100 protein-coding genes and 1 other RNA gene (1 of these 101 running past the window's edge) are annotated in these 115343 nt (G+C 61.0%); 59 read left to right on the top strand and 42 right to left on the bottom strand.

Annotated features, from left to right (window positions below; all coding sequences use genetic code 11):
* Window positions 1–394 precede the first annotated feature (394 nt).
* From gmhB to glyQ, 3 genes are all read right to left on the bottom strand, one after another.
* Entirely contained in the window at window positions 395–985 is a 591-nt protein-coding gene (gene gmhB / locus F568_RS0113430) for a D-glycero-beta-D-manno-heptose 1,7-bisphosphate 7-phosphatase (protein ID WP_019019258.1), read from the bottom strand.
* A 136-nt stretch (window positions 986–1121) separates the two neighbouring features.
* Window positions 1122–3188, bottom strand: a complete 2067-nt coding sequence (glyS, locus tag F568_RS0113425; protein ID WP_019019257.1) for a glycine--tRNA ligase subunit beta — start codon at window positions 3186–3188, stop codon at window positions 1122–1124.
* Window positions 3189–3190: 2 nt separating this feature from the next.
* Window positions 3191–4138 carry a glycine--tRNA ligase subunit alpha gene (gene glyQ / locus F568_RS0113420; protein ID WP_019019256.1) on the bottom strand — a complete coding sequence of 316 codons (948 nt, stop codon included), beginning with the start codon at window positions 4136–4138 and terminating at the stop codon, window positions 3191–3193.
* A 196-nt stretch (window positions 4139–4334) separates the two neighbouring features.
* Here glyQ and rfaD point away from each other — a divergent pair, with 196 nt between their 5' ends.
* Together rfaD and waaF are read left to right on the top strand one after the other, a co-directional pair.
* The gene (rfaD, locus tag F568_RS0113415) at window positions 4335–5291 is read left to right on the top strand and encodes an ADP-glyceromanno-heptose 6-epimerase (RefSeq protein WP_019019255.1); all 957 of its coding nucleotides are present in this window, start codon (window positions 4335–4337) and stop codon (window positions 5289–5291) included.
* Entirely contained in the window at window positions 5284–6306 is a 1023-nt protein-coding gene (waaF, locus tag F568_RS0113410; RefSeq protein WP_019019254.1) for a lipopolysaccharide heptosyltransferase II, read from the top strand. Before rfaD ends, waaF begins: the two co-directional genes overlap by 8 nt.
* Before the next feature lies 1 nt (window position 6307).
* Here the strand turns inward: waaF and F568_RS0113405 are convergent, their stop codons facing one another.
* The 5 genes from F568_RS0113405 to F568_RS0113385 all read right to left on the bottom strand — a co-directional run bounded on the left by F568_RS0113405 (window position 6308) and on the right by F568_RS0113385 (window position 12449).
* On the bottom strand, window positions 6308–7903 hold the full coding sequence (locus F568_RS0113405) for a sulfatase-like hydrolase/transferase (RefSeq protein ID WP_019019253.1): 1596 nt from the start codon (window positions 7901–7903) through the stop codon (window positions 6308–6310).
* Between the two features lie 74 nt (window positions 7904–7977).
* Entirely contained in the window at window positions 7978–9036 is a 1059-nt protein-coding gene (locus F568_RS0113400; protein WP_019019252.1) for a glycosyltransferase, read from the bottom strand.
* Complete coding sequence (locus tag F568_RS0113395) at window positions 9030–9818, bottom strand: glycosyltransferase family 2 protein (RefSeq protein ID WP_019019251.1); 789 nt, start codon at window positions 9816–9818, stop codon at window positions 9030–9032. The genes F568_RS0113400 and F568_RS0113395 overlap by 7 nt, the downstream gene beginning before the upstream one ends.
* A 36-nt stretch (window positions 9819–9854) precedes the next feature.
* Window positions 9855–11714 (bottom strand): DUF3413 domain-containing protein, encoded by a 1860-nt coding sequence (locus tag F568_RS0113390; RefSeq protein ID WP_019019250.1) that lies wholly within the window; start codon window positions 11712–11714, stop codon window positions 9855–9857.
* 9 nt (window positions 11715–11723) lie between these two features.
* Window positions 11724–12449 carry a 3-deoxy-D-manno-octulosonic acid kinase gene (locus F568_RS0113385; protein ID WP_019019249.1) on the bottom strand — a complete coding sequence of 242 codons (726 nt, stop codon included), beginning with the start codon at window positions 12447–12449 and terminating at the stop codon, window positions 11724–11726.
* On the opposite strand from F568_RS0113385, the gene F568_RS0113380 reads away from it, so the two are divergent.
* The 4 genes from F568_RS0113380 to F568_RS0113365 are packed head-to-tail and all read left to right on the top strand — an operon-like array spanning window position 12448 to window position 17255.
* Entirely contained in the window at window positions 12448–13551 is a 1104-nt protein-coding gene (locus F568_RS0113380; RefSeq protein WP_019019248.1) for a glycosyltransferase family 9 protein, read from the top strand. The two genes, F568_RS0113385 and F568_RS0113380, sit on opposite strands and share 2 nt — an antisense overlap.
* Window positions 13541–14971, top strand: a complete 1431-nt coding sequence (hldE, locus tag F568_RS0113375; RefSeq protein WP_019019247.1) for a bifunctional D-glycero-beta-D-manno-heptose-7-phosphate kinase/D-glycero-beta-D-manno-heptose 1-phosphate adenylyltransferase HldE — start codon at window positions 13541–13543, stop codon at window positions 14969–14971. Before F568_RS0113380 ends, hldE begins: the two co-directional genes overlap by 11 nt.
* The gene (gene waaA, locus F568_RS0113370; RefSeq protein ID WP_019019246.1) at window positions 14961–16292 is read left to right on the top strand and encodes a lipid IV(A) 3-deoxy-D-manno-octulosonic acid transferase; all 1332 of its coding nucleotides are present in this window, start codon (window positions 14961–14963) and stop codon (window positions 16290–16292) included. The genes hldE and waaA overlap by 11 nt, the downstream gene beginning before the upstream one ends.
* Window positions 16293–16313: 21 nt before the next feature.
* A complete protein-coding gene (locus F568_RS0113365; protein WP_019019245.1) occupies window positions 16314–17255 on the top strand; it encodes a glycosyl transferase family 90 in 942 nt (313 codons plus the stop codon).
* Window positions 17256–17459: 204 nt separating this feature from the next.
* Here the strand turns inward: F568_RS0113365 and rpiA are convergent, their stop codons facing one another.
* Entirely contained in the window at window positions 17460–18131 is a 672-nt protein-coding gene (gene rpiA / locus F568_RS0113360; RefSeq protein ID WP_019019244.1) for a ribose-5-phosphate isomerase RpiA, read from the bottom strand.
* Between the two features lie 60 nt (window positions 18132–18191).
* On the opposite strand from rpiA, the gene ilvA reads away from it, so the two are divergent.
* Entirely contained in the window at window positions 18192–19805 is a 1614-nt protein-coding gene (gene ilvA / locus F568_RS0113355; protein ID WP_083933042.1) for a threonine ammonia-lyase, biosynthetic, read from the top strand.
* Window positions 19806–20339: 534 nt separating this feature from the next.
* Here ilvA and F568_RS0113345 read toward each other — a convergent pair.
* The 3 genes from F568_RS0113345 to F568_RS0113340 form a co-directional block, all read right to left on the bottom strand.
* Window positions 20340–20990 carry a 5-formyltetrahydrofolate cyclo-ligase gene (locus F568_RS0113345; RefSeq protein ID WP_026300539.1) on the bottom strand — a complete coding sequence of 217 codons (651 nt, stop codon included), beginning with the start codon at window positions 20988–20990 and terminating at the stop codon, window positions 20340–20342.
* A 72-nt stretch (window positions 20991–21062) separates the two neighbouring features.
* Window positions 21063–21247, bottom strand: a non-coding RNA gene (gene ssrS, locus F568_RS24470) — 6S RNA.
* 52 nt (window positions 21248–21299) lie between these two features.
* Window positions 21300–21614 (bottom strand): cell division protein ZapA, encoded by a 315-nt coding sequence (locus tag F568_RS0113340; RefSeq protein ID WP_019019240.1) that lies wholly within the window; start codon window positions 21612–21614, stop codon window positions 21300–21302.
* A 185-nt stretch (window positions 21615–21799) separates the two neighbouring features.
* Here F568_RS0113340 and F568_RS0113335 point away from each other — a divergent pair, with 185 nt between their 5' ends.
* The 4 genes from F568_RS0113335 to F568_RS0113320 all read left to right on the top strand — a co-directional run bounded on the left by F568_RS0113335 (window position 21800) and on the right by F568_RS0113320 (window position 26405).
* Complete coding sequence (locus F568_RS0113335) at window positions 21800–22381, top strand: UPF0149 family protein (protein ID WP_019019239.1); 582 nt, start codon at window positions 21800–21802, stop codon at window positions 22379–22381.
* 9 nt (window positions 22382–22390) lie between these two features.
* On the top strand, window positions 22391–23728 hold the full coding sequence (gene pepP / locus F568_RS0113330) for a Xaa-Pro aminopeptidase (RefSeq protein WP_019019238.1): 1338 nt from the start codon (window positions 22391–22393) through the stop codon (window positions 23726–23728).
* 72 nt (window positions 23729–23800) lie between these two features.
* The gene (ubiH, locus tag F568_RS0113325; RefSeq protein ID WP_019019237.1) at window positions 23801–25006 is read left to right on the top strand and encodes a 2-octaprenyl-6-methoxyphenyl hydroxylase; all 1206 of its coding nucleotides are present in this window, start codon (window positions 23801–23803) and stop codon (window positions 25004–25006) included.
* Window positions 25007–25169: 163 nt separating this feature from the next.
* A complete protein-coding gene (locus F568_RS0113320) occupies window positions 25170–26405 on the top strand; it encodes a UbiH/UbiF/VisC/COQ6 family ubiquinone biosynthesis hydroxylase (protein WP_229804262.1) in 1236 nt (411 codons plus the stop codon).
* A 49-nt stretch (window positions 26406–26454) separates the two neighbouring features.
* Here the strand turns inward: F568_RS0113320 and F568_RS0113315 are convergent, their stop codons facing one another.
* The 3 genes from F568_RS0113315 to gpmI form a co-directional block, all read right to left on the bottom strand.
* Window positions 26455–27744 (bottom strand): S41 family peptidase, encoded by a 1290-nt coding sequence (locus F568_RS0113315; protein ID WP_019019235.1) that lies wholly within the window; start codon window positions 27742–27744, stop codon window positions 26455–26457.
* A 74-nt stretch (window positions 27745–27818) separates the two neighbouring features.
* Window positions 27819–28976: a murein hydrolase activator EnvC family protein gene (locus tag F568_RS0113310; RefSeq protein ID WP_019019234.1), complete on the bottom strand. Its 1158-nt coding sequence runs from the start codon at window positions 28974–28976 to the stop codon at window positions 27819–27821.
* 5 nt (window positions 28977–28981) lie between these two features.
* Window positions 28982–30556, bottom strand: coding sequence for a 2,3-bisphosphoglycerate-independent phosphoglycerate mutase (gene gpmI, locus F568_RS0113305; RefSeq protein ID WP_019019233.1), 1575 nt, complete (start codon window positions 30554–30556; stop codon window positions 28982–28984).
* 261 nt (window positions 30557–30817) lie between these two features.
* On the opposite strand from gpmI, the gene F568_RS0113300 reads away from it, so the two are divergent.
* From F568_RS0113300 to ruvX, 8 genes are all read left to right on the top strand, one after another.
* The gene (locus tag F568_RS0113300) at window positions 30818–31237 is read left to right on the top strand and encodes a rhodanese-like domain-containing protein (RefSeq protein ID WP_019019232.1); all 420 of its coding nucleotides are present in this window, start codon (window positions 30818–30820) and stop codon (window positions 31235–31237) included.
* Window positions 31238–31271: 34 nt separating this feature from the next.
* Window positions 31272–31757, top strand: coding sequence for a protein-export chaperone SecB (secB, locus tag F568_RS0113295; protein ID WP_019019231.1), 486 nt, complete (start codon window positions 31272–31274; stop codon window positions 31755–31757).
* 1 nt (window position 31758) lies between these two features.
* Window positions 31759–32496 (top strand): 16S rRNA (uracil(1498)-N(3))-methyltransferase, encoded by a 738-nt coding sequence (locus F568_RS0113290; RefSeq protein WP_019019230.1) that lies wholly within the window; start codon window positions 31759–31761, stop codon window positions 32494–32496.
* Between the two features lie 58 nt (window positions 32497–32554).
* The gene (locus F568_RS0113285) at window positions 32555–33241 is read left to right on the top strand and encodes a CvfB family protein (protein WP_019019229.1); all 687 of its coding nucleotides are present in this window, start codon (window positions 32555–32557) and stop codon (window positions 33239–33241) included.
* 84 nt (window positions 33242–33325) lie between these two features.
* Entirely contained in the window at window positions 33326–34285 is a 960-nt protein-coding gene (gshB, locus tag F568_RS0113280) for a glutathione synthase (protein WP_019019228.1), read from the top strand.
* Between the two features lie 13 nt (window positions 34286–34298).
* Complete coding sequence (locus F568_RS26095) at window positions 34299–35198, top strand: energy transducer TonB (protein WP_019019227.1); 900 nt, start codon at window positions 34299–34301, stop codon at window positions 35196–35198.
* A gap of 14 nt (window positions 35199–35212) precedes the next feature.
* Window positions 35213–35770: a YqgE/AlgH family protein gene (locus F568_RS0113270; protein WP_019019226.1), complete on the top strand. Its 558-nt coding sequence runs from the start codon at window positions 35213–35215 to the stop codon at window positions 35768–35770.
* Window positions 35770–36219, top strand: a complete 450-nt coding sequence (gene ruvX, locus F568_RS0113265; protein WP_019019225.1) for a Holliday junction resolvase RuvX — start codon at window positions 35770–35772, stop codon at window positions 36217–36219. Before F568_RS0113270 ends, ruvX begins: the two co-directional genes overlap by 1 nt.
* 11 nt (window positions 36220–36230) lie before the next feature.
* On the opposite strand, the gene F568_RS0113260 is transcribed toward ruvX, so the two are convergent.
* Window positions 36231–37262, bottom strand: coding sequence for an aspartate carbamoyltransferase (locus tag F568_RS0113260; protein WP_019019224.1), 1032 nt, complete (start codon window positions 37260–37262; stop codon window positions 36231–36233).
* 197 nt (window positions 37263–37459) lie between these two features.
* Here F568_RS0113260 and F568_RS0113255 point away from each other — a divergent pair, with 197 nt between their 5' ends.
* A complete protein-coding gene (locus tag F568_RS0113255; RefSeq protein WP_019019223.1) occupies window positions 37460–38311 on the top strand; it encodes an SDR family oxidoreductase in 852 nt (283 codons plus the stop codon).
* Between the two features lie 91 nt (window positions 38312–38402).
* On the opposite strand, the gene F568_RS0113250 is transcribed toward F568_RS0113255, so the two are convergent.
* Together F568_RS0113250 and uraD are read right to left on the bottom strand one after the other, a co-directional pair.
* The gene (locus F568_RS0113250) at window positions 38403–39248 is read right to left on the bottom strand and encodes an IclR family transcriptional regulator domain-containing protein (protein WP_019019222.1); all 846 of its coding nucleotides are present in this window, start codon (window positions 39246–39248) and stop codon (window positions 38403–38405) included.
* Between the two features lie 116 nt (window positions 39249–39364).
* Window positions 39365–39892: a 2-oxo-4-hydroxy-4-carboxy-5-ureidoimidazoline decarboxylase gene (gene uraD, locus F568_RS0113245; RefSeq protein ID WP_019019221.1), complete on the bottom strand. Its 528-nt coding sequence runs from the start codon at window positions 39890–39892 to the stop codon at window positions 39365–39367.
* Window positions 39893–40063: 171 nt separating this feature from the next.
* Between uraD and uraH the strand changes: the two genes are divergently transcribed.
* The 3 genes from uraH (at window position 40064) to F568_RS0113230 (ending at window position 42589) form a co-directional block, all read left to right on the top strand.
* Window positions 40064–40417 carry a hydroxyisourate hydrolase gene (gene uraH / locus F568_RS0113240; protein WP_019019220.1) on the top strand — a complete coding sequence of 118 codons (354 nt, stop codon included), beginning with the start codon at window positions 40064–40066 and terminating at the stop codon, window positions 40415–40417.
* 51 nt (window positions 40418–40468) lie between these two features.
* Window positions 40469–41698 carry a urate hydroxylase PuuD gene (locus F568_RS0113235; RefSeq protein WP_026300536.1) on the top strand — a complete coding sequence of 410 codons (1230 nt, stop codon included), beginning with the start codon at window positions 40469–40471 and terminating at the stop codon, window positions 41696–41698.
* Between the two features lie 135 nt (window positions 41699–41833).
* On the top strand, window positions 41834–42589 hold the full coding sequence (locus tag F568_RS0113230) for a GntR family transcriptional regulator (RefSeq protein WP_019019218.1): 756 nt from the start codon (window positions 41834–41836) through the stop codon (window positions 42587–42589).
* A gap of 53 nt (window positions 42590–42642) precedes the next feature.
* Here F568_RS0113230 and F568_RS0113225 read toward each other — a convergent pair whose 3' ends face one another.
* The 3 genes from F568_RS0113225 to F568_RS0113215 all read right to left on the bottom strand — a co-directional run bounded on the left by F568_RS0113225 (window position 42643) and on the right by F568_RS0113215 (window position 46436).
* Window positions 42643–44118: an NCS1 family nucleobase:cation symporter-1 gene (locus F568_RS0113225; RefSeq protein ID WP_019019217.1), complete on the bottom strand. Its 1476-nt coding sequence runs from the start codon at window positions 44116–44118 to the stop codon at window positions 42643–42645.
* A gap of 79 nt (window positions 44119–44197) precedes the next feature.
* Window positions 44198–45574 carry an NCS1 family transporter gene (locus F568_RS0113220; protein ID WP_019019216.1) on the bottom strand — a complete coding sequence of 459 codons (1377 nt, stop codon included), beginning with the start codon at window positions 45572–45574 and terminating at the stop codon, window positions 44198–44200.
* 118 nt (window positions 45575–45692) lie between these two features.
* Window positions 45693–46436: an aspartate/glutamate racemase family protein gene (locus F568_RS0113215; protein ID WP_019019215.1), complete on the bottom strand. Its 744-nt coding sequence runs from the start codon at window positions 46434–46436 to the stop codon at window positions 45693–45695.
* A gap of 476 nt (window positions 46437–46912) precedes the next feature.
* Between F568_RS0113215 and puuE the strand changes: the two genes are divergently transcribed.
* The 3 genes from puuE to F568_RS0113200 are packed head-to-tail and all read left to right on the top strand — an operon-like array spanning window position 46913 to window position 49233.
* Window positions 46913–47848, top strand: a complete 936-nt coding sequence (gene puuE / locus F568_RS0113210; RefSeq protein ID WP_019019214.1) for an allantoinase PuuE — start codon at window positions 46913–46915, stop codon at window positions 47846–47848.
* 40 nt (window positions 47849–47888) lie between these two features.
* Entirely contained in the window at window positions 47889–48734 is an 846-nt protein-coding gene (locus tag F568_RS0113205) for a bifunctional allantoicase/(S)-ureidoglycine aminohydrolase (RefSeq protein WP_019019213.1), read from the top strand.
* Window positions 48735–48744: 10 nt separating this feature from the next.
* Entirely contained in the window at window positions 48745–49233 is a 489-nt protein-coding gene (locus F568_RS0113200) for an ureidoglycolate lyase (RefSeq protein WP_019019212.1), read from the top strand.
* Window positions 49234–49285: 52 nt separating this feature from the next.
* Here F568_RS0113200 and F568_RS0113195 read toward each other — a convergent pair whose 3' ends face one another.
* The 6 genes from F568_RS0113195 to F568_RS0113170 form a co-directional block, all read right to left on the bottom strand.
* Complete coding sequence (locus F568_RS0113195; protein WP_156817438.1) at window positions 49286–50107, bottom strand: PRC-barrel domain-containing protein; 822 nt, start codon at window positions 50105–50107, stop codon at window positions 49286–49288.
* Window positions 50108–50188: 81 nt separating this feature from the next.
* Complete coding sequence (locus F568_RS0113190) at window positions 50189–50521, bottom strand: EF-hand domain-containing protein (RefSeq protein WP_019019210.1); 333 nt, start codon at window positions 50519–50521, stop codon at window positions 50189–50191.
* A gap of 248 nt (window positions 50522–50769) precedes the next feature.
* Window positions 50770–52263 carry a sodium:solute symporter family protein gene (locus tag F568_RS0113185; RefSeq protein WP_019019209.1) on the bottom strand — a complete coding sequence of 498 codons (1494 nt, stop codon included), beginning with the start codon at window positions 52261–52263 and terminating at the stop codon, window positions 50770–50772.
* Between the two features lie 176 nt (window positions 52264–52439).
* Window positions 52440–52832 carry a RidA family protein gene (locus tag F568_RS0113180; protein ID WP_019019208.1) on the bottom strand — a complete coding sequence of 131 codons (393 nt, stop codon included), beginning with the start codon at window positions 52830–52832 and terminating at the stop codon, window positions 52440–52442.
* Entirely contained in the window at window positions 52829–54313 is a 1485-nt protein-coding gene (locus F568_RS0113175; protein ID WP_019019207.1) for an N-acyl-D-amino-acid deacylase family protein, read from the bottom strand. Before F568_RS0113175 ends, F568_RS0113180 begins: the two co-directional genes overlap by 4 nt.
* A gap of 1 nt (window position 54314) precedes the next feature.
* Window positions 54315–55178, bottom strand: coding sequence for a MurR/RpiR family transcriptional regulator (locus F568_RS0113170; protein ID WP_019019206.1), 864 nt, complete (start codon window positions 55176–55178; stop codon window positions 54315–54317).
* A 163-nt stretch (window positions 55179–55341) separates the two neighbouring features.
* Here F568_RS0113170 and F568_RS0113165 point away from each other — a divergent pair, with 163 nt between their 5' ends.
* The 9 genes from F568_RS0113165 (at window position 55342) to F568_RS0113125 (ending at window position 70799) form a co-directional block, all read left to right on the top strand.
* Window positions 55342–56568 (top strand): amino acid deaminase, encoded by a 1227-nt coding sequence (locus tag F568_RS0113165; RefSeq protein ID WP_019019205.1) that lies wholly within the window; start codon window positions 55342–55344, stop codon window positions 56566–56568.
* Window positions 56569–56945: 377 nt separating this feature from the next.
* Window positions 56946–58232 (top strand): ATP-binding protein, encoded by a 1287-nt coding sequence (locus F568_RS0113160; RefSeq protein ID WP_211213442.1) that lies wholly within the window; start codon window positions 56946–56948, stop codon window positions 58230–58232.
* Entirely contained in the window at window positions 58229–59563 is a 1335-nt protein-coding gene (gene nosR, locus F568_RS0113155) for a response regulator c-di-GMP phosphodiesterase, NosR family (protein WP_019019203.1), read from the top strand. Before F568_RS0113160 ends, nosR begins: the two co-directional genes overlap by 4 nt.
* A 247-nt stretch (window positions 59564–59810) precedes the next feature.
* Window positions 59811–60347 (top strand): GTP-binding protein, encoded by a 537-nt coding sequence (locus F568_RS0113150; protein ID WP_244874809.1) that lies wholly within the window; start codon window positions 59811–59813, stop codon window positions 60345–60347.
* Window positions 60340–61467 carry a sensor histidine kinase gene (locus F568_RS0113145; protein ID WP_019019201.1) on the top strand — a complete coding sequence of 376 codons (1128 nt, stop codon included), beginning with the start codon at window positions 60340–60342 and terminating at the stop codon, window positions 61465–61467. The genes F568_RS0113150 and F568_RS0113145 overlap by 8 nt, the downstream gene beginning before the upstream one ends.
* Window positions 61468–61476: 9 nt before the next feature.
* The gene (locus tag F568_RS0113140; RefSeq protein WP_019019200.1) at window positions 61477–63726 is read left to right on the top strand and encodes an ATPase, T2SS/T4P/T4SS family; all 2250 of its coding nucleotides are present in this window, start codon (window positions 61477–61479) and stop codon (window positions 63724–63726) included.
* A 2-nt stretch (window positions 63727–63728) separates the two neighbouring features.
* Entirely contained in the window at window positions 63729–67118 is a 3390-nt protein-coding gene (locus F568_RS25430) for a PAS domain S-box protein (protein ID WP_019019199.1), read from the top strand.
* A gap of 14 nt (window positions 67119–67132) precedes the next feature.
* Window positions 67133–67594, top strand: coding sequence for a response regulator (locus tag F568_RS0113130; protein ID WP_019019198.1), 462 nt, complete (start codon window positions 67133–67135; stop codon window positions 67592–67594).
* Window positions 67587–70799, top strand: a complete 3213-nt coding sequence (locus tag F568_RS0113125; protein WP_019019197.1) for an EAL domain-containing protein — start codon at window positions 67587–67589, stop codon at window positions 70797–70799. Before F568_RS0113130 ends, F568_RS0113125 begins: the two co-directional genes overlap by 8 nt.
* Before the next feature lie 60 nt (window positions 70800–70859).
* Here the strand turns inward: F568_RS0113125 and F568_RS0113120 are convergent, their stop codons facing one another.
* The gene (locus F568_RS0113120) at window positions 70860–72902 is read right to left on the bottom strand and encodes a CocE/NonD family hydrolase (protein WP_019019196.1); all 2043 of its coding nucleotides are present in this window, start codon (window positions 72900–72902) and stop codon (window positions 70860–70862) included.
* Between the two features lie 55 nt (window positions 72903–72957).
* The gene (locus F568_RS0113115; RefSeq protein ID WP_019019195.1) at window positions 72958–74256 is read right to left on the bottom strand and encodes an ATP-grasp domain-containing protein; all 1299 of its coding nucleotides are present in this window, start codon (window positions 74254–74256) and stop codon (window positions 72958–72960) included.
* 500 nt (window positions 74257–74756) lie between these two features.
* Here F568_RS0113115 and F568_RS0113110 point away from each other — a divergent pair, with 500 nt between their 5' ends.
* On the top strand, window positions 74757–75533 hold the full coding sequence (locus tag F568_RS0113110; RefSeq protein ID WP_083933041.1) for a Crp/Fnr family transcriptional regulator: 777 nt from the start codon (window positions 74757–74759) through the stop codon (window positions 75531–75533).
* Window positions 75534–75728: 195 nt separating this feature from the next.
* On the opposite strand, the gene serA is transcribed toward F568_RS0113110, so the two are convergent.
* Window positions 75729–76979 (bottom strand): phosphoglycerate dehydrogenase, encoded by a 1251-nt coding sequence (serA, locus tag F568_RS0113105; protein WP_019019193.1) that lies wholly within the window; start codon window positions 76977–76979, stop codon window positions 75729–75731.
* A 367-nt stretch (window positions 76980–77346) separates the two neighbouring features.
* On the opposite strand from serA, the gene F568_RS0113100 reads away from it, so the two are divergent.
* The 4 genes from F568_RS0113100 to djlA are packed head-to-tail and all read left to right on the top strand — an operon-like array spanning window position 77347 to window position 81294.
* Window positions 77347–77616 (top strand): exodeoxyribonuclease VII small subunit, encoded by a 270-nt coding sequence (locus F568_RS0113100; RefSeq protein ID WP_026300532.1) that lies wholly within the window; start codon window positions 77347–77349, stop codon window positions 77614–77616.
* Window positions 77606–78496 (top strand): (2E,6E)-farnesyl diphosphate synthase, encoded by an 891-nt coding sequence (gene ispA, locus F568_RS0113095; protein ID WP_019019191.1) that lies wholly within the window; start codon window positions 77606–77608, stop codon window positions 78494–78496. The genes F568_RS0113100 and ispA overlap by 11 nt, the downstream gene beginning before the upstream one ends.
* Before the next feature lie 11 nt (window positions 78497–78507).
* On the top strand, window positions 78508–80493 hold the full coding sequence (gene dxs / locus F568_RS0113090) for a 1-deoxy-D-xylulose-5-phosphate synthase (protein ID WP_019019190.1): 1986 nt from the start codon (window positions 78508–78510) through the stop codon (window positions 80491–80493).
* 30 nt (window positions 80494–80523) lie between these two features.
* Entirely contained in the window at window positions 80524–81294 is a 771-nt protein-coding gene (gene djlA / locus F568_RS0113085) for a co-chaperone DjlA (RefSeq protein WP_019019189.1), read from the top strand.
* A gap of 11 nt (window positions 81295–81305) precedes the next feature.
* Here the strand turns inward: djlA and F568_RS0113080 are convergent, their stop codons facing one another.
* From F568_RS0113080 to ribA, 3 genes are all read right to left on the bottom strand, one after another.
* Window positions 81306–83177 carry an ABC transporter ATP-binding protein gene (locus F568_RS0113080; protein WP_019019188.1) on the bottom strand — a complete coding sequence of 624 codons (1872 nt, stop codon included), beginning with the start codon at window positions 83175–83177 and terminating at the stop codon, window positions 81306–81308.
* A 196-nt stretch (window positions 83178–83373) separates the two neighbouring features.
* On the bottom strand, window positions 83374–84045 hold the full coding sequence (trhA, locus tag F568_RS0113075) for a PAQR family membrane homeostasis protein TrhA (protein ID WP_019019187.1): 672 nt from the start codon (window positions 84043–84045) through the stop codon (window positions 83374–83376).
* 96 nt (window positions 84046–84141) lie between these two features.
* On the bottom strand, window positions 84142–84777 hold the full coding sequence (gene ribA / locus F568_RS0113070) for a GTP cyclohydrolase II (RefSeq protein WP_019019186.1): 636 nt from the start codon (window positions 84775–84777) through the stop codon (window positions 84142–84144).
* Between the two features lie 111 nt (window positions 84778–84888).
* Between ribA and hemE the strand changes: the two genes are divergently transcribed.
* The 6 genes from hemE to F568_RS0113040 all read left to right on the top strand — a co-directional run bounded on the left by hemE (window position 84889) and on the right by F568_RS0113040 (window position 90813).
* Window positions 84889–85953: a uroporphyrinogen decarboxylase gene (gene hemE, locus F568_RS0113065; RefSeq protein ID WP_019019185.1), complete on the top strand. Its 1065-nt coding sequence runs from the start codon at window positions 84889–84891 to the stop codon at window positions 85951–85953.
* Window positions 85950–86315, top strand: a complete 366-nt coding sequence (locus F568_RS0113060; protein ID WP_019019184.1) for a VanZ family protein — start codon at window positions 85950–85952, stop codon at window positions 86313–86315. The genes hemE and F568_RS0113060 overlap by 4 nt, the downstream gene beginning before the upstream one ends.
* A 256-nt stretch (window positions 86316–86571) precedes the next feature.
* The gene (locus F568_RS0113055) at window positions 86572–87600 is read left to right on the top strand and encodes an amino acid ABC transporter substrate-binding protein (protein ID WP_019019183.1); all 1029 of its coding nucleotides are present in this window, start codon (window positions 86572–86574) and stop codon (window positions 87598–87600) included.
* Between the two features lie 80 nt (window positions 87601–87680).
* Window positions 87681–88859, top strand: a complete 1179-nt coding sequence (locus F568_RS0113050) for an amino acid ABC transporter permease (RefSeq protein ID WP_019019182.1) — start codon at window positions 87681–87683, stop codon at window positions 88857–88859.
* 1 nt (window position 88860) lies between these two features.
* Complete coding sequence (locus F568_RS0113045) at window positions 88861–89970, top strand: amino acid ABC transporter permease (RefSeq protein ID WP_019019181.1); 1110 nt, start codon at window positions 88861–88863, stop codon at window positions 89968–89970.
* A 78-nt stretch (window positions 89971–90048) separates the two neighbouring features.
* A complete protein-coding gene (locus F568_RS0113040; RefSeq protein WP_019019180.1) occupies window positions 90049–90813 on the top strand; it encodes an amino acid ABC transporter ATP-binding protein in 765 nt (254 codons plus the stop codon).
* A 51-nt stretch (window positions 90814–90864) separates the two neighbouring features.
* Here F568_RS0113040 and F568_RS0113035 read toward each other — a convergent pair whose 3' ends face one another.
* Window positions 90865–91371, bottom strand: a complete 507-nt coding sequence (locus tag F568_RS0113035) for a hypothetical protein (RefSeq protein WP_019019179.1) — start codon at window positions 91369–91371, stop codon at window positions 90865–90867.
* A 468-nt stretch (window positions 91372–91839) separates the two neighbouring features.
* On the opposite strand from F568_RS0113035, the gene fdhF reads away from it, so the two are divergent.
* The 5 genes from fdhF (at window position 91840) to F568_RS0113010 (ending at window position 100130) form a co-directional block, all read left to right on the top strand.
* Window positions 91840–94815 carry a formate dehydrogenase subunit alpha gene (gene fdhF, locus F568_RS0113030; protein ID WP_019019178.1) on the top strand — a complete coding sequence of 992 codons (2976 nt, stop codon included), beginning with the start codon at window positions 91840–91842 and terminating at the stop codon, window positions 94813–94815.
* A complete protein-coding gene (locus tag F568_RS0113025; protein ID WP_019019177.1) occupies window positions 94815–95300 on the top strand; it encodes a helical membrane plugin domain-containing protein in 486 nt (161 codons plus the stop codon). Before fdhF ends, F568_RS0113025 begins: the two co-directional genes overlap by 1 nt.
* 168 nt (window positions 95301–95468) lie before the next feature.
* On the top strand, window positions 95469–95897 hold the full coding sequence (locus F568_RS0113020) for a host attachment protein (RefSeq protein WP_019019176.1): 429 nt from the start codon (window positions 95469–95471) through the stop codon (window positions 95895–95897).
* A gap of 224 nt (window positions 95898–96121) precedes the next feature.
* Window positions 96122–97987 carry a methyl-accepting chemotaxis protein gene (locus F568_RS26090; protein WP_019019175.1) on the top strand — a complete coding sequence of 622 codons (1866 nt, stop codon included), beginning with the start codon at window positions 96122–96124 and terminating at the stop codon, window positions 97985–97987.
* Window position 97988: 1 nt separating this feature from the next.
* Window positions 97989–100130 (top strand): methyl-accepting chemotaxis protein, encoded by a 2142-nt coding sequence (locus tag F568_RS0113010; RefSeq protein ID WP_019019174.1) that lies wholly within the window; start codon window positions 97989–97991, stop codon window positions 100128–100130.
* Window positions 100131–100206: 76 nt separating this feature from the next.
* Here the strand turns inward: F568_RS0113010 and F568_RS0113005 are convergent, their stop codons facing one another.
* On the bottom strand, window positions 100207–101133 hold the full coding sequence (locus F568_RS0113005) for a LysR family transcriptional regulator (RefSeq protein ID WP_019019173.1): 927 nt from the start codon (window positions 101131–101133) through the stop codon (window positions 100207–100209).
* A gap of 149 nt (window positions 101134–101282) precedes the next feature.
* Here F568_RS0113005 and F568_RS0113000 point away from each other — a divergent pair, with 149 nt between their 5' ends.
* Window positions 101283–102059: a ferredoxin--NADP reductase gene (locus tag F568_RS0113000; protein ID WP_019019172.1), complete on the top strand. Its 777-nt coding sequence runs from the start codon at window positions 101283–101285 to the stop codon at window positions 102057–102059.
* 88 nt (window positions 102060–102147) lie between these two features.
* Here F568_RS0113000 and glnK read toward each other — a convergent pair whose 3' ends face one another.
* The 3 genes from glnK to F568_RS0112985 all read right to left on the bottom strand — a co-directional run bounded on the left by glnK (window position 102148) and on the right by F568_RS0112985 (window position 104251).
* Complete coding sequence (glnK, locus tag F568_RS0112995; RefSeq protein WP_019019171.1) at window positions 102148–102486, bottom strand: P-II family nitrogen regulator; 339 nt, start codon at window positions 102484–102486, stop codon at window positions 102148–102150.
* Between the two features lie 156 nt (window positions 102487–102642).
* The gene (amtB, locus tag F568_RS0112990) at window positions 102643–103887 is read right to left on the bottom strand and encodes an ammonium transporter AmtB (RefSeq protein WP_019019170.1); all 1245 of its coding nucleotides are present in this window, start codon (window positions 103885–103887) and stop codon (window positions 102643–102645) included.
* A gap of 25 nt (window positions 103888–103912) precedes the next feature.
* On the bottom strand, window positions 103913–104251 hold the full coding sequence (locus F568_RS0112985) for a P-II family nitrogen regulator (RefSeq protein ID WP_019019169.1): 339 nt from the start codon (window positions 104249–104251) through the stop codon (window positions 103913–103915).
* Window positions 104252–104498: 247 nt separating this feature from the next.
* Here F568_RS0112985 and F568_RS22885 point away from each other — a divergent pair, with 247 nt between their 5' ends.
* The 4 genes from F568_RS22885 to F568_RS0112965 all read left to right on the top strand — a co-directional run bounded on the left by F568_RS22885 (window position 104499) and on the right by F568_RS0112965 (window position 109103).
* On the top strand, window positions 104499–104891 hold the full coding sequence (locus tag F568_RS22885; RefSeq protein WP_019019168.1) for an accessory factor UbiK family protein: 393 nt from the start codon (window positions 104499–104501) through the stop codon (window positions 104889–104891).
* Between the two features lie 115 nt (window positions 104892–105006).
* Window positions 105007–106542 (top strand): YifB family Mg chelatase-like AAA ATPase, encoded by a 1536-nt coding sequence (locus tag F568_RS0112975; RefSeq protein ID WP_019019167.1) that lies wholly within the window; start codon window positions 105007–105009, stop codon window positions 106540–106542.
* 86 nt (window positions 106543–106628) lie between these two features.
* Window positions 106629–108047, top strand: coding sequence for an amidase (locus tag F568_RS0112970; RefSeq protein WP_019019166.1), 1419 nt, complete (start codon window positions 106629–106631; stop codon window positions 108045–108047).
* A 9-nt stretch (window positions 108048–108056) separates the two neighbouring features.
* The gene (locus tag F568_RS0112965; protein ID WP_019019165.1) at window positions 108057–109103 is read left to right on the top strand and encodes a sodium:calcium antiporter; all 1047 of its coding nucleotides are present in this window, start codon (window positions 108057–108059) and stop codon (window positions 109101–109103) included.
* Between the two features lie 9 nt (window positions 109104–109112).
* Here the strand turns inward: F568_RS0112965 and F568_RS0112960 are convergent, their stop codons facing one another.
* From F568_RS0112960 to F568_RS0112950, 3 genes are all read right to left on the bottom strand, one after another.
* Complete coding sequence (locus F568_RS0112960) at window positions 109113–110216, bottom strand: aminotransferase class I/II-fold pyridoxal phosphate-dependent enzyme (protein WP_019019164.1); 1104 nt, start codon at window positions 110214–110216, stop codon at window positions 109113–109115.
* Between the two features lie 77 nt (window positions 110217–110293).
* The gene (locus F568_RS0112955) at window positions 110294–110779 is read right to left on the bottom strand and encodes a hypothetical protein (protein ID WP_019019163.1); all 486 of its coding nucleotides are present in this window, start codon (window positions 110777–110779) and stop codon (window positions 110294–110296) included.
* Window positions 110776–111768, bottom strand: a complete 993-nt coding sequence (locus F568_RS0112950) for an alpha/beta hydrolase (protein WP_019019162.1) — start codon at window positions 111766–111768, stop codon at window positions 110776–110778. Before F568_RS0112950 ends, F568_RS0112955 begins: the two co-directional genes overlap by 4 nt.
* Before the next feature lie 219 nt (window positions 111769–111987).
* Between F568_RS0112950 and F568_RS0112945 the strand changes: the two genes are divergently transcribed.
* Both F568_RS0112945 and F568_RS0112940 read left to right on the top strand, forming a co-directional pair.
* Window positions 111988–114177: a malate synthase G gene (locus F568_RS0112945; protein ID WP_019019161.1), complete on the top strand. Its 2190-nt coding sequence runs from the start codon at window positions 111988–111990 to the stop codon at window positions 114175–114177.
* Between the two features lie 159 nt (window positions 114178–114336).
* Window positions 114337–114753, top strand: coding sequence for a PaaI family thioesterase (locus F568_RS0112940; RefSeq protein ID WP_019019160.1), 417 nt, complete (start codon window positions 114337–114339; stop codon window positions 114751–114753).
* A gap of 9 nt (window positions 114754–114762) precedes the next feature.
* Here F568_RS0112940 and F568_RS0112935 read toward each other — a convergent pair whose 3' ends face one another.
* Complete coding sequence (locus tag F568_RS0112935; RefSeq protein ID WP_019019159.1) at window positions 114763–115158, bottom strand: DUF423 domain-containing protein; 396 nt, start codon at window positions 115156–115158, stop codon at window positions 114763–114765.
* A 173-nt stretch (window positions 115159–115331) separates the two neighbouring features.
* Here F568_RS0112935 and F568_RS0112930 point away from each other — a divergent pair, with 173 nt between their 5' ends.
* A protein-coding gene (locus tag F568_RS0112930) for an alanine/glycine:cation symporter family protein (protein ID WP_019019158.1) crosses the window boundary here: on the top strand, window positions 115332–115343 show its 5' portion. It continues 1497 nt past the right edge of the window; only the first 12 of its 1509 coding nucleotides appear in the window; its start codon is at window positions 115332–115334; its stop codon lies off the right edge, out of view.

Genomic DNA, 115343 nt, shown 5'->3' with positions numbered 1-115343 from the left:
CGGAGGCGAGGACTCAAAGTCGCTAAGTCAAGGCTGTGGTCGATTACGTTAAAGCCATAGCGAATTTGCTGCGCTTATTGATGGCGTTTGCTGCGCAGCAATTCCAAGATGTTGAGGGCAGGCTATGCAAAAATGGCTTGAGGGTAGGCAACGAGCCTCGCCACGGAATTAACCTACATGCTATTCAGCATCCTCGGCGTGGCAGTATGCCACCAGTCGATATCAACGCCCTGCTATTTACCTGATGGAATGTTTGAGTTGATCACGATCCGTTTGAGTCTGCCCTAAGATACAAACCCGCCCAGAAGGGAGCCAGACGGTAGCCTGTCTGTGTTGTTTCACGTGAAACATACTAAGCGAATTTTTACCATCCCGGCTCCATTTGCCTGAAACATCAAGTGTAAGAGTGAGGTTGCAAGAAATAGGCAAACGCAGCCAGGTCATCGAATACCTGGGCTTCGCCCAATCCACCCTTTGCCTCGGTCCGCTTTCCCTTGCCGGTGCGTACCAACACGCTATGGCAACCCTTGCTCTTGCCTGCCTGAAGATCCCGCAAGCTATCGCCAACCAGCCAGGTGCCCTCAAGGCTATCGAGTTTCAACGCGCTCTGAATTTCATCGAGCAGACCGACGCGTGGCTTGCGACAGACACAATCATCGTCGGGACCGTGTGGGCAATAAGCGATACGCGCGATGTCACCCCCAGCCTCGCGAACGAGGGCCAGTAGGCGCTCATGCATGCGAGCCAGTTCCTCCTCGTCGTAATAGCCTCGAGCGATCCCCGACTGGTTGGTCGCCACGGCAATCGTCCAGCCATGACGGGCTAGGTGGGCGATGGCTTCGATGGCTTGGGGGTAGGGCTTCCATTCGTCGAGTGACTTGATGTACTCATCGGAATCCTCGTTGATGACCCCGTCGCGGTCGAGTATTACTACTTTCTGTGGTGCCGAACCATAGGGTTGGGTGGGTATCGGCTGCTGGGTCATGGTCAGGAGACTCCTGTCATGTTTCACGTGAAACTCCCTGCTGCGATGCGTTTATAGGTGTTTCACGTGAAACAGTACGCATGAAAAAGGCCGGCTAGACACCGGCCTTCGTCTTTCACTCAGTATAGCGAGCGAGTTACTGCTGCAGTTCGGCGATATCCGCCACTTCGAGGAATAGCCCCTGAAGGTTGGCCAACAATGCCAAGCGATTGCGACGCACCGCCTCGTCATCGGCCATAACCATGACCTCGTCGAAGAAAGTATCGACCGGCTCTCGCAGGGCCGCTAGAGCATCGAGGGCCTCGCTGTAGCGGGCCTCGGCGAATAGCGGGGCGACTTCACGGCGACGTGCCTCAAGAGCATCGGCGAGGGCTTGCTCGGCAGCTTCGGAAAGCAGCTCGCTGGCCACGTGAAAAGACACCTCTCCGCCTTGCTTGGCCAGGATATTGGAGACACGCTTGTTCGCCGACGCCAGAGCAGCCGCTTCCTCGCGCTGGCTGAAGGCGTGCACGGCACGGATACGACGGGCGAAGTCCAGCGGCCGGGTGACCGGACGTGAACGCACGGCAAGGTAGACCTCGACGGCGATATCTTCGTCCTGGGTCCAGGCGCGGAAACGGTCGAGCATATATTCGAGCACTTCTTCGACCAAGCCGTCGGCCTTGGGCAGGTCGCGATGCTGAGCGGCCGCCTGTGCGAGGAGTTCGCGCAGATCAAGGTCGAGTTCGGCCTTGATCAAAATATTGAGTACGCCGATGGCGGCACGACGCAGGGCGAATGGATCCTTGGCACCGGTGGGTCGCTGGCCGATGCCGAAGATGCCGGTCAGGGTATCTAGCCTGTCGGCCAGGGCCAAAGCCAAGCCAGTCTTAGTCTGTGGGATGGCATCGCCGGCGAAGCGCGGCAGGTACTGCTCCTGCAAGGCCAGCGCGACATCCTCGGGTTCGCCGTCGTGGCGGGCGTAATAGCAGCCCATGATGCCCTGTAGCTCAGGGAACTCGAGCACCATTTCGCTGACCAGGTCGCACTTGGCGAGTTGCGCAGCTCGAGCGGCGTGTTCGCTGTCGCCCTCGATGCGCTCGGCGATATAGCGGGCAACGGCTTCGCTACGCTCAGCCTTGTCTGCCAAAGTACCGAGCTGCTGCTGGAATACCACGCTGGCCAGCCCGTCGCGACGTGAAGCCAGGTTGTGCTTGAGGTCGGTCTCGTAAAAGAACGCGGCGTCGGCCAGACGCGGGCGGATCACCTTCTCGTTACCCTCGATGACCTGCTGTGGGTCGCGGCTGTCGATGTTGGCGATGGTAATAAAGCCCGGCTTGAGCTTGCCGCTTTCGTCGAGCAGGTGGAAATATTTCTGGTTGGCCTTCATGGACGAGATCAGACATTCGGCAGGCACCTCGAGGAAGCGCTCATCGAAGCTGCCAGCCAGTGCCACGGGCCACTCCACCAAGCCGTTGACCTCGTCGAGCAGGTCCTCGTCAATCACCGCTGTGGCTTCCTGGACTTCGGCCTCGGCCAATACCTGCTCGCGGATGCGTTCGCGGCGTCGCTGACGATCGGCAAGCACGTAGGCGTCTTCCAGTACGCTCAGATAGTCGTCGGCATGGGCCAGAGTAATGGCTTGCGGTGCATGGAAACGGTGGCCGCGAGTCTCGCGTCCGGCTTTCAAACCGAGGAGTTCTGCGTCGACGACCTCGCTGCCATAGAGCATGACCAGCCAGTGCACGGGGCGAGAAAACTCGATGCGCGAAGTACCCCAGCGCATGTTTTTGGGAACCGGCAGGGCGGCCACCGTCTTGGAGACGATCTCGGGCAATAGCGCCGTTACCGCCTCCCCGGTTTGTTCGAAGCGATGACCCAGCCAGGTACCCTTGTCGGTTTCCAGATGGATCAGCTCATCGACGCTTACACCGCAGGAATGGGCAAAGCCTTGGGCGGCCTTGGTCGGCTCACCGTCCTTGAACGCCGCCGCCAGGGCCGGGCCACGGCGCTCGATCTGGCGATCGGGCTGCTTGTCGGCGAGGGCTTCGATCTGCACGGCAAGACGACGCGGCGTGGCGTAGGCTCGGACCGCGCCAAAATCGACTTCGGCCTCCCGCAGCCCGGCGGCGATGCCGGATGCCAGTGATTCGGAGAGACTGTCGATGGCGCCGGGCGGCAGTTCTTCGACGCCCAGTTCGACCAGTAGGGTGTTGGAAGCCATGCTCAAGCGTCTCCCTCTTCGGCGAGTAGTTCCTGGCGCAGGGCGTCGGAGGCCATGGGGAAGCCGGCAGCCTTGCGCGATTCGTAGTAAGCGTGGGCCACGTCACGGGCCATGGTGCGTACACGCAGAATGTAGCGCTGACGCTCGGTCACTGAAATGGCGTGGCGGGCGTCGAGAAGGTTGAAGGTATGCGAGGCCTTGAGCACCATTTCGTAGGCGGGCAGGGGCAGGTTGGCCCCGAGCAGCTTGCTGCATTCGTTTTCGAGATGATCGAAACTGGCGAACAGTGCCGGGACATCGGCATATTCGAAATTATACGTCGACTGCTCGCGTTCGTTCTGTAGGTAAACATCCCCGTAGGTGACCTTGGAACCATCGGGGGCCAACGTCCACACCAGATCGTAGACGCTGTCGACGTCCTGCAGGTACATGGCGATGCGCTCGAGGCCGTAGGTAAGCTCGCCGGTGACCGGGTAGCACTCGATGCCGCCGGCCTGCTGGAAATAGGTGAACTGGGTCACTTCCATGCCGTTGAGCCAGACTTCCCAGCCCAATCCCCAAGCGCCCAAGGTGGGCGATTCCCAGTTATCCTCGACGAAACGGATGTCATGCACCAGCGGGTCGATACCCAGGCGCTGCAAAGAGCCGAGGTAAAGCTCCTGCAGGTCGGCCGGGGAGGGCTTCATCACGACCTGAAACTGATAATAATGCTGCAGGCGGTTGGGATTCTCGCCGTAGCGCCCGTCGGTAGGACGGCGCGAAGGCTGTACGTAGGCGGCATTCCAGGTTTCGGGGCCGATGGAACGCAGGAATGTGGCCGGGTGGAAGGTCCCGGCGCCGACTTCCATGTCCAGCGGCTGCATGATTACGCAGCCCTTTTCGGCCCAGTACTGCTGCAGGGCAAGGATCAGGCCCTGAAAGGTTGTCACGTCTGGCGTCGACTGTGTCATTGGTGAAGCACCGTTGGCCCATGAATTCACAAACCGTCGAGTATACAATCACCGCCTGATCGGTTATAGGCACCGGGGTGGAATGTCCCTGCGCGTCAGCCCTGCGACGTCGGATATCACCTCGATCGGCACATTGGTTTCAATACGACTTCGCCGGGGCGGACCGCGGCGGAGTGACCCAGCATAGGGGATCGACATGATCGTAGTGACAGGCGGCGCGGGATTCATCGGCGCCAATCTGGTCAAGGCGCTCAACGCGCGCGGCCGCAACGACGTGCTGGTAGTCGACGACTTGAGCGATGGCACCAAGTTCGTCAACCTGGCCGACTGCACGCTTGGCGACTACCTCGACAAGGATGATTTTCTGCGTCGCATCCAGGCGCAGTTGCATGGCGAAGACGGAGGGCTGCCGCCCATCGAGGCCATTTTCCACGAGGGGGCGTGCTCGGACACCACCGAGTGGGATGGTAAGTACATGCTCGAAAACAACTTCGAGTATTCCAAGGTCCTGCTGCACTATTGCCAGAAGCGCGGCATTCCGTTCCTGTACGCATCGTCGGCAGCCACCTACGGTGGTAGCGAGGTATTTGTCGAGGCGCCCGAGTACGAGAAACCGCTCAATGTCTACGGCTACTCCAAACTGCTATTCGACCAATACGTGCGCGCACGTTGGCGCAGCTTCACCAGTCAGGTGGTGGGGTTCCGCTACTTCAACGTCTACGGGCCGCGCGAGCAGCACAAGGGCAAGATGGCCAGCGTCGCCTATCATCACCACACCCAGGTGCGCCAGGGCCAGAACCCGCGCCTATTCGGCGCCTGGGACGGCTATGAGGCGGGCATGCAGAGCCGCGACTTCATCTACGTGGGCGATGTGGTCGACGTCAACCTGTGGTTCCTCGACCACCCCGAGCAATCCGGCATCTTCAATCTGGGCACCGGACGCGCTGAGCCGTTCAAGGCTATCGCCGATACGGTGATCGATTACTACGGCAAGGGAGATATCGATTACATCGACTTCCCCGACGAACTCAAGGGCCGCTATCAGAGCTATACCCGTGCCGACATCTCGCGTCTGCGCCAAGCTGGCTATAGCGCCGAGTTCCGGACGGTTCGCGAAGGCGTGACGGCGTATCTGGAATGGCTCAATGACTGAGGCAGTGACGTCGGGGGGTGAGCGTATCCTGGTCGTGGGGCCGTCCTGGGTCGGTGACATGGTTATGGCCCAGAGCCTGTTCAAGACCCTCAAGGCGCGCCGGCCCGGGTGTACGGTGGCAGTCCTTGCGCCGGGGTGGTCGCAGCCGATCCTCGAACGCATGGCAGAAGTCGATGAGGCGATAGGGCTCGACGTAAAGCATGGCGAGTTCGGCTGGCGGTCCCGACAGGTACTGGCCCGTGCGCTGCGTGAGCGCTTCGATCGGGCCATCGTGCTGCCGCGCTCGTGGAAATCGGCGCTGGTGCCGTTCCTGGCTCGGGTACCGCACCGCACCGGGTTTACCGGCGAGCAGCGCATGCTGCTGCTCAACGAGCGACGTCGGCTGGACAAGGCGGTGCTCGATCAAACCGTCAAGCGCTTCGTGTCGCTGGGCTTGCCCGAGGAGGAGGCGGCGCGTGGCGACTTCGCGATTCCCCAGCCCCGGCTCGAGGTCGATGCTGCCAACCTTGCCGCGTTGCAAACCAGACATGGTTTGGGCCAGCGCCCAGCGATCGCCATGATGCCGGGTGCCGAATTCGGCCCCTCCAAGCAGTGGCCGCTGGGGCACTTCCGCCGCCTGGCCGAGCAGCTAATCGAAGAGGGTTTCGAGATTCGGGTAATGGGCGGGCCCAAGGATACCGAGGCGGGGGAGGCCATTGCCGGTGGGCTGACGCATGCGTTCAACCTGTGTGGCCGCACGCAGTTGGCCGATGCCGTCGATCTGCTGGCCGATTGCCGCCAGGTGGTGACAAACGACTCCGGACTGATGCACGTGGCGGCGGCAGTCGGCACACAGATCCATGCCATCTACGGTTCGACCTCGCCGAGCTATACGCCACCGCTGACCGACAAGGCTTGCATTCATACCTTGGCGCTGACCTGCTCGCCTTGCTTTGAGCGTACCTGTCCACTGGGCCACACCAACTGCTTGAAACAACTCGCTCCCGAACGGCTGCTGCGCGCGATCCGGGGCTAGGTCATGGCTGCGTGTTGGTGGGTGGGGGCATGTCGTCGGCCTGCTTCCACAGGCGCTGCTGCAAGGCACGCTCTTCGAGCAAGCGCTCGTTGAAGCCCTCCAGGCCATGGCGCTCGACCAAGGTCTGGGCCGGCGATAGCAGCGACGCGCCCAATCCTGCCCGATGCGAGGGAATCGAGAAGCCCATGGCCTCCAGCAGGGTGGGCAGGGTATCGACAGTCGAGGCCTCGCGCTGGATCACGCCTTGGGGCAGGCCGTTGCCGAACATGATCAGCGTGTTTTCGCGTGGGCCTTCGATCAGGCGCTGCCAGGCTGAGTTCTTCATCGATAAATGATCGCTGGCCACCACCACTAACGTATTCTTCAACAAGCCTTCGTTGTCGAGGCGCTCGATGAAGCGGCGCGCCAGAAAGGCACTGCATTGTACCGAATAAAGAATATTGACGCCGTCGAACTCGCCCTGGCGGTCGTAGCACGACTGCGCCGGATAGCCGTAGGGTGGATGTCCCGACAGGGTCAGCCCGACGAAGGCGAACGGTTGGGGGGTCTCGGCCAGCTCACGAATCTCATCGACGGCCATGTCGAGTAGCGAGTCGTCATTGACACCCCAGCTATTGACGTATGCCGGGTCCTCGAGACGCTTCTCGAGCTGCTCGCGGCCTAGCATGCGGTCGAAACCGTGGCCCTGGTAGAACAGTCCCTTGCCGGCGAATTGCAGACTGGCGCCGCCCATGAACATCAGTTGGTAGCCCTGGGCATCAAGCAGGTCGCCTAGACAGTTCACGCCGGGCACTACGTGATGCAGCGGCTCGAACTGATTGTCATGGATCAATCCCGCCGGCATCAACGGTGTGCCGCACTGGCTGGCGATCATACCGCCCATGGTCCAGCCGGTATTCTCGATCTGACGGACGCCATGGAATACTAGCCCGCGCTGGCCCAGCGCCTCGATATCATCGTAGACATTGCCAAACCGGGCCTCGTCGGCATAGGTGCCTTCGATGCTTTCCAGATAAAGCAGAACGAGGTTGGGCGGGTTGTCCGGTGCGGCCTCGATAGCCGGCGGAATATAGCGTCGGTCTAGCCAGGCCCCGTCCTCGGTGACGATGGCGGCTCCCTGGCGAGTGATGCCGAATAACAGCGGGTTGAAGGCCAGCAGGAACATCACCAGGACCTTTTCGAGCAGCCGCCAGCGGTGATCGACGCGTACCAGCCAGGTAAATGCGGCCAGCATGGCGATACCGGCCAGGGTGTGTACGATAGCGATCAGTATCCGTCCGGTGCCGCCATGATCGGTGACGCCCGCCTGAAAATGGAACAGGATGGCAGGAAAATCCACCCGGCCGTAGCTGTTGGTGACATAAACGCACAGCCACCAAAGAGCTAGGGGGAAAAGCGACCATGGCCAGACCCTGTCGGGTGCTCGGGCCTGCTTCGGCGCTCCCCAGCGAAAACCCCAGGCGAGGGCCAGCCAGAGTCCCAGCATGGGAAGCGTGAACAGGTGGGGTAGGGCGAGTACGGTGGTGATGGCATACCCGAGACACAGCCCGAGAAGGGTCAGTGACGGCCATCGATACCCGGGATGACGAATCGACATCGTTGCAGCATCCTTTCAGCAGTGCCGAAAGAGTAACAAGCTTGTCGTGGGATTGTCATAAGCAAACGGGGCGTTCATGCCTCGCCGGGCGCCAGCAGGCGGCGATACAGCGTGAAGTAGCGCTTGGCCATGGCGGCGGGTGTGAAGCCTTCCAGGCGCTGCCTAGCTCCGGCCGTGAGGCGCTGGCTGCGCGCGGGGTCGTCTAGCAGGGCGACAACAGCCCGGGCCAAAGCTGCAGCATCGTTTGCCGGTACCAGAACGCCGCTTTGATCGTCTACGACGATATCGGGGATGCCGTCTACGTCGGTGGCGACGATCGGCACGTCGTGGTCCATGACATCGAGCAGGGTCGAGCCCAGGCCTTCATTACGTGAGGGAAAGACGAACAGGTCCATGACCTCGAGGTAGTCGCCGACGTTGCTACGAAAGCCCTCCCAGACGAGATTGTCCAGGTCGGCGCTCTCCTGCTTGAGTGCGGCCTCGTCCTCGCCTTGCCCCAGACACAAGAACAGCAGCTCGGGGTGTGACTTGCGCAGTTGCCGGGCTGCGTCAATCAACAGGCGTTGCCCCTTGTGGCGATCCACGAGCGCGCCGATATGACCGATCACGCGACGACCTGCGAAGCGCTGGCGTAGTGCCTTTACCTGCTGTGGATCGCTGGGCAGGTGCGAGAGCGCACTGGGGATGCGCGTGACGGGACACCAGGCCAGCGCATCCAGGTGTCGCTCGATGACCTGGGAAATCGCCACGGCACAGGCGGCCGAGCGGTAGGTGAGCCGATTGAACGGCTTGTCCTTGACCGGCTGCGGCACGCGCCGGGTCAGGATATAGGGCACGCCACGCAGCCGGCGGTGCAGGTAGGCCCAGTGCACGGCCTTGGCCTCATGGGCGTGGACCAGATCGGCCCGCGCTCCCCGAAAATGCCCCGCCAATTGATGGTCGGCATGCAGGATCGAGATTTCCACATCGGTCAGCGCCTCCGGCAGCGGTGAGTCGCGGCGGCAGACCAGGCTTTGGCTGATGCCATACACGGCCAGGGCGCGAATCAGCAGCACAGTCTGGCGTTCGCCGCCGCGAAAGCCCTTGGCGAGATTGACGTGACGCACATGTAAGGGCGTGGGCGAGATTACCATACCCGATCGAAGTCCTCGGCATCGCGTACCTTGCGGTCGCGCTGGTATTCGAGCAGCTTGGCGTACTTGAGGTAAGCGTTCACTGCGGCGGAAAGGGCTACAGAGACGCCATCGATGCCCGACAAGAAGCCGCGCTGGAAGACATATTTGCGGACGAAAGCGTTGGCGCCGTGCACGAACGGGGATAATGCGTTCACGCGCTTGCCCTTGAGATACATGATCTTGGCCGCACGGGTGGAGAAGCGCCCGCTGGCCTTGGTGAACAGCTCGCTGAGGTTGGCGAAGGAATAATGCTCGATGTCGGCGTCCAGCCTGGCGACGTCCTCGGCAGGGACTGAGGCGTGCTGTCGGCTGTTGGAGAAGCCGGTACGCTCGCGATCGTACAGACGGATGCAGTAGTCGGGATACCAGCCGCAGGTCCTGACCCAGCGCGAGCCGATGAAATTGCGCCGGCGCAGGGCAAAGCCGGCCCGGGTCGTCGTGGCCAGGTCGAGTTGCAGGATGGCTTGCACGGCCTCGTCGGTCAGGCGCTCGTCGGCGTCCAGCGAAAGCACCCAGCGATGGCTGGCTTGAGCCGGACCAACGTTCTTCTGCGGCCCGTCGCCGAGATAGGGCTGCGGAATGACCTTCGCCCCGGCCCGTTCGGCGAGTTCGCATGTCGCGTCGCTGGAGCCCGAATCGACGACGATCAACTCATCGCAGACGCGTGCCAGTGACTCCAGGCAGGCCTCGATGTTGTCGGCTTCGTTGAGCGTGATCACCACGCCGGTAATGGGAGGCATGAAAGCTCCGGAATTCGGGGTTGTGCGAAGAGACCGCTAGGGTGCATAGAAACGCCTGGATACTTGCATGGCCTCCAGCACGGCGGGTGATATCGTCTCTTTCAGCGGATTCAGCTGTCGGTCGACGACTTTCCAGTCACCAGTCCCATCGACTACCGTGATGCGCTGCTCCTCGATGATGCCATAGTCGAGATAACTGCTCGACATGACCCAAGGATGGTCCAGTGCGGTGTCCAGCATGTCATGCCCCTGACTGTAGTCCTCGCTAGCATTGACGCACCCCAGCACGTGGCGCATCAGTGTGGGTACCACATCCAGGTGGCTGGTGGTGCCTTCATGATTGCCGGCAGGAATGCCGGGGCCGTGCAGCACCATTGGTACCTGCGTTTGCGGCGGCGCAAAGTGACTGTTGTGTCCCCAGTAGTTCTGCCCGAAGTCGTTGAAGGACTGGCCGTGATCGCCGGTCACGATCAGGACCGTGTTCTGCCACTCGCCGCTGGCTTTGAGATCATCGATGACTCGGCCGATCAGACGATCATCGTTATAGACGGCATTGCGATGCAGGTTGTAGTAAGGCAGCGGATCGGTCTCTGGCCCCAGCTTGAGGTAATTCATGCGCAGTGCCGAAGGTTGGAAAGGCATCGCTGCATGCTTTGGTGTGCTGTAGCCATGCGGGGCATCGTAGAAGAGCATGCTGAACCAAGGCGCCTCGGAGTCCGTCCGGCGCCGCTCGGCCTGCCAGTCCAGCCATGACGCGGTCATGGCCTGGTCGCGCTGTGCCGGTGTCTCGCCCTGTGCAGCCGGAGGAAGTTCAGACACCGAAGCAAACACTGACCGGTCGAAGCCAACACTGTCCAGGCTGGCAGCGCTGAATATGCCCAATTCATAACCTGTCTCTTGCAACTGGCTGATCAGCAGCGAGGGGGTCTGGGTGTCCTCGAGGAAATGATAGTAATTGCCGGTCAGCCCGTAGAACAGGCTCATGACACCGCTGCGTGTGCTGTTGCCACCACTGAAGTGAGAGAGGTAACGCCGTCCAGTTCCGTCGAGGGCCGCATGCATCTGTGGTGTGTTCCGTGCGCTGTACTCATCGTGACGCCATGAATCGATGAGGATCAGCAGGACATTGGGAGGTGTGGCTCGGGCATTGCAGGACAAGGGCTGGCGTGGCCAGTTCAGACTCTCGGCTCTGTCTGGCGAGGTATCGATATTTGCGGCACGTACTGCACGAGGATCGAGCCAGCCACGATCCTTCATGAAGTCCTTGGCTGTCGCTGGAAACAATAATGGGTAGATAGCGGCCTGTTGTGTGACGCTGCGCTGATAGCGGGCATCACCGATGATGTGGATCGCGTGGCTGACGATCATGATCAGGAGCAGGCCACCGGCCATGCGCCAGACTGGCAGGCGCCAAGCCCTTGGTGAATTGAACAGGAGCTTCGCGAGCCAGGCCTCGCCCGCCAGCAGGCCCAAGGCGATACCCAGGACGACGAGCCAGGTTGTCGTCGTGAAACTGAAGATTTCACCGTTCTGGTCATTCAGAAACAGCGTGACCATGAACTTATTGATGTGAAAGCGATACTGCGCATAGACACCAGTATCCAGCAACAGCAGCCACATGCCAGCTGTGACCATTAGTGCGGCTGGCAACCACAGTACACGGCGAGGCACCATCAGGGCGATGAAGGCCAGCGGCACCCAGGCGAGTAGCACCAGTAGGCCAAAATGTCCGGTCCAAGTGGTAAGAAGATAGCTTACGCCGAGCCAGTCACCCGGCACCTCGAGATATGGGACGTAGCGAAGGGCGATCAGCCAGACCAGCGGTAGGTTACATAGAGCAAAGGCAAGACTGGCACGCAAGCGCCGACGGGGTAGGGAAATGGAAGGTTCGTTCATGGTGTCTCGTTAATGGACGTCATAGCCCCGGAGTATCTGGTGCAGCCTGTTTTCGCCCTGGCCAGGCGAGAAGCGCTCCAGAGAACGTTGCAATCGTTTGAGGTTGGCCTCCTGCCAACTGCCCGGTCGGCGCAAGCGACAGCGGTCGAGATCAATCAGCCAGACGCGCTCGTCGGGGGTGATCAGCAGGTTGCGTGCGTTGAGATCGACGTGATCGAGCCCGGCCTCGTGAAACCGGCGCAGCGTTTCACCGACCCGGGCCAGCAACGTATCGTCGGCATCCGGCAGCATCTCGGCCAGGGCCCGCGCCCCCATCAGGCGCTCGGTCAACAGGCCGGCCTCGTAGGTGGGGCCATGCCGCCAGACACAACCGGCAACGGGCGTGGGAACCGGCAGGCCGCGTTCGTGCAGGGCCGCAGTCAGGCGCAGCTCGCGAAAGGCCCGGGTGCGTTCGAGGACGGCCCATACGTAGCGCGTCTCACTGATTCGAGCGGCCAAACCACCACGCAAATAGAGGCGTAAGACCCACTGCCTGTCGCTTGGCAACACCGACGCGGCGGATACGAACAGGCTGGCGCCACGTCCCGGAGCCTGGCCGGTCACGGCATCTCGGGCTTGCCAGAAGGCGGGGGTGAACCAGGCAGGCGTGATTTGTGGCGTAGCCATGGCGTCACATAGAATGCCGGCATCATATAGAATGTAAGTTTTTCCCGTCTGGAGCGTTGCCAACCGCATGAAGCGTCCTCTGCCCGAGCGCCCCGCACATCTCTGCGTGCTGCGGCTTTCCGCACTGGGCGATGTCTGCAATCTGGTGCCCACCGTACGCGCCCTGCAGCGCCAGTGGCCCGAAGCCCGCCTTACCTGGATCGTCGGCAAAGGCGAGCACAGTCTACTTTCTGGCCTGTCCGGGGTCGAGTTCGTGGTCTACGACAAGGCCACCGGCTTGGCCGGCATGCGCGAGATCTGGCGTCAGCTCGCCGACACGCACTTCGATGTCCTGCTTCATATGCAGCAGGCCTTGCGTGCCAGCGCGCTGTCGCTGGGGCTTAAGGCCAAGGTTCGGGTCGGGTACGACAAGGCGCGTGCCAAGGATTGGCAGCATCGCTTCACCCATCGCCAGCTGGACCCGCATCCGCGCGCCCATGTTCTCGAGTCGTTCATGGATTTCGCTCGCCTGCTGGGAGTCGATTCGGCCTACACCGATCACCTTGAGTGGAATCTGTCCGTGCCCGATGAGGCCTATGCCGAAGCGTTGCGCGTGAGCGGTGAAGCACCCTATGTGCTGATGAGTCCCTGTGCCAATCCGCGCCTGCGCAACTTCCGCAACTGGTCACCGGAAGGCTACGCTACCGTCACTGAACACCTCTGGACGCAGCACGGCCTGAAAACATTGCTCACCGGCGGCGGCAGTGCCCAGGAGCGCGAGATGGGCGAGCGAATCCGCGCTCTGGTGCCTGACGAGGCGGTGATTGATGCCATCGGCGGCAGTTCACTGAAGGGGTTGCTGGCATTGATCGACCGGGCACGCCTGGTGGTCGCCCCCGACTCGGGCCCGGTGCACATGGCCAATGCCCTCGGTACACCCACCGTAGGACTCTACGCCACGACCAATCCCGACCGAGCCGCGCCTTACCTATGGCGCGACTACGTGGTCAACCGCTACCCCGAGGCGGTGCGTACTTACCTGCACAAAGACCCCGAGACCGTCACCTGGGGGGAGCGGGTGCGCCACCCCGATGCCATGTCCCTGATCCGTGCCGAGGATGTCATTGCCCAGGCCGAAGCGCTGCTGGCGCTTCCTCGCACCGTCACGCCGGAGCCTCCGAATGAAGCTTGATCTTACCGCCCTGGAACAGGCCCGCCTGCTGGTTGTCGGCGATGTGATGCTCGACCGCTACTGGCATGGCGGCACATCCCGCATTTCGCCCGAGGCGCCGGTACCGGTGGTGCATGTCGGTGAATCCGAAGATCGCCCCGGCGGTGCGGCCAACGTCGCGCTCAACATCGCCTCGCTGGGCGGGCACGCCGCATTGGCAGGGCTGGTCGGCAATGACGATAACGCCGACCTGCTCTCGCAGCGTCTGGAGGCGACCGGTGTAATTGCCCACTTGCAGCGCAGCGACGCGATTCCCACGATTACCAAGCTGCGCGTGATGAGCCGCAACCAGCAACTGATTCGCCTAGATTTCGAGCAGAAGCTCGGCGATGTTGATACTTCAGAGCTGCTGGGCAAGGTCGAGGCGGCGCTACCCGATAGCGACGTGGTCATCCTCTCCGATTATGGTAAAGGCACCCTCAACCGGGTCGAGGCATTGATCGCGCTGGCCCGCGCCGCCGGCAAGCGTGTCCTGGTCGACCCCAAGGGCAGCGACTTCGCCCGTTACCGTGGGGCCAGCGTGATCACCCCCAACCTTGGCGAGTTTGAGGCCGTGGTTGGCCACTGTCGCGACGATGAAGAACTGGCGGCGAAGGGCGAACGGCTGCGTGCCGAGCTCGACCTCGAGGCGTTGCTGGTGACCCGCAGCGAAAAAGGCATGACGCTGATCCGTGAAGGCCATGCACCGCTGCACCTGCCGACCCACGCCCGCGAGGTGTTCGACGTTACTGGCGCCGGCGACACGGTAATCGGCGTGCTTGGCCTGGCCTTGGCCGCCGGCCATGCCTACCCCGAGGCGATGACGCTGGCCAACCTGGCCGCGGGTTTGGTGGTCGCCAAGCCGGGCACTGCAACACTGTCGATCGCCGAACTCTACACCGCCCTGCATGGCGACAAGCTCGCCGAGTTCGGGGTCATCACCGAGCCGGCGTTGATCGAGGCAGTACGTGCCGCTCAGGCGCGTGGCGAGCGTGTGGTGATGACCAACGGCTGCTTCGACATTCTGCACGCCGGCCACGTCGCCTACCTGGAACAGGCCAAGCGTCTCGGCGACCGTCTAATCGTGGCGGTCAACGATGATGCCTCGATCTCGCGTCTAAAGGGCCCACGACGTCCCATCAACCCGCTGGCACGACGCATGCAGGTGCTGGCCGGCCTGGGCGCCGTCGATTGGGTGGTCGCCTTCAGTGAGGACACCCCGGCGCGCCTGATCGAAGCGGTGCTTCCCGATGTACTGGTCAAGGGTGGCGACTATAAGCCCGAGGCCATCGCCGGTGGCGAGGCGGTCATCGCCAATGGCGGCGAGGTCAAGGTGCTGGGCTTCGAGGACGGCGTCTCAACCACCGCCATGATCTCGACCATCCTCGACCGTGAGCGCTGAGCGTTCGTCGTTGCCCTCGCGGCCGCCCAAGGGCTGGGCGCGCTGTCTCTACAGCGGTGCGTTGTACACGCTATCGCCGCTGATCTGGCGGCGGGTGTGGCGTGAGCAAGTGCCCACTCATCCGCGCCTCGAGCGGCTGGGCCTTGTGCCGGCACTAAACGGTGCGACGCTATGGCTGCATGCGGCTTCAGTGGGCGAAGTAATTGCCGCACGGCCGTTGATCGAGGCGCTTTGCAGCCGCTATCCGGCACACCGGCTCGTTATCACCACCATGACCGCGACTGGTGCCGAGCGTGTTGATGCGCTGTTCGGCGGCGAAGTGACCCATCACTTCGTGCCGCTGGACTTCCCCGGTGCAGCGCGGCGTTTCGTGAGCAAGCTAGCGCCTGATCTGGCCATCTTCTTCGAGACCGAACTGTGGCCCAATCTGCTCGAGGCCTGCTATCGCCAAGGGACACCGGTGGCGGTGGTCAACGGGCGGCTGTCCGAACGGGCCATGCGCGGCTACCGTCGTCTCGGTGCGCTAATGGCCAATGCCTTGGCTAAGGTCGATTGGCTGGCGGCGAAATCTAACGAGGATGCCGAGCGTTTCCGCGAGCTGGGGATGGCGAGCGAACGTCTCAGCGTGGTGGGATCACTGAAATTCGATATCAGTGTCGATGAGAATGTGTGTGGCGAAAGTGAGCGCTTACGTGCATCATTTGGCACGCGGCCGGTATGGATCGCGGCATCGACCCATCCCGGCGAGGATGAGCAGGTACTGACGGCGCATGGCCGCATTCGTGAGCGTTACCCCGACGCCCTGTTGGTCTTAGTTCCGAGGCACCCCCAGCGCTTCGACGACGTGGCTGATCTTTGCCGGATGCGGGGCGAACATCTAGCGCGTCGTTCGCGCAGCGAGCCTGTACAGCGCGCAACGACGGTCTACTTGGGCGATACCATGGGCGAGCTGATGCGTCTCTACGGCGCCGCTGACATCGCCTTCGTCGGGGGTAGCCTGGTGCCGATCGGTGGGCATAATCTGCTCGAGCCGGCTATTCTTGGTGTGCCGGTACTGAGTGGCCCCGAGCTGGCTAATTTCCTGGATGTCGCCGAGGTGCTGCGCAGTGCTAATGCCCTGACAGACATCGCCGATGCCGAGGCATTGGGCGAAGCAGTGAGCGATCTATTCGCGGCACCCGCAGAGCGGCTGCGCCGGGGAGACGCCGGGAAAGCGGCGATCATGGCTCAGCGGGGGGCGCTAGCGCGAACGCTGGATGGCCTGGAAAGGCTATTACCGTGTCCGTCCGAGTTACCGACACGGACCGATAACTCTCAGTAGTGCCGCTGGGCAGAGCTGACCATGAACCTGGTCCACAAGAGTCGAAAGCTTCGCTATTACTCCGCTGGGCTACTCAAGCTGCTGGCCCCGGATAGCCTCTTCCGCTATCGGCTGGAACGGATCCTCGCCGGACATCAAGAGCAAGACCTTGATGACGTCCTCGATCGGGTGAATTACTACAACAAGCGCCAGTCCCCCTTCGAGCTTGGTATACATGCGCAGCGGATCGCCGACTTTCGCTACGAACGGCGGGGCACCTACTACCTGGATGCAAAAAGCGTGGTGCGCTATTTCGATCCGGCATGTCGCTTTGCGTATCGTTTCGGCGATGTGACCCAAGTGCCCACCGTTCCCTCCTTCGTCAAGAGCCGACCCATCGATGGCGACAACGCCAATGCCGTACTGCTCAAGCTGAACCGCATCCGTCATTACAATTTCATCGACGACCCGCAGCCTTTCGAAAGCAAGCGCAATGAAGTGGTATGGCGAGGCAAGTGCTTTCACGATCAGCGCCGCTCGGTCGTCCGTCGGCTACATGACAAACCGGGAATGGACATCGGGCAGACCGACCCCAAACTCAAGTCGCAGCCCGACTATCGGCCCTTCATGTCCATACGCGACCAGTTGCGCTACAAATTCGTGCTGAGCCTGGAGGGCAAGGACGTCGCGACCAACCTCAAGTGGATCCTGGCGTCGAACTCGCTGTGCCTCATGCCCAGGCCGCGTTTCGAGACGTGGTTCATGGAAGGGCGCCTCGAACCTTACCGGCATTACGTACCGCTCCGGGACGATTGTGCCGATCTCGAGGAGAAGATGGATTATTACGCCACGCACACCGATGAGGCGCTAGAGATTATCGCCAACGCCAAGCAGCATGCGGCACAGTTCAAGGATCGTCGGCAGGAGCGGCTAATCTCGTTATTGGTTGCCAGGAAGTATTTCGAATTGTCCGGCCAGCTCTAGGCTCGGCGGCTTTCCGTACAGCACCTCCTGAAAACCCATGCTCATGACGGCGTACAGTGCCCAGCTGTAGGTCGGCGATGCCAGGCTGCCGCTCTGCACACGGGAGCTGTGGTGACGGCGCAAGACTGCAAGGCGGTATGTTGCCCGGTTGAAGGCGTTTCCAACGTGCTGTGACCGGGCATCAGGGATTTTTAAGGGCGAAGCTTAGGCAGTGATGCGCTCTACGCCACGTTCACTACCCAGCAGAAGCACATCGGCACCGCGTGCGGCGAACAGGCCATTAGTGACTACCCCCACGATATTATTGAGATCGGCTTCGGTGCGCTGCGGATCCTCGATCAGGAAGTCGTAGCAGTCGAGGATCTGATTGCCGTTGTCAGTGACTACCCCGTCGCGATAGACCGGCATGATGCCGCGCTTGACCAGCTCGCGTGCCACATACGAGCGCGCCATGGGTATCACCTCGATGGGCAGCGGGAAGCCACCCAGCACCGCGACGCGCTTGGAAGCATCGGCGATGCACACGAAGCGTTCGGCGCAGGCAGCCACGATCTTTTCGCGGGTCAGTGCAGCGCCTCCGCCCTTGATCATTTCCAGTTTCGGGTTGATCTCGTCGGCGCCGTCCACGTACACCGGCACGCTGCCGACGTGGTTGAGTTCGAACACGTCGATGCCCTGAGCCTTGAGACGCTCGGCGGTGGCCTGGGAACTGGCCACGGCGCCCTTGAAGTCATGCCGCAGCGCGCCCAGAAGGTCGATGAAGTGGTTGGCTGTGGAGCCAGTGCCCACGCCGATTACCGTATCGCTGCCCAGCAGGGGCTTGATTTCGTCGATGGCGGCAGCAGCGACTGCACGCTTGAGTTCGTCCTGGGTCATAGATGGCTCGTGGCTGAATGGCAAAGATGCCATTATAGGCGAGCCCATTGCCCCGATTGAATGGTGTCCGGCCAATACGCTGGACGCCGGGGTGTTGCCTTTGCTACCAATAGGGGCTTTTCCCAGCCCCGGTCCCGCGCGATCTCTCAGGACACCAGGATGCTCGAAGACACCGTCAAGAAGATACTCCAGGCCCGCGTTTACGAAGCCGCACTTGAAACCCCGATTTCTCCGGCCTCCTTCCTTTCCCGCCGTCTCAACAACCAGATTCTGATCAAGCGCGAAGACCTGCAGCCGGTCTATTCCTTCAAGGTGCGCGGTGCCTATAACAAGATGGTCATGCTCTCCGACGAGCAGAAGGCCAAGGGCGTGATCGCAGCTTCCGCGGGCAACCATGCCCAGGGGCTCGCGTTGTCGGCAAAGAAGCTGGGGGTCAAGGCGGTGATCGTGATGCCGCGCATCACGCCGGACATCAAGGTCCAGGCGGTGCGCGCACGCGGGGCCAAGGTGGTCCTGCGCGGCGATGCCTTCAGTGAGGCCCTGGCCCACGCCATGGAATTGATAGAGGAGCATGGCTACACCTACATCCCGCCGTTCGACGATATCGATGTGGTGGCTGGCCAAGGCACGGTGGGCATGGAAATTCTGCGTCAGCAGACTGGGCGTCTCGATGCGATCTTCGTGCCGGTGGGCGGTGGTGGACTGATCGCCGGGGTGGCCGCCTACGTCAAGTACCTGCGTCCCGAGATCAAGGTGATCGGCGTCGAGGCCGAGGATAGTGCCTGCCTCAAGGCGGCACTGGAGGCCGGCGAACGTGTGGTACTCGATCAGGTTGGTGTGTTCGCCGAAGGGGTGGCCGTAGCGCAGATCGGCGAGGTGCCGTTCGCCATCGCCCGTGATCTGATCGATGATGTCATCACCGTCACGACCGATGAGATGTGCGCGGCAGTCAAGGATATCTTCGAGGATACCCGTGCCGTATCGGAGACCTCGGGTGCGCTGTCGTTGGCCGGGCTAAAGAAATATATCCAGCAGACCGGGGCCGAAGGCGAGACCCTGCTGTGCATCAACTCCGGGGCGAACACCAATTTCGATCGCCTGCAGCACATCGCCGAGCGCACCGAACTCGGCGAGCAGCGCGAGGCGATCCTGGCAGTGACCATTCCCGAGCGGGCGGGTAGCTTCAAGAAGTTCTGTCGTACCATCGGCAAGCGCATGGTTACCGAATTCAATTACCGCTACGCCGACCCCGAGGATGCGCACATTTTCGTGGGGGTGCAGGTCAAGCCCGGTGGCGACGATCGTGCCGAGCTGATTCGCAAGCTTGGCGAGGCCGGTTATCCGGTCGAGGACCTGACCGACAACGAACTCGCCAAGCTGCACATTCGTCATCTCGGTGGCGGCCGGCCCAAGGAGCACTTCGAGGAGCAGGTCTACCGCTTCGAATTCCCCGAGCGCCCCGGTGCGCTGATGAACTTCCTCACCCACCTGCCGGCCGACTGGAACATCTCTCTGTTCCACTACCGCAATCACGGGGCGGCTTATGGCCGCGTGTTGGTCGGTATGCAGATACCCAACGGTGATCGCAGCCACGTCGAGGAATACTTCGACCGGATCGGCTATCGCTATTGGAAGGAAACCGATAACGCCGCTTATCGTTTGTTCATGGCTTAAACCTGGGCATGACGATAATCGCCGGGGAACTTGAGGGTAAGCATGTCATGCCCAACAGTTTTCCCGGCGGCTGCCGATAAGTGATGAAAGGTCGCAAATGATGAAGTTAGTAACCGTTCGCTTACATGGTGGATGGCGTGTGGTCTGGGCTGGCGTTGAAGCAAACGTTAGTTAACCAGTTGTCATTCTTTTTGCGTAGCCCTATAGTCACCCCTGTTATCTGGGGTAGGTAGAACAACGACTTTTTACGGAGCGGTTAATGAAGCGCAAGCCCGATCTGGTCATGGCACTGGTACTGATTTTCGGTCTCGGTGTGGTGGCAACCGGTTATGCTCAGACATTCGTAGGCACCTGATCGGTGCCCGGCTCGCGAAACTCAAAGAGCCGAGGGTGGACAGTACGATTTCGAACCGGCAGGCAACGCAAGTTGCCTGCCGGTTCTCGTTTTAGGTCTATCCGAAAAGTGCTTGCACTTGGCCATACGGCGTAAAAAATCGTCTGGCCATCGCTCGCCGACTTCTTCCCAGACAAGCCCTAGGAACTATCGCGGTCGGGTCGGACGACCCGCGCATCGCTGACGATGGCATCGAGCGGGACATCCCATGAAGCCACCGGGAGGTGTTCGACACGCTGGCAATCATGGGCCACACCGATCAGGCGCGGGCGCGGACGGCGATGACGCACGAAGGCGAAGCTGCGGTCGTAGAAACCACCCCCCATGCCCATGCGGTTGCCGGCATCGTCGAAGCCGACCAGGGGCAACAAAACCAGATCCAGGGCCCAGGGCGGCAAGCGCCGGGCGCGGTGGGCGCCATGGCGGGTATGCGGCTCGCGAATGCCGAAGCGGTTGGCCACCATGGGCGTCGCTTCGTGGAAATGCACGAACCACAGGCGATTGTCGGATAGCGGGCGAAGCACCGGAAGATAAACCTTGGCGCCGCGGTGTTTCAGCCAGGGTAACAGTACGGTGACGTCGATCTCGCCGTCGTTGGGCAGGTAGATGGCAATTCGCCGGGCGCGCTGAACTTCCGGCAGGCCGCGCAGGCGCTTACCAAGTGACACGGCGGCACGACGGCGCTGCATGGGCGACAGCGCGCGGCGGCGCTGGCGTAACTCCCGCCGCAGGTTCCTGCGACGCTGATGCTGGGACAGGCTAACGGTAACGGAGTCGGTATCGAAATCCACGGCTGACCGGCAAGGCGTTGAGACGGAAAACAGGGAATCCTGCAGCGCGTGCCGATTCCCGTGGTGGGATATGAGTTCCCCAGAGTGCCGTTGTCGCTCTGGCCCTTGAACCCACTGGTTCAAGGTGGGTGGCCGCAGGCAGGCCGTCAGGCTTTCCGTCGCGCGGACATGCACACGGGCCTGCCTAGCTATTGGCCCCCTGGGTACTGCGCATAGGCTCGAGGGACTTCAGCGACTGGCGCACACCCCAGGGAACGTCTTCATCCTAACAGAGGCTGGTGGCGGTCGCCAAAGATATGTGCCGCGCAATCACGATGCCGGCTCCTTGGGCCCGGGCATGCCGTTGAGGGCCTGGCCGAGACGCTCATTGAGACGGGCCAGGTTTTCCTCCCCGGCTCGATGCTCGTCCTGGATGCGAATCAGGTCGTGAGCGATATTGAGGGCGGCCATGATGGCAACCTTCTCCGAGTCGAGGACCTTGCCGCGGGAATGGATTCCATGCATGGCGCGGTCCAGATAGCGCGCGGCCCGCTCCAGCTGGGGGCGTTCCTCGGGTGGGCAGGCGATGACGTAGCTGCGCCCCAGCAGGGTGATCTCCGTCGTCGAACGCTTGTCATCGCTCATGGCTGGCTCCTGGGACTGGGGGTGGGCCAAGGCAGGGCCCGATACGGTAAGATGCAGACAGTTTCGGCCACTATAGAGAGGCGGTATGGGCCGGTCAATGTAGCTCACGCCGCCGCATCCGGCCTGGGTTGACCACGATAGAGGCGCCTCGGCCGTCGAATCCCTTCCACTCGCTACGGATAACCATGTCGATCATCAACGACCAGCACGACTTTTCCACCATCGCCAACGTTTTTCTGGTTCACGGCAGCCTGCAGTCGCCAGCGTTTCTCGACGGCCGCCTGGCGTCCGGCCTGGCGCTGCACGATTTATCCGCCGACGCCTGGCTCGAGGAAGTGTGTGCCGCAATGGGCGTCGAACAACCGAAGGACCGTGACCAGGGCGAGGTTCTGCTGACTTGGCGTCGCCAGGTATTGGAAGCGCTTTCCGCGGCGGAACTCAACTACGAGCCGCTATTGCCCGATGACATGTTCTCGCTGGCTGAGCGGGCCCGCGGGCTGCGTGAATGGACCCTGGGTTTTCTCGAGGTCGTCGGCGAGGTGAGTGCCGAGACCCGTGATGCCTGGTCGGCCAACCTGCGCGAGGCCATCGAGGATCTCGAGGTGCTTGCCGGCATCGACGACCTGGCTCTGGAGGACGATGCCGAGAATGAGAACGACCTGTTTGCGTTGACCGAGCATGCGCGCATGGCGGCGATGCTGCTGTATACCGAACAGCACCCGGGTCGACCGCAGGTGGAACAGGCCGACAACGAACCCCAGCAATGAGGAAAGCGAATGTCACATGACATCCTGCCGCGCCCGGCGGCCATCAGCCTGGAAGAATACCGGGGGCGTCGTCAGGCTTTGATGGCGGCCCTGCCTCCGCGCAGTGCCGTTCTGTTGTCTGCGGCCACGCTGGCAACACGCAGCAATGACAGTGAGTACCCCTTTCGTCAGGAGAGCAATTTTCATTACCTGACGGGTTTTCCCGAGCCGGACGCCTTACTGGTGCTGTTACCCGGTCGCGACGCTGGCGAGGCCGTACTGTTCTGTCAGGATAAGGACCCCGCCAAGGAAGCCTGGACCGGCATTCGCATTGGCGCCGAGGGCGCCGAGGCACAATTCGGCATCGATCAGGCCTTCGAAAACGCCGAGCGCGACGAGCGTTTGTATGAGCTGCTGGATGGTCGTGAAGCGGTCTATCTGCCGCTGGACGACGAGGCGGCCTTCGCACTGGCCGAAGAGGTGCGACGCGAACTCGGTAGCCGGATGCGCCAGGGTGCCCAACCGCCCCGTGCTTTGTGCGATGTAGCCTACCTTATCCATGAGCAGCGCTTGATCAAAAGTGAGGCTGAGCTGGCCCTGATGCGTCATGCCGCTGAGGTCTCCGCGCGGGCGCACGTGCGTGCCATGCGCACCAGCCGGCCGGGCCTATACGAGTATCACTTGCAGGCCGAGCTGGAGCACGAGTTCCTGTGGCAGGGCGGGCAAGGACCGGCCTATAGCACCATTGTCGGAGGTGGCGCCAACGCCTGTGTATTGCACTACATCGAGAATGCCAGCCCACTGCGCGACGGTGACCTGGTGCTGATCGATGCCGGCGTCGAGTACGACATCTATGCCGGTGACATCACCCGCACCTTCCCGGTCAATGGCCGTTTCACGCCTGAACAGCGGCGCGTCTACGAAATCGTGCTGGCCGCCCAGGAACGGGCCGTACAGGCCGTAACGCCCGGTGTCACGCTCGCCGAGATCCATCAGGGGGTGGTGAACGATCTGACGGCTGGGCTGATCGAGCTGGGCTTGCTTGAAGGTAGTGTTGAAGCGCGTGTCGAAGACGAAAGCTATCGTCGCTTTTACCTGCACTCCACTTCGCATTGGCTGGGACTCGACGTACACGATGTCGGTGGCTATCGACGCGATGGCGAGCCGCGGCGGCTGGAGCCGGGCATGGTGCTTACCGTGGAACCCGGTCTCTACCTTCCCGAGGATGAGGATATTCCCGAGCCACTGCGTGGTATCGGCATTCGCATCGAGGATGATGTCGCGGTCACTACCGAGGGGCATGAGGTACTGACCTCGGGAGTGCCCAAGCGAGTAGAGGATATTCAGGCACTGATGATGAAAAAATGATCAGTGACTATCGCTGCTCATGCTGCAATACGTAATTTACGTAATAAGGATAATTGCTATGCGAGGCAGGACGTGAATCACACCGAGCGAGTGGACATTGCCATCATCGGTGGTGGCTTGGTGGGCGCCAGTTTGGGCTGCGCACTGGCGCCGCTGATTCGCCGGCACGGGCTGCGGGTCGCCGTCATCGAGGCCAGTGCCTTGCCCGCCGACGGAATGCAGGGCTACCAGCCCAGTTTCGATGCCCGCGCCAGTGCCATTGCCCAAGGCTCACGTCGGCATTTTCAGACCCTGGGGGTGTGGGATGCGCTGGCACGCGAGGCGCAGCCCATCGAGATGATTCACGTCAGTGAGCGCGGCCGCCTGGGAGCGACACGCCTCACTGCCGGCGAATTAAGGGTCGATGCGCTGGGCTACGTTCTCCCCAATGCGTGGATGGGGCGAGTTCTGCACGACCGGCTGGCAGATATCGATCTTGATTGGCACTGTCCGGCGCGGGTCGAGGATATCGCGGCGTCGCCGCAGGGGTATCGCTTGCGGTTATCCGATGGCAGCGAACTCAATGCAGGTTTGACAGTCCTGGCCGATGGGGGGCGTTCAGGTCTCAAGGAGCGCCTGGGCATCGCCAGTCATGAGGCATCCTACGAACAGGCGGCACTGATCACCACGCTTGAGGTCAGCCAGCCACATCGCGGCGTGGCTTACGAACGGTTTACCGCCGAAGGGCCTCTGGCCTTACTGCCGTTGACCGGCAATCGCATGGAACTGATCTGGACGCATGCCGCCGGTGAGGAGCGCGGGACACTGGCACTGAGCGATGGTGATTTTCTTGCGAGGCTACAACGGGTCTTCGGCGAGCGGGCCGGGCGTTTTCGCCGCGTCGGGCGCCGCCACGTCTACCCTTTGACGCTGGTCACCGCCGAAGAAAGCGTTCGCCCCGGCCTGGCCGTGCTGGGCAACGCCGCACATGCTTTGCATCCCGTGGCCGGGCAAGGCTTCAACCTGGCGCTGCGCGGCGTGATGGACCTCGTGGCGGCGCTAGACGCCGGAATCGAGACGGGGCAATCGCCGGGCGCCGTGACGGTCATGAATGACTTCGAGACCCGTCGCGACCTCGATCGCCGCAACGTGATCCGCTTCAGCGACGGCCTGATCCGCCTGTTTGGGGTGACGCATCCGTTGCTGTCGCATGCGCGGGCCGCAGGGTTGGTTGGGCTGAATCTGGCAGGACCGCTGCGCCGGGCGTTTGCCAGACGAGCCATGGGGCTGGAACGCTGAGGACTCACAGGTTCTGCTGCGCTCTGCGTAGCTGTGTTGAAAGGGTTACAAGCGCGCATTTACTCAAGCCAATCCGCGCTTTCGACAGTTTTCGCCTTGCTATGCCATCGCTCACGATGAACCTGACGAAATTTTTCTGACCTTCATGAAGCTGGGGAAAGCCATGAACGAATCGCAGACACAGGCAGAAGTGATCGTCGTCGGTGGTGGACTGGTGGGGGCATCGTTGGCGTGCCTGCTTGGCGAGGCCGGGGTGGCGGTGACAGTACTGGATGCGCGCCCCGGACCGCTGGATGGCGAGGCGGTCGGGCGGGGGAAGCTGGCGCAGCGAGTCAGTGCGGTGACGCCAGTCAGTCAGCGTCTGCTCGAGCGCCTCGGAGCCTGGCCGGCCATGGCAGCACGGCGGGTAACGCCATATACCGGCATGCAGGTGTGGGACGCTGAGGGTAGCGGCGAGATAACCTTCGACGCCGATCAGGCCGGGACCGACGTCCTTGGCCACATCGTCGAAAACGATGTCATGTTGGCGGCGCTGGAAGCGCGCCTGGCTGAGTTGCCCAGTGTCAGCCAGGTATTTGAGGCACGCCTGGACGCCCTGCAGACCACGGCCGTGGGGCGCCGGCTGATCCTGGCCGATGGCCGGCACTTTTTGGCGCCGCTGGTGGTGGCCGCCGACGGGGCCCGATCGCAGTTGCGCGAGCTGGCCGGTATCGACGTGTCATCCCGTGACACCGGCCATGCAGCGCTGGTGACCACCGTCCGTACGGGGCGGGGACATGGCGGCGTGGCCCGCCAGGTATTCCTGCCCAGTGGTCCGTTGGCCTTCCTGCCGCTGAGTGTGGCCGGTGACGATCATTATTGCTCGATCGTGTGGTCGACGTCGCCGGATGAGGCGGCACGGCTTTGTGCGCTGCCTCGCGAAGCCCTGGGGCGCGAAATGGCTGCTGCCTTTGAACACCGGCTGGCCACGGTGGAGCCCATCGACGATGCCGTGCACATCCCCTTGACCCAGCGCCACGCTGGGCACTATGTCGAACCGGGGCTGGCCCTCGTCGGCGATGCGGCCCATAGCATCCACCCCTTGGCCGGACAAGGGGTGAACCTGGGCTTCATGGATGCCGCCGTCCTGGCTGAAGAGCTGATCGAGGCGCGGCGGCGGGGCGCCGAGCAGGGTGACGTGCGTATCCTATCGCGCTACGCACGCCGTCGGCGGGGCGACAATACGGCCATGTTGGCGCTGATGGACGGTTTTCGGTTGCTGTTCGGGGCCGAGCACCCGGCACTGCGCCTTGTGCGCAATGTCGGGCTGTCCGGCGTCGATCGCCTGGGGCCGGTCAAACGTTTGTTGATGCGCCAGGCGATCGGTGAACGAGGGCGCCTACCGGCTTCCTGCCGCTAAAAACACCTGGCCATCGCTCGCCGATTTCTAGACAGAGCTTTAAGAAAAGCTAGTCGGCCCGGCCGCGCCCCGAGAAGCGCGGCTCAAGAACATTCAGTGCCTTGAGCAGGTTGAGCGCCTCACCCAACTGATAGTCCTGCACCGGGTCGCCGGAAGGACGCGGTCCTGTGCTTCTGCCGTTGACGTTTTCCAGGTGGCCACGCAGGTCCGCTTCACGGATCTCCAGGCCCGACGACTCGGCAATCTCGAGACGGCCACGCACGACTTCGACATCGGGCTCGATGCCCTGGGCCTGGATCGAGCGACCATTGGGGGTGAAGTACAGCGCTGTTGTCAGCTTGACCCCATCGCCGTTGCCCAGCGGCATGACCTGCTGGACCGAGCCCTTACCGAAGCTGCGCGTACCCATGATGATGGCGCGTTGCTGATCCTGCAGGGCACCGGCAACAATCTCTGCCGCCGAGGCGCTACCGCCATTGATCAACACCACGACGGGAACATCAGGGGCTGCGCTCTCCGGGGTGGCGCTGAAGCTCAAGTCGCTATCTTCGAGGCGGCCTTCGGTATAGACGATCAGTCCGTCACCGAGAAATGCATCCGCGACCTCGATGGCTCCGTCGAGCACGCCACCGGGGTTGTTGCGCAGATCGAGGATCAGGCCCTTCAGTGGCGCCTGGGTCTGCAGGTCGGCCAGTGCCTGGCGGATCTGTTCACCGGTACGGTTCTGGAACTGGCTGATGCGTAGATAGCCATACCCCGGCTCGAGCATCTCGCTCTTCACGCTGTCACTGCGGATGGCCTGGCGCGTCAGGGTCACCGTGCGCGGGGTGGACTCGCTGCTACGCAGAATCGTCAATTCGATCTCGGTACCGGCCTCGCCGCGCATCAACGACACGGCTTCCTCGAGCGACAGCCGGTCGGTGGGCTGATCGTCGATGCGCAGGATGGTGTCGCGGGGCTGTAACCCGGCCTCGGCCGCCGGCGTGTCGTCGAGGGGCGCAATAACCGTGAGTTGACCATTCTGCATACCGACTTCGATGCCGATGCCACCGAATTCGCCCTGGGTGGACTCACGCAGGGCCTGGAAGTCTTCACTGTCCAGGTAGGCCGAGTGCGGGTCCAGCTCACCGAGCATTCCGCGCATGGCGTTGCGCAGCAGGGTGCTATCGTCGACTTCCTCGACATAGGCACGCTTGATGCGTTCGAAGACCTCGGCAAAGGTCTGGATATCGGCTACTGGCAGGTCGTCCTTGGCCTCGCTTTCGGGCGCTGCGAGCGTGGCGCCCGGCAGGCTGAGCAGCAGCGTCGGCAGTAACCAGGTCAAAAGGGGAAGGCGCATGCTCTCTCCAGGTCATGGCGGTTAGGGCTACAGCATAGCGTTACGATTGGGGCCAGTTCTATATCCGCTCGCTGTCAGCGCTTGCTTATCCAGGTTCGTGGGTCGATTGGCTCGCCGCCACGACGCACCTCGAAATAGAGGCCCGGGCTGGGGCGTCCTCCGGTATTACCGACAGCAGCAATCACCTGGTCGTTCCCCACCCGGTCGCCGACGCCGACGTTGAAGCGCTGGACATGGGCGTAGAGCGACATGATGTCATCACCGTGATCGATGATCAGCAGGTTGCCGAAACCGCGCATCCAGTCGGCAAAGACCACTCGGCCGGCATGGATGGCACGCACTGGCGTGCCTTCGCTGGCGGTGATCAGCAGGCCATTGCGGTTGACGCCATCGCCGCTGCCGAAGGTGGATACCACTTCTCCCTGCACTGGCCAGGGGAGCTTGCCCTGAGTCTTGGCGATCGCTGTGGTTGGCGGGGGCTGATCGAGGCGCTTGAGTTCCCGGCGCACCTGCTCGAGCACACGCTCGGCGTGGGCGCGGTCCTGGCGCAGATCCCCCAGGCGCGACTGCTCACTGGCATAGCGTGCATCGAGCTTGGCCACCAGCGCCTGGCGCTCGCGCATGCGCGATGCCAATGTGGCGCTCTGCGCGTCGAGTTCGCTGACCAGAGTGTCTAGCCGGGTTCGACGCTGGGTCAGAGCCTCGCGGTTGTCGGCCAGCTCCCGGTCGAGACGGGCCAGGGCCTCGATACGTGCCTGACGCGCCTCGGCGAGGTAATTGAGATAGGTCTGCATGCGATCGAGGCGTGCCGGGTCGTCCTGGTTGAGTAGCAGCTTCAGCTGGGGCGTGTCGCCCAGGCGATAGAGCGCAGCGACCTGCTCGCCCAAGGCCTGGCGCTGAGCGGCCTGTTGAGCCTGCAAGTCGCGTTGCTGCGCCTCGAGGGTGACGATCTCGTCGTCCAGCTGCCGGCGTTCAGCCTGCAGAGCATCGAGCCGGTGGTGAATCTCTCCCAGTGCCGTCTCGACCTTCTCCAGCTGTCGGCTCGCATCGCTGCGTGCATCCCGGGTCTCTTCGAGGCGTGTATCGAGTGCCTGGATGTCGCGCCCAAGGGCATCGACCCGGGCCTTGGCATCGCCTTCACTGGGACGCTCTTGGGCTACAGGCATGCTCAACGGTGCCAGGACGAGCAGCGCCGCCATCATGGCGGCGCGCAGTGGGTCGAGACGGTGCATGGTGCTCAGCGGTACTCGATCAGCACGTTGCCGGTCATCTCGTCGGGGATCGGCTCGCCCATCATGGTCAGCAACGTCGGGGCGATGTCGCACAGTCGGCCACCTTCGTGCAGGCTGGCCTGACGACGGGTGACGTAGACCAGCGGCACCTGGAAGGTGGTGTGTGCGGTCTGCGGGGCACCGGTTTCCGGGTGGACCATCTGCTCGGCATTGCCGTGGTCGGCAGTGACCAGACACTCGCCGTTGGCGCGCTCGATTGCCTCGACGACCCGGCCCAGGCAGGTATCGACCGCCTCGATGGCCTTGACCGCAGCATCGAAATCGCCGCTGTGGCCGACCATGTCGCCGTTGGCGTAGTTGCAGACGATCAGGTCGTACTTGCCGGCATCGATGGCGTCGACCAAGACGTCGGTGAGTTCGAAAGCACTCATCTCGGGCTTCTCGTCGTAGGTCTTGACGTCCTTGGGTGAGGGAATCAGCTCGCGGGTTTCGCCGTCGAATTCAGCCTCGCGACCGCCGGAGAAGAAAAACGTCACGTGGGCGTACTTCTCGGTTTCGGCGATGCGCAACTGGGTCATGCCACGCTTGGCTACCACTTCGCCAAGGGTGTTGTGCAGGTCCACCGGCGGGAAGGCGCACGGGGCAGGAATATTGGCGGCGTACTGGGTCAGCATCACCAGCCCTTGGGCGGCCAGTTTGGGACGCGCCTGGCGGGTGAAACCGTCAAAATCATCTTCGACAAAGGCGCGGGTCAACTCGCGGGCGCGATCGGCACGGAAGTTCATGAAGATGGCGGCGTCGCCGTCCTCCATGACGACCGGCTTGCCGGCCGGGCGGATGCTGGTGGCCGCCACGAACTCATCGTTTTCACCACGTTCGTAGGCGGCATCCAGGCCAGCCTCGGCGGACTCGGCGCTATGCTCGCCGACGCCTTCGGTGACTATCCGGTAGGCCTGCTCGACACGATCCCAGCGATTGTCGCGGTCCATGGCGAAGTAGCGACCCACGATGGAGGCGACGAAACCGTGCTCCCTACCGACCAGCTCCGCCAGCTTGGCATTGGTGCGCTCCAGCGAGGGGCGGGCGCTCTTGGGGGCGGTGTCACGGCCATCAAGGAAGGCATGGATGTAGATGCGCTTGGCGCCGCGCTGTGCAGCCAGCTCGGCAGCAGCCAGAATATGATCCTCGTGACTGTGCACACCACCAGGCGACAGCAGGCCGAGCAGGTGCACCGCACGGCCGGCCTCGACCGCGGCATCGATAGGTGCGGTCAACGTCTCGATGCTGGCGAGTTCACCATCCTCGATGGCCTTGGTGATACGCGTGAAGTCCTGATAGACGATGCGCCCGGCGCCGAGGTTCATGTGGCCAACTTCCGAGTTGCCCATCTGGCCGTCGGGCAGGCCGACATGCTTGCCATCGGTGTGCAGCAAACCGCTGGGATAGGTCTGCTCGAGGCGATCCATGACCGGCGTTCTGGCGGCATACACGGCGTTGTGGTCGGGCGATTCGTTGTGACCGTAACCGTCGAGGATGATCAATGCCACCGGACGTGGGCGGGTAGCGGCTGTGTCTGTCATTGGGGGCCTCGCTTTGCTGTATCGATACGTTTCGCCTTGGCGGGGGTGTTCCGGTGTGTCGCGAAGCGGTTTCGCGTGACTTGCTGGTTTCTGCACCGGCGTCCCTGCACGGTTTCACGGCATGCGCTGTCGTGCTGCATCATAACGCAGGCAGGTCGCGGGCGTCATAGCCTGCGCGAGTGACGGACGCATCGCCATGGCTCGTGTATACTGGGCGCGCCCGAAAAATAGGGTAGACCTCAACAAGAGTTATCCGGACCCATGATCGATCAGCTGTTCGAATTCGTGCAGAATCACCCGCTTCTGGTGGGCGCATTTCTGATTGTGCTTGCGGCCTGGCTCGCCTACGAGTTCCAGCGCGGCAATCACGGCGTCGACTCCAGCCAGGCCACGACCCTGATCAATCGCGAGGACGGCGTTATCGTCGACATTCGCGAAGCCAACGATTTCAAGGCGGGCCATATCGCCGGCGCACGCAATATCCCCCAGAGTCGCCTCGACGACCGCATGTCCGAGCTCGAGAAGTTCAAGGACAAGCCAGTGATCGTCGTCTGCAAGCATGGCCAGTCATCGGGACTCGCCGTGGCCAAGCTGACCAAGGCCGGCTTCAGCCGTGCGGTCAAGCTCAAGGGCGGCATGGCCCAGTGGCAGGCCGATAGCCTGCCGGTGGTCAAGAAATAGGCACGCAACGCATCGCATTTAAGGAATCATGAGCATGGCGGAAGACAACAATCAGGCCGCACAGGGCCAGAATCAGCAGCTCCAGTTCTCGCTGCAGCGCATCTACGTGAAGGACATCTCCTTCGAATCGCCGAACTCTCCGGCAGTGTTCCAGCAGCCGTTCAAGCCCAAGGTCGGCCTGGACCTGAACACGTCCAGTGAACAGGTTGGCGAGGATCTCTACGAAGTCGTCATCAAGGTCACCGCCCAGGTGTCGCATGCCGAAAGCGGCAACACCTCGTTCCTGGTTGAGGTTGAGCAGGCTGGCCTGTTCCGTATCGCCGGGCTTCAGGGCGAGCAGCTCGATCATACCCTGGGTGCGTTCTGCCCCAATGTGCTGTTCCCCTACGCACGTGAGTGCATCGACAACCTGGTCAATCGTGGTAGCTTCCCTCCGCTGATGCTGGCGCCGGTCAACTTCGAGGCCATGTACGCCCAGAAGAAGCAGCGCCAGGCCGAAGGCAGCGACACGGCGCAGTAATATGGCAAGCGATCTGTCAGGACCGCGCATCCATGTCGACGCCGAGCTGGCTGCCGATGCCGAGCTGACCTTGCCGGAGGGCGCGGCGCGCCATGTCGCAACCGTGCTGCGCCTTCGCGAGGGCGCGGCGCTGACCTTGTTCGACGGCCGCGGCCATGAGGCCGCGGCCGTACTCGTCGAGGCCACTCGCAAGCGGGTGGTGGCACGCATCGACAAGGTCATTCTCGGACATGGTGAGTCGCTTCTGGCCGTCCATCTGGGGCAGGCGATCTCCAAGGGCGATCGTATGGACTATGCCATCCAGAAAGCCGTGGAGTTGGGTGTGGCGGCGATTACTCCGCTGTACACCGAACATGGCGACGTGCGCCTAAAGGGCGAGCGCGAGGCCAAGAAGCTTTCGCATTGGCAGGGCGTGGCCATCAGCGCCTGCGAGCAGTGCGGGCGCGCTACCGTGCCGACCGTTCATGCCCCGCAGTCGCTGGCCGACTGGCTGAAGGCGCGGGACGAGGGGCTACGCTTGGTGTTGCACCCGGCTACCGAGTCGCCCTGGCAGGCGGCCAAGAGCGTGACCAGCGCAGCGCTGCTGATCGGGCCGGAAGGCGGGCTATCCACGTCTGAAGTCGAACAGGCCGGCCAGGCGGGCTTCATGTCATTGACCCTCGGCCCGCGTATTCTGCGTACCGAGACGGCGCCGGTCGTCGCCCTGACGCTGTTGCAGCACCACTTCGGCGACCTGTAGTTCTACTCTTACCGTTTCACGCGTACCGCTACACTCCCTACTCTTGCAGGAAATTGCCATGTCCCGGACATCCCAGGGGCGTTCCGCCGGTAGCCCGCAGGTTGCCGTCGGTGAAGTCGCCTATCTGACGGTGGTGACGGTCAACGAGACCGGTGCCTTTCTGGACTGGGGCGGCCCCAAGGATCTTCTGCTGCCCTACGGTGAGCAGCGTTTCCGGCCCGACCCCGGCAAGCGTGTGCTGATCATGGTGAGCGAAGATGCCCAAGGCCGCCCAATCGCCTCGATGCGCCTCGACCGCTTCTTGCGTGATGTCTCCGAGGGTCTGGCATCGGGCGACCGGGTCGAGCTGATCATCGCCGAACGCACCGACCTCGGTTACAAGGCGGTGGTCGACCATCGTTACTGGGGCCTGCTCTATCACGATGCGGTGACTCAGCCGCTGCGTCGTGGCCAGCGCCTGACCGGCTATGTGAGCCGGGTACGCGACGACGGTCGCCTGGACCTGGCGTTGATGCCGCCGGGCGAGGCACGCCTGGACGTGGTCGGTGACAAGGTGCTTGCCGCCCTGCGGGAGAGTGGCGGTTACCTGCCGTTGAGCGACAAGAGTCCGCCCGAGGCGATCAAGGCCCGGCTCGGTGTCAGCAAGAGCGCCTTCAAGCAGGCCATCGGCCGGCTCTACAAGCGTCGCCAGATCACCATCGAGGAGAGCGGCATTCGCCGTCAGTTCGACGAGCAAAGCGATTGACCGGCCCCCAATTCGGCCTTGGTCCTGTTCTGCGGGCTGCGTCATACTGCGCCCATCGTTTTCTACTGCCATGGAAGCCCAACCATGAGTCAACCCGCTCTCAAGATCGGTGTGGTGATGGACCCCATCGGGGCCATTGCCTACAAGAAGGACACCACCATGGCGATGCTGTGGGCCGCCCAGGACCGGGGCTGGTCGCTGCACTACATGGAGCAGGAAGATCTGTTCCTCGCCAATGGTCGCGCCATGGCGCGCATGCGCGACCTGACCGTCTATCGCGACCCTAACAGCTGGTATGCCCTAGGGGAGCCAAGCTCCAGGTCGCTGGCCGAGCTCGACGTGATCCTGATGCGCAAGGATCCACCCGTCGATACCGAGTTCTCCAATGCGGTTCACCTGCTGGGTTTTGCCGAGCGCGAGGGCGTGCTTGTGGTCAACCCCACCCGTGCGCTGCTGGAGTGCAACGAGAAACTGTTTGCCCAGCAGTTCCCTCAGTGCTGTGTGCCGACCACGGTATCGAGCAACGAAAAGGTGTTGCGCGCCTTTCATGCCGAGCATGGCGACGTGATCTACAAGCCACTCGATGGCATGGGCGGCACCGGGATATTCCATGTCCAACCGGAAGGTCGCAACCTGGGGGCGATCATCGAGATGCTCACCGAGCGTGGCCAGCGTCAGATCATGGCCCAGCGCTATATTCCCGAGATCAGCGCCGGCGATACCCGTATTCTTCTGGTTGATGGCGAGCCGGTGCCCTACGGCCTGGCACGCGTTCCGATGGCTGGCGAAACCCGCGGCAACCTGGCCGCTGGCGGTCGCGGTGTCAGCCGTGAGCTGACCGAACGTGACATGTGGCTGGTCGAGCAGGTCAAGCCGGTCATTAAGGAAAAGGGGCTAATGTTCGTCGGGCTCGACGTGATCGGCGACTACATAACCGAAATCAACGTCACCAGCCCGACCTGCGTGCGAGAGATCGACGATCAGCGCGGCACCGACATCGCCGGCCTGCTGATGGACGCTATCGTGCGTCGGCTGGGAGCGTAGGCAGGGCTGTACCATGGCTGGATCGCCGGGCAGCCTTGTGCGTCGTGTACCGGTCGGACGTCGGCATCGTCAGTTGGCGGCGTGGGCGGTAGCGCTGGCACTGCACGCCTTGGTATTTGCCGGGATTGCTGCCTGGCAGATCGACAGCGAGTGGGTCCCTCGCGAGCCGACCAGTCTCGACGTGGTACTCGTTACCCAGCCGTCAGTCGAGCCAGGCGCCGCCCAGGCCATTGCCGAGGCCAATCAGCAGGCTGTCCGTCGCGAGCGGGTCGACACGTCGTCGGGAACGCCTGTAGCACCCGATAAGCCCGCAGCGCCGTCCGAGCCCCCGACTCCGGAAACGTTGTCCAGGCCACAGGCCCCACCCGAGCCACAGGTTCCGCCCGAGTCCGCAACGCCTCCGCGGCCGGAGCCCACCGAGGCGCCGGTTTCCCCACCGGCGCCTTCGCAGCCCAGTGCTCCAGCCTCACCCCCGAAGTCCCGAACGGCGCCCAGCGGGCAGGCCCTGCTCGCCCAGGCGACATCGAGTATCCGTGAGCGAGGATTCGAGTCCTCGCCAACCACCGAGACGACCGGCGATCGCGATCAGAAGGCCGCTCGGCGTGCCGCCGAGGCCCGCTATATTGCGGACTGGACCCGGCGCGTCGAGACTTATGGCAACCGCTTCTATCCAGCGCCGTCGGAGTTGGAGGGTCAGCTACGCATTCGGGTCGTCATTGGCAGCGATGGTCAGGTACGCCAGGCAGAGGTGATACAATCATCAGGGTATCCCGAACTCGACCAGGCTGCCCTGCAGACGATCCAGGGTGCAGCGCCCTACCGACCCTTCGATCGCGGAATGGGTGAACGCGACACGCTGACCATCACGCGGGTCTGGCGTTTCGGCAAAGGGAATAACTTCGGCGTACGTTGACGCCCAGGAGGCACATGCAAAGCTTGCGCAATCATTTCCTGCTGGCGATGCCTCACCTCGAGGATCCCAACTTCGCCGGCAGTCTCAGTTATCTGTGCGACCATGACGAGAACGGCACCATGGGCATCATCGTCAACCATCCGCTGGAATTGACGCTCGACGTGCTGTTCGAACAGGTCGATATCGATGCCGATGAATGCCCGGTGCGCGACACGCCGGTGTATTACGGTGGACCGACCCACAAGGACCGTGGCTTCATTCTGCACCGAGGCAGCAGTGAGCCGTGGGATTCGAGTATCCAGGTCGCCGATGACGTGGCGCTGACCACGTCAATGGACATGCTGCACGCGCTTGCCGCCGGCAAGGGGCCGGATACCTTTCTGATCTGCCTGGGCTGCTGTGGTTGGGAGGCGGGCCAGCTCGAGAACGAGCTCAAGGAAAATACCTGGCTGACGGTCGAGGCGCAGCCGGGCATCATTTTCGATTTACCCCCGGAACAGCGCCTGAATGCCGCTGCAGGAATTCTCGGCATCGACCTGAACCTGTTGACCAGCCAGATAGGACACAGTTGATGGCAGGAGCGGGGGAGCGGTTGATCCTGGCCTTCGATTTCGGCACGCGGCGCATCGGTGTGGCGGTGGGCAACGAACTGCTGGCCAGCGCCTCGGCCCTGGACCCGCTCCCGGCCCGTGACGGTATCCCCGACTGGAACGTGGTGACACGGTTGGTCGAGGAGTGGCGTCCGGATCTTTTCGTGGTCGGATTGCCGCTCAACATGGATGGCAGCGAGTCCGAGATGAGCCTGCGGGCCCGCAAGTTCGGCAAGCGGCTCTACGGGCGCTACGGCAAGCCCTGCGAGATGGTCGACGAGCGTGGCTCGACGTTCGAGGCCAAGGCCATCGCCCGAGAGGCAGGCCATCGTGGCAACTACCGCGAGGAAGGCGTCGATGGCCTGGCTGCGCAGTTGATCCTCGAGGGTTGGTTTGCAAGCAACGAGGGACTGCCGTCACGTCGCGAGTGACGTCGGCGAGCCTAGAACTCGCGGTCGTCCACGCCCAGCTTCCTCGGCACGAACCATTTGACGTCGCGCAGGTCCTTCTCGATCTGGTCCTCGACCTCGAGCAGGGTGGCGAAGATCGCCATCCGTACGGGGATGCCATTGTCGGTCTGGCGGAAGATCGCCAGGCGTGGGTCGCCGTTGAGATCGACGTTGAGGTCATTGGCGCCCGGCCGGCTGTCGCGCGGCAGCGGGTGCATGACGATGGTGGTGTCGTTGCAGCGCTGGTCGAGAAAGGCGCGGTCGATGGTGAAGTCCTGGGACACGCCGGAGAAACTCTCCATCATTTCCTCGGTGAAGCGCTCCTTCTGAATGCGGGTGGTGTAGATCACGTCCAGGTCGCCGAAATCGCTGGACAGACTCTCGCGCAGTTCGACCTGATGTCCGCGCGAGGCGACCAGATCGACGAGGTGGCTGGGCATCTCCAGTCCGGGCGGCGATACCAGTGTGATGCGCATCGGGGCGTAAAGCGATAGCAGCTTGATCAGCGAATGCACGGTGCGCCCGTACTTCAAGTCGCCGGTCAACAGCAGGTGGGCACCGGCCAGCGTCTTGCCAAGCCGCGTGAATTCCTTGTCGATGGTATACAGGTCGAGCAGCGCCTGGCTGGGGTGCTCGCCCGGACCGTCACCACCGTTGATTACCGGCACATTGGTCGCCTGGGCGAATTCGGCCACCGAGCCCTGATCGGGGTGGCGCATGACGATGGCGTCACAATAGCCGCTCATTACTCGGCTGGTGTCGTAGAGTGACTCGCCCTTGGCCATCGACGAGAAGGTGAAACCGGTAGTGTCGCAAACGCTGCCCCCCAGGCGGCAGAATGCAGCATGGAAGCTGACGCGGGTGCGCGTGCTGGCCTCGAAGAACAGGTTGCCGAGCACGGCACCCTCCAGCACCCGGGTGATCTTGCGTCGCTGGGCAATCGGTTCCATGCGACTAGCGACGCGTAACAGGTGATCGACGTGATCGCGGGATAGGGAATCGACGGAGAGCAGGTGAGAACTCATCGCAGCGGCCTCGGCATGACGGTGGCAACAAAGTGGGGGCTAGTGTAACCGCCCTGGCCGCGGACATCACTGAGAGGTGCTGCAGGCTTCGCTTGTCGTCGTCGAGTGCGCTTTCTATCTTCAGTAGGCCATGCGTCATCGGCGCCGAAGGAGAATGGCGCCTTTTCCCAACCAGTGCGACACAGGAGTGCATGCACATGGCCGATGAAAAGTTTCCTCCCCAGCGACAGCAACAGCCCGGCGATGAGCACGAGATGCAGCCGGAACCGGAATTTATCCGCGCCAGCTACCGCGGTACGGACAAGCTCAAGGACAAGGTGGCGTTGATCACCGGCGGCGACAGCGGCATCGGGCGTGCCGTGGCTGTGCACTATGCCCGGGAGGGCGCCGATTGTGTGCTGGTGTATCTCGATGAGGATCGTGATGCCGAGGACACCAGGGCGCTGATCGAGGCGGAAGGCCGCCGCTGCGAGCTGATCAAGGGCGATGTCGGCGATCCGGCGTTCTGCCGTGAGGCCGTCGACAAGGCGCTGCAGGTCTTCGGCAAGCTCAACATCCTGGTCAATAATGCCGCCGAGCAGCACGCCTGGGACGATATCACCCAGATCCCCGATGATCAGCTGACACGTACCTTCCAGACCAACATTTTCAGCCATTTCTACTTGATCAAGCTGGTCCTGCCGCATCTGAGCGAGGGCGATACGATCATTGGCACCTCGTCGGTCAATGCCTTCAAGGGCAACCCATCGCTGATCGACTACAGCGCCACCAAGGGTGCCATTCAAGGGTTGGTGCGCTCACTTGCCACGCCGCTGGCCAGCAAGGGCATTCGCATCAATGCCGTGGCGCCTGGCCCGGTCTGGACCCCGTTGATCCCGGCCAGCTTCCCCGAGGAAAAGGTTGAAGGGTTCGGCGGGCAAGTGCCCATGGATCGTGCTGCTCAGCCCAGCGAGATAGGGCCGGCCTACGTCTATCTGGCCAGCGAAGAATCTTCTTACATGTCGGGCCAGACACTGCACCTCAACGGCGGCGTTGTGCTCAATACCTGAGTCTTCGGTACGACATGCCGCACCGAAACGGCCCCGGCGCCAATCATGGTTGCCGGGGCCGTTCAGCATGGGGAGGCAAGCGACGCGTCGCTCAGGCGCGCTTGGCGATCTCTTCCAGCGTGGGCAGGCGACCGCCGATTTGCAGGGTAATCTCGCGAGCGGCGCGACTTACCATGCCACCAAGTTCGGCCAGGCGTGATTCGGGAATACGTGCAACCGGGCCGGAGACCGAAATCGCCGCAAGCGGGTTGGCATGTTCATCATGGATGGACGCTGCGACGCAGTGCAGGCCAATAGCGTGCTCCTCGCGATCGCAGGCATAACCCTGTCGACGAATCTCAGCCAGACCTTCACGAAGCCGGGAAGGGGTGTCGAGCGTATTCTCGGTCACCCGGTTGAGCCCGCGTGCCTGAAGGATCTTCTCCACTTCCCGGTCGGGGAGCCAGGCTAGCAGAGCCTTGCCAACACCTGAGGCATGCAGTGGCGCACGCGAGCCCAGGCGGGTAATCATGCGCATCATCTGCGACGATTCGCTCTGGGCGAGGAATACCGCCATACCTTCGTCACGGATGCCCAGGTTGGCGGTCTCGCCGGTTTCCTGGGTCAGCTGGCGCAGATAGGGGCGGGCGGTGGCCACGAAGTCCCGCGCCTCAAGAAAGGTGTTGCCGATCTGGAATGTCTTGACACCAATCTTCCACAAGCCCAGATCACCGTCCTGGGTGATGAACCCCTGCTTGTGCAGGGCCTGAAGCAGGCGGTGCGTGGTCGAAGGCGCCAGGCCGACAATCTGGGCGATATCGGACAGGCCCAGCCCGGACGGCGCCGCTGCCAGGCCTTCGAGAATGTTGAGCCCGCGCACCAGCGACTGGCTGTGCCCGCTACTACTCTTACCGGATCCTGCCGGGCGACCGACCGGTTTGCGTCTGGTTTCCGTCACGCCCAAGTTCTCCTCAACGCGTCCACTGGCGTTCAAGGATACACGCTAGCAACACGGCTGTCCGCCCTGGCGGAATGGGTTTCCATTTTCGCGATTCCGCCAGGGTTGCGGGGGACCTAGTCAGCGACGCGATCATCCAGACGAAACCGGGCAATGCGGTTGATCTGTTCGATCGCGGTACGTCGTTCCTCGTCGGGCGTGTGCGCCAGGCGGGTCTCGAAGGCGGCGAGAATCTTGTGGCGGTCGCTGCCCTTGACGGCCATCACGAAGGGAAAGCCGAAACGGGCCTTGTAGGCCTCGTTGTAGCGATGGAAGCGCTCGAACTCCTCCTCAGAGCATTGGTCAAGTCCGGCGCCGGCCTGTTCACGGGTTGAATCCACAGTCAGCTCGCCCTGCTTGGCGGCCTTGCCGGCCAGATCGGGGTGGGCCCGGATCACCTCCAGTTGGCGCTCGGCCGAGGCCTCGGTGAGGATTCTTCCCATGACCTCGGCCAGGCCCGCAGGGGTATCCTGAGCCTGATCCAGGCCGCGTTCCCAGGCGAGTTCGGCGATCCAGGGCGAATGTTCGTAGATGTCGCCGTAGTGGCTGACAAAAGCGTCCCGGTCCAGGGTGCTGGGGCGAGGAAAAAGACATGGCTCGGTCATGGTTGTTGTCCTTGGCTAGCGAGTGGTTGGATAAACGTTAATATAAAACTGTATACAAAAAAACTTTGTACTGTATCTCTTAAAGCGCTAAAACTGTCTTCATGATAACGGCCACGGCGAATGCCGCTACGTGAACTACCCCCAAGAGGGCAGAACAAGAGGAGCGCCACCATGGGACGACTGACGACACACGTGCTGGACACCGCCCGGGGCTGCCCGGGGCATGGCCTGCGCATCGAGATTTTCCGTATCGATGAAGGGCAGCGCACTCGGCTTGGCGAGGTGATCACTAATGACGATGGGCGCTGTGATGCTCCGATTTTGGAGGGCGATAATTTCACCGCAGGAGAATATGAGCTGCTGTTCCATGCCGGTGACTATCTGGATGCCCAAGGCGACGCAGGCAGTTCGCCGCGCTTTTTGGATCGTATCCCGCTGCGCTTTGGCGTGGCCGATGCCAGCCAGCACTACCATGTGCCCTTGCTGCTCTCGCCCTTCGGCTACTCGACTTACCGGGGCAGCTAATCGCGCCCCGCTTCGAGTCCAATAACAAATTGCCGAGACGAGAGTCCCTTCATGGAAGCGTATCTTCAGGATTTTCTTAACATGCTGCTGCGATGGTTGCATGTCATCGCTGCTATCGCCTGGATTGGCGAATCGATCTACTTTGTCATGCTGGATAATAGCCTGCGCCCGCCCAAGGCGGCGGAAGACCAGCGCAAGGGGATCTTCGGCGAGTTGTGGGCAGTCCATGGCGGCGGCTTCTATCACAACCAGAAATACGCCACGAGCCCGGACAAGCTTCCCGACGATCTGCATTGGTCGTTCTGGAAAGCCTATACCACATGGCTGTCGGGCTTTGCCCTGTTCATCACCCTGTACCTGGCCAATCCCGAGTTCTATCTGATCGACCCTTCCGCCGACTGGGCCTGGGCCGCCAGCATGTCCGGTTGGCAGGCCAATGTCGTGGCCCTGCTGTTCCTGCTGGCCGGCTGGGTCGTCTACAACGAGCTTTGCAAGCGCCTCAGTCCCAACATGGAGCGCGACGGCCTGCTCAGCGTGGCGGTGGCTGTGATGATGGTTCTGGTCGCTTACCTGAGCACGCAGATCTTTGCCGGGCGCGCTGCCTTCCTGCTCACCGGGGCGGTGATGGCTACGGCGATGTCGGCCAATGTGTTCTTCTGGATCATTCCCGGCCAGCGGCGCATGGTGAAAGCCATGAAGGCCGGCGCGGCCCCCGATCCGCTAGACGGCAAGCGAGGCAAGCAGCGTTCGGTGCATAACACGTACTTCACGCTGCCCGTCGTGCTGCTGATGCTCAGCAATCACTATTCGTTCATGTACTCGCATGAGCATGCATGGCTGATCATGACGCTGTTCATCTTTGCTGGCGCGTTGATCCGTCAGTTCTTCGTACTGATGCATGCCGGCAGCATCAAGCCGGCCTATCCCGCCGCTGGGGCCGTGCTGATCCTGCTCAACGTATGGATTGCAGCGCCTAGCGTCAGCAATGCGCCGGCTGCCGGTGAAGACGCCGCCTCCGCGCCGGCCAACGAAGGCGCCTCGCTGGAGCGTATCCACGAAATTATCGATGCCCGCTGCGTGCAGTGCCATGCTCAGGCGCCCGAGCATCCTGCCTTCACCGCGGCACCGTCCGGTATGGCCTTCGATACTGGCGAGCAGATCGTGAACCAGATCGCGCAGATCAAGCAGGTTGTCGCCAGCGGCTATATGCCGTTGGGCAACATAACCCAGATGACCGACGAGGAGCGTGAGGAGATCGCAGCCTGGGAGAAGGAGAAGTAATACACGGAATCGTACCCGTCCGTATCGCCATGCCCTGGCCCTCACGCTGGGCCAGGGGACCGGACGCGAGTCGTCGCTGACCGGCTTATGCGTATACAATGGGGGCATCGATGAGAAGAGCGGGGAAAGCTGATCATGACCGAGCCCCAGCAAGTGGCTGACAGTGCGGAAAAGGCCGGCGGCGATACCGCGCCCAAGCGACGCCGCGGCAAGAACGGTGATGGGGCCGAGCGTCACGATGCCATCTACCGCACCATTAGCGATGCCATCATCGAGCATAGGCTGCGCCCCGGGGCGCGTCTGCGCGAAGATGCTCTGGCTGAGGTATTCGGTGTCAGTCGTACCGGCATTCGCAAGATCCTGCAGCGTCTGGCACTGGAGCATCTGGTGACGTTGACCCCGCGCCGCGGCGCCAGCGTCACCCGGCCCACCGCCGAGGAGGCCCGCGATGTCTTCGCGGCCCGGCAAATGGTGGAGTGCGGCGTCATGGAAGCCGTGGCGCGGCGCATGACCGCAGCCGATGCCCGCGAGCTGCGTGAGCTGGCGGCCCGCGAGCGCAAGGCACTGAAAAGCGGCGAGCAGAGTACCGCGATCAAGCTCTCGGCCGAGTTTCACGAGCGTCTGGCGCAACTGTCGGGCAATGCCGCCTTGGCCGAGTTCATTGGCCGGCTGTGCTCACGTTCCTCGTTGATCCTTGCCGTTTATGGCGCGTCGGGCCACCTCGGCTGCGAGTCTCACGATCATGAAGACCTGATAAGTTATCTCGAGGCTGGCAAGGCCGACCGCGCTACGGCGTTCATGGGGCGTCATCTCAAGGCCATCGAGGCGTCGCTGTCGATCGACGAGCAGGAAGACGAAGCCCCGGATCTGCGCCAGATCTTCTCACTGTAGCGAGGTTGGCGTCTTGAAAGCATCGCCCCGGCACACGCCGGGGCGATGTCGTTTCAGGCGTGGTCCTTGGGGGCCGGGGCAGGCGTGCCGGCCAAGGCAGTGGCGTCCTGGCGCATCAGCCCATAATAGAACAGCCCGCCCAGGGCGGCGTCGATCAGCCAGGCATAGCCACCCAGGCTGCCTAGCGCTGGCACCAGCACTGTGGCCAGCGAGAACACGGCAGCCATGCCGAAGGCGGCGAGGGCCTTGCGATTCCAGCCATTGGTGTAGTGATAGGCCCCCTCGGGGTCGGAGGAGAACAACTGCTCCATGTCGAGATGCTGACGCTTCACCAGATAATAGTCGGCGACGATGATGCCGTAGAAGGGCGCGATGATAGCGCCGATGGCGTTGACGAAGCCGGGAATGCCGATCTGGCTGATTACCGCGACCCACAGGCCACCGATGAAGAAGGCGAGGATTGCCGTGATCAAACCGCCGACGCGGAAGCTGATTCTGCTCGGGAACAGGTTGGCCAGGTCGTAGGCCGGAGGAATGAAGTTGGCCACCAGATTGATGCCCACCGTTGCCGCGAAAAAGGTCAGGGCGGCAATGATGGTCAGCGGCAGGGAATCGACCCGCTCGACAATGTCCGCGGGGTTGGTCAGCGCTTCACCGAACAGCACGATCGTCCCTGCCGTGATGATTAGTGCGATAAATGAGAAGAACGCCACGTTCAGCGGCAGGCCCAGCAGATTGCCGAGCTTCATCTGGCGTTCGCTGGTTACGAAGCGGCTGAAGTCGCCGAAGTTGATCACCACGGCGGCGAAGTAGGCGATCATGGTGCCGACGATGGCCAGGAAGGCGCCGATGCCGCCACCCTCCGTACCACTGCCCTGGAAAATGCTGCCGATGGCAGGAATCAGCTCATCGCCGGCCTGATACCAGACGACGCCCATCAGCACCAGCATGACCGCGTAGACCAGCGGGCCGGCCCAGTTGAGGAAACGCTTGATGGGTTCGATACCCTGCCAGAAGATCGCCAGCTGGAACACCCAGACGATGGCGAAGGAGAGCCATGCCACCCCCGACAGGCCGAGGAAGGTGGCGCCTTCGCCGCCGCCGAACAGGGCGGTAATCAGCAGCGCCACGGCGGTCGAGGCGAAATAGGTCTGCACGCCGTACCAGAAGATACCGATGATGGCGCGCAGCATCGCCGGTAGGTTGGCGCCCTTCACTCCCATGCTGGCGCGAACCAGGACCGGGAAGGGAATGCCATATTTCACACTGGGCCGCCCCGAGAGATTGACCAGGAACATCACCACCACGCCGGCCAGGATGATGGCCGCCATCACCGCCCAACCGTTCAGGCCGTAACTGAGAAACAGCGACGCCGCCAGGGTATAGCCGAACAGGCTCTGGATGTCGTTGGACCAGACGTTGAAGATTTCGAAGGCGCCCCAGCTTCTGTCCTGGGGTTTGAGCGGGGCGAGGTCGGCGTTGTACAGCGCCGGGTCGATGTTGCGAATCGCCAGATCGTTGTCGGACATATCGTTTACTCGTTGTTCTTGGTGAAACGCCCCGTTCGCCAGCGGGCGAACGGGGCGAACGGGGGCGAGGCAGAAAGCCTTACTGCAGGAAGCGCCGGCAGGGCGCCCAGTAACGCATCAGCAGCAGGTAGGTCAGCCCCGCGGGGATCAGGCTGGCGTACCAGGAAACCGATGACACGCTCAGCGCTACTGCGGCACCGGTCAGCGAGGCGATGATCGCCGCATAATTCACGCCCCGGTAAGGGCCGGTCTCGTCATAAAGCTTGTCGACATCCAGCGTGCGCCGACGGATCAGGTAATAGTCCACCACCAGCACGGCGAAGATCGGGCCGAGGAAGGCCGAATAGGTCTGAACGAACAGCTGCAGGCCGGCCGCCGACTCGTCCTTGACCAGCTCCCACGGGAAGGTGGCGAACGCCAGTAGACCGACGATGACCGAGGCGGTGCGGTACTTCAGCTTGAAGGCATCCATCAACACGTAGGTTGGCGGCACCACGTTGTTGAGCACGTTGGTAGTGACCTGAGCGAAGGCGATGAACAGCAGGGTCGTCATCAGTAGCGGTGTATTGTTGACGGCATTGGCAAACACCTGGATGGGGTCGGCCACGCCGGTCGCTTCCGACACCATGTAGCCGATCAGGCCCATGAACAGGGTGCACGGCAGAATCGACATGGAGTACAGCGTGGTCAGCAAGCCCGGGCCGCTGCCGTGCTTGAGTTCGCGGGAATAGTCGCTGACATTGAGCATCATGGTGCTATAGATGCCCAGGAACAGCATGGTAGCGCCCCAGAACGGCAGCCCCCAGCTGCCTTCCATGGTCAAAAGGCTGGCGGACAGCTCGCTGCCGTAGCGCTCGACGGTGCTGTAGAACATGTAGACCAGCGAACAGAGAATGAAGCCACTGCCGATGTTTTCCAGCCACTTGATGCCCTGAAAGCCCAATACTGACAGGCCGATCTGTAGAAACTGAAAGGCGATGAAGTAGAACACCAGGTTGTCGAAGCCGAACAGTGTGGCCGAGACCATGTTCAGGGCGCCGGCACCGATCCAACTCTGGAAGCCGTACCAGACGATCGCCGGTACTGCGCGAACCAGACCGGGAAAACGCGTTCCGCTGAAGCCGAACGCGCTGCGTGCCTGGACCATAAAAGGTATGCCGTACTTGTAGCCGGCCGCGCCATTGAGTGTCAGCGCTATGCCGATCACGAAGCAGCCGATGGCAATGGCCAGAGTTGCCTGCAGCAGGTTGAGCGTGCCGACCACGCTCGAGCCCATGGTGAAAGTGCCGATCGAGACACACCCACCGAACCACGCCAGCAGGTAGGAAAAACGGCCCATGATGCGGGTTTTCTGAGGTGCCAGCGACTCTTCGCCGGCCGCCTTGGTGGCAGCGGGCTGTGGTGTTATAGCAGGCTGGCCCGGCACCGCCCGGGGAGGAAGGGGTTGGTCATGCATGATAGTTACCTCGCAAGGGATGGCTATCCAGATTGTTGTTGTCATTCATCGGCCAGGGCCGATGAATGGTCTTGCGGCGTGCTGCATGTCGTTATTCTTGTGGGTCGCGCGGGCGACCTCAGTCGTTTTTCAGGTGCGAAAAGCGTTCGAACTCTCCAATGAATGGCTTGGGGCGCGGGAAGGCCAGGTCACCGTACTTGCTGGTACCCAACCCCAGCCCGACCAACGCTTCGGCCAGTTTGACTGCCGCAGTGACGCCTTCAACGATAGGTAGCCCCACGGCCTCGCCTATTTCTTCGGTCAGATCAGCCATGCCGCCACAGCCCAGCACGATGGCGCCGATACCGTCCTCGTCGCGGGCACGTCGACACTCGGCGATCACCCGGTCCAGGGCGGAAGCGCCGTTATCTTCCAGATCAAGCACCGGTATCTCGGCAGCACGCACCCGACGGCAGTGATGGGTGAAGCCGTAGCTTTGCAGCAGGTGCTCGGCAATGATGCCGGTGCGGCCCAGCGTGGTGACGATGGAAAAGCGCGTGCTGATCAACGTGGCCATGTGGAACGCCGCTTCGGCGATTCCGATCACCGGTGCGCGGGTCAGCTCCCGTGCAGCGAGCAGGCCCGGGTCCCCGAAACAGGCAATGATGTAGGCATCCACCCGCTCGCGCTCACCGGCGCGAATCTCGTCGGCGACCCCCACGGCACTGACCGCTTCATCGAAGTGACTTTCGATGGAGACCGGACCGCTGGCCGGGTTGGTAGCGCTGATTTGCGTGCCCGGCGCGGCGATACGGCTGGCCGCGTCGCCGATCTTGCGGGTCATGCCCGCTGTGGTGTTGGGATTGATGACACGGAGGTGCATCGAAAGGTCCTTGGCAGAAAAACTGTTTTGTTCACGATAAAATAACTTTCTTGTACACAAAATAGGCCAAGGCCATGGCTGGTGCAAGCCATTGTGATATTACCAGGCGAGTTTTATATTCACGTGTATAAACAGTAGCTTGGTGGGGATTTGCTAACTGAGTCAGAGAATGTAGACAGTCCAGGCCATGAGAATCGCTTGGTTGTCGCCACTTAGAGTCGTCTTTATATTTAATTTATTGTATACATCAGTCGTTCAGTTTCAGGCATCGGCAGGGGGGTGGGTTCACGAATAGGCGGGCAATGGCAGTCATGCAAGGGGGTAAAGCTGGGGGGAAGACCTTGCCTGGCTCAGGCCACCCTGGGCTTGTAGTCATTGTGAATACAGGCTAGTTTTTGTTTGTATACATAAATTGCCATGCTGCACTGAGTGTCCTTTCACTCCGCGATGCTGATGACAACAAAAGGAACCCTGCCATGACGTCAGGAAGAGACTCCGGTTATCCCCGCGATCTGATCGGCTATGGTCGTACGCCGCCCCAGGCCAACTGGCCCGGGCGGGCTCGTATTGCCGTTCAGTTCGTGCTCAATTACGAGGAGGGCGGCGAGAACTGTGTTCTGCATGGTGACAGTCATTCCGAAAAATTCCTGTCCGAGATCGTTGGTGCCGAGGCCTACCCCGAGCGCCACTTGAGTATGGAATCGATCTACGAGTATGGCTCACGAGCCGGCGTCTGGCGCATCCTCAATGAATTCGAACGGCGTGGACTGCCGTTAACGGTCTTTGGTGTCGCCATGGCACTCGAGCGTAACCCCGAGGTCGCGCAGGCGTTCAAGGAGCTTGGTCACGAGATCGCCTGTCACGGCTGGCGATGGCTGCATTACCAGGGGATACCGGAGAACGTCGAACGCGACCACATGCAGCGTGCCATCGAGATCTTCCAAGCGCTCTATGGCGAAAAGCCACTGGGCTGGTATACCGGGCGAGACAGCCCCAACACACGCCGCCTGGTTCTCGATCAAGGCAGCTTCCTGTACGACAGCGACTACTATGGCGACGACCTGCCGTTCTGGACGCGTGAACAGGACAGTCAGGGCGAGACGCATACCCACCTGGTGGTGCCTTACACCCTGGACACCAACGACATGCGCTTCGCCACGCCGCAGGGCTTCAATACCGGCGAGCATTTCTTTACCTACCTGCGCGATGCCTTCGACGTGCTGTATGCCGAAGGCGAGGACTCGCCGAAGATGCTCTCGATCGGCTTGCATTGCCGCCTGATTGGCCGCCCCGGACGATTCCGTGGTCTACAGCGCTTCCTCGACCACATCGAATCCCACGATCGGGTCTGGGTCACGCGCCGCGTGGACATCGCCCGTCATTGGGCGGAGCATCATCCCTGGCAGGGTTGAGACAAGGCTCGATCTGGATTCAAACAAACAAGGTTGATCAATGGCTCAACGAACCTATTACTCCCCCAAGGGCGGCCTGCCGCCACAGACCCAGATGCTGTCGGACCGGGCGGTTTTCACCGAAGCCTACGCGATCATTCCCAAGGGCGTACTGCGCGACATCGTGACCAGTTACCTGCCGTTCTGGGAAGGCACTCGGCTGTGGGTGCTGTCGCGTCCCATGTCGGGATTCTCCGAGACCTTCTCGCAATACATCATGGAAGTCTTGCCCGGCGGGGGCAGCGACCGGCCGGAACTGGACAGCGGCGCCGAGGGTGTGCTGTTCGTGGTGGAGGGTGAACTGACCCTGACCCTTGAGGGCGAGCGTTATGTGATGCAGCCGGGCGGCTATGCATTTCTACCGCCGGGCTGCAACTGGCAGGTCAGGAATGCCGGTAATGAGGTGGTGCGCTTCCACTGGATCCGCAAGGCCTACGAATTCGTCGAGGGCATTGAGGTGCCGGAGGCCTTTGTCACCAACGAGAACGACATCGCGCCGACGCCGATGCCGGAAACCGAGGGCGTATGGGCGACGACCCGCTTCGTCGACCCGACGGATCTGCGTTACGATATGCACGTGACCGTCGTCACCTTCCAGCCCGGCGGAGTGATCCCCTTCGACGAGACGCATGTCATGGAGCACGGTCTCTACGTGCTGGAAGGCAAAGCCGTTTATCACCTCAATCAGGACTGGGTCGAGGTCGAGGCGGGCGACTACATGTGGCTGCGAGCCTTCTGCCCGCAGGCTTGCTATGCCGGAGGTCCCGGGCCGTTCCGCTACCTGCTGTATAAAGACGTAAACCGCCACATGAAGCTCAATGCCTCGTCGGCTTACCGTGGGCGCTGAGGAGAAACGCATGCTGGAGCTCACCGCACAGCCGCTGACGCCGGAGGCCTTCGCGCCGTTCGGCGATGTCATCGATGCACGCACGGCCGACTATTTTCCCATCAATGCCGGGCGCACTCGACGCTACCACGACCTGGCCAAGGTCGAGACGCTGGGAGATGAGGCACATACGCTGATCAGCATCTTCGTCAGCCAGCCGGTCGAGGTGCCACTGACCCTCGAGTTTCTCGAACGCCACCCACAGGGCAGCCAGGCCTTCATGCCGCTTCATGAGGAGCGCTTTTTGATCGTGGTTGCGCCGCCCGGCGACACGATCGACCCGACAGACGTGAGAGCATTCATCACCGACGGACGCCAGGGCGTGAACTATCGTGCAGGCACCTGGCACGCTATCCAGTCGGTGCTCGATCGCGAAGGGGAGTTTCTCGTCGTTGATCGAGGCGGACTCGGAAACAACTGTGAGGAGTATCCACTGGAAATGCGCGTGTCACTGAGCTGAGTGTCAACGGCAGGCCCGGCAATCATGTCGTTCGCCGGGCCTTTGTTGCCGGTCAGTTCCAGAGGCTGCGGTACTTCGTGTAGTCGAATGTTGGCAATTGCTTGGCTTCTTCCGAGGAGTATGAAATCTGGTACGAGCTGGAACCGGGGTGCCAGCCCTGCTCATAGCCGTAGAAAGGATAAGCGTAGGGACCCTTGCCATAACGCTTCTCCGACGGATCGATGACTAGCGCCTGCAACACGCCCTGCTTGGAAAACAGCGCGTTGGAGACATAGCCATAGCCTTCCCCGTCATCAATGCTTGCGTAATCGTTGAGCAGATCGGTCACTTTCCAGGTTTGTGGCCCGGTCATTACATCATCTTCCACCTGAGTGGCCTGATCCAAGTCCTGCTTGATGACATACGATTCATCGAACAAGCCATAGTCATCGACATTGTCCTCACGGATGGGCACTTGAACACCATTATCGGTCAACGCCACTTTCTCCCAGGGAATCGCAACGTGGGTATCGCCGATGTCCCACATGCCTCCGACCTGGGCAATGAGGGCAATAATGCGGTTGTCCTGATTGAGAATGGCATTCTCGACGCTACCGATCTCATCGCCACTGTCACTGAGCACATTCGCATCCAGTAATCGGTCGGCACGAATGCCCCCGCTCTGGTAGAGCTTCTGATAATTCCACTCGCCGATAGGGCGAACATTGCCCTGCTTTTTCTGTGCTGACGTACTCTGTGCTTGTTTTTCTGATGAACTGTTTTGCTCTTGCTCATTAGCTTGATTATTGTTTTCTTGAGCAAATGTTGGCGTTAAATAGAAACCAGCCATTATAGAAATAGCCAATACAGCAGTTTTTTTCCGAGTCCGCGACATGGTAATCACCCTGATAACCGAAGAAACGCAAGAAGCGGGAGAGCGTATCCCCGCTTCATCGAGTTTTGATATCGAGACGTATTATACGTCCCAGAAACCTTCGTCACCGGCGTCATCGTTGAAGTCGCCGTACTCGTCTTCGGACAGGTCGCCGTTGCCATCCCTGTCGTAGATGTTAAAAATGCCTTCGCCATACTCCTGATCATCGAGCATGTTATCGTCGTTGGCATCCCAGCTATCGAAGACGCCTTCATCGTCGAATCCGGCATCCCACTCTTCGTTGTTGATAGTGCCGTTACCGTCGGAGTCCCAGTCACTGAAGCCGTTATTCTCCTGAGCGAGCACGCCACCGGCACTTAGCAGGGAAAAAACAACGAGGGTGCCGCCGATACCGTGGATCCAGTTGCGTTTCATGCTTACCTCCTTGATGCAGATAACGATAAGAGGCAATAACGGTCGTTCCTTAAACGCAATCATTTGCCTGTTACTGATGGTGAGAAATGTCTCCTCGTTCAACAGATAATTTAAACTTAGGTTGGTGATCGAGGTGAAATCAAATAAATAGTTTTCAAACTCGAGTTTTGTTTTGTTTAATTGAGTAAATTGCCGCCTTGGCTATCACTTTAGTCGAGGCGGCTAAATACTATTAAAGCTACGTTTTTTCAGGTAAGCGAAGAGGGACCTGGCGCCAAGACGGGCGCTATCGCATGCTCCATTCTTTCGCGCTCCTGATTCAGCCTCGCCAAGGCCTCGTCGTTGCTGACGCGAGAAGCCGGCGTGATCAGGCTCACTACGACACCACCGAGAGTGGCGACAAGCACGGCAGGAATACTAGGGTTGCCCCAGAAAGCGCTCCATGAGGCGTTGGCGATTACCAGCAGCGAGGTAATCGAAGCGCCGACCAACGTGGCCACCGCTCCCTGCCAGTTATAACGTGGCCAAAAGCGCCCCAGAATGCCACATACGAACATGCCAGCGAGTACGGTAGAGATCATCTTGGTGATATAACTGATGACGTTGTCGGACGTCAGGGCGAACAGCAAGGCCAGTCCGATGGTGGCGATCAAGGCCAAGCGTGAGTAGAGCACGACGTGACGTGCCGAGGGCGTACGCCCGGTAGCCAGCACATAGAGATCCCGGATCAGTGTCGAGACCCCGGCCAAGGCATCCGAGCTGGCACTCGACATGGTGGCTGATAGGCCGGCGACTAACAGTAACAGGCCCAGGCCCAAGGGAAGTATCTCGGTAGCCAGGAAAGGGAAGGCGAAGTTGCTGTTGTCGAGGTCAGGGTTGAGCGCGTGCGTGGCCATGCCAATAATGGCGGGAACGATCGAGAACGCCAGATACAACGCGCCGGTGATCAGAAACGAACGGCGTACCGACCCCACCGACTTGCCGGAGTAGATGCGTTGGCGGAACGATGGTGTGGCCAGCACGCCAACAGCAATCACCGTGGCCAGCGAGAGTGCCGGCAGGCCACCGATCTTGTCGATGCCTAGAAAGCCGGTTGCCGCAATGTCCATGCCGGCAGTCAGTCCGTCGAAACCACCTACCTCGACCAGTGCCAGTCCTGCCATCAGGAAGAAGCCGAAGAACAGCACGACGGCCTGGATGGTATCGGTCCATACGACTGCCATATAGCCACCGATGACACAGTAGACGCCGAAGCCGAGCGCCACGATGATCTTGGCCAGGTTGGGGTCGATATCGGCCATCCAGGCCAGATACAGCCCACCACCGAGGATGTGTGCGCCCAGCCAGCCAATGCAGGCAAGATAAATAAGCACGGCGACGATATTGCGCACGATGCGGTTGGCCCCGACGTAGTAGGACAACTCCTCGCTCATGGTCATGAAGCGAAGTCGGCGCACCGGCGCGAAGCATATCGCCAGCAACAGTACACCGACGGCACCGCCGATGCCGTAGAGTGCGCCAGCCCAACCGTTGCTGTAGCCGAACCCCACCGCACCCATGCTCGAGCCGGTGCCGACCATGGTGGCCACCGTGGTGCCGATGGTCAGAAACAACGGCACGCTACGCCCACCCAGGAGGAAATCATCGCCGGTGCCTCGGCTATGGCGGGACACCCACCAGCCGAAGCCGATCATCAACGCGATGTAGACAAAGAAGGTACCGAGAAAGATGTGACTGTTCATACAGGCCTCTTATACTTGTTGGCTCGGTCGTTGCCGCGACCGAGGCAGTGGTAGAAACGTGTTTACCGCTGTAGCGAGTGGCGTCGAGGCCTTGCCGGGCCTCGACGCCTTTTTGTTGCCTGTGGTATTACCCGCGGGTTGCCGCCCTTAGGCTGTGATGGGTTCTGCGATCGTGCTTAGGCGCGGTCGGCGCGATAGCACTTGACGTCGACCTCGACCTTGCAGTCGACCACCAAGTCCTGAACGCTGCAGATGCGCGCCGGTGGGTGCCCGCCGAAGACCTCGGAGAAGACCTTGTTGAACGAGGCGAAGTAGCGGGCGTCGGTGAGCACGGCGGTGACGTGAACCACATCTTCGACGCCATATCCGGCCTCGTGCATGATCGCCAGACAGTTGTCGAAGGCTAGCCGTGTCTGTTCGACGATGCCGCCCTCGACGACTTCACCGTCTCGCATCGGTGTCTGCCCGGACACGAATAACCATCCCCCGGCCTCGGTGGCTCGGGCGAAGGGCAGTTTCTGGCCACCGGTGCCGATGCCACCTTCCGTGCCGTAGCGCTGAATACTCATGGGGTTGTCTCCTTTGTCTGTGGGGGTATGGGTAGCGGTGAGAGCCGCTGATAACGGCGCAATAGCTGTCCGGCACGTTGCCCGGTGGGCGCACCCTCCCGGTAGCCGACCACACCGTTGACCATTACCATGACGATGCCTTGGGCTGCGGCAATGGGATGGGTGTAGTCGGCGATATCCGCAAGGCGGGCAAGATCGAACAGGGTCAGATCGGCGTAGGCTCCTTCACGGACCACGCCACGGTCTTCCAGTCCGAACTGCGCCGCGGACAGACCGGTCATCTTGCGAACGGCCTCGGTCAGCGGCACTAGCTGCAGGTCACGGCTGTAATGGGCCAGGACTCGAGGAAATGCACCCCATAACCGAGGGTGAGGATGCGGGTCGTTGGGCAACCCGTCGGAGCCGATCATCGCCAGTGGGTGAGCGAGTATGCGACGCATATCGTCCTCGCTCATGTTGTGGTAGACCGCGCCGGCCGGTTGCAAGCGCCGGGCGGCTTCCAACAGGGTCACTTCCCATTCCTCGGCGATGTCGCGCAACTCGCGCTGTGCCATGTCGGGGTGTGAATCCGACCAAGTGATGAAGATCGCGACCTCGTCAGTGACCTGGCCAAGGTCCAGCGTCGACGAGCCGGCAGTGTAGGGGTAACAATCGCAGTGCACGCGGTGATCGCGCGCCGCTGTTTCGAGCTTGCTCAGTGCTTGTGGTGCGCCTCCCCAATTGCCGGCACCCGCGCACTTGAGATGCGAGATAACCAATGGCGCCCGGCCATGACGGGCCGTGGCGAAGGCTTCTTCCATCGCCTCGTGCAGACCGGCGAATTCGTCACGCAGGTGCGTGGTATAGACTCCACCGGCGTCACCCACCTCAACGACCAGTGAGTGGATTTCGGTGTCGGGCGCATGAAAAGCGTTGCGGTAGGCAAGGCCTGTACTCAGCCCCAGCGCGCCGGCATCGAGCGACTCGCGTAATGCCTCACGCATCTTCATTATCTCGGCATGGCTGGCGGGACGAGCGAAGTCGCCCATGGCCTGGCTGCGCAGGCTGGTATGTCCGACCAGGGCGGCAACATTGACCGCAGGCCGGGCTGCATCTACGGCGGTGGCGTAGGCTTCGAACGTGGGATAGCGGAAGTCTTCGGCGCGCCCCAGAAGGTTCATCGGGTCGGGCACGTCACCGCTTAGGGCCACCGGGCTGGCGCTGATTCCGCAATTGCCGACGATTACCGTGGTCACGCCCTGTGACAGCTTGGGGAGCATCTCGGGGGTGCGAATGACGTTGGTGTCGTCGTGCGTGTGCACATCGATGAAACCGGGAGCCAGGCAAAGGCCGTCACCGTCGATGAGCGTCTCAGCGTCGCTGTCGGCCAGGTCGCCCATGGCGACGATGCGTTCTCCGCGAATCGCCACATCGGCGCAGAATGGGGCAGCGCCGGTACCATCAATAACGGTGGCGCCTCGAATCAGGGTGTCATACGTCATGTCAGTCTCCCAACGGCTGGCGGTCGCCGCCACCGCGGTGAGCGTCGAGGGTAATCTTGAGCCGACGCAGCTTGGCGCGGGAGCGATCCTGATGACGCAGGGCCAACTCCAGCGCCAGCACATCGATGGCTGCAAGCATGGCGTAGCGCGAGGCCGAGGGGTGATAGATGAAGTCGGTTTCTCGGGCAGCCACAGGCAACACCACGTTGGCGGCATCGGCCAGCGGCGATCCATGAGCGGTGATCGCCACCACGCGAGCGCCGTACTGACGCGCTATGAGCGCGGCATCGACCGTTTCGGGGGTGTAACCACTCACCGACAGGGCCACGATCACATCGTCGTGATCCAGTGTCGAAGCGACCATGCGGGGCAACAACGATTGTGGATAGGCACTGATAGCGTAGCCTAGCCGTACCAGTCGAAACTGCAGCTCCTGAGCGAGCATGGTCGAGCCGCCGCCGGCACCGAAGACGAGAATCTGGCGGGCGCCATCGAGCAGCTCCACGGCGGTGGACACGTCGGCCTTTTCCATCAGCTCACGATTGAGCGAGAGGGTCTGGCAAGCGATGTCGTAGACGGCATGGAGACCGTTGACCTCGCCGGCGTCCTGGATAAAACGCCGCCCGGCAGCTAGCGAACGAGCCAGCCTCAGCTTGAGGTCACGCACATTGTCGCAGCCGACGGCGCGGGCGAATCGAGTCACACTGGCCTCACTGACCTCGGCGCGCTCGGCAATTGCGTTGATACTGGCCTCGCTGACGAAATCGATATCGGCAAAGATCAACTCGGCGACCTTCTTTTCGGCGTCGCGCAGCCCGGCAAAATCATTGGTAATGCGCGAGAGAATGTCGATGTCCTGGGTCACCACTATCTCCTGGTCTGAGAGGCGTGGAAGCGAATGGCTTGCCTAGAAAGCAGAATATGTTAGTTTCTAACAATAAATCAAATTATGTGATATTTAATATCACGGCAGGTGTCGTCGAAGGCACTAACGCTATACCTGACGTGGCGTGAAAAGGGGGAGCGTGATGCGCGAAACGAAACGGAAGGCCAACACCACGACGTTGGGGGACAAGGGCACGCCCGAGACAGGGGGATCACTGCTGACCGGGGTCAGCCTGCCGGCGGCGGCAATCTTCGAGGCGCCTCTGGCGCATAACCTGGCGTGGATGCAGCGCTTCGCCGCGTCTCATGGGGCCTATCTCGCACCGCACGGCAAGACCACCATGACGCCGGCATTATTCCAGAGACAGCTCGAGGCTGGCGCCTGGGGCATTACCCTGGCCACGGCGCCCCAGTGCCGAGCGGCCTTCGCGGCTGGCGTACAGCGCTTGCTGATGGCCAATCAGTTGATCGGCGAAGCCAACATGGCGATCGTCGCCGGGTTGATCGAGGCAGGCGCCGAGGTCTACTGCGTGGTCGACTCCACCGCCAACGTCGAAGCGCTGGGGCGCCATTTCGCTGCCGCCGGGCAAACGCTCAATGTCCTGGTTGAACTGGGTGTACCCGGGGGGCGCACAGGCTGCCGTACGCTTGAACAGGTTCTCGGCGTGGCACACAGCGTGGCTGCCCAACCGGCACTGCGCATGGCCGGTATGGAAGGCTACGAGGGTGTAGTGCATGGCACGGACCCGGTGCCGGCAATTCGTGACTATGCTGCGCAATTGATCGCCTGTGCCCAGCGTCTCGACCAGGATGGCCTGCTTGCGGTAGAGGCACCGATCATCACTGCCTCAGGCTCGGCCTGGTACGACCTGATCGCCGAGGCGTTCGATGCCGCCGAGCTGCGTGGACGGTTCGTGCCGGTACTGAGACCGGGCTGCTACGTGGTTCACGACCATGGCCTGTACCGAGAGGCGCAGAGAGGCGTGTTGACGCGACGCCCCGACCTTCATGAGGGGCTGCTGCCAGCTCTGGAGGTATTTGCACAGGTGCAGTCGTTGCCCGAGCCGGGGTTGGCGATCATCGCGTTGGGCAAGCGTGATATCGGCTTCGATCAGCTACCCGAGCCGCTGCGTCGATACCGTGAAGGGGGCAACGCCAAAGACCTGTTGAGCGTGGCGGGGTGGAAGGTGACCAAGTTGATGGATCAACACGCCTTTATTGCCCTGCCGGAAGGTGCCGGTGATGTCCGGATAGGGGATATCGTGGCGTTCGGTGCGTCGCATCCTTGCCTGACGTTCGACAAGTGGCGGCAACTGTGCCTGGTTAATGAGGGGCTGGATGTCGTTGAGCAAATGCAAACGTCTTTCTAGCCAGCCTGCTTGCCTAACACGCCGCTAATGCTTGGTTTATCTAACTGTTAGCGGCTTCTCCAGCAGAAACTCCCTACCTCAGTGAACGCCATGTTGGTTGATAAGGGACCAAACTGGGCGCTATTGCACGCGAATGAGCAAAAAATTCCTAAAAATCTCTCCGCCCACTCAAGAACGGGCTTTCCTGGCCGATAACGCAATTAGAGTCTAACGGCCCGCGCCGAACCGCAATTGGCTGTTCTGTCTGCACCTTCAGTTAACCCTTTGATCATGCAGGCAGTGCTTCATTTTTCTATATCGTTCCGTGAGTGACGCTAAACGTGAGCACCTACCCCCTGCCAACCTCGCTGCCGGCCACATCACCCTGGGAGTCTTCCTTGGATAGTTCTCATGCCTCCCTGATGCTCGCTATGGTTGAGCGTATCAACCTGGGGTTGATTGTCCTCGACCAGGATTTGAAGGTTCGGTACTGGAACGAGCTGGTTAGCCAATGCAGTGGCAAGTCGCTGGCGCAGGCCGAGGGGCACGCTTTCATCAGCGTCTTTCCCGAAGCGGATAATGAATACTTCCATCAGGTGATTAACCAGGCCAGTGGCCAGGATGAGCTTAATAGCCTGTCATGGGAAAAGGGCTATAGCCTGATTCAGCTACCCTTCAGGCCTCCCGAAGAAAAGGTCATGCCCGTACAGAGCTGGCAGCTGTTTCCCTTCGTTAGCGAAGACAGGAAAGTGCACTACGCTCTCGTATTGCAGCGGGACACCGACCGGGTCGATACCGCCAAACCCTGTCCTGCAGAGCCAAGCGCAGGAGCGACACGTGAGGTTGCGCAAAAGCACCTCATTGAGCAGTTGGAAAAAGCCAATAACCAGCTACTTCAGTCAGAGAAAATGGCGGCTATCGGGCAGCTTGCTGCCGGGGTCGCCCATGAAATCAACAACCCTATCGGCTATGTATCTTCCAATCTCAAGACGCTAACAGGTTACGTAAAGGACTTGCTGCGTATCATCGATTCTGTGGACCAGGCAGGGGATATTACTGAGCTCAAGCAGCTCAAGCAGAGCCTCGAATACGAATACATCAGAAGCGACGTGGAAGACCTGATAGCAGAATCAGAGGATGGCCTTGGGCGGGTCAAGAAGATCATTACTGCACTCAAGGACTTCTCGCACATCGATGAAGAAGAGTTCCGCCTGGCAGACCTTCATCGTGGCATTGATACCACCCTCAACGTGGTCAAGAGCGAACTCAAGTACAAGGCAGAGGTCGTCAAGGAGTACGGGGACCTTCCCGAGGTCGAATGCATTTCCTCTCAGATCAATCAGGTCATCATGAACCTGCTGGTCAATGCCGCACATGCCATCGAGGAATTCGGCTGTATTACGCTGCGTACAGGCGTCGAAGAAACATGGGTCTGGATCGAGGTCGAAGACACTGGCAAGGGCATGGATCCCTCCCTGCTTAATCGCATTTACGAGCCATTCTTTACCACCAAGCCGGTAGGCAGGGGAACCGGGCTTGGCCTATCGCTTTCCTACAACATTGTCCAGAAACACCATGGGCGAATCCAGGTATTTAGTGAAGTCGGCCGTGGAACACGCTTCCGGGTGTGGTTGCCAGCGCAACAGCCAGCCACGTCAGACGCCAGCAAAGAGATTGGAGTATGAGCGAGCAGTGCCTGGAAGCAGCAACCCCGACATTGCTGCTGGTCGACGATGAAGAAAATATCCTGAGAAGCCTGAGGCGGGTGCTCAGGAACGAACCATATACACTGCTCACAGCGAACGGCGGCGAACAAGCCCTGGACCTGATGAAAGCCCAGCACGTGGATCTGGTGGTCTCCGACGCCCGTATGCCGGGCATGGATGGCGCCACATTGCTTGCCGAGATACAGCAGCATTGGCCGGACTGCCTGAGCATTCTGCTCACCGGCTACGCTGATATCAGCACGACGATCAGGGCCATCAACGAAGGACAGATATACCGCTATATCAGCAAGCCCTGGGACGATGATGAGCTTCGCTTGATTATCCGTCAGGCGCTCGACTACCAGTTTGCGGAGCGTGAGCGACAGCGGCTGGAGCGACTCACGCTGGCGCAAAACCAGCAGTTGCAGGAGCTGAACGCCGACCTCGAGAATCGGGTAAGGGCAAGAACGGCGGAACTGCAGGAAGTCGCCGATATGCTCGACCTTGCCTATGCCGAGCTCAAGCGCAGCTACGTCACGGCCACTGAAGTATTCTCATCACTGATCAATCAGCGGTTACCGCGTGACTTTCAGACCAACGGCCGGGTCGTGGCACTGGTCAAGGCTTTCGCACAGCACCATGAGCTGGATGAAGCAACGAGCCGAAACCTGGCCATGGCTGCTGCGCTCTACAATCTCGGTAAGCTGACCTGGAAAGACAGCCTGTTCACCCGCCCTTCGGATCTGCTCTACAAGGAAGACCTTGACCAGTATCGCCGCTACCCCGAGCTTGGCGAGAGCTTGCTGATGACACTCGAGCCCCTGCGTGAAGCAGCCATGCTGATACGTCATCACCAGGAACGCTGGAATGGCAGTGGCTTTCCGGATCACTTGCGTGAGATGGAGATTCCGTTCGGCGCACGACTGCTGAGGCTGGCCGTAGATTTCGTTGAGCTTCAGCAGGGTACGGTACTCGCGCGCAACCTGGAGCGTGACGAGGCTCTAAAGTTGCTCCAGAAGTTTTCTGGGCGATTCTATGACCCAGAGCTTTGTGAGCAGTTCGTCAGTCTGTGTATCGAGCAGAAGCTGGATACCACGCTCGCCGATGATACGGTCCTGGTGGTTGATACGCTCAAACTGGAGCCAGGCATGGTCATGGCACGCTCTCTTTATGCCGAAAATGGCACGTTACTGCTGAACGAAGGTAAAGAGCTGGATGCGTGGCTTATCGATAAGCTGATCAAGTTTGAAGCGACGGAATCGGCAAGTTATACGCTTCATGTACGTCAGCCTCAGCCCGAAGCTGGATAAGAACAACCCACCATGAACCGGGCGACCACACAGGCCAGGAAGCTCTTCGTCTCTGGAGAAAGAGACGAACTGGATAGTGTGGACTCGCCCGTCGAGCAATCAGGGGCTGATAGATATGGCTACTTACTCTTCCAGCGAAAACAAGCTGGTTCTAAAGATCGTCTATTACGGTCCCGCACTGAGTGGAAAAACAACAAATTTGATGCAATTGCATTCGCAGCTACGGCCCCAGCGCAAAGGTGAGCTCATGGCACTGGAAACACGGGATGACCGTACCCTGTTTTTCGATATGTTGCCCATTGGCTTGCGCAGTGAAGGCGGGCTGGATCTACGTGTGAAGCTTTACACCGTTCCTGGCCAGGTGCAGCACGACAGCACGCGCAAGGCGGTATTGTCGCGGGCAGATGGGGCGATATTCGTTGCCGATTCCCAGCTCAATCAGCAAGACAACAATGCCTTTGCCTTCGATAACCTGGCGGCAAACCTTCAGAAGTTGGGCATGGATATCGAGCAGCTGCCTCTGGCCGTGCAGTTCAACAAACGCGACCGGCAGGATGCAATCGAGGAGCACAAGCTACGGGCACGGTGGTCCTCGACTCCGTGGGCGCCGCTGACCCTGGCGAGCGCGCTCAATGGGCAGGGTGTCGTGGAGAGCTTTCGCCAGTTGCTGGGTCGTCTCTACCCGGCTGTAGACGCCGAGTTCGCCCTGGCGCGTGACCACGCCATCGATTCCCAGGCATTCATACAGAACCTGAGCGCTACTGGCGGGCCCTCCAATGCGTAACTATGAAGATGACTTTGCGCTGGATGACTTGCTGTCGCCGGCGCATCAGGCACGCCTGCTGGAATTGCTTGGCAAGCTGAGCGGCGCCTCCTTTGCGCTGAATGCCCATGATGACGGAGCATCACGGCCGCTGGAGTTCAACCTCGATACCCTTGGCTGGTTGAAGGCAGAGCTTCCGGCGGAGCAGCATCAGGCAGCTGTGCGGCTTTACGAGCTGGTGCTTTTCTATGCGGGCAAGTACCGTTTGGCGGCAAATTTGCATCACGATGCCACTGAAGCCAGTTATCTTGAGCTACAGCAGAAACATGCCGCGGTGCAGGCGTCAGAGGAAAAGTACAAGCAGTTAGCCCAACGGCTGACGCAGCAAGTCGAAGAGCAGGTCCGGGTTATAAAGAAGGCCCAGCAGGAACTCTACGAAAGTGCCCGCCTGCGCGCGGTCGGGCAGTTGGCGGCTGGGATTGCTCACGAGATCAACACGCCAATCGGCTTTATTGGCAGCAATCTGCGTGTAGCCAATGATTATCTCGACGAGCTTGAAGCGAGCCTGCCGGATAGTCATGAGACAGCCATGCTGTTTGAGGATTTCCATGCCCTCCTCGACGAATCGTCGAGTGGCACGAAGCGTATCGCCCGCATCGTGTCGGATCTCAAGACTTTTTCCAACATCGACCAGGCCGACTTTGCGGCCTGCGATATCAACGCACTGATCACGACCGCCTGCCGCCTGATACAGGCAGAGCAGAATCAGGTCTTGCCTCTCAGCCTACGCCTGGGGGAGCTGCCCGAGGTCGCCGGCTATCCAGCCAAGCTATCCCAGGCGTTTTACAACGTGCTCGATAACGCGACCAAGTCCCTTGAGGCGGGAGGGCAGATCCGTGTGGCGAGCCGAGTGCAGGATAATGCCTTGGAGGTGCTCATTGAGGATGAGGGGTGTGGTATGCCTGACGACATTCTCGCGCGCGCCTTCGAGCCATTTTTTACCACGCGAGACGTCGGTGCCGGCAGCGGCCTGGGGCTGAGCGTGACGAGAGACATCCTCGTGGCCCATCGGGGCGAGGTCCGCATGGAAAGCCGGCTGGGTGAAGGCACTTGCGTGACCCTGCGTATACCGGTGAACTGAGGAACAGCCGTGGATAAGCGTTACACCGCCCTATTTGTCGATGCCGCTGTAGAGGATAAAAGTCCGCTGCTTGCAGCGCCGACAAGACCGTATCGGCTGCTGCTGGTGGACGACGACCCAGGCATCCTGGCGGCGCTGCGACGCGTTTTTCAGCGCGAGAACTACGAGCTGTTGTTTGCCCGGAGCGCCGAGGAAGCATTGTCGCTGCTGGAAAGCTCTCCGGTCGAGCTGGTCGTCAGCGACTTCAAGATGCCCGGCATGAATGGCAGCGAGCTGTTGCGTTATGTTCGCAAACAATGGCCTGAAACGCTGCGCATCATGCTGACTGGCTATGCCAATACCGAAGCGGTGATGGGCTCGATGAAGGAAGGGGCGGTCTACCGTTTCAACCTCAAACCCTGGGATGATGATGATCTCCGTCTGACCGTGGCCCTGGCCCTCGAGCAGTACGAACTTCGGCGCCGCAATCGTATCCTGGCGCAGGAGAGCCCCAGGCACGCCGTCAACCTGGCGCCACTGAACAACCTGGATGCAGGCAAGCGTAACCGGCTGGCAATGCTGCTGCATAGAAAAGGTCTGCTTAACGTCCGGCAGATACAGCATCTTCACAAGGCAATGCAGACTGACAGGGCGCCGGTTCTGAGCCATCTGCTCCAGCATGACTGGGTAGATCTTCAGGCAGTGCATGCCCTGCTGCGCGACGAGTGCTTATGCGAAGATGTCGACCTGCGCGAATTCCTGATCGACCCGTCCCTGTTGGCCATTATCCCTCATGCGATATGCATTCAGCAGTGGGTTTTGCCGCTTCGTATCGTGGGGCAGCGTCTCGACCTGGCCATGGCCGACCCCATGGATACGGGGCTGATCGAGGCTCTGGGAACGATGACCGGCTACGATATCCGCCCCCTGTTGTGCGATGTCGGGCAGGTTCAAGACAAACTGGCTGAAACATTGGACGACGCAGGGCAACACGCTGCCGGACAGACAATGTCTGACGGTGGCGATGATGACCCCTATGAGGGAATCGAACTCGTTTTCGACGAGGAGGAGAGCCCGGAAGGCCTTGAACAGTTATTGGGCAGTTCGGCAGACCCTCCTGCCATTCGCCTGGTCAATGCCATTATTCTTGAAGCCCTGCGCCTTGGCGCCAGTGCTATCCATATTCATCCGCGTACCCATCATGTTGCGGTGAGTTACCGCATCGACGGGGTGTTGCAGGACAAGATTCAGATTCCATTGGCGCTGATGATGTCCGTGGTATCGCGGATCAAGATGATGGCCGAACTCGATATCACCCAGCGTCGGCACCCCCAGGAAGGGCGCATTACGGTCAAGATGCCGATGCGCATCGTCGACCTCGATATCACACTGTTGCCTACTGTGCATGGCGAAAAAGTCGCCATTCAGATCCTCGAACGCCAGGCCGCCGCGCGCTCGCTCGGCGACTTGGGCCTGTCGCCACATAACGCCAGGCGCTTGCTGCATGCGAGCAGCCAACCCCAGGGGATCATGATAGCTGCAGGGCCGACCGACAGTGGCAAGCTATCCATGCTTTACGCCCTGCTACATCATGCGTCCTCCGCAGAGAAGCACATCATCACCTTGGACAATCCGGTGAAGTACCAGGCCGACCTGGCCGGACAAGTTACCGCAAACAAGCGATCCGGGCCGGATTTTGCCAATCTCTTCCACACCACGTTGCAGCAGAACCCCGACATCATTCTGCTTGGTGAGCTCCGCACCGAGGAGATCGCGACTGCGGCCCTTGAGGCGGCGGCCTCCGGCCATCTGGTGCTCTCGACACTGCGCGCGCACTCCATTGCCTCCGTCATGGCTCGCCTGACTGAGCTGAAAGCGGGGCCGTATGCGCTGGCGTCTGCCCTGGAGGCCATTTCCGTTCAGCGCCTGGCCAGGCAGGTTTGCCCACATTGCCGAGAAGAGGTCTCGCTTTCGTCTGAGCAGGCAGAGCGTCTCGGTAAGCGGCTTTTCGATTTGCAATCGCGTTTCTATAGCGGGCGCGGCTGTCGTCATTGCCATCAGGGTTACAAAGGACGGGTTGGCCTGCATGAAGTGCTGCTCATGAACGATGCCTTGCGGGAAGCCGTTGCGCAGGGCGTAAGCCCTTGGCGATTCGAGGCGTTGGCAAGGGAGCAGGGCATGTCCACGCTGCTCGATGATGCGTGTGAGAAGCTGCGCCAAGGGCTGGTCTCTCCAGACGAGATTCTACGCCTGCTCGGTCCCCAGGATTTCAAAGGTTAGTCATGTACGTACGGTACGATGTTTATCACGTTTATTTTTATGTTCTCGCCTTTTCCCTGCTGACAACGGGGGGGATTGCGCTGATCAGCAGTGCCGTGCCATCGGACTTGCATGCCATGGTAATCGCGCCAGGAAGCGCCCTGTTTCTGGCGCTGGCCGGATTCACCATTTTGAGTATCCTGCGTCACTGGCGGGGTGCGTATTTTCTTTCGTTGGGCCTGCTGCTTGTCATGGCGCTCTTTCAGTTGGCAGAGAGTGCTGGTAGCGGTTTGCCCTTGCCTGGTGCTGTTGGCCAGGGCGCCTTCCGGATTCAGAATGCGCTGGCACTCGTGGGCTTGTTCGTCGTGGCTGCCTGCCTCGCTAATTCATGGGCGCCGTCCCGGAAATGGCTGAGCGGTACGCTGGGGCTGGCTATTATCGTTGCCGGCGTGCTCTCCCAACTGTCCTATGGGGGGTATGTACCGGAGAGCGCTCGACTGAGCAGGGGACTCGAATCCCCAATCAACATTGATCTGCTTGTCGTACTGCTGGGCGGCGGCATGGGGTTGCTGTCCTTCCTGCCAGGCCGCACACAACGCCTTGATAGGCGATCGATTCTTATCAGTTTGGGGGGGGCTTTCCTGACCTGCCTGGTGGGGTATCTGCTCAGTCAGCAAGCCATTCATTCAACGAGTCAGCGGGGCGAGCAATTTCTGTCCAGGGTTCAGGCAGATACCGAGCAGACGCTTTCGGTGCAGCTGGCTTCGGTGCAACGCATGGCCACACGCTGGGAGGCGGCCGGCCGGTTACCTGCCCAGCATTTCTGGAGGCAGGAAGCTTTCAGTTATCTTCAGGACTACCCCGATATAGAACTGATCACTGTCCTGGATGAATCGCTACACCCTTTGTGGCTCGAGGAACGCGTAGTAGGGCCGGGAGAGCGGCTTCAGCACCTGCAGGCGATCGCTGCGCAGGGTGACTGGCTAAGCCATATCCAGACTAGCCATGAGCCTCATCTCAGCCGCGCGATACACCTCAATGCGACGGACAACAGCCTCCTGTTGGCAGCTCCGTTTCGCTTGGCTGAATCAGGCGGAATCATCGTTGCTAGCCTGGATCTCAGAGGCGTCTTGAGTGATGTGCTCAGCGATGAGCGGAACCACTTTGCCGTCCAGATCTATCAGGATGAGCAGCTGCTTTTTGATTCAGGCCGCGCGAAAGACGAAGGGCTGCCAATCATGCTCGGTGAAAATACATTGTCGCTACACCACGATATTCGTTGGCGCTTGAGGGCCTATCAGAATTCCCGCGACATGCATCCCTCTGCGGTGCTACCCGCGCTGGTCATCCTTTTCGGTCTTTGCTTCAGCTTCTTTCTAACGCTGAGCCAGCGTCTGGCGCATCTTGCCAACGAGCGATCAAGGCATCTGAAACATCTCAACCGAGAGCTGGAGAGCAGCCTACAGCAGCAAGCTAATCTGGAGGCATGGAATCAGCGGGTTACCCGCTATTCGATGGATGTACTCTGCACGTTCGATGAGCACGGCCGCTTTACCCAGGTCAGCCCTTCTTGCGAGAGCGTTTTCGGTTACCGTCCCGAAGAGATGCTCGGCCGGCGATTCGTTGATTTTATTATTCCAGAAGACCGTGAACGCACCCTGGCGGTCTTTTCGAAAGACATGAATCTGGGCGGAAGGCAGGCTCCCCTGTTCCGCAATCGCTATCGTCACAAGGATGGCAGTACGGTTCATGTGGCCTGGGCGGCTGTCTGGTCTGAAGAGGAACAAGCAAGTTTCGCGATTGCACAGGACATTACCCGGCTTGCCCAGAGTGAAGCCTTCATCGAGGAACAGCGTCGCATCCTGGAGATGATATCGACCAACTCACCATTGGCAGCGACGCTTAACGCCATCTGTGAAGTCGGTGAAGCGCGTTTCCCCGGGGCACGGTATTCCATACTGCTTGTGGATAACGAAGGGCAGCGGCTGGTGCATGGTGCGTCGCCTAGCCTGCCGGCAGAGTTTATCCAGAAGGTCCACGGCATGCTCATCGGGCCGGGCATGGGCACCTGCGGTGCCGCGGCGTTTCACCAGGCCCTGGTCGTGACGGAAGATATTGCCAATGACCCCAACTGGGAGGCCTACCGCACTACGGCCTTAAGTCATGGGCTGCGTGCCTGTAGCTCCACGCCCATCAAGGACCGTAGCGGAAGGGTGCTGGGGACGTTTGCCATTTACCAGAACGAGACACGATCGCCGTCCACGGAGCAGTTGGAGTTTATCAGCGCCTACGCGCATCTTGCCTCCATCGCTATTGAAAGGGAGCGGGATCGCCTGAGCCTCGAGGATAGCGAGCAGCGCTATCGGTCACTGTTTGACCACAATCCCAATCCGGTCTTTTCGTTCGATGCCGAAGGCAACATTCTCAGCGCTAATCAATCTGGCTGTGAGCTGTCGAGCTACACAAGAAGTGAAATCCTGGGTAGGCATTTCTCGGAATTTGTCGATAAGCAAGACCTGCCACGTGTCCTGGTGCATTACCAAGCCGTCCTGGCTGGCGAGGCCCAGCGCTACGAAGTGAAATTGCAGACGAAGCAGGGCGACACTCGGGAGATGGACATGGTCAACCTGCCGACCATCGTCGACGGCCAAGTGGTTGGCGTATTCGGGGTGGGCAAGGATATCACCGAACATAAGGCAGCCGAGAGGGCCCTGCACGCTACGCTACGTGACCTGGAGCGCAGCAATCGGGACCTTCAGGACTTTGCCTTTGTTGCTTCGCACGACCTGCAGGAACCCCTGCGCAAGATTCAGGCATTCTCCGAGCGCTTGCGTCTCAGGGCTGGCGGCCTGGATGACGAAGGGCGGGATTACCTGGCGCGAATGAACTCGGCAGCCGGCCGCATGCAGGGTCTGATAAAGGATTTGCTGGCCTATTCCCGGATCAGTACACAATCCAGGCCCTTTGTTACACTCGACCTGAACCGCATCCTGGCGGAGGTGCTCCAGGACATGGACATGACCCTGCAGGAGAGCCAGGCGAGCATCGATGTGGGCGCATTACCATCGGTCCAGGGGGATGAGACACAAATGCGCCAGCTGTTGCAGAATCTGGTGAGTAACGCGGTCAAATTCCATCAGAAGGATAACCCGCCCCAGGTTCGAGTCCATGCAGAGGCGGTAACGGATGACCAATGGACTCTCTGTGTGGCTGACCAGGGCATCGGGTTCGACGAAAAGTACCTTGACCGTATTTTCAACCCGTTCCAGCGGCTACATGCCAGGCAGGCCTATGCCGGAACGGGGATTGGGCTTGCCATAGTTAAGAAAATTGCGGAGCGTCATGGGGCACAGATAACCGCTACCAGCCGGTTAGGGCAAGGCACTACGTTTCGAGTCACCTTTAAGCGATAAATGGGGCAGCCAGTATGCAGACAAAACAGCCCATCCATATTCTGGTAGCGGACGATGACCCGGACGATTGCTTGCTGATGAAGGAAGCTTTCAACGAGAGCCGCGTGGCGAATACATTACATTTTGTCCATGACGGTGAAGAGCTGCTCGCTTACCTGAAACGCCAACTGCCTTATTCGGATGCTCAGCAACACCCCACACCGGGACTGATCCTGCTTGATCTCAACATGCCGTTGATGGACGGCCGAGAAGCCCTGGCAGAGATCAAGGCGGATGAGGCGCTACGCTATATTCCTGTTGTCATCATGACGACCTCTTCCGACGAGGAAGACATCATTCGCAGCTACGATACCGGCGTGAACTCTTTCATTACCAAGCCGGTGAGCTTCAATGGCCTGCTTGATGTCGTTCAAGCGCTGGGGCGTTACTGGCTGCAGGTTGTCGAGTTGCCTGCAGGGGTAAACCGACATGATTAGAGATGGCTTGCTACATGTTCTGCTTGTCGATGATGACGAAGACGATTTTCTGATTACTCGTGACCTGCTGCGACAATCCGAGAGTCTTTCCTTCGAGATTGAGTGGGCTGCTTCTTACGAAGAAGGACTCGACGCGCTTCAAGGTCAGAGACATGATCTAGTCCTTATTGATTATCTACTAGGCGCCGTGCCCGGAACCGAGCTCATCCGCCAGTCGAACGAATTGGGCATTCGCCTCCCCATGATTCTGCTCACAGGCCATTACGATGCTGAGCTCGATGCACAGGCAATCGAGCTAGGGGCTTCTGATTATCTGGTGAAGGGCGAAATTACCAGTGGGCTGTTGGCGCGCAGCATTCGCTACGCCGTGGAGCGTGCACGGTCAGTCGACATACTGGCCGAGAGTGAAAGACGTTACCGGTTACTGTTCGAAGCCAATCCCGAGCCGATGTACATCCATCACCGGGAAACGTTGGCTATCTTGGCGGCCAATCAGGCGGCGTGTGATCTGTTCGGTTATTCCCAGCAGGAGTTCCAGGAAAAGACGATTCCCGATTTGCTTGCTGCCGAAGAACATCAACGCTTCGATGAGCACTATGAAGAAATCGATGAGCCTGATGCGCCCTATAAAGTGGGTTCGTGGGCCTTGCAGGCTAGCCAGAACAGGCTCGTGTATGCAGACCTCAATGTCCATGATATTGAGTTCAATGATAATCCGGCACGTCTGGTAATGGTAAAAGACGTTACCGAAACTATTGAAGCCAAGGCCGAAATAGCGCGAAAGGAAGAAACCTTTCGCCAGCTGCTGGAAGATAACCGGGATGCCGTCCTGCTGTTGGATTTCACGGGTAGAGTGCGCTATGCCAACTCTTCCGCAGGCCTGCTGTTTCGTTGTGACTACAATGCGCTATTGCAGAGGAAGTTCGACGTACCCAGGCATGACAGTCTCTTCGAGTGGTCTGCACTAGCGAACGACGGCAGTGAAGTCGCCGTTGAAGTGCAGCGCTCAACCACGGAGTGGGATGGCGAGACCATGCAGCTATTGTCGCTGCGGGACATTAGCCAGCGCAAGGAAGCGGATAGGCAGTTGCATCTTCTGCAACGGAGTATCGAGGCAAGCTATAACGGGATTGCCATTGCCGATGCCCAGGCGCCCGATATGCCGATCATTTATGTCAATTCGTCCTTTGAAAGGATCACAGGCTATAGAGCAGCAGAAGCGATAGGCAAGAATAGTCGCTTTCTTCAGGGGGCGGATCGCGAGCAGTCCGGCATCGAAGAGATTCGGGCGGCATTTCAGGAGAAGCGCGAAGTCCATACGGTTCTGCGTAATTTTCACAAGGATGGCTCGCCTTTCTGGAATGAACTCTATATCGCGCCCGTAAGGGATGAATCGGGGTTGGTGACCCATTACATCAGCGTCCAGAGCGATATATCCGAGCAGAAGCGCTTCGAATCGGAACTGGCTTATAACGCCAGCCATGACGTGCTCACCGGCTTGCCGAATCGCTCGCTGCTCGAGGATCGCGTGGATCAGGGCTGCCAGTTAGCCAAGCGCTCCGAGCGTAAGTTGGCGGTCGTGTTTATCGATCTTGATGGTTTCAAGCCGATCAACGATTCCATGGGCCATCTCGCTGGCGATCAGGTGCTCATCGAGGTTGCCAGGCGCTTGAGCCAGCAGACCAGGCCTGGCGATACCGTTGCCCGCCTGGGCGGTGATGAGTTCGTGCTTCTATTACCGGACCTGGAGCGTGAGGAAGACGTTCTGCTGGTGGCTGAAAGTGTCATTGAGCGGATCGCGCTTCCTTTTCATGTCAACGGGGTGGAACTGCGTATTACCGCGAGCGCCGGCATCGCTGTCAGTGATGGTTTAGAGGAAGAGCCAAGAGCGTTGATACAGCGGGCTGATTTGGCAATGTACAAGGCCAAGCAGCACGGCCGGAACAGCTATCAATGGTATACCGAGGACCTTAATGAGCAGGTCAACGAGCGTCTAACCCTGAGAAGCGACATACAAAAAGCCTTGGAGAGGGAAGAATTCGAGGTTGTCTACCAGCCTCAGGTGGATAAACATGGCAGAACCATTGTTGGCGTTGAAGCGCTGATCCGATGGAACCATCCGGAAAAAGGGCCTATCCCCCCCTCGGCATTTATTCCCGTTGCGGAGCATACCGGACAGATATTTCCCATTAATTTGTGGGTTATGGAAACCGCCTGCCGATATATCAAGCGCCTTAACGACCAAGGTCTGGCTTGCCCCTCGGTTGCCGTGAATATCTCTCCCATGCAATTCCAGCGACCCGGTTTCGCTGAAAGTGTCCGTAGCGTTCTGGAAAGAACCCAGCTCGATGCCAGTTTTCTGGAACTGGAAGTCACAGAGAATGCCCTTCTGGGGGATGCCGAACATGCCATCCTCACCATGTACAAGCTGAAGAAACTTGGGTTGAGAATCGCTATTGACGACTTTGGGACCGGCTACTCCAGCCTGAATTACCTCAAGCGATTACCTATCGATAAAATAAAAATCGATCGCTCCTTCATCAGGGAAATCATCAGTGACCAACACGATGCCGCAATTGCGCAAGGAATAATCTCCATGGCTCATCATCTTGGCCTGCCGGTTCTTGCCGAAGGGGTTGAAACGGAACCGCAGTTTGCCTTCCTCAAGAAGGTTCACTGCGATGCATTCCAAGGCTACTACTTCGGTAAGCCCATGTCCTTCGATGCGCTTACAGACTTCCTGCACGAGAATCAGAGTACACCGGAGAAGCGCAATGCCGACAGCATCGAGGAGGACTCCCAGACACTGCTCCTGCTGGATGACGAAGAGAACATCCTGCGTGCCCTGACGCGGGTACTGCGGCGTGAAGGCTATCGAATATTTACCGCCAGTCGTGCTCAGGATGCCTTTGAGTTATTAGCCAAGCATGATGTTCAGGTCATTATCTCTGATCAGCGCATGCCGGAGATGAACGGCACTGTTTTCTTCAGCCGGGTCAAAGAGTTGTACCCTGACACTGTCCGCATCGTGCTTTCGGGCTACACGGACCTTAAGTCAGTCACCGATGCGATCAATCAGGGTGAAATCTACAAGTTCCTGACCAAGCCCTGGGATGACGAGCAACTACGCAAGGAAGTCAGATCCGCCTTCAAGCATTACGAGACCGATCAGGCGAAAGATGAGTTGCCCTGGAAGACGCACTAGACAAAAAAAGCCCCCCGGAGGAGATGTGGGGGGCCAAGCTTGCTGGAGGAGCAACAAGAATCACATGTGATCTCGGGGAATGGTACGGTCCCAGTTTTCAGAATAGACCCGGTAGCCGTCTTCGTAGGCGTCGAGTTCGGCATGTATCTCGAAATCAGTCCGGGTGCACGTCAGTACGGTGCGCGTCACGACCTCGATATCCCAGTCGTCGCGCTTGAAGCCGCGCTCGGTGTAGGTCTCGCCACGTACCGAGGTGAAATCGTCGTCCACGTAGGAGTACCACTCCCGAGTGCTGCGCCGGATTTCGGTACCGATCTCATCGATGCGGAATCCGCCCTGGTCGTTGACGACTTCCATCGTCGACTGCTTTCGGGCGAGATCCCGGTGCAATAGCCAGTTGTGCTCGCTGGGCTCCAGGCGCGTGGTCTCGACCGCCGGGGCCTCTTCGGGCTCCTCGAAGGGGCGCAACCTGGCATCGTCGGCTCGGGTCTGGCGCACGGGCAGGTGCAGGGCACTCTTGGCCGGGTAGATAGTAAGTTCCACGGGCTCGGGGGGTACCCAGGCCAGCGGCCAGTAGGATGTCGATACCGAGACGCGCAATTGATGCCCTGCAGGGAAGTGCTGGGCGATGCCATTGAGCGGCACCCTGACACGATAGCGCTTGCCCGGCTCTATATGCTCGGGGTTAGCATCGCTATCGCGATGCGACAGGTTGAGCAGGCCGTAAGTGATGCGCGTGGACTTGCCGTCGGGCGCTACGTCCGACAGGCGCACCGCCACCATGGCTTGCGGCTTGTCGGCGCTGAGCTCCAGCTCCAGTTCGGGGCGACCCGCGATTTCCAGTGCCTCTTCCAGTACCGGGCCACGGAATACCAGCGAGCCACCATCTTCCTCGCGCTGATCGCCTGGCAGGTCCGGAGTGGCTGCGTAGGAGCACCACTTGCCGGCGGACTGGCCCACGCTCAGCGGCGATTTCACGGTCAGCGATACCTCATCGGCCGTATCCTCGAGTGGAGCATCCTCCTCGCCTTCCTGCCCGATCCGGTGCGGCCCGAGCGGGTAACGCCGTTGTTCGATGTTCGGCGATGGCCACTGTTCCTCGCCGATCCAGCGACCCGGACGATCCTCGTAGGAATTATCCGGTGGTACGTGATCCTGTAGCCAGGCACGCAGCATGGGCTCGTCCATGATGCCGGTGTCCTTGCCCTTGAGCCAGTAATCCCACCAGCGCAGGGTTTCCTGCAGGAACCCAATGGCCGGGCCGGGAATGCCCTGATGGGGATACTTGTGCCCCCACGGCCCGATCAGTCCAATACGCGGCACGTCAAGATGGTCGAGCAGACGGAAGACCGTGTTGGTGAAACCGTCGGCCCAGCCGCCAACGGCGAACACCGGGCACTGGATCGCGTCGTAGTGCTCGCATAGCGAACTCTTGCTCCAGTATTCGCTGCGTCGCTGATGACTCAGCCAGGAGTCGAGCCACAGACCGCTGCCCTTGAGGCGTTCGAACCACATGTCACGCCAGCGATCACCGACAATCTCGGGGTCCGGCGGCAGACTGTTGAAGGCAAACATGACGGTGGCTTCGGAGAGGTTGTCGCCCAGCAGACAGCCACCCATGTAGTGCATGTTATCGGCGTACAGGTCGTCGCTGGAACAGACACTGATGATGGCCTTCAACTCAGGGGGCTGCTTGGCCGCCACTTGCAGGCTGTTGAAGCCGCCCCAGGAGATACCCATCATGCCGACGTTACCGTCGCACCAGGGCTGCTTGGCAATCCAGGCAATGCAGTCGACGGCATCTTCCTGTTCCTGCTGCGTGTACTCGTCGATCACCGTGCCGTCGGAGTCCCCGCTGCCGCGCATGTCCACACGCACACAAACGTAACCATGACCGGCCATGTAGGTGTGGTTGTTGGCGTCACGCCCACGGGTCAGGTCCCGCTTGCGGTAGGGAATGTATTCCATGATGGCGGGCAACGGCTCGTTCTCGGCCCCCTCCGGGACCCAGATACGCGCAGCCAACTGTGCGCCGTCGCGCATGGTGATGAACGTATTCTCGATGATACGGACGTCGTAAGGGTACGAGGTCACCGTTTTCATCGCTCCTCCCTATCCTGCTGAATATGTCGTCGGCAAACTGCCTGCTTGACGTCGCTTAGTCCTCGACGGGGTCGAACTCGAAGTGCAGCGCCTCCAGGCAGGCGTGATAGCGCTCCCTGATCTGATCGTGCGAGTCTGCACCCAAGTAGATGGTGCCCAGGTGATAGGAGAAGCTGTCCTGATTGGACAGGTCGCTCAAGCGCATGCCGGGTTCGACATCCAGCTTGACCTTGGTGCCGGGGAAACGCTCTCTGAGCTTCTCGAGCTCCGCCAGGCTAGGGACGCGCTTGACGATGGCATCCTCGTGCGGCTTGTGGATGATGCATTTGGCGGCCACGGGAAACTGCCCTTGGCGGTTAGGCATCGAGGGGCGTTGGCCCAAGGCAATGTCGATGGCCACTTCATGGTTGGACATGCCATCGACCATGATGAACATCTCGCTGTGCGACTGCGAGATACGCGTATTGAACTCGACCAGCCATAGCTTGTCGTTTTCCTCGTCCCACATGAACTCGGCGTTGAAACAGCCATTGTCGTAGCCGATGTGTTCAAGGAAGCGCTTGCAAGCATCGATCATCTGGCGCTGGATGCGCTCGGGCATACTCGAGGGATATTCGAGCCTGTCATAAGGTGCTGGCCCCTCATCCTTGGGCTGATCGAATACACCGTGAACATTGAACTCGCCCTGGAACACCGTGCCTTCGGGTGCCCCCTGCGTGCCGGAAATGATCTGCTCGGCAATGCAGGTATTACCATTGGCCTGTTGAATCTCGGGCGGCAGGTCGGCGTGTTCCAGCGCCTCATTGAACGGGTCGCCGAAGTGACGAATGCTCTCGCGGGTTTCTTCGATGGCAGCATGGAACTGTTCTGCGTTCTCGATCTTGAAACCAAGCTGTGAAGAGAATGCCTTGACCGGCTTGAGCCAGAAGGGATAGTCGAGAGTCACCTGCTCCAGCGGGTTCTCGGCGAAGGGGTCGACGGTGCAAAAAGCCGGCACCATTTCGGGAATAACCTTCTGCTGCTCCAGGCGGCTCCAGTATTTATGTTCGCACTTGAGCACGCTCTCCAGCGGGGGCGCTGGAATGCCAAACTCGCGACAAAGGATTGGCACCAGCACACTGGTAGGAAAGTCCCAGTGAGCGATGATGGCGTCGACACTGCCAGTGAACTGTTTCAGTTCATTCAGCTGCTGGCGGGCCTGGATTAGCACCTTATTAAAAGAAAGGTTCGTCGGCTCGACGAGTGTCGGTATGTCCAGAAGCCCATGAATGGAAAGATCGTCGGCGTTGCGTAGGGTCTCCAGCTCGATGCGCTGCAATTCCTCCAGCGCAGGGATGAATACATTCCTTTTCATCTACATGCCTCCATGGCGTTCTTGAACAAGCGCTTGGTTGACCCTTCACTTCCCTATGTCAACGTCTTACTTATTGGCCAACGTAGTCAGAACGGGCAGCAATTGCTATGCCATGTACCTGTTCGAGCAGAAAAGTTACTTTTTAGAACGGAGTGAAACGTGAAGGTAACCAGGAGAGCGGCACTTAAAAGCTCTCGGTAGATGAAAGAGCCGAAAATAAGCTCGAATCACTACGCGTTTGGGAGCGTTACACGGCGCCCTGTCATTCGCGTGTCCGAGATTGGGTATGAACAATCGTCAGCAAGTTGATCTTAATTAACTTGTTCAGTGTCTAAGAAAATATCCAAATTCAATCCAGGCTTCATGACATTGGGATTCTTGGCCAAGTTAGACAAACACTTTAAAATTTTGCGTTTAACTTCAAGACCCTTGGGGCGGGTAGTAATCCTTGCCCAGACGCACATCTGGTTCGACTTCGGTCGCGTTAGTGGAGGCACGTCATGTCCGGACAGGAAGAGGGGGGCCCCCCAAGCAACGGACTGCCTTTAATGCCTGGCTCGCTGCAGGCCGACTTGCTGGATGCCATCGAAGCGCCAGCAATCAGCGTGAAAAAGAAGCACCTGCTCTGGCAGGCTGGTAGTGAGCCTTCCATGCTGTACATGCTGCAGAGCGGATGGGCCTATACATATCAGACCCGCGATGGTCAGCCGGCCAACGTGCTCGATGTATTCATCCCGGGCGACCTGATGGGGATCCGTGATGCGTCCTTGCCACGACATACCACGACGGCAGCCATGCTGACCGAGGGGACGGTCAGCGTCTTGACCAAGCATCAGTTGCAACGTCTCTTCGAGCATTCGCCAGCCCTGGCCATGGAAATTCACACTCACGCCATCCGACAGCAGGAAGTGCTCACCAACCGGCTGGTCAACGTTCTGGGTAACGATGCCCGCTGCCGTATCGCGCACTTTATCGTCGAGATCTACTATCGCCTCAAGGCGGTCTACCGCCAAATCGGCAGGGATTTCCCCTTTCCTCTGCTTCAGAAGCACATCAGCCTGGCGTTGGGCCTGACGCATGTCCATGTCAGTCGACTGCTCAAGGAACTGGAAGGGCAGGGCATTATCCGCAAGACCCGGAGTCACCTGGAAGTGCTGGACATGGAGCGGCTGGCGGAAATGGCCAACTTTCCTCTCGAGATGGCCTTCGGCGCTGGAATTGGCAGTTCGCTGCACATTCAGGCAGCCACCCGAGGGCAGGCCGAACCATCAGCCTGAAGACCGAAGCTTTAACCGGTTATCCCCTCGTGAGGTCTCGCTGAGAGGATGCCTTGCGAATTTGCCTGGAGCGCCCCGTTCAGCGCCCGGCTACGGCCGGGTGCATTGGGTGAGTCGACAAAAGAGCGTGCCGCTCAGACAAAAAACAGCGCCCCGGCGATTGCCGGGGCGCTGTGGACCAGGTGCCGATCAAAATCAGTCCTGGTAGTTGGTTTCCGAGTAGAGCACGCGAACACGCAAGGTGTGATCGACCTTCTTCAGCGCCTCGAGTGCCTGCGGGCCATAGGCCTTGTCGACATCAATGACCACGTAGCCGACCTTTTCGTTGGTCTGCAGGTACTGGGCAGCGATGTTGATGTCATTCTCGGAGAGCACACGGTTGATCTCGGAAAGTACGCCGGGCACGTTGTCATGGATGTGCAGCAGGCGATGCTTGTCCGGATGCGCCGGTAATGCGACCTCGGGGAAGTTGACCGAAGTAATGGTGGTCCCATTGTCGGAATAGGTAACCAGTTTCTCCGACACTTCGATGCCGATGTTCTCCTGGGCTTCCAGCGTCGATCCACCGATGTGCGGGGTCAGGATCACATTGGGCAGGCCGCGCAGCGGCGAGACGAACTCTTCCTCGTTGCTCTTGGGCTCGACCGGGAACACATCAATGGCCGCGCCCAGCAGCTTGCCGCTCTTGAGTGCCTCGGCGAGTTCCTCGATCACCACCACGCTGCCTCGCGAGGCATTGATCAGAATGCCGCCCTGCTTCATCAGCGCAATCTGTTCCTTGCCGATCATCCAGCGGGTGGAGGGCAGGTCCGGAACATGCAGGCTGACCACGTCGGCACGCGCCAGCAGCTCTTCCATACTACCGACCTGGCGGGCGTTGCCCATCCCCAGCTTGGTGACCACATCGTAGTAGATCACGTCCAGGCCCAGCGACTCGGCCAATACCGAGAGCTGCGCGCCGATGCTGCCGTAGCCGATGATGCCCAGCGTCTTGCCACGCACTTCGTGGGAGTTCTTGGCGCTCTTGAGCCAGCCACCGGCATGCGCGCGAGTGCTCTTTTCGGGGATGCCGCGCAACAGCATAATGGTTTCGGCAAGCACCAGTTCGGCGACCGAGCGGGTGTTGGAGTAGGGGGCGTTGAAGACCGGGATGCCGCGCACCAGTGCCGCGCTCAGGTCGACCTGATTGGTGCCGATGCAGAAGCAGCCGACCGCGGCGAGCTTCTCGGCCGCCGCGAACACGCGCTCGGTGAGATGGGTGCGCGAGCGGATGCCGATGAAATGGACGTCGCGAATCTTCTCGATCAGCGATTCTTCGTCCAGCGACGTCTGCAGGTGCTCGATGTTGGTGTAACCGGCGTTCAGTAAGTTATCCACCGCAGACTGGTGGATGCCCTCGAGCAGCAGGATTTTGATCTTGCTCTTGTCCAGGGACGTCTTGGCCATTGTCGAATCAACCCTTACGGCGGCTTGTGCCGCGCTCTTTCAGTATGGTTTTTTAGCCTGTTGGCATATGTTCTTCGCAAAGACTACGGCCCGGGCAGGAGAGGTGAGGGCCACGCTGTGAAAAGTGATGCGCCAACAGGGGGCTTATCGTAGCACAGCCGCGTCAGGGCTGGATGAAAATGCCGGGGATTGTGCATGAATGGCATGCACGATGCTGCTCCCGAAGGCCATGTCGGGACGGCGCGCCCGGTAAGGGAGCGTGTATACTGTGCCCCCTGGATTCCCGATGGGTTGCCGGCATGGCATCCTGCATTCGACCGGATTCACCAGGGCCGTTTCGCAGGCCCACAGCGATGAGCGAGAAGTCATGGCAGACAAGGAGAATGGGAGCGTGGATTTTGCCGCCACGCTCGACAGGCTCGAGGCGCTGGTCGGACAACTGGAGTCCGGCGAGCTGACGCTGGAAGCCTCGTTGACCGCCTTCGAACAGGGTGTGCGCCTGACTCGCGATGCCCAGAAGCGCCTCGATGAGGCCGAACTCAAGGTGCGAGCCCTCATCGAGCGACCCGACGGTTCGCTCGACGAAGTGCCGTTCGAATCCCCCTCGATGCCCCCGGAGGCCGGTAATGATCGATGAATTGGAGGCGCTGCCGCTGCGCCTGGATGCTGACCGCGCCCGGGTCAATGCAGAACTCGAGGAACTCTTCGAACATCGCGACGTGGGAGCCGAGCGCCTCGAGGCGGCAATGCGCTATGGCGTGCTGGGCAATGGCAAGCGCCTGCGGCCGGTGCTGGTCTATGCCGCCGGGCGCGCGCTGGGTGCCTGCGATGAGGATCTCGACCCGGCGGCCGTTGCCGTCGAATTGATCCATGCCTACTCGCTGGTCCATGACGACTTGCCGGCCATGGACGACGACGACCTGCGCCGTGGCCAGCCCACCGTCCACTGCGCCTTCGACGAGGCCACGGCCATTCTGGCCGGCGATGCCTTGCAGACGCTAGCCTTCGAATACCTGGCCGATGCCGGGCATGACCGTTTGGGGGCCATGGTGCGCACCCTGGCCCAGGCCGCCGGTCGTGACGGCATGGCTGCAGGCCAGGCGCTGGACTTGGAATCGGTCGGCAATACGCTGGACGTCGACAGCCTTGCCCGGGTGCATTGCTACAAGACCGGTGCCCTGATCCGCGCGGCCGTGCGCCTCGGGGCGCTGACCGCCGTGTCCGAAACCGATCCGCGGGTCATTGCGATCGATGAATACGGCGCGGCGGTCGGGCTGGCCTTCCAGATACAGGATGACATCCTCGATGTGACCGGCGACCCGGCCACCTTGGGCAAGGCCTCCGGCGCCGATGCCGCTCGCGACAAGCCGACCTACCCATCCTTGCTCGGCCTCGAGGGGGCAAAAGCCAAGGCCCACGCGCTACTGGACGACGCCTTGAGCGCCCTGACTCCACTGGGCGAGGCTGGTGCGCCATTGGCGGCCTTGGCGAAATACATGATCGAGCGCGACTACTGATAAGAGCCTCTATGAAGTTGTTCGACGAGATTCCCGTCGAGCGTCCGGCGACGCCGTTGCTCGACACCATCGACACGCCCGATGCGCTGCGCAGTATGAGTACTACGCAATTGCGCACGCTGGCCGATGAATTGCGTGCTTACCTGCTCTACAGCGTTGGCTGTAGCGGCGGCCATTTTGGCGCTGGGCTGGGGGTGATCGAGCTGACCGTGGCCTTGCATCATGCGCTGGAAACGCCTTATGACCGGCTGGTATGGGACGTTGGTCATCAGGCCTACCCGCACAAGATACTTACCGGGCGCCGCGAGGCGATGACTACCATTCGCCAATATGGCGGATTGGCCGCGTTTCCCAAGCGCGGTGAGTCGGAGTACGACACGTTCGGCGTCGGACACTCCAGCACCTCGATCAGTGCCGCGCTGGGCATGGCACTGGCTGCCCGCACTCGTGGCGAGAAGCGACGCGTCTGTGCGGTGATCGGCGATGGCGCGCTGACGGCAGGCATGGCCTTCGAGGCGCTGGCGCATGCCGGCCACGTCGACGCCAACCTGTTGGTGATTCTCAACGACAATGAAATGTCGATCTCCGAGAACGTGGGCGGCATGGCCACCTACCTGGCGCGCATCCTCACCAGTGCGCCTTACATCACGGTGCGTGAGGGTGGCAAGAAGGTACTCTCGAAGTTACCCGGGGCGCTGGAGCTGGCGCGTCGCACCGAAGAGCACGTCAAGGGCATGGTCAGCCCGGCGACGCTGTTCGAGGAGATGGGTTTCAACTACATCGGACCCATCGACGGTCATGACCTGCCGGGGCTGGTCCATGCCCTGCGCACAATGCGCGATCTGGACGGCCCGCAATTCCTGCACATCAAGACCAGCAAGGGCAAGGGCTTTCGGCCGGCCGAGGCCGACCCGATCGGCTACCACGCGATCACCAAGCTGGAGAAGGCCAACGCTGCCGAGATCGGGCAGGGGGGGCCTCAATCACCGGCTGCTCAGGCACCGGCATCCGCCAAGTCCGGTCCGTCCAGCGGCTCATCGCGCCCGAAACCGCGTAAATTCTGCAACGTGTTCGGCGACTGGCTATGCGACATGGCGGCGGCGGATGGACGGTTGATCGGTATCACTCCGGCGATGCGCGAGGGCTCGGATCTGGTTCGCTTTTCCCAGGAATATCCCGAGCGCTACTATGACGTGGCGATCGCCGAGCAGCATGCGTTGACGTTGGCTGCAGGAATGGCCTGTGAGGGCATGAAACCGGTGGTGGCCATCTACTCGACGTTTCTGCAGCGTGGCTATGACCAGTTGATCCACGATATCGCCGTGCAGCATCTCGATGTGACCTTCGCCATCGACCGCGCCGGGCTGGTGGGCGAGGACGGCCCCACTCACCATGGTGCGCTGGATCTTTCCTATCTGCGCTGCGTGCCCGGCATGGTGATCCTGGCCCCGGCCGACGAGGCCGAGTGCCGTGCAATGCTCAGCGCCGCCTACCATCACTCGGGCCCGGCGGCGGTACGCTATCCGCGCGGCACTGGGCCCGGCAGCGAAATCCCGGTGCATCTCGATGCGCTGGAGATCGGCCGCGCCGAGCGGCGTCGGAAAGGCAGCAAAATCGCCCTGCTGGCCTTCGGTAGTCTCAATACGCCCGCCGCCGAAGCTGCCGAGCGCCTCGATGCGACTCACTACAACATGCGCTCGGTAAAACCTCTCGATCGTCAGGCGGTGCTCGAGGCAGCCCGTGAGCACGAGCTGCTTGTCACGCTGGAAGAGAACGCAGTAGCGGGCGGCGCCGGCAGCGGGGTCAACGAGTTGCTGGCCGACGAGGGTGTACAGGTGGCAGTGCTCAACCTGGGCATACCCGACCGTTTCATCGAGCACGGCAAGCCAGCCCAGCTGTTGCACGAATGCGGTCTCGACGCCGAGGGCATCGAAGCTGCGATTCGACGCCGACCTGTCTCGACGCAGGAAAGCGTACCGCCCGAAGCCGGGAAATAAACTCGCCGCCATGACACCAACGAGGAAAACATGCTGATAGCGGTAGTGATAGGTGGCCTGATCGGCTATCTGATTGGCCGCCTTCCGGGGCTGCTCATTGGGGCTGCACTCGGCTACTGGCTGGCTCATCGCCTGCGCAAGAACATCATCGGCAAGCTGGCTCAGGCCCAGGATCAGTTTCTGGCTTCGATTTTTGCGGTCATGGGATGTGTGTGCAAGGCGGATGGGCAGGTTACCCAGGACGAGCTGGATGTTTCCCGGCGGCTGTGGGACCGCTTGCGCCTGAGTGAGGCGCAGCGTGCCCAGGCACGTACAGCGTTCAATCGAGGCAAGGCGCCAGATTTCGATCTGGATGCCGAGCTGGCCAGGGTACGGCGTGTCACCGGTGGTCATCGTGGCATGCTGCAGCTGTTTCTGCAGGTTCAGCTTTCAGCGATAGCTGCCGATGGCCAGGTACACCCCGCCGAGCGGGAGGTGCTTCTGCGGGTGGCACGTGGCCTGGGCTTTTCCGAGGCGGAAGTTGCCCAGATCGAAGCCCTGCTGCGCGGCGGGGGGCAGGCGGCGGGCGGTGCGCCCTCTGGCCAGGCGCTGGAAGATGCCTACCGCGTGCTGGGGGTGAACGCTGACGCCAGCGATGCCGAGATCAAGAAGGCCTACCGTCGTCTGATGAGCCAGAATCACCCTGACAAGCTGGCCGGCAAGGGGCTGCCGGAAAGCATGCGCGAGATGGCGGAACAGCGTACCCGTGAGATCGGCAACGCCTACGAGCTGATCACCAAGGCGCGCGCCGCCAGCACCTGACGACGCCCGCTTCACACATCCTCGGAAGCCGCCGCGCTGTCGGTGGCTTCCTCGTCTCCGGCATCCAGAAATCCCCCAGACTGATGTTGCCAAAGCCGGGCGTAAAGGCCATTGAGCTGAAGCAGCTCATCATGGGTTCCCTGCTCGACGATCCGGCCGCGATCCATCACCACAAGCCGGTCCATGGCGGCAATGGTGGACAGCCTATGAGCGATGGCGATTACCGTCTTGCCGGCCATCAAGCGATCGAGATTCTCCTGGATGGCTGATTCGACGTCGGAATCGAGTGCCGACGTGGCTTCGTCGAGGATCAGTATCGGCGCATCCTTGAGTATCACCCGGGCGATGGCGATGCGCTGGCGCTGGCCGCCGGAGAGTTTGACGCCACGTTCGCCGACGTGGGAGTCATACCCAGTGCGACCCTGGATATCGCGCAGGCCGTCGATGAAACTGGCAACGTGGGCCTGCTCGGCGGCTTGGCGCATCGATGTTTCATCGGCATCGGGACGGCCGTAGCGCAGATTGTCGCGTACCGAGCGGTGCAGCAGCGAAGTGTCCTGGGTAACCATGCCGATGTGTGCGCGCAGACTCTCCTGGGTAACTTCGGCGATATCCTGATCGTCGATCAGGATGCGCCCGCCCTCCAGGTCATGGAAGCGCAGCAACAGGTTGACCAGCGTCGACTTGCCAGCCCCCGATGGCCCGACCAGGCCGATTTTCTCGCCGGGACGAATATCCAGCGATAGGTCATCTATCACGCCGCTGCCCTTGCCGTAATGGAAGCGGATATGATCGAAGCGCAATGCGCCCTGGCTGACCACCAGCGGCTTGGCAGCGGGGCGATCCTCAACATGATGCGGCAGGGCGATGGAACTGATGCCGTCCTGCACGGTGCCGATATTCTCGAACAGCGCCGACACTTCCCACATGATCCACTGCGACATGCCCCAGAGACGCAGCACCAGGCCGAGAGCAACCGCCACGGCGCCGATACTTACCGCCTCGTTCATCCACAGCCAGATCGACAGCGCTCCCACACTGAACAGCAGCAGCGAGTTGAGCACGTAGAGCGTGCCGTAGAGCCCCGTGACCAGGCGCATCTGGCGATGCACGGTCGTCAGGAAGCCATGCATGCCCTCGCGGGCATAGGCGGCCTCGCGCCGGGCATGGGAGAACAGCTTGACGGTCTGTATGTTGGAATAGCTATCTACGATGCGCCCGGTCATCTGCGAACGCGCGTCGGCCTGATCCTTGGACACACGACCGAGAATGGGCACGAAGTAGCGAAGCAGCAGCAGGTAGCCGATCAGCCACACCGCCAACGGGACTGCCAGGCGCCAGTCGGCGATCCCGACCAGCACCAAGGTGCCGAGAAAATAGACGGTCACGTAGTTGAGTACGTCGAACAATTTGATTACGCATTCACGTACGGCCAGAGCGGTCTGCATCAGCTTGGTGGCGATGCGTCCGGCGAACTCATCCTGATAGAACCCCATCGATTGCTTGAGCAAGTAGCGGTGCGTCTGCCAGCGGATGCGCATGGGGTAATTGCCCATCAGGGTCTGCTGGTTGATCAACGAATGACCCATCACCATCAATGGCAGCCCGACCAGGATCAGTAATGCCATCCCGGCGAGCTTCCAGCCCTGATCCGCCAGAAACGTCTCGCGCTCCTGCGACGACAGCCAATCGACGATGTTGCCTAGAAACCCGAAGATCCATACCTCGGTGATGGCGATAGCTGCCATCAGCAACGCCGACGCGGCCAGGAATGGCCAGGCACCGCGGGTGTAATGCAGGCAGAAGGCGATCAGGGTGTCGGGAGGGCGGCTCGGCTCCTCCGCAGGAAACGGATCGAGACGGCTTTCAAACCAGCGAAACATGAGAATCGTATCCTTGGTAGCGCAATGGCATGGTGAACAGGTGCGCGGTGACCGGTTGGCGGCCTGCCTGTAAGCCGACGCTAGGCGTTCTCAACGCGTACCGCATGCCCAAGAGGAAAGCAGTGCTGCTCGGCGAGAAGTAAGCGTAGCCGATCAATGATGTCGAGTCCGTTGCATCTTCTCACAGGTAACGAACCTAGGCCGATTCGGGCAGTATGGCGGTATACACGGCGAAGTAGTGGCAGACACTGCCGCCTAGCACGAACAGGTGCCAGATGGCATGGTGAAAGGGAATGGCGCGGACCGCGTAGAAGATGACACCGACCGTGTAAGTGATGCCGCCGGCAACCAGTAGTGTCAGGGTGATGTCCGACAAGCGATGACCCAGCTCGCCAGAGGCGATCACGATCAGCCAGCCCATGATCAGATAGACGACGACGCGCAATACGCCGAAGCGATGCGGCCATAACAACTTGAGGGCAATGCCGCCGAGCGCCAGCCCCCAGATCACACCGAACAGCGTCCAGCCCAGTGGGCCACGCAGATTGACGAGCAGGAACGGTGTGTAAGTACCGGCAATCAGCAAATAGATCGAGCAGTGGTCGAGTGTCTGGAAGGCGCGCTTGAGCCGGGGGTGGCGGACCCCGTGGTAGAGCGTCGAGGCGGTATAAAGCAGCACCAGGGTGATCCCGTAGAGGCTGACCCCGGCGATCTTCCAGGGATCGATATGCGCTGCCAGCGCTGTCAGCACGATGAGTACGACTACTCCGGCAAGGCTGAGCACGGCGCCGATGCCATGACTCACACTATGCAGAAGCTCCTCGAACACGCTGAATTCGCCGTCATGCTCAGGACCTGAGCGCGACATAGCGACACCTCCTTGAGTCACCGTATCGTTCGACAGTCATCATCCGATGAGACTGGCGGCGAGAGCGATGCTTGCCGCCCTCAAATCAAGCGTAGCTCAGGATTTGCGGTCGATATCCACGTCGCGCGCCAACGTGAAATCGTCGAGTGCCATCATGTGGCCCAGCTTGCCGGCCTTGGTGGTCAGATAGCCCTCGTTATGGGGGTTGAGCCCAGTGGTCAATGGTAGACGCTCGGCAATAGTTACGCCGTCCCGGGTCAATGCATCGACCTTGCGCGGATTGTTGGTCATCAGCTTGAGGGCGCTGATGCCCAGATGATCGAGCATCGGCACGCACAGGTCGTAGCGGCGAAGATCGGCACCGAAGCCCAGGTGCTCGTTGGCTTCAACTGTGTCATAGCCCTGGTCCTGCAGATTATAGGCACGGATCTTGTTGAGCAGGCCGATACCGCGGCCTTCCTGACGCAGATAAAGCAGCACGCCACGGCCCTCGTCGGCGATTCGCTTGAGCGCTTCCTGAAGTTGATATCCGCAATCGCAGCGCATCGAGAACAGCGCATCGCCGGTCAGGCACTCCGAATGCACCCGCCCGAGTACCGGCGCACCGTCGGCCACGTCACCCAGGGTCAGGGCGATGTGATCCTTGCCGGTAGCCTCATCCTCGAAACCGTGCATGGTAAAGGTGGCCCAGGGCGTGGGGAGCTTGGAGGCGGCAATGAAGCGGATCGACACGATATACCTCGATAGACGCGGACTACTGCCCGGATAAAGGATCGTATTATAACAGGCGGCCAGCCCCATCCGTTACAATGATGGCAAATTCGCGAGGTGACGAGATCCCCGATGGAACTCAAGAACGACCGCTTTCTCCGCGCCCTGGCCCGCCAACCAGTGGATCGTACGCCTGTCTGGATGATGCGCCAGGCCGGTCGTTACCTGCCCGAGTACCGCCAGGTTCGTGGCGAGGCGGGCAGCTTCATGGACCTGTGCCGTGATGCCGATCGCGCCTGTGAGGTCACGCTGCAGCCGCTGGAGCGCTATCCGCTGGATGCAGCCATCCTGTTCTCGGATATTCTCACCATCCCCGATGCCATGGGGCTGGGGTTGTACTTCGAGACCGGTGAAGGCCCGAAGTTCCGTAAGCCGGTGCGCACTGCCGAGGACGTCGAGGCGCTGACGCTGCCGGACGCCGAGCGCGACCTGGGTTATGTGATGAAGGCGGTTTCGACTATCCGCCGAGAACTCAATGGCCGAGTGCCGCTAATCGGCTTCTCGGGCAGCCCCTGGACGCTGGCCACCTACATGGTGGAAGGGGCTTCCAGCAAGGACTTCCGCCACGTCAAGTCGATGCTCTATGGCAACCCCGATACCATGCATCAGCTGCTCGGCCTGCTCGCTCAATCGGTGACCGACTACCTCAACGCGCAGATCCGTGCTGGCGCCCAGGTGGTCCAGATCTTCGACACCTGGGGCGGAACGCTGACCACTCCCGCGTATCGTGAATTCTCGCTGCGTTATATGGAACAGATCGTTGCCGGGCTGATCCGCGAGCACGAAGGTCGCCGGGTTCCGGTCATCCTGTTCACCAAGAACGGTGGCCAGTGGCTCGAGCATATCGCCTCGACCGGGGCCGATGCCGTGGGTCTGGACTGGACCACGGAACTGGCCGATGCACGTGCCAGAGTCGGCCATCGCGTAGCGCTGCAGGGCAACCTCGATCCCAACGTGCTGTTTGCCCATCCCGCCGCGATCCGCACTGAAGTGGCGCGCATCCTCGATAGCTATGGCGAAGGCACGGGGCACATCTTCAACCTTGGGCATGGCATCAGCCAGTTCACCGATCCGGAGCATGTCACGGCATTCATGGAAGCCCTGCACGAGCTCAGCCCGGCTTATCACACGTCATGACATGGCGCGCGCTCTACCGCGACCGACGACTGTGGGCCGTAGCGGCGGTTGCCGGTGCGGTGGCTATCGCCATCGGCAGCCTGACACCGGGTGACGAAATGCCCCAGAGCCTGCCCTGGGACAAGTTCAATCATTTCGCCGGTTACGCTGTGTTGGCGCTGCTGACCGGACTGGCAGGGATACGTGCCATGCTTGCCTGGGGGATGGTCTCGGCCTACGGTGTTGTGATCGAGTTTGCACAGATTGCCGTGCCCGGACGCCTCGGGGCGGATCCTGCCGACATGCTGGCCAACGCGCTAGGAGCTGCGTTGGGGCTGGTGGCTCTGATTATGTCCCGGCGTGTTTTCCCCTGGCATGGTTAAAAACCACGCAATGGCGTACAGCCAAGCCGCTTCGGGCAATAGGCTACTGAGCCATACTGGTGCGGACGTTCACCACGGTGCACTGTCATTGCCTTTTTTATACAGCGCGCCTTGCAGGCTCGCTGAGAAACAGGCCGGGATTTTGCGTTGGACAGGCGTTTGCCTCGTTGGTCTGGGTGAAATGGCAGGGTCTTTGCTAATGTTGTAGTGCAAGTAACCAAGTGTGACTAAAAATAAAGATAGGAGTTCTACCTACATGATCGATAAAAACAAAATCCTGTTCGCATTACCGATGGCCCTGGCTTTCACTGGGGGCATTTCCAGCGTTCAGGCAGCAACGCTCGATGATGTCGAAGCGCGCGGAAACCTTAATTGTGGGGTCAACGTGGGGCTTTCGGGTTTCTCATCCACCAATGAGAACGGTACATGGCAGGGCCTGGATGTCGAAACCTGTCGCGGCATTGCAGCGGCCATCTTCAATGATCCTGAGAAAGTCGTTTTCACCCCGCTAACCGCCAAGGAGCGCTTCACGGCCCTGCAGTCCGGCGAAATCGACGTGCTCTCACGCAACACTACCTGGACGGCTACCCGCGACAATTCGCTGGGGCTCAACTTCACCACCACTACCTTCTACGATGGCCAGGGCTTCATGCTCGACAAGAGCCTGGGGATTAAAAACCTGGAAGACCTCGACGGGGCATCCATCTGTATCCAGTCAGGCACGACACATGAACTCAACCTGGCTGACTACTTCCCCTCGCGCAATATCAACATCGATACGGTTACGTTCGATACGCCTGACCAGACCGCGCAGGGCTTCGCCAGTGGCCGTTGCGATGTATTGACATCCGACACCTCACAGCTCAGTGCGCTGCGTCTGCAATTGCCGAACCCTGACAGCGTCGAGATTCTTGAAAACCTGATCTCCAAGGAGCCGCTCGGTCCGGTAGTCCGCCAGGGTGATGATCAGTGGTTCGATATCGTCAAATGGACGATCTTCGCCATGATCAATGCCGAAGAGCTGGGCGTGACCAGCGAAAATGTCGACGACATGCGGAACGATCCGCCGAGTCCACAGGTGGCTCGTCTGCTTGGCGTCGATGGCAACTATGGCGAGCAGCTGGGGCTGTCCAATGATTGGGCCTATAACATCCTCAAGCATGTGGGCAACTACGGCGAAGTCTTCAGCCACACCGTGGGCGAGGAATCCCCGCTGAACATTAGCCGTGGCATGAACGCGCTGTGGAACGAAGGTGGCATTCTCTACGCGCCGCCGGTTCGCTGACACTGGCTGACCAAGGCAGTTTGCACCACACGTGGCGACATGTGTGGTGCCCTTTCGTGTAACCGTGTCAGAGGCTCGATATGCTGCGTTCTTCTTCCCGCAAGCGGGGGGCGCTATGGCGTGACCCTGCCTTTCGGGCCCTGGTGTTCCAGGCGATCCTGCTATTGGCGCTACTTGCGCTGATTACGATGATCGTGCTCAACACGATGGCCAACCTGGAATCCCGGGGCATCACTACTGGGTTTGGTTTTCTCAACGAGCGAGCCGGCTTCTCGATCCCGCAGACCCTGATCGACTATTCCGGCGACAGCACGTATGCACGCACGTTTGTCGTCGGGCTGCTGAATACGTTGCTCGTATCGATCATGGGCATCATCGCCGCGACCATCATCGGCTTTGCGGTGGGGATCGCACGTCTATCCACAAACTGGCTGCTGGCCAAGCTCGCGGCAGCCTTTGTTGAGACCTTCCGCAATATTCCGCTGCTGGTGCAGATCCTGTTCTGGTATTTCGCTGTACTTCAGGCGCTGCCCAGTCCGCGCCAAAGCCTGTCTGTCTTCGATACCTTCTTTTCCAACGTGCGTGGTCTGGTCATGCCGGACCCTCAGCCGCTGCCGGGATTCGCAGCGACACCCTGGGCCCTGCTGGCCGCTATCGTGATCACGATAGCGTTAGCGGTCTTCGCACGGCGGCGTCAGGCGCGTACGGGTAAGGCCCTGCCGATTTACTGGCTGGGAACTGCCACGATCATCGGCGTGCCGCTAGCCATCTTTCTGGTCACCGGCATGCCGCTGGAGTGGTCAGTTCCCGAGCTGACGGGGTTCAACTTCCGCGGTGGGGTCACGATCATTCCCGAGTTCATGGCTTTATGGCTGGCGCTATCGATCTACACGGCGTCATTCATTGCTGAGATCGTGCGTTCGGGAATCCAGTCGGTTCCCCACGGCCAGGTTGAAGCCGCCAACTCGCTGAGCCTGCCCGGCAGTATTACCTTGCGCAAAGTGGTGATTCCCCAGGCGATGCGAGTCATCGTGCCGCAGCTGACCAGCCAGTACCTGAATCTCATCAAGAATTCGTCGCTAGCCACGGCCATCGGTTACCCCGACCTGGTGGCCGTCTTTGCCGGGACAGCCCTCAACCAGACCGGCCAGGCCATCGAGATCGTGGCCATGACCATGGCCGTTTACTTGATAATCAGTTTGCTGGTGTCGGCGTTAATGAATATCTACAACGCCCGCACCCTGCTGAAGGAGCGCTGAGATGACTACGACCTCGGCTTATGAGCGAATGATCGAGGCCCGCCGGCCACCAGATCTGCGTAGTGGCGTTCTCGGCTGGCTGCACAAGAATCTTTTCAATGGGCCAATCAACAGTGCGGTTACGGTCATTACCGCGGCGCTTCTGGCCTGGGCGCTCTGGCCAATGCTCCAGTGGAGTGTGTTTCAGGCCGATTGGATTGGCCAGACACGCGCGGACTGTACCGGGGAGGGGGCCTGCTGGGTCTTCATCTCGGCGCGTTTCGAGACGATCGTTTACGGGTTCTACCCGCCTGCCGCGCGCTGGCGTGTCGATATCGTCTTCGCCATGCTGGCGATTCTGGTTGCTTGGCTGGTGATTCCTCGTCTCCCTTACAAGCGTTGGGTTGGCCTGTTTGCGCTGGTTGGCTTTCCTGTGATCGCTTATGTCCTGTTGATCGGCGGCTCCTTCGGCCTGACTTACGTCCCGACCCGGGAATGGGGCGGTCTGATGCTGACCCTGGCAATCGCTACGATAGGGATTGCCGGCTCGCTGCCGCTGGGCATCATCCTGGCTTTGGGACGACGCTCCAGCATGCCGCTTGTAAAGAGCGTCTGTGTCGTTTTCATCGAGTTCTGGCGTGGGGTGCCGCTGATCACCGTATTGTTCATGGCCTCGGTGATGTTGCCTCTGTTCGTACCTACGGAAGTCGAGTTCGACAAGTTGCTACGCGCACTGGTCGGCATCATGTTCTTCTGGAGCGCCTATATGGCCGAGGTGGTGCGTGGTGGCTTGCAGGCCATCGACAAGGGGCAGAACGAGGCTGGCCAGGCGCTGGGGCTGGGTTACTGGCAGCGGATGGGGCTGATCATTCTTCCGCAGGCGTTGAAGCTGGTCATTCCAGGAATCGTCAACACCTTCATTGCGTTGTTCAAGGATACCTCGTTGGTACTGATCATCGGTTTGTTCGATTTGCTGGCGATCATTCGCGCCGGTCTGACTGACCCTAGCTGGCTGGGGTTCGCCACTGAGGGGTATGTTTTTGCCGCGCTGGTGTTCTGGATCTTCTGCTTCAGCATGTCGCGCTACAGCCAGTATATCGAGCGCAAATTGCATACCGGGCACAAGCGCTAATATCGGCACGGCACGGGCTGAACTCACCAGCGTGTCGTATCCGACGCCATCACTGACTTACGTTTGAGGATAACGACAATGAACACTCCGGCGGCAAGTGCCAGCAACGAGCCGATGATCGAGATCAAGCGGCTCAACAAGTGGTATGGAGATTTCCATGTTCTGCGCGACATCGATCTGACGGTAGCCCGCGGTGAGCGCATCGTCATCTGCGGTCCGTCGGGGTCGGGTAAGTCGACATTGATTCGCTGTATCAACCACCTTGAAGAGCATCAGCAGGGAGAGATCATAGTCGGCGGGGTCCTGATGACGCAGGACGTCAAGCGTATCGAGCAGATTCGCCGGCAGGTCGGCATGGTGTTCCAGCATTTCAACCTGTTCCCGCACCTGAGCGTGCTGGAAAATTGCTGCCTGTCTCAGGTCTGGGTACAAAAGAAGCCTCGCCGCGAAGCAGAGACGCTGGCCATGGAGTATCTCGAGCGGGTGCAGATCGCCGATCAGGCGTACAAGTATCCCGGTCAGCTTTCCGGAGGACAGCAGCAGCGCGTAGCCATCGCCCGGGCGCTGTGCATGCGCCCCGATGTGATGCTGTTCGATGAGCCCACCTCGGCACTCGACCCCGAGATGATCAAGGAAGTGCTCGATGTCATGGTCGAGCTGGCCCACGAAGGCATGACCATGCTCTGTGTAACCCACGAGATGGGCTTCGCCAAGACCGTAGCCGATCGGGTGATTTTCATGGACCAAGGCCAGATCATCGAGCAGGCCCCACCGGAAAGCTTTTTCAACAACCCTCGTTCCGAGCGAACCCAACTGTTTCTCAGTCAGATCCTTGGCCATTGAACACGGGGGCTCGCCTGGAACCTCCCAAGGCGAGCCCGTGCCGACGCCTCGTCAAAACTTGGGTTCCTGGCGAGGCGTTGACGCGACGGCAGCCTCGCTATCCGCCTTCTCACCAGCGCCCTGGCGGGTGGAAAAGGGACGGCGAGGCTGAATCACCCGTGCGTTGCCGACGGCCTCTTCATCCAGAATTGCTGGCTGGCCGGTCGGTCGGGTGTCATTGACCCAGGTCTCATGCGGGTCATGGACCGCAGGGCGCCGATCGAACGAGCGGGTCATCACCGCACCGGGCATGAATCCCTGGCGCAAGCCACCGGCAACGTAGTGCGGCAGCATGAGCAGGTCGGCGAGTAGGCGAACCCCGACGACGGCAATTAGCAGCAGGCCTCCGCCAAGGGCCAGGCTCGGCCACGCTTCAAGCCAACTGGTTTCGGTCAGCCAAGGGGTTTGCCAGGCGAGCCAGAGTGCGCCATTGAGCAGTAATGCCACCTGGGCCACCAAGTGGCAGAAGACCACGGTTCGCCGCGGTAGCGGGCGACGCAGCAGAAAGAAGTTACGCATTTCCAAAACTCTCCAAAGGCTCGGCATCGCTCGATGTCGACCTGATTGCGCCGGTCGTTCCTTGCCGGTAAGTGAAGGCTAACATCTATTCGGGGCCAGCGGGGTAGCCATCGCGACCCTGGGATATCGCGTCTGTGTAGCTTTTTGTTCCGTACTGTATGTATCGGTTCTAGAGCCGGCTCGTGCTTAGACAAGCCTGAAGGCTTTGACTACGGTTCATGAGACGGAGCGAATTGGTACCTGGCAGGGATGTTCGGGGCGCTCACTGCTTTCCTGCCTTCGCAGCATCCCTTGGTTCACGTTCTGATCAGATACCATGAGTGTCATTGGCTGGTGTCTCGTCTCTCCTGCGTGGGTCCGAATAATGGCCGAAGGCTCCGTCAGGATATCGGTCTTGCTGATCGAACTGAAGGAACAAACGGCTCGCTATCCGTGACTGGCGGGCCCCGACGAGGAGCCAACCGTCCCATGGCCAAGGACAACGACTGCACGATCATCTTCGACGGCAAACGGTTGTCAGGTAAGGCGGACATGCCGCTTGTCGATTTTCTCGAGTCTCACGATATCGACTTGCCCCATGTATGTTATCACCCCTCGCTGGGCCCGCTGGAAACCTGCGATTCTTGCTGGGTCGAAGTCGATGGCGAACTCAAACGTGGTTGCACGCTGCGCTCGCAGGAAGGACTGACGATCACCAGCCAGAACGAGTTTGCCGTGTCCGCCCGCCACGAAGGCATGGATCGTCTGCTGAGCAAGCACGAACTCTACTGCACGGTGTGCGAGAACAACACCGGCGACTGTACGCTGCACAACACCATGGCGGAGATGGGCATCCCCATCCAGCGCTATGAATTCCAGCGCAAGCCCTATGAGAAGGACACCTCGAGCCCGTTCTATACCTACGATCCCGACCAGTGCATCCTGTGCGGGCGTTGTGTAGAGGCCTGCCAGAACGTCGAGGTCAACGAGACGCTATCGATCGATTATTCGATGGAGGACCCGCGAGTATTGTGGGACGGCGGTAAGCAGATCGACGACTCCAGCTGTGTGCATTGCGGTCACTGCGTCACGGTCTGCCCCTGCAACGCGCTGATGGAAAACACCATGCAGCCGGATGCCGGCCCCTTCACCTCGATGCCGCAATCGCTCAAGCGGCCGATGATCGACATCATCAAGACCCTCGAGACCACTACCGGGGCTACGCCGGTCACTGGCCTGTCCAAGATGGACATGCATTGGCGCCAGCCCGAGATCAAGCGCACCAAGACAGTGTGTACTTACTGCGGTGTGGGCTGTTCCTTCGAAATGTGGACTCGGGATCGCCACATCCTGAAGGTGCAGCCTGTCGCTGAAGCGCCGGCCAACGGCATCTCGACGTGTATCAAGGGCAAGTTTGCCTGGGACTTCGTCAACAGTGAAGAACGTCTGACCATGCCGCTGATCCGCGAGAACGGGCGTTTCCGCGAGGCTGGCTGGGACGAGGCGCTGGATCTGGTTGCCCGCCGTTTGATCGAGACCCGCGACAAGTACGGGCCGGACAGCCTGGGCTTCATCGGTTCGAGCAAGGCGAGTAACGAAGAAGCCTACCTGACCCAGAAGATCGCCCGCCTGATCATCGGCACCAACAGCGTCGACAACTCATCGCGCTATTGCCAGAACCCGGCCACCAAGGGCCTGTTCCGTACCGTCGGCTACGGCGGTGATGCCGGCTCCATCGAGGATCTCGAAAAAGCCGAGGTGGTGGTCATCGTCGGTAGCAATACCGCAGAGAATCACCCGGTAATCGCTTCGCGCATCAAGGCGGCCCAGAAGCTGCGCGGTCAGAAGGTCATCGTCGTCGATCCGCGCAAGCACGAGATGGCCGAGCGTGCCGACCTGTTCCTGCGCCCCAAGGCGAGCACCGACCTGGTCTGGGCCTCAGCGCTATCGCGCTACATGTTCGATCACGGCTATGCGGATCAGGAATTCCTCGACAAGTGGGTCAACAAGGTCGACGAATATCGTGAGTCACTGGAACCATTCACGCTGGAGTTTGCCGAGGAAAAGACTGGCCTCTCGAGGCAGGAACTGACCGAGGCGGCGGAGATGATCGGCAAGGCGAAGAGTGTCAGCCTGCTGTGGGCGATGGGCATTACCCAGCACAGCCACGGCTCGGACACCAGCACGGCGCTATCGAACCTGTTGGTGGTGACCGGTAACTACGGCAAGCCCGGCACGGGTGGCTACCCGATGCGCGGTCACAACAATGTGCAGGGCGCGAGCGACTTCGGCTGCCTGCGTAACATGTACCCGGGGTACGAGAAGGTCTCCGAAGACTCCGCCCGCGAGCGCTGGGCCAAGGGCTGGGGCGTGCCCAAGGAGCAGCTTTCCGACAAGGTCGGAGAGGGCAACTTCCTCATGGTTCAGTCGGCCGCTGCGAATAGGCTCAAGGCCATGTACATCATCGGCGAGGAAACCGCGTTCTCCGACGCCGATTCGCACAATGTGCATTCGGCGTTCACCGATCTGGATTTCCTGGTGGTACAGGATATCTTTCTGAGCCGCACGGCCGAATTCGCCGATGTGGTGCTGCCGGGCACGCCCAGCGTCGAGAAGGAGGGCACCTTCGTCAACACCGAGCGGCGTATCCAGCGTTTCTATGAGGTACTGCCGCCGCTTGGCGACAGCCGCCCCGACTGGCGCATCCTCACCGAACTGGCCGCCCGCATGGGGCACGACTGGGGATACACTCATCCGTCACAGATCATGGAAGAGTGCGCCAGTATTTCGCCGATGTTCGCCGGGGTGACCTACGAGCGGCTCGAAGGGTGGAAGTCACTGCAATGGCCGGTCAGGGCCGATGGCAGCGATTCGCCGCTGCTCTATACCGATGGCTTTCCCAACGAGGACGGCAAGGCCAACCTGCATCCGTTGGAGTGGGAGGAGCCGGAAGAGGCCCCCGATGACGAGTATCCGCTCTCGATGGATAACGGCCGCATGCTCGAGCACTTCCAGGCCACCAACCAGACCGGACGCGGGACACGTATCTGGGATGAGGCACCGGGCTGGTTCGTCGAGGTCAGCCCGGAGCTGGCCGCTGAACACGGCATCGAGGAAGGCACCTGGGTGAAGCTGACTTCTCGGCGCGACAGCATTGAGGTGCGCGCGCTGGTCACCGATCGGGTCAGCGGCCATACCTTGTTCCTGCCAATTCACCAAGGCAAGCCCGGGGTCAATGCACTCACCGGTGAGCACCATGATCCGGATGTCGACACGCCCGCTTTCAAGGAAACGGCAGTACAGCTGGAAGTATTGCCAAAGGAGAAAGGCGCACCGCCACTCAAGCGCAACAATTACCGCTATGGCCATCGTACCCCGACCCAGGGCGTCAATGTCGAGGTCAAGTGGGCGCGTAGTGATTACGTACTGCCGCCCGCCCAGCTATCCAATCCGAGGAAAATGTAATGGCAGAACGCATCTCTCATAACGTGACGCCGCCCAAGATTGGCCCGGATGCGCATGAAGAGCTGGAGCGTCTGTTACAGACGCTGCATGAACATGGCGTGTTGCGCTTTGCTAACGACCTGGTGGGGGCCAATACTGACGTGGCCCAGGTTCTGGTCAACGGGCTCGGCAAGCCCGGCACGCTCAACGCTATCCAGAACGTATCGATTCTGGGCATGGTGCTGTCGCGTATAGAACCCAACGACTTCTACCGGGTGAGTTTTGCCCTGCGCGATGCCATGGAGCGCATCAGCCAGCATCACCCCGAGAAGGATGGCCACGATTCACCGGGGGTCGGCGGGGCTTACAAGATGCTGCACGACGAGCAGCTCTGGCACGCCATCATTCCCCTCGTCGATGGGCTCAAGGCATTTGCCGAGCGGCTGGACAAGCCGGTGGACAAGCCGGTGTCGGACTACACCGGCAAGCCGACCAGCGGGCCATGAGCGAGCCTGTATGGACGGTATGCGGTTTGTGTCGCACGCCGTCATCACCCATGCTTGAGAGCATGCGTCATGACGGTGAATACATGCCGACCGAAGGCGCTGTGGCAAGACAGTAGTGAAACGGAAGTGTACGCCGAAGGGCGTGACGATGATTGCAAAGGAGGTGTTATGAAGCGATACATCATTGCCGCGGATGCCGCCCGGGCGCGGATATTCACGCAGGAGAAGAATGGCGACGTTCAGGAGATCGATAGCCTGGTGCATACGGAGAGCCGCGAACACCCCGGCGACTTGCGTACCGGGGGCAGCGGTGGGGTAGACGATTCGGCTGGCCAGGGGATACGCCAGTCCGACAAGTCCGTCACCACCATGCAGAACGAATCATTGGTCTTCGCCAAGGAAGTCGCCGAGTACATGCGCAAGGCACGTACCCAGAACCAGACGGACAGCTTCATCGTGTTTTCGGCACCCAAGTTTCTGGGGGACCTACGCGAGAAGCTGGATAGCGTTACCCGAGGCATGATCGTCAAGACCGTCGATAAGGACGTGTCCAAGGATTCCGAGCAGCAGATCGCCGAGAAGCTGCGCAATATCTGAACCTCTCCGGGCCGCAATTCTTGCGGCCCGCTTGCTGCCCTAGCCCGTTTATTAGCTTGTTTGCACCTTTTTCCCTCTTGGTCAATTGGCTAAAGGTTTATTTTTCTGTCAGTGACCTTAAGTTTTCTTGGCCGTCGTCGATAGAGATTTCATTGTTGCGCGTTCAGACCTCAACGCGCCGTAACCGTATCCGTGCCCCATTCGACGACTGAGAAAACACCACCATGCTGAACTCTCTGAAGCGCCGTATTCAGGTCGCCTGTGCGGTTATCATCGCTATTGCCATGGCGCTGGTAGCTGGAGTGGGCTACTTCACGGTCCAGTCTCACTATGAAGACGCTATCGAAAAGAATCTGACTGCTGTTGCTTCGGGCAATGCTACAGCCATCGAAGAGTGGGTCTCTGCGCGCCGCAGCATGATCGATGCAGTGCGCGCTCATGTAACGGCCGGTGACCCGACACCCGCCTTGGTTCAACTGGCCGAGTCGGGTGGCTTCCTCTCGACCTATATCGGCAGGCCCGACGGCAGCCTGACTACTTCCGACGGCTGGGTGCCGCCGGCCGACTACGATCCGCGCAAGCGTGGCTGGTATCAGCAAGCTGTCGAACTTGGTGAAACCGTCGTGGCTATGCCCTACGTAGATGGTAATTCGGGCCAGGTCGTTCTACCGTTCTCGACACCTGTCGAGAAGAACGGGAAGCTAATAGGCGTGATTGGTGGCGACGTGGTTATCGATACTATCGCCAAGGACGTTGCCGCCATCCAATCGACACCATCGAGCTTCGCTTTCCTAAGCACGGGGGGCGAGACCATCATCGCGCATCCGGACCCCGCGCTGACCCTCAAGTCGCTGACGCAACTGAGCCCGACGTTGGTCGGGACGCTGGTGGCTGCACTGCGTAACGGTGGTGGCTGGCAAGGCGTGACCATTGGGGATCAAGACGCACGCCTGAGCGTGACGCCCATCGCCGGTACCGACTGGGAACTAGGAGTCGTGCTCGATGAGCATGAAGCGCTAGCCGGGCTACGTGCCATCATCAAATCATCACTGATCACGTTGGTGCTGGTCACACTGGTGGCCTCCGTGCTGCTTGGGCTGTGGCTCAAGCGGGCCTTCAGCGGCCTGGAGCGCGTCCGCGATGCCCTGGAGAACATTGCCAGCGGAAGTGGTGACTTGACCCGCCGCCTCTCTGCCAGCGGTCGTGACGAGGTGGCGCAGATTGCCGATGCCTTCAATCGCTTCGTCGACAAGATGGAGCGCGTGTTGATCACCATCCGCGACAGCAGCGAATCGGTCAGCGTGGCCTCCAGCGAGATCGCCCAGGGCAGCCAGGACCTGTCTTCACGCACCGAGACCACCGCGTCCAACCTGCAGGAAACCTCGGCGTCGATGGAGCAACTGACCAGCACCGTCGAACACACCGCCGACTCGGCACGCCAGGCCAATCAGTTGTCGCTGTCTGCCTCTGAAGTCGCTTCCCGTGGTGGCGAAGTCGTGGCGCAAGTAGTGAACACCATGGACGATATTGACGCCTCGTCACGCCAGATTGCCGAGATCGTCTCGGTGATGGACGGTATCGCCTTCCAGACCAACCTGCTCGCGCTCAACGCCTCGGTGGAAGCTGCCCGTGCCGGCGAGCAGGGACGCGGCTTCGCGGTGGTCGCCGGCGAGGTGCGCCAGTTGGCCAGCCGCAGCGCCGATGCTGCGCGCCAGATCAAGGAGCTGATCGCGACCTCCACGACCAAGACCCGGGCCGGAGCCGAACTGGTGCGTGCCGCAGGGCAGACCATGGATGAGATCGTTGCCAGCGTGGCGCGAGTCACTGATGTCCTTGGCGAAATCAGCGCCGCCACCAAGGAGCAGAGCCAGGGCATCGGCCAGGTCAATCAGGCCGTCGCCGAGCTGGACCGCATGACTCAGCAGAACGCTGCGCTGGTCGAGGAATCCGCCGCCGCCGCCGACCAGTTGCAGGAACAGGCGGTACGCCTGACTCATGCTGTCGGCGCGTTCACCTTGTCACGCACGGCCGAACGGCCGCAACCCCCGCTGCTGGCATCGTCACGCCAGGCAGTCTCGCAGGAGGAATAAGATGCGTTTCAGATCCTTGCGCACCTTCGTTACCACATTGGTCGGCGCCTGTATCCTGGCCGTCGTGGCCGCACTGGTCATTTATTCACTGATCGCCAACTCACGCTCCCAGGCGCTGGTGGAAAGCCAGACCAAGGAGCTGCTCGAACGCAATATCGAAGCACGCCTCGCTGCCGTAGCCTCGGACCAGGCCGAGCGAATCCAGGGGCAGATGGAGCATGCGTTGACTCTTGCCGAGAATCTCGCCGAGACCAACGCCATGTTGGGGCTGAATGACGAGGATGATCGTTCACGGCTGATGCTGAGTCGCCGCGAGCTGTCCAATCTGGTACGTCAGACCGTGGTCGCCAATCCTGAGCTGCTGGACGCTTTTATCGGCTGGGAGCCCGACGCCTTCGGGAGCGATGCGTTCTATGCCGGTCGTGAAGGGCTCGGCTACGGTGATGACGGGCGCTTCATGCCCTGGTGGTACCGCACCGAAAGCGGCGATGTGGAAGTGCTGCCGCTTGGCGAAACCATGGAGAGCGAGGCTCAGCAGCCCAGCGGTGTTCGCGAGGGGGAATACTATCTTTGTCCGCGTGAGACGTTAAAGCCGTGCATTATCGATCCAGCGCCCTACGACTATAACGGCCAGACGCTGATGGTCACCTCCTTCAACGTGCCGGTGATCGTCGATGGCGAGTTCCGTGGCAGTGCGGGTGTCGATCTCTCGGTCGACTTCATCCAGGCCATGCTCGACAAGGCCAACCAGTCGCTCTACGACGGTGCCGGAGAAATGGCACTGATTGCCTCGCGTGGCGGTATCACAGCGCATACCGGTGGCGCGGAGCTGCTCGGCAAGCCTATGAGCGATGCATTCGGCACCTCGTTGCAGGAGCACATTGCCCAGGCACAGAACGGTGAGATGGTGCGTAATCTCGATGCCGAACAGGGCATGATCGAACTCTACTGGCCGTTCACTATCGGTGAGGTGGGCAAGCCTTGGGTACTGATGATTCGCCTACCCGAAAGTGCCGTCCTTGCTGGCCTGTACGGCCTGCAGGAAGAGATGCAGGCCCAGCGCGAGACCGACACCCTGGGCATGACGCTGATGGGACTGGTAATTGCCGGCCTGGGACTGATCGCCGCCTGGCTGGTAGGCGGAAGCATTGCGCGTCCGCTGCGTCAGCTGGCCGAGCGCATGCGCGACATTGCCAGCGGCAACGGCGATCTGACTCAGCGCTTGCCGGTGCGCGGGCGCAACGAGAGCGCTGAACTGGCCCTGCAGTTCAATGCCTTCGCCGACAAGATGAACGAGGTGCTGCTCGATGTGCGCGATAGCAGTGAGTCGGTCAGTGTAGCGGCGGGAGAGATTACGCTAGGCAGCCAGGACCTGTCGTCGCGTACCGAGACGGCGGCCTCCAACCTGCAGGAAACCTCAGCGTCGATGGAGCAGCTGACCAGCACTGTCGATCACACCGCCGAATCGACGCGCCAGGCCAACCAGCTGTCGCTGTCTGCCTCGGAAGTCGCTTCCCGCGGTGGCGAGGTGGTGTCCCAGGTCGTGAATACCATGGATGACATCGACGCCTCATCAAGGCAGATCGCTGAAATCGTCACCTTGATGGATGGTATCGCCTTCCAGACTAACCTGCTGGCGCTCAACGCCTCGGTGGAAGCCGCCCGTGCCGGCGAACAGGGTCGCGGCTTCGCAGTGGTGGCCGGTGAGGTGCGTCAGTTGGCTAGCCGCAGTGCCGACGCCGCTCGCCAGATCAAGGAGCTGATCGAGACGTCCACCGCCAAGACCCGGGCCGGTGCCGAACTGGTGCGTCGCGCCGGCGAGACCATGGATGAGATCGTCGCCAGCGTGGTACGAGTCAGCGATGTGCTTGGTGAGATCAGTGCCGCCACCAAGGAGCAGAGCCAGGGTATTGGCCAGGTCAATCAGGCGGTGGCCGAGCTGGACCGCATGACCCAGCAGAACGCCGCGCTGGTCGAGGAGTCCACGGCAGCCGCCGACCGACTCGAGGAACAGGCGCTACGCCTGACGCAGGTAGTCGGCGCGTTCACGCTTGCGCCTCGTGGGGCGAGCCGGGCCGATATGGCACTGCCCGCTCCGGCCCGACCATCGCCGGCGCGGACGCTCAGCCACGACGACGCCTGAGCGTAAGCCATACCAGCAACGGCCCGGGATCTCCCGGGCCGTTGTCGTTTTGGAACCTGGTACCTAAAGCCAAGCTTCAAGGAATATAAGGTAGCTCGATCTCGTCGCTACGCTGAATACCCTCGGTCATCTGCTGACACAGGCGCACGAACTCGCGCATACCGGTGGCCAGATATTTGTGGCGGTGCCAGATGAAGCTGAACTGGCGGCGCAGATCGAGCTGCGGAGTGGCGACTGGCACTAAGCTGCCACGCCGGAAGGCGTCGCGTAGCGCCAGGCGTGAGACGCAGCCAATCCCCAAACCCGATTCGACGGCGCGCTTGATGCCCTCGGTGTGCTCCAGCTCGAGCAGGATATTGAAACGTCCGCGGCGATGGCGCATGGCGTGTTCCAGCGTCAGGCGCGTGCCCGATCCCTGCTCGCGCATGATCCACGACTCTCGCAACAGCTGATCAAGGCCCACATCACCGGCCTGAGCCAGGGGGTGACGGGGCGAGCAGAACACGGTGAGTTCGTCCTCGACCCAAGGCTGCATCACGACATCCTCGTGTTGGCAATCGCCTTCGATCAGACCCAGATCAAGCTCGTGCTGAACGATATGTTCGATAATCGAGGCCGTGTTACGCACATGCAGACGTACCCGGCTGCCGGGATGACGCTGCATGAAATCGCTGATCAGCAGTGTCGCCAGATAATTGCCGATGGTGAGTGTGGCACCCACATCCAGCGAGCCGATGCCGCGTTGGCCGCGCAGCAGCTCTTCGATCTCCTCGGCACGATCGAGCAGGGCTACCGCTTTGGGAAGCAGTTGGAAACCCAGCGCGTTGAGTTTGAGCCGCTTGCCGATGCGGTCGAGCAACTGGCAATCGAACTGGCGTTCCAGCTCCGCCAGGGCGGTACTGGTCGCTGACTGGGACAGGGCCAGGGCGCGTGCGGCGCGCGAGACGCTCTCGTGCTGGGCAACGGCAACGAAGACTTCAAGCTGGCGCAGGCTGTAACGCATGACAGGATTCCGGCAGGGCTTGTATATCAGGATTGCAGATAAGGCATATCCAGACAATCCATTTAACAGATAAGTGTGGCCATCTTAGAATACGTGCATCGACTTGGCGCGTTGCCTTATGCGCTTCGGGAATAATATAGGAGATCGTCATGAGCAAGTTTGCCCTGGAAGAGGTCCTCAGCGTTCACCATTGGAACGATACGCTCTTTAGCTTCCGCACCACGCGCGAGCGTAGCCTGCGGTTCAAGAACGGCCAGTTCGTGATGATCGGCCTGGAAGTCGAGGGCAAGCCGTTGGTGCGCGCTTACTCGGTGGCGAGCCCCAACTACGAGGATCATCTCGAGTTCTTCAGCATCAAGGTGCCCGATGGCCCGCTGACCTCACGTCTGCAGCACCTCAAGGTCGGTGACCAGATCATGGTCAGCCGCAAGCCCACCGGCACCCTGGTGACCGACGATCTGCTGCCCGGCCGCAACCTGTACATGCTGTCTACCGGCACCGGCCTGGCACCGTTCATGAGCCTGATCCAGGACCCAGAGGTATACGAGCGCTTCGAGAAGGTCGTGCTGATCCATGGCGTACGTACCGTCAGCGAATTGGCGTATGCCGACTTCATCAGCAAGGAACTGCCGGCCCATGAGTACCTGGGCGAGGAAATCAGCGAGAAACTGGTTTACTACCCGACCGTGACCCGCGAAGAGTTCCACACCATGGGCCGCCTGACCGACCACATCCGCAGTGGCAAGCTGTTCGAGGACACCGGCCTGCCGGCGCTCGACCCCAAGCAGGACCGCGCGATGATCTGCGGTAGCCCGGCGATGCTCGACGAGACCAGTGCGATGCTCGACGACTTCGGCTTCAAGATCTCGCCGCGTATGGGCGAGCCGGGGGATTACGTGATCGAGCGTGCCTTCGTCGAGAAGTAACTAAGGTGCTCGTCTACGTTTGAAAGAAGTGTAAAAAACCCACGGTGAAAACCGTGGGTTTTTTCATGCATGGCCACCGGAGGCTGATTTAAACCGCGTCCTTGCCGGTTTCGCCGGTACGGATGCGGATGACCTGCTCAAGCGGCGAGATGAAGATCTTGCCGTCGCCGATCTTGCCGGTGTTGGCGACCTGGGTGATGGCCTCGATGACCTGATCGGTCAGCGCATCGTCCACGGCGACTTCGAGCTTTACCTTGGGCAAGAAATCGACCACGTATTCGGCGCCCCGGTACAACTCGGTGTGACCTTTCTGCCGACCGAAGCCCTTGACCTCGGTAACGGTAATGCCTTGCACGCCGATATCGGAGAGCGACTCACGAACATCGTCGAGCTTGAATGGCTTGATGATAGCGGTCACCAGTTTCATCGTTGCTTCCTCGCATCCTGTTGTCTGGAACGACCGGGGCCGCCGATCGCGTTAAACGGGGTTCTGCCTGCAAGCATACACCTGCTGGTCCAAGGAATAAAAAAGGCCCCCCGAAGGGGGCCAGGGGAGCACGCCAGCTCACTCGTTGCGTCGACGTTATTTGTTGCTGCCGACGGTAAACTCGGGGTAGGCCTCCAGACCGCACTCGGCCAGGTCGACCCCCTCGTATTCTTCCTCTTCGCTGACTCGGACACCCATGATCGCCTTGATGACCAGCCACACGATCAGACTGGCAATGAAGACCCAGGCGAAGATACCGATGATGCCGATCAACTGGACGCCGAAGCTGGCATCACCGTTGTTGAGTGGCACCGCCATAACGCCCCAGATACCGACCACACCGTGAGCCGAGAGGGCGCCGACCGGGTCGTCGATCTTCAGCTTGTCCAGGGCGACGATGGATACCACCACGAGCAGACCACCGATGGCACCGATAATCGTCGCGCCGAGGCCAGTCGGAGACAGCGGATCGGCGGTGATTGACACCAGGCCGGCAATCGCGCCGTTCAGCGCCATGGTCAGGTCGGCCTTGCGAAACCAGATCTTGGCCAGGACCAGCGCGGCGATGACGCCACCGGCGGCAGCAGCGTTGGTGTTGAGCAGTACCTGGGCCATATTGTTGGCGGAGGCGACGTCGGACACCTTGAGCTCGGAGCCGCCGTTGAAGCCGAACCAACCCATCCACAGGATGAATGTCCCCAGGGTAGCCAGTGGCATGTTGGCGCCGGGAATCGCGTAGATGGCGCCGTTCTTGCCATATTTTCCCTTGCGCGGTCCGAGGACCAGCACGCCGGCCAACGCGGCGGCCGCTCCAGCCATATGCACGATGCCGGAGCCGGCATAATCGGAAAAGCCGATTTCGGACAGCCAGCCGCCGCCCCAGGTCCAGTAGCCGGAAACCGGATAGATGAAGCCGGTCATGATCACGGCGAAGGCCAGGAAAGCCCACAGCTTCATGCGCTCGGCCACGGCGCCCGAGACGATAGACATCGCGGTGGCCACGAACACGACCTGGAAGAAGAAGTCGGCACGAGCGGAGTAATAGGGTGCATCATCACCGCCGTTGAGCACGGCGTCGACCGTGTTTTCGCTACCTACGAGAAAACCGAGGTTGGGCAGGATGCCGCCGGCATCGCTGGAATACATGATGAAGTAGCCGACCAATAGGTACATCGTGCAGGCGATGGCGAACAGCACGATATTTTTGGTCAGTATTTCTGCGGTGTTCTTCGAGCGTACCAAGCCTGCTTCCAGCATCGCGAAGCCAGCGGCCATCCACATGACCAGCACGCCGCAGATGAGGAAGTAGAAAGTATCGAGCGCATAATTGAGCTCTGTCATCGTTATTTCTCCTAAGTCCAGCGCCTTAGACGGCGTCGGGCCCACGTTCACCGGTGCGGATACGGATCACATCTTCGAGCGGGGTGACGAATACCTTGCCATCGCCGATCTTGCCGCTGTTGGCGGACCGGGTAATGGCCTCCAGTACCCCCTCGACACGATCGTCGTCGACGGCAATCTCGACCTTGACCTTGGGCAGGAAGTCCACGACGTATTCCGCGCCGCGATAGAGTTCGGTGTGCCCCTTTTGCCGACCGAAGCCTTTCACTTCGGTGACAGTGATGCCCTGTACGCCGTTGTCGGCCAGCGCTTCACGGACATCGTCCAGCTTGAATGGCTTTATTATGGCGGTGATGAGTTTCATCCCTTGTCTCCGTTGTCGGACTGCGCCCTAGTGGACTGGCGAATGTCATGCCACGACTTAAAATGCGTTTATTAATCAGCTATTTAGGCTGATGTGGTGAGAGGCGTGACCAAACTCGGGGCAAGTGGTATTGCGGGGTTGCACCACGCTGGTGCTGGCGCTTTTGGGCTTTGCGCCAGGATTGCGCATGCGCCATTCGGCGTCCTTGCGTATGCTTGAGGCAGTTCACTCGAAAGGAGCCTACTCGATGGCAAGCAACGATCGGTTCAGTCGCCTGGCCCAGCAGATCGGCGAACGCCTTCAGGAAGCGTCCCACGCTCCCGAAGAGATCCAGCGCAGCGTACAGAGCGTCATGCGCGGCGCCTTTGATCGCATGGAACTGGTATCTCGCGAAGATTTCGATATTCTCATGGACGTATTGCAGCGCACCCGAACACGCGTAGAAGCCCTTGAACGCCAGGTCGCAGCCCTGGAAGCCACTGTCGACGCGAAGTCGTCAGCGCCGGCATCACCCGCCGTAGTCGCGGCCGATAGCGTGGCGGCACCTGCCGAGGACGCCGGAGCCGGCGAGACGAGCCAGGCCAGCGACCTCGCCGACAAGCGGACCGACCTGGGCACCGGCAGCGACAAGGCGCCGTAACCCAGCGTCCGGGTGCGCCCAAACTCGGTGCAGCCACCGAATCCATTCATTCAGGGCTCCTTGCTGCTCCGCTCGTCGGGGGAACGAACATGGGGCCTTCTGGCGAGGGAGTGCCATGGCGTTAGCCATCATTGCCACCCGGGCGGGGCTGGGACTGGAAGCCCCTGAAGTCTTGGTCGAGGTCCATCTATCCAACGGTCTGCCGGGATTGACCCTGGTTGGCCTGCCCGAGACTGCGGTGCGCGAAAGTCGCGAACGGGTGCGCAGTGCCCTGCTCAATGCCGGCTTCGAGTTCCCCAATACTCGGCGCATCACGATCAATCTCGCGCCTGCGGACTTGCCCAAGGAGGGAGGACGTTTCGATCTGCCCATCGCTCTGGGCATTCTGGTGGCCTCCGAGCAGATTCCCGCTTCCGCCCTGGAGGGAGTCGAGTGCCTGGGCGAGCTGGCCCTGGATGGACGGCTGCGGCCAATCAACGGCGCGTTGCCGGTGGCGTTGGCCGCCAAGGTCGCCGGTCGGTGCCTGCTGCTGCCGGCGCCCAACGCCGACGAAGCCGCCCTGGCCGGCGAGCTGCGAGTGTTCCCGGCCGAGCATCTCTCCCAGGTTGTCGCCCATTTGCTGGGCCAGGATCGTCTCGTCGAGCATCGCCTGAACCATCCGGCCCTGCCGGAGCGTACAGGGCACGACCTGGCCGATGTGCGTGGCCAGCATCAGGCACGTCGTGCTTTGGAGGTCGCAGCGGCGGGGGGACATAACCTTTTGTTCGCTGGGCCGCCGGGGACCGGCAAGACCATGTTGGCCAGTCGCCTGCCGGGCATCCTGCCGCCGCTATCCCATGACGAGGCGCTGGAAGTCGCGGCGATCCGCTCGGTATGTGGTATGGGCCTGCTCGAGCGCTGGGGCGAACGGCCCTTTCGGTCGCCGCACCATACTGCCAGCGGCGTGGCCCTGGTTGGGGGTGGCTCGAAGCCGAGGCCCGGCGAAATCTCGCTGGCGCACCACGGGGTGCTGTTTCTCGACGAACTGCCGCAGTTCGACCGCAGCGTTCTCGAAGTGATGCGTGAGCCGCTGGAGTCCGGGCAGATTCATATCGCCCGTGCCAGCCATCAGCGCTGTTTTCCTGCCCGCTTCCAGCTCGTCGCTGCCATGAATCCTTGCCCATGCGGCCATCTCGGCGATCCTCGCCAGTCCTGTGTTTGCACGCCCGCCCAAGTACAGCGCTATCAGGCGAAGTTGTCCGGCCCCTTGCTGGATCGCATCGACCTGCAGGTCGAAGTGCCTGCGCTACCACCCGAACAGTTGACCTCGCCGGCCCTCGGCGAAAGCTCGGCGACAGTGCGTGAGCGGGTGCTGGCTGCCCGGCGGCGTCAGCAGGAACGCGGCGCGCTCAACGCCCGCTTGCCCGGGCGAGAACTCGAGACTGCCTGTGCCCTGACCACCGACGAGCGTGCCTGGCTGGCTGATGTCCTGTCCCGGCTCAAACTGTCGGCGCGCGCCTATCATCGGGTGCTGCGAGTGGCACTGACGCTGGCCGACCTGGCCGGTGAGTCGCGTCCGGCACGCCCACAGCTGATGGAAGCCATCGGTTATCGCCAGCTCGATCGGTTGCGTGGCGGGAACGAAACCCCGCAGGCCGTTGCCGGTATGTAAGAGGACAGCGAAAGGAGCGTAGGGCAGGCCAGTCGTGGCCTGCCATTCACGCCAGCAGCCCAGGTTGCTGTAGCCAAGGAGGCACGATGGAAAACAGGGACACCCACCTTGCCACGATGGATGCCGCTGCCCTGATTGAGGCCTATGCGGCCGGGCGGCTCTCGCCCGTGGAGGTCATCGAGGACACGCTGGCAAGGATCGACCGCGATAACCCGGCAATCAACGCGTTCTGCCATGTCGATCATGAAGGGGCACTGGCAGCAGCACGCGAAGCCGAGACACGCTGGCGCGCCGGAAAACCGCTGGGGCCGGTCGATGGCCTGCCGGTGACCATGAAGGACCTCACCCGCGTGCGCGGCATGCCGGCGCGCGAGGGCACATTGATTTCCGATCCTTCCCCCTGTACGGAGGATGGCCCGCCGGCACGCAGGATGCGTGAGGCAGGGGCCATCATTCTGGGTAAGACCACAACGCCCGAGTATGGCTGGAAGGGCGTGACCGACAGCCCATTGACCGGCGTGACCTACAATCCCTGGGACACTCGGTTGACTCCAGGGGGCTCGTCGGGAGGCGCCGCTGCGGCTTGTGCGCTCAACCTGGGCGTGATGCACCAGGGCGGGGATTCGGGCGGCTCCATCCGTATCCCGGCCTCGTTTACCGGCACCTTCGGCTTCAAGCCAACCTTTGGACTGGTACCGCAGTGGCCGCCCTGTTCCCTGCCGTCGATGTCGCATCTGGGGCCGATCACCCGCAGCGTCGATGACGCGATTCGCATGCTCAACGTGATTGGTCGCTACGACTCCCGGGACAGCTATGCCATCGCGGCCGCACCGGAGGACTGGGGCGAGGGAACCCAGGCACCCCTGACAGGCATGCGCATCGGGTTGATCACCCAGGCGGAGCGGGTCAGCGTCGATCCTCAGGTTACTGCCGCCATCGAGCGCGCCGCGACACAATTCCAGGCCCTGGGTGCTGAGGTCGTCCCCGATGACCTGGACCTGCACGAGGCAGGCGAAGCCTTCAAGATCCTGTGGTATTCCACCAGCTGGCGTTTGTGCAGCCAGATGACCGAGGGCGAGCGCCGGCAGATCAGCGAAGGCTTGATGAGGAATGCCTGGCGCGGCGAGTCCTTTTGTGCCAATGACGTGCATGCCGCCCAGGAAGCACGCGCCATGCTGACATCACGCTTCGAGGCGAGCTTCCGCAATCGCTTTGACCTGTTCCTGATGCCCAGCGTTGCCGTGTTGCCGTTTGCGGCCGGGCAGGAGGTCCCGGAGGGGCGTGGCATGTGCGACTGGATGGACTGGACGCCGTTCACCTACCCTTTCAACCTGACTCGCCAGCCGGCAGCCTCGGTGCCGTGCGGGTTCAGTGAGGAAGGCTTGCCCATAGGCTGTCAACTGGTCGGGGCGCGATTTAACGACCGTGCCGTACTCCGCGCCAGTCGCGCCTACTTGGCGGCACATCCGACGCGCTTCCCGGACGCACCCAACGACCCACGGTGAACCCACGACATGCCTGTATCCCTCGAAAGCCTGCCGCTACCCTGGAGTATCGGCCTGTTCAGTCTCTGCGCGCTGGTTATCGGCGTGATCGGCACCCGCCTTACCCATGTCGTCGACGACCTCGCTGACCGCACCGGGTTGGGCGAAGCCATCGCCGGTGCTTTGCTGTTGGGGGCAACGACGTCGCTGTCGGGCAGCGTACTGTCGATTACGGCGAGCCTGGAAGGGCAAGCCGAGCTTGCAGTCAGCAATGCGGTGGGCGGCATCGCCGTGCAGACCCTGTTCCTGACTGTCGCCGACATGTTCCTGCGGCGGGTCAACCTCGAGCACGCCGCGGCCTCCATCGGCAACATGATGCAGGGCTCGCTGCTCGTCTGCATGCTGGGGCTGATCCTGGTGGGGGCCTTTTCGCCCGATTGGACGTTCTGGAGCATTCACCCCATCACGCCGATCCTGCTGGTGGTTTACCTCTATGGCCTGCATGTCGTCGACGTGGCGCAGGCCACCCCCATGTGGCAGCCGGCACGCACCCGTGAGACTCGCGAGGATGTCCCGGACGAGGAGGCCAAGCAGCGCTCGCTGGTCTCGTTGTGGCTCGCCTTCGCGGTCATGGCGCTGATACTGGGGGTAACAGGGTGGTTGCTGCAGCGCTCGGCCACAGTGATTTCCCAGGAGACTGGGCTGGGGCAGGTGGCCGTCGGGGTATTGCTGACATCGGTGACCACCTCGCTGCCGGAGCTGGTCACGTCGGTTGCCGCCGTGCGGCGTGGCGCCCTGACGCTCGCAGTGGGAGGCATCATTGGCGGTAACGCCTATGACACCCTGTTCACCGCCATGTCGGACGTCGCTTATCGCGAAGGGTCGGTCTATCACGCCATTTCCAACGAGACCCTGCTCTGGGTGGCGATTTCGATGGTTATGACTGGCGTGCTGATCATGGGCCTGATCCGTCGCGAGAAGCGTGGCCCCGGTCATATCGGCTTCGAGAGCGTGGCCATCATGGCGCTTTATCTGGCCGGGGTGGCCATGGTGATATTCGGCGGCCCGGCCGGGTGAGTGACGCGGTTATCCGGCCAGAGCGCGCTCCAGGGCGGTCAGCCGGCCGGGGCGAAGGGCGTCTTCCACCGCACTGATGCGCAGGATGTGGCCCAGGGCCGGATGTGGAGGGCGGTGGATGAGGCTGCCGGCATCGAGCAGTTCGCGATGCACGCGTGCCGCCATATCGGCATCGGACAGGCGGACGGCCACGAAGTTGGTGTCACTGGCAGGCACGTCGGCGCCAAGTCCGCGCAGCCAATCGGTCAATCGCTGACGACGAGCGATCACGGCTGAAACGTGTTCGCATGTCTCGATGGGATGATCCAGCACTGTCTCGGCGGCAGCCAATGCCAGCGACGATACCGCGTAGTGAATCCTCACCTTATGCATGGTCTCGATAGCCTCGGGCTCGGCAATCGCATAACCGACACGCAGGCCGGCCAGGCCGTGGGCCTTGGAGAGCGTGCGCAGGCGAATCACGCCGGGCCAGACCGCGCCAGCGGAGGCTGTATCGGCATCGGGGCGAAAGTCGTGGTAGGCCTCGTCGAGCAGCAGCGTGCATGCCTCGGGTAGCGCCTCGCGCAGTTGAGCAATGGCGGCATCATCATGCAGGTGCCCCCCGGGATTGTCGGGGTTGGCCAAATAAACCAGCCGGGCCGACTGGGCATTCGCCGCCTCGGCTAGCGCCGCCAGGTCAGGTGCCAGCAGTCCCGTATCGTCGCGGTAGGCGACTTCGTGCATCACGCAGCCCTGGCCCGCGGCGAAGTAGCCAAACGTCGGGTAGGTGCCGGCACTCGACACTACGACCGTGCCGGGCTCGCACGTGGCACGCAGCGACAGGGCGATCAGGCTGTCGGCCCCGGCATCGACCAGCAACGCCTCCAGCGGCGTGCCAAGGGCGGCAGACAACCGCTGACGCACGCCCAGCGCCTCGGCATCGCCATAGCCCCGGGCCAGCTCGCTCACGGCACGGCCGAAACGTGCTGACAGGGCATGGTGCGGCATGTCCAGCCCTTCGTTGGAGCCCATCTGGTGCGGAATGGAGCATCCCAGGCGGCGCTCAAGGGCTTTGATGCCGGGAAAGGGGTTATGCGGGCCTTCGCGGTCGAGATGGCGGGCATAGCGGGGCATGGCGGTCCTCGCAGGCTGGCGGGTGAGCATCCATTGTGGCGGTCCGGCACTGACATGCAAAGCCCCACAGACGCTTGCTACAAGGCGCTGGCATCCAGAGCGCCGCTGATGGTCTGGAACCAGCGCGGTGTCGTATCGCCCGGCCGGCGCAGGGCCAGTTCCAGACGGTAGGGCAGCAGTTCACGGTCGGACAGGGTCAGGGCCGGGCCTTCGGCCAGCAGGCGGCTTTCCAGCAACCATTGGTTGTCCGGCAGCGTGGTGTCGGCCATCGCCGGGGTCCAGTCGAGCACTTGGGGGCCATCCTCACGGGCGAGCAGTGCGCGGGTCAGGGTTTCGCGAAAACGTTCGGTGTCGACCCCCAGGCTGCCATCGATCTCGGGGAGTGCCAGCAGCAGTACGATCTCATCGGCTGGGGCCGACCAGCTGGGCTGAGAGACGGCCGCGGCCGCGGCGCGCTCGCCCAGGCCGTAGAGTGCCTGGCGCTGGGTCTGGGGACGCTCGGGCTGGCCGGCGCAACCCGCCAGGATCAGGGCAATCAGCAGGGAGATCAGATAATGTCTCATAGGGCGGCCGACGGTGATGACACAGGAGAGGGCGCGGATTCGCTGGAGCGTGCCATATCCTCCAGAAACGCGTCGAGTTCCTCGAACAGCAGATCGCGGATCGGCTCCGCCTCGTTGACCAGATGATGTCGCGCCTCGGGATGGCGATGGATGCGCGCCTGAGGAAACTTGCTGGCAAGCACTTCCAGATTCCACTGCCAGTCCACGGTCAGGTCCTGTTCGCCCTGCAGGATCAGTACCGGCAGATCGCTCGGCGGCAGCGCCAGCATATGTACCATCCAGCGGCGCATGGCCGCGACCCAGGCCAGCGTCAGGCGGTCGGGCTGCAGCGGGTCGTGCTCGCGCAGGAAGGTGGCGAAATTGTCGTCAGTGGAATTTGCGCGGTACTTGCGAGGAATCGAGCGGATGAACGGACTGGCCAGGCGGTGCAGCCAGTTCGATTGCGGCCAGCCCCATGGCCTGACCAGCGGGGCCAACAGGACCAGTGCCTGCCAGGGCGAGGCCGATCCACGCCCGAGCGCATCGGTAGCGAGGATCGCCGCGCCCGTACTCTGGCCAACCCCGATCCAGGGTTCCGGCGCCATATCGCGTTCCGCCAGGTGGCGCTGCAAGGCCTGCAGGCAGGCGCCGTACTCCTCGAAGTCATCGATGGTGGCGCGTTCGCCACTGGATAGGCCATGCCCGGGAAGGTCCCACAGCACGACCCGCCAGCCTTGACTCAGCAGGCGCTCCAGGAGGTGACGATAGAGCCCCAGGTGATCGAAATAGCCATGCACCACGAACGCGGTGCCGCGAGGGTTGTCTGGTGACCATACTTGGGCCCAGAGACGGAACTTCTCGGCATCGATGAAGCCGGCATGCAGGCCCACATGGTCATTGAGCAGCGGGGCCAGGCGGTAGTGATCGAGGTAATCCACCAGGGCGGAGGCCTGGGATTCGCCCACCGGGGCCAATGGCCCAAGTGCTTGCAACGGTGCGAAATCGGTCATCGCGTTCTCCCTGTACCTCTTCATGCTAGCCCGCTTTCCTTATGAACACGACAGCTCAGGCATCAACGGGTTTCTTAGCCATTGGTCGAGCGGTACACAATTTCCTTTCAGTTTGGTTATTATATGGAAGACATTTCCATAAACGTGGCAACCATAACGAATCGTCTATCGTTGGAAGGATCGCATCGTTAGACAGCAGCGCAGCAGGAGAGGATTTCCATGACTCAACGCATCTCTCGCCACCGTCTTCAGGTGGCTGCCGAACTCGACCGCTTCCTCACCGAGGAAGCCCTGCCCGGGACAGGGGTGGATGTCGATGCCTTCTGGGCCGGCCTCGACGCCCTGATCCATGACCTCGCGCCCACCAACCGTGATCTTCTCGCCGAGCGCGACCGCCTCCAGGGCGAACTTGATGCCTGGCACAAGGCCCATCCGGGACCGGTGCGCGACCTGGCTGGCTATCGTGAGTTTCTCAAGCAGATCGGTTATCTGGTCGAGGCGCCGGCGAAGGTCGAAACGACCACCCGCAACGTCGATCCCGAGGTCGCCGTGCAGGCAGGGCCTCAGCTGGTGGTGCCGGTCAGTAATGCCCGCTATGCACTGAACGCCGCCAACGCGCGCTGGGGCAGTCTGTACGACGCGCTGTATGGCACCGATGCGATCAGTGAAGACGACGGCGCCGAGGTGAGCGGCGATTACAACCCCAAGCGTGGCGCCAAGGTCATTGCCTATGCGCGCGGTGCGCTCGATCAGGCCGCGCCGCTGGCCGACGGTACGCACAAGGATGCCGTCAGCTACACCCTGCGTGACGGCAAGCTGATGGTCGGGCTCGAAGGTGGCCAGGAAACCGGCCTGAAGGATCCGGCACAACTGGTCGGCTTCCAGGGTGACGCCGACCAGCCGCAGGCGGTGCTGCTGGCCAACCATGGCCTGCACCTTGAGGTGCAGTTCGACGCTACCCATCCGATCGGCAAGACCGACCCGGCGGGTATCAAGGACGTACTGGTGGAGGCGGCGATCACCACCATCATGGACTGTGAGGACTCGGTGGCTGCCGTGGATGCCGAGGACAAGGTCCATATCTATCGTAACTGGCTCGGCCTGATGCAGGGCGACCTCGAGGAGGAGGTGAGCAAGGGCGGAAAGACCTTCATGCGCCGTCTCCATGACGATCGCACCTATACCACCCCCGATGGCGGCACGCGCACCCTGCCGGGCCGTTCATTGATGTTCGTGCGTAACGTCGGCCACCTGATGACCACCCCGGCGATCCTCGACGGCAATGGTGACGAAATTCCCGAGGGCATGCTCGACGGTATCATCACCAGCCTGATCGCCATGCATGACCTCAAGAAGGGCGGGGCAACCGGCACCCAGAAGACCAACAGCCGCAGCGGGTCGATCTACATCGTCAAGCCCAAGATGCACGGGCCCAGGGAAGTTGCCTTCGCCAACACCCTGTTCGGACGCATCGAGGACGTACTGGGGCTGGAGCGCGACACGCTGAAAATGGGCATCATGGACGAGGAGCGGCGCACCACCGTCAATCTCAAGGCCTGCATCAACGAGGCCAGCTCGCGCGTCGTGTTCATCAATACCGGCTTCCTCGATCGTACCGGCGACGAGATGCACACGGCCATGGAAGCCGGCCCCATGCTGCGCAAGGGCGACATGAAGGGTGCCAAGTGGATCGCCGCCTATGAGAAGAACAACGTTCAGACCGGCCTGGCCTGTGGTCTGCGTGGCCGTGCCCAGATCGGCAAGGGGATGTGGGCGATGCCCGACCTGATGGCCGCCATGCTCGAGCAGAAGATCGGCCACCCCAAAGCCGGCGCCAACACCGCCTGGGTACCGTCACCCACTGCCGCAGTACTTCACGCGCTGCACTATCACCAGGTCGATGTCGCAGCGCTGCAGCAGGACATGGAGCGGCAGGGCGAAACCGATCTGCTCGACGATCTGCTTACCGTGCCGGTGGTGGAACGTGCCGACTGGTCGGCCGACGAAATCCAGCAGGAGCTCGACAACAACTGTCAGGGCATCCTCGGCTATGTGGTGCGCTGGGTCGAGCAGGGCGTGGGCGCATCCAAGGTGCCCGACATCCATGATGTAGGCCTGATGGAGGACCGTGCCACGCTGCGTATCTCCAGCCAGCACATCGCCAACTGGCTGTACCACGGTGTGGTGAGCGAGGCGCAGGTGCGCGAGACACTGGAGCGCATGGCGGGTGTGGTCGACAAGCAGAACGAGGGCGACCCCAACTACGTGCCGATGACTTCGCACCTGAACGAGTCCACGGCCTTCCAGGCGGCGTCGGACCTGATCTTCAAGGGCCGCGAGCAGCCTTCCGGCTACACCGAGCCGCTGCTGCACCACTGGCGCGCGGTACACAAGGCGAAGACCGCCTGATCGCGGCACGCTGAGCAAGCCGTGTCAGTGGAATGCCCCGCTTCGGCGGGGCATTTTTGTATGTCGAAACCGGTCAACGACTGTGCTGGGGATGCCGCTTACGCTATCGTTACCGACGACCCCCTACCCACCCGTTCGTCGCGCAGGGAGAAGCATCGCATGACTGTCATGACCGCCGCCGCTATCGAGGACTTCCTCGATGAGGTCTTTCCCCATCGTCAGGGAACCATCGAGGGAATCGATGCGATGCGGGCTACCATGAGCCTGGCCATCGAGGACGAGCACCTGCGTCCAGGCGCCTGTGTGTCTGGGCCAAGCATGATGGGCCTGGCCGATGTCTGCCTGTATGTGGCGATTCTGGCTGAGGTGGGCCCCGAGGCGATGGCGGTGACCACCGATTTCAATTGCCATTTCCTGCGCCGCGCCCGCGGCGACCGCGACCTGATCGCCAATGCCCGCATCGTCAAGCTGGGGCGCCGTTTGGTCGTCGGCGAGGTTGAGCTGTTCTCGGCCGGCGACGACGAGCCGGTAGCCATCGTCACCGCAACATACGCCCTCCCGGACCGGGACGACTGACCACGCCCTTCAGGCACCTCGGTCGGTTGGCGCCTTGGCCCGCCAGGCGGAAATGGCCAGGGCCAACCAACCGGCCATCAGCATCAATCCCCCCAGCGGCGTGATCATGCCGATGCCGCGCGTGCCGGTTAGCGCCAGCAGGTAGAGCGAGCCCGAGAACAGCAAAATCCCCGCCCCCCACAGCCACAACACGAGCGATTGCCCCTTGAGCGGCGTTTGCTGACGCCAGATGAGTACGCCGAGGATCGCCAGGGTATGCCACGCCTGATAGCGCACGCCTGTCTCGAATGCTTCGAGCAGTGACGCCGAAATTCGTCCTTCCAGGCCGTGCGCGCCAAAGGCACCGGCCATCACTACGATCAGGCCACTCAGGGCTGTGGCGACCCAGGTACGACGATATCGCATGAAGTTGTCTCCCGGCTGCTACGCTGACCGATGGCCAGAAATGAAAAGAACGATTCATGCGCATGGCGTTCCGTCATGCGCAAGGCGCCGCTATCATGCCTGCCCCAGCGGCGATGATTGCACCATATGGGTGCAATTCTCGGCCAAACGACGACATACAGGAGCCTCAAGTCATGGAATCCCTT

The sequence above is a fragment of the Modicisalibacter luteus DSM 23508 genome (assembly GCF_000378505.1).
Lineage (GTDB): Bacteria > Pseudomonadota > Gammaproteobacteria > Pseudomonadales > Halomonadaceae > Modicisalibacter > Modicisalibacter luteus.
This window is presented reverse-complemented; position numbering and strand designations above follow the sequence as displayed.

Excerpts from the sequence above, each read along its gene's own strand:
- gmhB (WP_019019258.1), bottom strand. The coding sequence starts at position 985 with ATGACCCAGCAGCCGATACCCACCCAACCCTATGGTTCGGCACCACAG.
- glyS (WP_019019257.1), bottom strand. The coding sequence starts at position 3,188 with ATGGCTTCCAACACCCTACTGGTCGAACTGGGCGTCGAAGAACTGCCG.
- glyQ (WP_019019256.1), bottom strand. The coding sequence starts at position 4,138 with ATGACACAGTCGACGCCAGACGTGACAACCTTTCAGGGCCTGATCCTT.
- rfaD (WP_019019255.1), top strand. The coding sequence starts at position 4,335 with ATGATCGTAGTGACAGGCGGCGCGGGATTCATCGGCGCCAATCTGGTC.
- waaF (WP_019019254.1), top strand. The coding sequence starts at position 5,284 with ATGACTGAGGCAGTGACGTCGGGGGGTGAGCGTATCCTGGTCGTGGGG.
- F568_RS0113405 (WP_019019253.1), bottom strand. The coding sequence starts at position 7,903 with ATGTCGATTCGTCATCCCGGGTATCGATGGCCGTCACTGACCCTTCTC.
- F568_RS0113400 (WP_019019252.1), bottom strand. The coding sequence starts at position 9,036 with ATGGTAATCTCGCCCACGCCCTTACATGTGCGTCACGTCAATCTCGCC.
- F568_RS0113395 (WP_019019251.1), bottom strand. The coding sequence starts at position 9,818 with ATGCCTCCCATTACCGGCGTGGTGATCACGCTCAACGAAGCCGACAAC.
- F568_RS0113390 (WP_019019250.1), bottom strand. The coding sequence starts at position 11,714 with ATGAACGAACCTTCCATTTCCCTACCCCGTCGGCGCTTGCGTGCCAGT.
- F568_RS0113380 (WP_019019248.1), top strand. The coding sequence starts at position 12,448 with ATGAAGCGTCCTCTGCCCGAGCGCCCCGCACATCTCTGCGTGCTGCGG.
- F568_RS0113385 (WP_019019249.1), bottom strand. The coding sequence starts at position 12,449 with ATGCGGTTGGCAACGCTCCAGACGGGAAAAACTTACATTCTATATGAT.
- hldE (WP_019019247.1), top strand. The coding sequence starts at position 13,541 with ATGAAGCTTGATCTTACCGCCCTGGAACAGGCCCGCCTGCTGGTTGTC.
- F568_RS0113365 (WP_019019245.1), top strand. The coding sequence starts at position 16,314 with ATGAACCTGGTCCACAAGAGTCGAAAGCTTCGCTATTACTCCGCTGGG.
- rpiA (WP_019019244.1), bottom strand. The coding sequence starts at position 18,131 with ATGACCCAGGACGAACTCAAGCGTGCAGTCGCTGCTGCCGCCATCGAC.
- ilvA (WP_083933042.1), top strand. The coding sequence starts at position 18,192 with ATGGTGTCCGGCCAATACGCTGGACGCCGGGGTGTTGCCTTTGCTACC.
- F568_RS0113340 (WP_019019240.1), bottom strand. The coding sequence starts at position 21,614 with ATGAGCGATGACAAGCGTTCGACGACGGAGATCACCCTGCTGGGGCGC.
- F568_RS0113335 (WP_019019239.1), top strand. The coding sequence starts at position 21,800 with ATGTCGATCATCAACGACCAGCACGACTTTTCCACCATCGCCAACGTT.
- pepP (WP_019019238.1), top strand. The coding sequence starts at position 22,391 with ATGTCACATGACATCCTGCCGCGCCCGGCGGCCATCAGCCTGGAAGAA.
- F568_RS0113320 (WP_229804262.1), top strand. The coding sequence starts at position 25,170 with ATGAACGAATCGCAGACACAGGCAGAAGTGATCGTCGTCGGTGGTGGA.
- F568_RS0113315 (WP_019019235.1), bottom strand. The coding sequence starts at position 27,744 with ATGCGCCTTCCCCTTTTGACCTGGTTACTGCCGACGCTGCTGCTCAGC.
- F568_RS0113310 (WP_019019234.1), bottom strand. The coding sequence starts at position 28,976 with ATGCACCGTCTCGACCCACTGCGCGCCGCCATGATGGCGGCGCTGCTC.
- gpmI (WP_019019233.1), bottom strand. The coding sequence starts at position 30,556 with ATGACAGACACAGCCGCTACCCGCCCACGTCCGGTGGCATTGATCATC.
- F568_RS0113300 (WP_019019232.1), top strand. The coding sequence starts at position 30,818 with ATGATCGATCAGCTGTTCGAATTCGTGCAGAATCACCCGCTTCTGGTG.
- secB (WP_019019231.1), top strand. The coding sequence starts at position 31,272 with ATGGCGGAAGACAACAATCAGGCCGCACAGGGCCAGAATCAGCAGCTC.
- F568_RS0113290 (WP_019019230.1), top strand. The coding sequence starts at position 31,759 with ATGGCAAGCGATCTGTCAGGACCGCGCATCCATGTCGACGCCGAGCTG.
- F568_RS0113285 (WP_019019229.1), top strand. The coding sequence starts at position 32,555 with ATGTCCCGGACATCCCAGGGGCGTTCCGCCGGTAGCCCGCAGGTTGCC.
- gshB (WP_019019228.1), top strand. The coding sequence starts at position 33,326 with ATGAGTCAACCCGCTCTCAAGATCGGTGTGGTGATGGACCCCATCGGG.
- F568_RS26095 (WP_019019227.1), top strand. The coding sequence starts at position 34,299 with ATGGCTGGATCGCCGGGCAGCCTTGTGCGTCGTGTACCGGTCGGACGT.
- F568_RS0113270 (WP_019019226.1), top strand. The coding sequence starts at position 35,213 with ATGCAAAGCTTGCGCAATCATTTCCTGCTGGCGATGCCTCACCTCGAG.
- ruvX (WP_019019225.1), top strand. The coding sequence starts at position 35,770 with ATGGCAGGAGCGGGGGAGCGGTTGATCCTGGCCTTCGATTTCGGCACG.
- F568_RS0113260 (WP_019019224.1), bottom strand. The coding sequence starts at position 37,262 with ATGAGTTCTCACCTGCTCTCCGTCGATTCCCTATCCCGCGATCACGTC.
- F568_RS0113255 (WP_019019223.1), top strand. The coding sequence starts at position 37,460 with ATGGCCGATGAAAAGTTTCCTCCCCAGCGACAGCAACAGCCCGGCGAT.
- uraD (WP_019019221.1), bottom strand. The coding sequence starts at position 39,892 with ATGACCGAGCCATGTCTTTTTCCTCGCCCCAGCACCCTGGACCGGGAC.
- uraH (WP_019019220.1), top strand. The coding sequence starts at position 40,064 with ATGGGACGACTGACGACACACGTGCTGGACACCGCCCGGGGCTGCCCG.
- F568_RS0113235 (WP_026300536.1), top strand. The coding sequence starts at position 40,469 with ATGGAAGCGTATCTTCAGGATTTTCTTAACATGCTGCTGCGATGGTTG.
- F568_RS0113230 (WP_019019218.1), top strand. The coding sequence starts at position 41,834 with ATGACCGAGCCCCAGCAAGTGGCTGACAGTGCGGAAAAGGCCGGCGGC.
- F568_RS0113225 (WP_019019217.1), bottom strand. The coding sequence starts at position 44,118 with ATGTCCGACAACGATCTGGCGATTCGCAACATCGACCCGGCGCTGTAC.
- F568_RS0113220 (WP_019019216.1), bottom strand. The coding sequence starts at position 45,574 with ATGCATGACCAACCCCTTCCTCCCCGGGCGGTGCCGGGCCAGCCTGCT.
- F568_RS0113215 (WP_019019215.1), bottom strand. The coding sequence starts at position 46,436 with ATGCACCTCCGTGTCATCAATCCCAACACCACAGCGGGCATGACCCGC.
- puuE (WP_019019214.1), top strand. The coding sequence starts at position 46,913 with ATGACGTCAGGAAGAGACTCCGGTTATCCCCGCGATCTGATCGGCTAT.
- F568_RS0113205 (WP_019019213.1), top strand. The coding sequence starts at position 47,889 with ATGGCTCAACGAACCTATTACTCCCCCAAGGGCGGCCTGCCGCCACAG.
- F568_RS0113200 (WP_019019212.1), top strand. The coding sequence starts at position 48,745 with ATGCTGGAGCTCACCGCACAGCCGCTGACGCCGGAGGCCTTCGCGCCG.
- F568_RS0113195 (WP_156817438.1), bottom strand. The coding sequence starts at position 50,107 with ATGTCGCGGACTCGGAAAAAAACTGCTGTATTGGCTATTTCTATAATG.
- F568_RS0113190 (WP_019019210.1), bottom strand. The coding sequence starts at position 50,521 with ATGAAACGCAACTGGATCCACGGTATCGGCGGCACCCTCGTTGTTTTT.
- F568_RS0113185 (WP_019019209.1), bottom strand. The coding sequence starts at position 52,263 with ATGAACAGTCACATCTTTCTCGGTACCTTCTTTGTCTACATCGCGTTG.
- F568_RS0113180 (WP_019019208.1), bottom strand. The coding sequence starts at position 52,832 with ATGAGTATTCAGCGCTACGGCACGGAAGGTGGCATCGGCACCGGTGGC.
- F568_RS0113175 (WP_019019207.1), bottom strand. The coding sequence starts at position 54,313 with ATGACGTATGACACCCTGATTCGAGGCGCCACCGTTATTGATGGTACC.
- F568_RS0113165 (WP_019019205.1), top strand. The coding sequence starts at position 55,342 with ATGCGCGAAACGAAACGGAAGGCCAACACCACGACGTTGGGGGACAAG.
- nosR (WP_019019203.1), top strand. The coding sequence starts at position 58,229 with ATGAGCGAGCAGTGCCTGGAAGCAGCAACCCCGACATTGCTGCTGGTC.
- F568_RS0113150 (WP_244874809.1), top strand. The coding sequence starts at position 59,811 with ATGGCACTGGAAACACGGGATGACCGTACCCTGTTTTTCGATATGTTG.
- F568_RS0113145 (WP_019019201.1), top strand. The coding sequence starts at position 60,340 with ATGCGTAACTATGAAGATGACTTTGCGCTGGATGACTTGCTGTCGCCG.
- F568_RS25430 (WP_019019199.1), top strand. The coding sequence starts at position 63,729 with ATGTACGTACGGTACGATGTTTATCACGTTTATTTTTATGTTCTCGCC.
- F568_RS0113130 (WP_019019198.1), top strand. The coding sequence starts at position 67,133 with ATGCAGACAAAACAGCCCATCCATATTCTGGTAGCGGACGATGACCCG.
- F568_RS0113125 (WP_019019197.1), top strand. The coding sequence starts at position 67,587 with ATGATTAGAGATGGCTTGCTACATGTTCTGCTTGTCGATGATGACGAA.
- F568_RS0113120 (WP_019019196.1), bottom strand. The coding sequence starts at position 72,902 with ATGAAAACGGTGACCTCGTACCCTTACGACGTCCGTATCATCGAGAAT.
- F568_RS0113115 (WP_019019195.1), bottom strand. The coding sequence starts at position 74,256 with ATGAAAAGGAATGTATTCATCCCTGCGCTGGAGGAATTGCAGCGCATC.
- F568_RS0113110 (WP_083933041.1), top strand. The coding sequence starts at position 74,757 with ATGTCCGGACAGGAAGAGGGGGGCCCCCCAAGCAACGGACTGCCTTTA.
- serA (WP_019019193.1), bottom strand. The coding sequence starts at position 76,979 with ATGGCCAAGACGTCCCTGGACAAGAGCAAGATCAAAATCCTGCTGCTC.
- F568_RS0113100 (WP_026300532.1), top strand. The coding sequence starts at position 77,347 with ATGGCAGACAAGGAGAATGGGAGCGTGGATTTTGCCGCCACGCTCGAC.
- ispA (WP_019019191.1), top strand. The coding sequence starts at position 77,606 with ATGATCGATGAATTGGAGGCGCTGCCGCTGCGCCTGGATGCTGACCGC.
- dxs (WP_019019190.1), top strand. The coding sequence starts at position 78,508 with ATGAAGTTGTTCGACGAGATTCCCGTCGAGCGTCCGGCGACGCCGTTG.
- djlA (WP_019019189.1), top strand. The coding sequence starts at position 80,524 with ATGCTGATAGCGGTAGTGATAGGTGGCCTGATCGGCTATCTGATTGGC.
- F568_RS0113080 (WP_019019188.1), bottom strand. The coding sequence starts at position 83,177 with ATGTTTCGCTGGTTTGAAAGCCGTCTCGATCCGTTTCCTGCGGAGGAG.
- trhA (WP_019019187.1), bottom strand. The coding sequence starts at position 84,045 with ATGTCGCGCTCAGGTCCTGAGCATGACGGCGAATTCAGCGTGTTCGAG.
- hemE (WP_019019185.1), top strand. The coding sequence starts at position 84,889 with ATGGAACTCAAGAACGACCGCTTTCTCCGCGCCCTGGCCCGCCAACCA.
- F568_RS0113060 (WP_019019184.1), top strand. The coding sequence starts at position 85,950 with ATGACATGGCGCGCGCTCTACCGCGACCGACGACTGTGGGCCGTAGCG.
- F568_RS0113055 (WP_019019183.1), top strand. The coding sequence starts at position 86,572 with ATGATCGATAAAAACAAAATCCTGTTCGCATTACCGATGGCCCTGGCT.
- F568_RS0113050 (WP_019019182.1), top strand. The coding sequence starts at position 87,681 with ATGCTGCGTTCTTCTTCCCGCAAGCGGGGGGCGCTATGGCGTGACCCT.
- F568_RS0113045 (WP_019019181.1), top strand. The coding sequence starts at position 88,861 with ATGACTACGACCTCGGCTTATGAGCGAATGATCGAGGCCCGCCGGCCA.
- F568_RS0113040 (WP_019019180.1), top strand. The coding sequence starts at position 90,049 with ATGAACACTCCGGCGGCAAGTGCCAGCAACGAGCCGATGATCGAGATC.
- F568_RS0113035 (WP_019019179.1), bottom strand. The coding sequence starts at position 91,371 with ATGCGTAACTTCTTTCTGCTGCGTCGCCCGCTACCGCGGCGAACCGTG.
- fdhF (WP_019019178.1), top strand. The coding sequence starts at position 91,840 with ATGGCCAAGGACAACGACTGCACGATCATCTTCGACGGCAAACGGTTG.
- F568_RS0113025 (WP_019019177.1), top strand. The coding sequence starts at position 94,815 with ATGGCAGAACGCATCTCTCATAACGTGACGCCGCCCAAGATTGGCCCG.
- F568_RS0113020 (WP_019019176.1), top strand. The coding sequence starts at position 95,469 with ATGAAGCGATACATCATTGCCGCGGATGCCGCCCGGGCGCGGATATTC.
- F568_RS26090 (WP_019019175.1), top strand. The coding sequence starts at position 96,122 with ATGCTGAACTCTCTGAAGCGCCGTATTCAGGTCGCCTGTGCGGTTATC.
- F568_RS0113010 (WP_019019174.1), top strand. The coding sequence starts at position 97,989 with ATGCGTTTCAGATCCTTGCGCACCTTCGTTACCACATTGGTCGGCGCC.
- F568_RS0113005 (WP_019019173.1), bottom strand. The coding sequence starts at position 101,133 with ATGCGTTACAGCCTGCGCCAGCTTGAAGTCTTCGTTGCCGTTGCCCAG.
- F568_RS0113000 (WP_019019172.1), top strand. The coding sequence starts at position 101,283 with ATGAGCAAGTTTGCCCTGGAAGAGGTCCTCAGCGTTCACCATTGGAAC.
- glnK (WP_019019171.1), bottom strand. The coding sequence starts at position 102,486 with ATGAAACTGGTGACCGCTATCATCAAGCCATTCAAGCTCGACGATGTT.
- amtB (WP_019019170.1), bottom strand. The coding sequence starts at position 103,887 with ATGACAGAGCTCAATTATGCGCTCGATACTTTCTACTTCCTCATCTGC.
- F568_RS0112985 (WP_019019169.1), bottom strand. The coding sequence starts at position 104,251 with ATGAAACTCATCACCGCCATAATAAAGCCATTCAAGCTGGACGATGTC.
- F568_RS22885 (WP_019019168.1), top strand. The coding sequence starts at position 104,499 with ATGGCAAGCAACGATCGGTTCAGTCGCCTGGCCCAGCAGATCGGCGAA.
- F568_RS0112975 (WP_019019167.1), top strand. The coding sequence starts at position 105,007 with ATGGCGTTAGCCATCATTGCCACCCGGGCGGGGCTGGGACTGGAAGCC.
- F568_RS0112970 (WP_019019166.1), top strand. The coding sequence starts at position 106,629 with ATGGAAAACAGGGACACCCACCTTGCCACGATGGATGCCGCTGCCCTG.
- F568_RS0112965 (WP_019019165.1), top strand. The coding sequence starts at position 108,057 with ATGCCTGTATCCCTCGAAAGCCTGCCGCTACCCTGGAGTATCGGCCTG.
- F568_RS0112960 (WP_019019164.1), bottom strand. The coding sequence starts at position 110,216 with ATGCCCCGCTATGCCCGCCATCTCGACCGCGAAGGCCCGCATAACCCC.
- F568_RS0112955 (WP_019019163.1), bottom strand. The coding sequence starts at position 110,779 with ATGAGACATTATCTGATCTCCCTGCTGATTGCCCTGATCCTGGCGGGT.
- F568_RS0112950 (WP_019019162.1), bottom strand. The coding sequence starts at position 111,768 with ATGACCGATTTCGCACCGTTGCAAGCACTTGGGCCATTGGCCCCGGTG.
- F568_RS0112945 (WP_019019161.1), top strand. The coding sequence starts at position 111,988 with ATGACTCAACGCATCTCTCGCCACCGTCTTCAGGTGGCTGCCGAACTC.
- F568_RS0112940 (WP_019019160.1), top strand. The coding sequence starts at position 114,337 with ATGACTGTCATGACCGCCGCCGCTATCGAGGACTTCCTCGATGAGGTC.
- F568_RS0112935 (WP_019019159.1), bottom strand. The coding sequence starts at position 115,158 with ATGCGATATCGTCGTACCTGGGTCGCCACAGCCCTGAGTGGCCTGATC.